Source organism: Anabaena sp. PCC 7108, assembly GCF_000332135.1.
Taxonomy (GTDB): Bacteria; Cyanobacteriota; Cyanobacteriia; order Cyanobacteriales; family Nostocaceae; genus Anabaena.
Map to the genome: position 1 here is coordinate 4,367,386 of NZ_KB235896.1, position 115,343 is coordinate 4,482,728.

Consider the following 115,343-nt stretch of genomic DNA (forward strand, 5'->3'; position numbering starts at 1 on the left):
GGTTTATATAGAAGAGGTAAATTTCCTCGTTCTGTAATTGCTAAAAATGGGGCAATTTTTTGAAAGTTTTCGGGTGGTTTTATTTCCCAGTTTGCGTGAATTTGACTACCATACGCCCCTGCTTGGGGATATTTTTGAGCAAAATTATAAGCTGCTGCTACCCAATTTGAGTTAGGGTAATTGTCATCATCTAGAAAACCAATTAGTTCACTTTCTGATTCTGCTATTGCTTTTTTTCTCGCGTGTGCTGCACCTTGTTTTGGCTCAAAGCAGTATTTTAAAGCATAAGGACAGCGCCAATTTTTTTGATAGGTGCGAACAACTTCGGCTGTTTTATCTGTGCTGTTATTATCAACAACAATTATTTCCCAAGATAAATGCTCAGTTTTTAGTTGCTTTTGCAGGCGTTCTAGTAGCTCAGGTAAACGATGTTCACCATTGTAGGTGGGAATAGCTACTGTAAAATTAAGGCAATTATTCATAAATGGATTGAACCTCAAACTTTACCCAATCTTTATATTGTGGTATCTTCGTGGCTATTTTATATACAGTATTATTACTAGACTTTTCTAAAATTCTTACTACTAATTAGTTGGCCTTACAATCTGTACCTGTAGCTGTTTGTGTACCTCCTATCAGTGTTCTTACGAAAATGCAGCGTTTTGACCCACTAGGAGTATTAGTTCCGGCATTAGGTATAGCTACCATAACTATTAAATCTGTATCAGCATTACTGCCACTATTCTTGCTTGCCAAAGCACCCGTGTAGTCAAAAGTAATGGTTCCAGAAGCTGGTGTAGTAGATATGCTCTTACCAGTAACTGTTGTATTATAAACAATCTTAGACGTAGGCGTAAGCGGAGACGGAAGAGTAGTAAGATTGGTATACAATAAGACTTGATTGGCTTCAAGGTCAGTAGCTAGACGCTTCCAACTATCATCTGAAGGTACGGTAGTAACAGGATAAACGACATATTGAGGGATATTATTGTTGTTTCTAAAACTCGCGCTATAGGTAAGTTTCTTATTTTTAGCTTCCGTCTGTGCTTGTCGCACAGCAGAAACAACGCCGTCAAAGGCTTTATTTAGCCGCTGTCTTTGCACAAATCCCAACCAACCAGGAGCCATAACTGCTAATAAAATTCCTGCAATTAGCAGCGATACTAAAAGTTCTATTAAGGTAAAACCAGCATTTTTCTGATCTGCTTCAGGTGCAAGACAATGATATTTATTCTTGATATTTTTGCTGGGCAATTGTAGTAAATTCATGATCAATCCTTTGATAACGAAAAGTATTTAAACACGCTGTAATTTTATTTTGAATTGTTTACTTTGTGTATAAAAACCCCCGTGCTTGCACGATTGTGTTAACTGAAGGAAAGTAGGTTGCTTTGTTTTTATCTGAGTAAGTTATATCGCTGCTTTGGACTCTTGCTAAGGCATTGGCGCGGATAAAAACTTGTGCTGTAGTTATCACTTGCCCTATCTTGGTACTATCTTCATAATTACTAACACAAGCATAAAAGCTGCTTGGTGATGTTGTATTGCTGGGTATTACTTTTGGTTGTTTACTAGTACTAGTAGTACTGGTAGTAATATTATAGTCAGTCAGGCATTGTCGTGTTAGATCAGGAATATTTCCAGTTGGAGTTTCGGGAATAGTTTGATCGATATAGTCAATCAGTACTTGGGGTGTAGCTTTATATTTTGTTTTATCTCCTTTCCAGAGTTTCATTTTTTGAGTTACGTTACCTGATGTTGAATCAAGGTCGAATGGCACAAAACCGTCATCAGGGCAATACTCTTTACTCACAAATTTAGTCTCTTTATTGTATGAATCAGTACACGGCTCACCAACATTAATATTTATGCTCCGTACACCATCCTTAATTTCCCATCTAGCAATACGTGCGGTTTTAGACCACGTCTTATCAGTATTATTAGTATTAGTAATCAAATAATAGGCTACTAAGGAATATCTGAAGGCATCATCTTTAATTGCACCATCATTAGGAATCACCTCTTTAACTATTTCCCGCTTCCAAAAAACTAATACGGGTAATCCATTGGTAACAACAGGCAGAGAATCTTTAATACCACTTTCGAGGGGGTTAGTAGGACTGTTGGTCTTTTCAACTCCCCGGTCATCATAGATATAGACAGCTTGTTGTAAATCGCGGGCAATGAAATCCATTGCTGTTTGGATTTCTTGTTCAGAAGTTGCCTTGGCTTGTTCTTTTTGATCTGTAGTGGCAATATTAACCACTAATCCTAGTAATGGTGTCAGGATTAAAAATGCCATTGTCAAAGCTATCAACAATTCAATCAGGGTAAAACCTTCAACTTGATTATTTACCCTGGGAGATTTAATAAATCCTCTAAGTAAAAATGTGATTGTTTTAAACATAGATTTAACCTCTTTTTAATAGATAGATGCTGTGCTGAAAAACTTCCAAACTAGTTTTGACAATCTTTTTCTGCTGCATTGCCCAAACGACTACATAAAGCCAGAAAGGTTGTGTTGTTTTTAATAACATCCGCAGTCAATTCTATAACTGGGGCTTGTTTATTACCTAATCCGTTAGTGACAATGGTTTGTGTTTTTTTGCTGGGTTCAATGCTGGCTACACTGGCTACAACAGTTTGATCGAAGTCAACATCTTTTCGATATACTCTAACTGCTAAACGGTAGCCATCTTCTGGTCCTGAATTTTCTACAATAATTCGACTGGCTTGAATGTAAAACTGATCTTTTTGATTATTTGAGTCGTTAGCACAATTAAAAGGAGTACGAATAAAACCATCTGTCTGAAAACAATATAGCCCTGTTGCATCTTGGGGAGCGGGCATCTCCTTATCGTCCGTATCATTGATTAAATAATCACCGGGGTTCTTTTCCAGACTTCTTTTTGTGTTTTCATCTGACGGATCATACTTTTTAAATTCAGCATTGATAGTCTTTATATATTCATCAGTACTATCACTGGATTGTACTGCGATTCTTCCAGACCTGACTGCATCAATAAATGATTTTGCAGCTTGCGACCCTTGTTCAACACGGCGAGATTGAAGACGGGTAGCGGTGGATAAAAGTATCATGGGTGCTATGGATGCAACCAACAGAGAAGCAACAAGCATCCCCACTAATGACTCAATAATAGTGAAGCCATCATCTTTACTATTGTTGTGTTTCAGAATCTGATTTAGACCCTTACTGAAACTGTGTTTAATTTTGAATTGTTTATGGTGAATCATAATTTTGTTTACACCTAATCGGCATTGAAGTTAAATGAAAATTAAATGTGCATTTCCTAGAACCTTTGTAGAGACATTCCATTGAACGTCTCTACTTTTGTGTAGATGTCTATTATTGGCAACTAGGAGGACGCTGATCTTTGTCAATTGCGTAGCCATCGGTGCTAGTAGTACCATTACCATTGTCTTTCAGCTTGTTAGCACACAACAAAGTTTGTACCCATTTATCATCTTTGCCAACTTCCCGGAAATATTCATTAGGTAAATCACCTACTGGTTGAACTAATTTTTGGGCAAATAAGTCTGGTGACTGGGAAAGGAGTCCGACATCATAACCCCACAGACGTGTCGGTGGGTAAGAGAAAGGAACTCTGCCTAGGGTGTTGGTTACAGGTGCGTTACCAGTGTTGTATAAAAGATTAGTGGCAGGATTACCAGTATCATTATCAGTCGTTAAACTGGTTAAGTATGGTGCTGTAGCATAGGCGCTTTTCTTCAATTGTAAGAAAATACCATTAATCTTCGCTGCGATCGCCTGACTAATAGTTTTCCCATCAGTACCAAATTCAGGATACCAGTGTTCCAGAAAGCGGGGATAGTTGTGTAGACCGCCATTATCTTCTTTGGAACGACCAGGAGTATCCCCAGCAGCTATGATTAGGTTGAACGTAGTTGCGTTAGCAGTTTGCAACCATCTGTAATCTAGTTTATCAAAAATTCTGCTGCCATCTTTTGTGGAAGTAGCAAGACCCTTGGGGTTATTGATCTGTAAAATTGGTTGCCATTGGCCACTAATCTGCCGTAACGAAGGTACATAGACAGCAGGAGCGGTTAGTGGTGGTGGGGTAGTACATGTTCCCTGAGTGAAGCACGCTTCGTCAAATAGTTGAATTGTACCATCTGCACCTACTCCGTATATCTTCTTATTAGGAGTAACTATATTACCTGTTACGGGATCTCGTTGATAAGCTATTCTTCTGGGAAAATCTGGATTTGCCCAATCATTTTTAGGTTCTTGACCCAGGGAGCCAGTTTTTATTGAAGTCATTTCCTGACCGACAATGCCCTTTCCCCAATTACTTTGTCCCTGGTCTTTATAGTTCTTGACGTTGCCAACATTAGTAATTGCCCAACTTTTGGGGTTTGTACATAGACTAATATCTGTTTCCGGGCAAACTTCAGACACAAAATCGAAGGCTACTTTTTGTCTGACAACAGGGGTGACAAAATTATTCAAGTAAGAACTGCCCTGAAAACCAGGGCTAGAGACATCGGTGTCAAGGTCTATGGGGAGATAAGGATCTGTTGTGCCAAATCTCTTTTTGAATTCTGTATCTGATTGAACATAGGGTTTTGCTGGGTCTGGTATTACCGGAGCGTAAGTATTAAACAGGAAGTTTTTATTACTACCGAACGTCCGATTACTAATTGAATCACCATCCCCCAAGTTATTATTCCAGTCATAGTCTCCCTCATTGCGGAAGCCTAACCTGAAGTTATTGGAAAGCAAAGTAACAGCATCAGCAATTACAGCCGCAGAACGCCATTCATCACCAGTTGTACATTTGGGCAACCTGGGATCATCTTCTCGACAGGCAAAATTATTATTGAGAGTTTTGCGATCGTAAAATTTATTCCAAGTAGTATCTGTTTCTAGTTTTATGTCTGTGAATTCCTCCTGGGTACCGCCAGCAAAGTCACCATGTAAGTTAAAGTTACCTTTGATATACGCAGGTAAATTGGTAGCTAAAATCAAACCTTTCTCTGCGTCTCGATAAATTTTTTCGCGCCAGAGTTTCGACCCATTGACAAGCATAATGGCATTAGGGCGACGAGTCGGGTCAAGTTTGTAATCTACTGTACTTTCTAGCTTTCTCGCCGTTTCCTTTAGGGTTTTAGGGGCAGTTACATCTGGTAGGGCATCATCGCGGGTAGCGTAGATAATGCCACTATTGGGAAGTAAATATTCTTGTGCTGCTGACTTTCCAGCAATTTTTGTTGTGCGGAGTAAGTTCATGTCTAGGACAGTAGCCCGAATTTCTAGAGGTTGTCTGTCCTTGAGAGGAAGATTATATTCTGGGTCTGGGTCTGCTCCACCATCAATATTAGTGAAGGTTTCTAATGTTCCCGTTTTATTTTTATGAATTGCTTTTACCTGCCTGGCATCCAAAAAGGCAGTTTCAAAAATTGCACCGTGAGGAATAACAGCATTACTAGGTGAGATACTCTTATCTAAAATCTGGAGGGCGCAAATGGCCGCATCAATTGTAGATTGTTGTGAAAGAGTGCGCTCTGTTGCTGTTGTTGCTAAAGCTGTTTTGAGAAGTCCATCATCTATGGAACGTTCATTTTTATATTTTAAGTTCGACTGGTAAGTTAACAATGGTAGATAACTACTAACGGTTTTAGTAGGTGGTCCATAAACTATACCATTATTGGATTTACCACCAGTAACAGTAACATCAGTACCACCACCAAAACCAGGAGGAGCAGTCCAGGAAGGTAATCCAGTTTTATTCTTAGCTGTGGTGCTGTTGGTCGGGTCATAAAAGCTACTGACACAGGCTATAGGCTTTGGAGAGTTTTGGTTATAATCAGTGGGGTTGTAGTGATAAACCGCCGTCGCCCGCATCTTTAAGTATGGTAAATCTTCTGCTTCAGGTGTACCCTTTGTAAATTTAATCTCTGGATCATACATCCAATAGGGATAAGAGGTTTGGGGGGATGACACTTCATCAAATACAGGCATCATATCCGACCAAATTTTCGTAGAAGCTGTGGTGAAATCAGTAGTGGTAGTTGAATCAACTTTACGCAAATAAATCCCTGCACCTGTAACTACTCGTAATCCACCTACAGGATCTTGAGGGTTTTCTGGGATTCTTGCAGCGTCTAGTTCCCAACCTCTATCTCTGTCGGTAGATCCCACATCAACTAATGTCTGTACGCGCGAGAGACGATAGCGACCTTTTTTGGTGTCAGGTTGTTCGGGATCGAAGTTGTCCCAGTCAATACCACTTATAGTTTGAGTATCTATGGATTCGGGTCCAACAAACTGAGGCGTGAATTTGGGATTTTTTGGGTCTGAAGTCTTCCACCACAATTGAGGTAAGTTATTACCAACTCTAACTCTATCTCCTAAGAGAGGTTCTTTTCCCTCGACGTTCTGGTAAGCAGGTTCGGTTGCTGGAGGTTCAAGTAGAGTCCCATTGGTATTGAGTTTCAATGTGGCAAAGCCAGTCTCTGTGATGCCATCAGTGGGTTTTGTAGGAAAAGCCCAAGCATCTATTGGACGTAGTGAATCAGGATCACTATTAGTAGTTTGGTATGGTTTGTTTGTAGCAAAACCACCTAAAGCATCTCCGCCAAAATCGACTTCGTTGAAGGGTACACGTCGAGTCCGTTTTCTAAAGTAAATCTCTAACTGTTCATCACGTATATCTGGTATTTCCGCCGGCGTGGGGTTGAAACTTTCAACAGCTTGTGTTACTTCTGATGGGTCATTACTTGTACTCTCATAAGTAGCATAACTAGCATTGACAGCGATAGGATTATCATCTGTATACGCTTTCACTAATCGGTTGAGACGCTGTGCATAAGCCAGGTTGTTGTAAGCTATTTTAGATGTAGGTATATCCGAGCTTTTGACTGATTCGTTATTTTGGAGTGATACTTTTGAAGGATCAGCATTTTTTCCTGGAAATAAATCAAACTCAGTATATTTACCAGTGGCATTGTCTGTAAATGAACCACTAGCTATATTGCCACCAACTGTAACTTTAGCGTTCTCACCATCGTAAAAGCAGGAAGCCTTGCTGCTAACTTGATATAACCTGATATTTCCTGAGCCTGAACCAGTTAAAAAATTGCTATTAGTAATGATTCTACCATTGAGTCTAAAGTCACTACCAGGAGTTAATATCAGGTCATCTTCATAAACGACTGCGTTGTTAACTAGAGATTGCTGAACTTTGTCTTGTTCATATTCTAGAGCGGAGAAACCTCTATTTTTATTAGGTTCATAGTTTTCTTGATCAGGAAGCTTTGTTTCGTCTGTTTCTGTTATTGGTACCGTCGCTGTATAAACAAAGAATGCCTTAACTAGTCTTAATGACTTGGTACTCTGGAACCAACCATTGACACCGACTAAACTTGCACTACTATCTCCGGCATTGGCACAGGAAGAACCTATACTTGCAAAAGTCATAGGTGTTGATCTAGCCTGTAAAGAAGTTCTTTCGGTTTTATATTGAGTTTGATTGTTATTCAACTCAGGATTTTTATAGTAAATCCCATATAAAGTGTAGCTATCAAATTTACCGTTGCTATCAGTATCAACCGGGAATCGCCACGCTGTTTGTAATTTTTCTGTTGTATCTTCTGGATTAGTAAGTTCTAGAAGCGTTTCATCACCAAATGTGTATTCTTTAATGGTATCTTTGTCTGCTAAAACACCATCTAATGCTTTATCACTTGGTGTAGATCGTGGTAGTCTTTTGTCATTAAATAACTTGGTTAATTTAGCTCTAGCTCTATCAAGGGCAGGTGTGGAGGCAGTAAGAACAGCTTGATTAACGCGAACATTGCTGGCATTTTTAGCCCGGTCAAAAGACCGAAACATAATTGCAATGGTCAGGAGAACAACTACTATAGATACCATTACCACCGTTGGCAACACAAAACCAGCATTAGCCGCTTCTGTCTTTTTGTTAACGCCAAAAACGGTTCTGAGTAGCCAAATAAGTTGTTTTTTAGTGGTTTGGAAAAACTTACGGTAGATTTTTTTGGATATTCTTATGAATGCCTTGACTGGATAACGTTTTTGAGACATAGCTGCTCCCTTTGTCAAGTAATGTGGTAGGTATTTTTAATTTTTTGTCGATATCTGCAAGTTTGCCTAACAATTTATTTTGCAGACAAATATCCAGACGATTTTTTATGTAAATGTTGTATTCTGGGCTATTAACTAAGTTAATGAATCAAGTATTTACACACTTAGACTGCTGATTTTAGTTATAACATTGTTGAAATCTTGATTCGCATCTGGAAATTACTGAATTTTTGACCCTTATTTATACAAAAATAGCTGATTTTTGTGGCTTTTTTTGAGTAATTGTACGCAAGTTAATGTTATTTTCAATGTAAATTCATAAAGTTTCTATGAAGACTGCAAGGTTATATTACCCAGTTTTCAAGGAAAAAATATCACTAAAGGTAAAAAATAAATTAGATATCTGAGAAAAACGAATGTAGAGACGTTCCATGTAACGTCTCTACTTCTTCTTGTTCTTCTACTTTCCATATAGAGTGTGGGAATGAATCTCTCCGTCTGTACATCTGTCCATTTTAACTAAATTAGCCAAAAAAGCCGCAACCTCCCTAAATGGGGAGGCTGTTGGTGCAAATCAACATTTGCTAATTCTGGCAAGTGCCAAGAAATAAGGGTTGGGGCGTAACTTTAGTAATGGTTGAGGTTAATACCAGCTTCTTTAGCCATTGCTTCTAAACCTTTGACTTCTAAGGTTTTGATGGCTTTGGTGGATAGTTTCATTTTCACCCAGCGATTACCACCTGCCCACCAAACACGCTTACTTTGCAGATTAACGTGTTGTAGGCGCTTGGTGTGACGGTTGGAGTGGGAGACGGAACAAGCATTATTGGCTTTTTTACCAGTTAGTTCACAACGACGGGACATAATATTTCCTAGGATATCAATACAACCTTTCTATTCTATGAGCTTTAAGGAAAAAATTGCTTTTCTTCTCAGGTATAGCTAAAAAAAACCCTAACCCTAACCCCCTCATATCTCGTTCCCAGTCTCTGACTAGGAATGCTATCACAGAGGCTCTGCCTCGTCTATCATTGAAGGCAGAGCCTTCTAGAATTCATTCCCATACAGAGTATGGGAACGAGAAGTATGGGAACGAGAAGTATGGGAACGAGAAGTATGGGAACGAAAAATTAATTGTTGATTGTTTATTTGCTGGCTTGTTCTGTGAGTTTGGTGAGTACGTCGTTGGAACGTTCCACAAAGGATTTCATTCCTTCAGCGTCAAAACCCTTTTGGGACATCAGCGCTAAGTCATAGACGTGTTGACAAATCATTTTCACCAGTTGCTCTGTAGGTGACTGACCATCACCTTGAATGATAGTACCTTGGCTTAGATGTGCCAGGTTTTGAATGAGGGGGTGAGCAGTATTAACGAGTAAAATGTGGTCTTCAGGAAATTCACTGTTTTGCTGTTGCATCATAGCGTTCATTTCCCGCAGACGACGGAGAATTTCTGGTAACAACACCATTGCGGGTGGTGTCCCTTGGGGGTCATCTGATTTTAAGGCTTCGGTGCGGATGTTGAGTTTGGGTTTGTTGAGTGCTTTTTCAAATAGTTCTTTAATTGACTCACTCTTGGTTTTGTTGGTTGTGGGGTCAACTATTTCGCCTTCTTTGTTATCAAGCAGGGTATTATCGAGGTCAGAATCTACCCGCGTAAATTTAACATCCTGATATTCACGTTCGAGGAAGTTAATAAAGTGGGTATCGATGAAGGAGTCCATAAATAGGACTTCTAAACCTTGGTTTTTGTGTAGTTGGATGTAGGTAGCTTGGGTAGCTTCGTCGGTGCTGTAGAAAACGCGGTTTTCGTGGCGTTCTTTGTTGCGTTCTAGGTACTCTTTGATGGTTGTGTAGGGTATGCCGGTGTTGGATGAGGTGGAAGTGACATCTTGCCAAACATCACCTTCTGAAGATTGTACTTCAACGGCAGGAGTTTCGGCTGGTTTGGTTTCTAGTTGGGCGGTGCTGCGGAAGATGAGGATGTCTTCAACTTGTTTTTTAAATTTGTCGTCGTTAAGAACACCAAATTTTACGAAGGTTCCCAGGTCTTTCCAGGCACTGATGTATTGTTCGCGGTTGTCGCGGTATAGTTCCTTTAAGCGATCGCCTACTTTCTTGGCTATGTAGTCACCAATTCTTTTAACTGTGCGATCGCCTTGTAAAGCACTGCGAGAAACGTTCAAAGGTATATCAGTGCTATCAATTACACCCCGCATGGGCATCAAAAATTGCGGGATAATCTCTTCACAGTTATCACTGACAAAAACTTGATTGCAGAATAACTTGATTTGTCCTTTAGTCACATCGACATCAGGACGCATTTTCGGGAAATACATAATCCCGTTAATAATAAAGGGATAATCTGTATTCAGATGCACCCACAATAGAGGTTCTTCTTGAAATGGATACAGATAGCGGTAAAATTCTAAATAATCTTCATCTGTCAGATTACTGGGAGACTCGCGCCAAGCAGCTTTTTGTTTATTTAATGCTTCACCATCCAGTTTAATCGGCACTGGCATGAAGTCGCAGTAAGTCTTGACTAAATTTCTAATTCGTGCTTCTTCTAAAAATTCCTCTTCTTCTCCTTGGAGAGTGAGAGTAATCGTAGTTCCGCGAGTGGTGCGGGTTGAATCTTCTAGGGTAAATGCTGGAGAACCATCACAAGTCCAGTGTACTGCTTGAGAACCTTCTTTGTATGAGAGAGTATCAATCTCTACTTTTTGCGCCACCATGAAGGAGGAGTAAAAGCCTAAACCAAAGTGACCAATTATCGGTTGGTCTGATTTACCTTCATACTTGTGAATAAATTCTTCAGCACTAGAGAAAGCAACTTGGTTAATATATTTTTTTACTTCCTCTGCGGTCATACCAATGCCATTATCAGTAATGGAGAGGGTTTTGTTGTCTTTATCAATGCTAATTGTAATTTCTGCTTCACCAATTTCTCCACTATATTCCCCAGCGCGGGATACCATGTTCAATTTTTGGATAGCATCTACAGCATTAGATACCAGTTCCCGCAAGAATATTTGGTGGTCTGAGTAAAGAGACTTCTTGATAATCGGGAAAATATTCTCAGTATGAATACTGATGGTTCCTTGTTCTAACATAACTTTGGTTTCATAAAATTCGCTTAATCTGAATTTTAATAGTATAGTGAGTGCGATCGCTTCCCCTCACTGGGTTTGTTTCCCCCCTAATACTGATGCGGATTTCACTACTTAATTCTTTTTTGCATCTACCATACTTGAGTAATTATGTTTATAGGCGTTCTATATATTGACATAATCCCAGTTCACAAAATATCTGATCCAAATTCAGTCCAACTTTGTCCTCAGACTATTTAATTAATTATTTCCTTCATTAACTGCTTGGCATTCTCTACACACACTTTCCAGTTTAAGCGAGATTGATACTGATTAAAAGATGAATAAGCTAGTTGCTCATATTCACTATAATTTGTCATCGAGTTGATTATATAATCACAATATTCTGAAATGCTGGCATTAACAGAAAATGTTTTTCCATTGAGGTTATCTCTAACCGCTGTTGAAATACCACCAATATTACTTGCTAAAGAGGGTAAACCAAAAGAACTAGCTTCACAAAATACATGACCAAATGCTTCTGCTCTAGAAGGTAAAATTAGAAAATGAGATTCAGCAAATAAGCTATTGATTTTTTCAAATCCTGCCGGTGTTGATTTATCAATAAATCCCATAACTTTCACAAATTTTGGCAAAGGTTGATTAATTATTGGTTGACATCCAACTACTGTTAATTCAGTATTTAATCCGGCATTATTTAACTCTTGAGCTACTTGAAAAGCAATATTTCCGCCTTTTCTCACCCAGTCAACACCCATAAACAGCAATTTGCATTTTGTCTTGTTTCTAGAATTAATAATCGCTTTTATATCTTCTCTGGTTCTAGAACATTCTAAATTAGCCCCATAGGGAACTATTTTAATTTTAGACGCAGGAATACCATAGGTTTGCATAGCATCTTCAGCAGCCCATTCTGAAGTATATATAATTAACTGACAACGATTAAGAGCTTCTGCTTCCATTGCATATATATTTTTAATATTTTCATCACATAGATTCTCCATATATTGATAGAAATTAATCAAAGAACTCAAAGTTGCATCAGTCCATAAAACTAGCGGTTGTTTACAATTGAGATTAGCAATCGGTACTATATTATCTGCACATAAAACTATATCTGGATTGCATAAATTCAACTTTTTTTCAATTTGACGAGCATAATTTTTAATAACTAATGGTTCTGCCCAACGATAATAATCTTTGTTAAATAAATACTTATAAAAACTCCACTTTGCTTTCGTAAGAACTGCTAATTTTTTTTCAAGTGGGCAAATATAATTTATTTGTGTAGACTCATCTGTAAGATGTTTGGCAATATAGTATGCAGCTTGGCAGCGTCCCTGTAAATACTTCGGCCAAGAATTTTTATTTAAAATATCATCAACTGCGACATAAGCTATTTTCATAATTTAATTCCTATTAGTGAGTTTTTATATAGCCAAAAAATGTACTAATATTAGATATTTGGGGGAATTTATTTAGTAATAATGTTGCTTGGCTAGGAGTTAGGATAGTCAAAATTAGCAGTTTCAAAAAAGATTTATATATAATCGGTTTACCAAGAATAGTGATATCTGTCATTACAGTCTGCAATAAGATTCGAGTTGCTTGGATTGTATTTTGTTTTCCGGGAGTCACTGACAATGCTTTATAACTAAGATATTTATATAAATTAGCCACTCTATATGGTTTAAGATAATGCAAAGCTGCATCAGCATTGGCAAATGATTTTTCTATAATCTTTAAGTTAGATACCTCTAATCCTGAAATATTAGAAGATTTTGAGTTGGCAGATATCCGATAAAAAACTTGTACTTTTGGTACAAAAATAAAATGATAACGAGCAGCTAAACGTAACCACATATCAGTATCTTCTGCATTAGTAAGCGTTTCATCAAAATTACCTACTTCGACAAAAGTATCAGAGCGAATCATGGCATTAGAACCGCTACCAATAAAATCATCTAATAATAGTTTTGCATAAACATCACCTTTCCAAATAGCATGACTACATGGTCTAAAAAACTTACCCTGTTCGTCAATAGCATCAGTCCAACTATAGGCTACTCCAGTTTGGGGATTTTCTTTAAGTGCTTTATATTGTAGTTCCAGTTTATCTGGTTTCCAAAGATCATCCGCATCTAAAAAGGAAATAAATTCACCACCAGCATGAGTTAATCCACGATTTCTATTAATTGCTACATTTGCTTTTGGATAGTTATGTATTTTTATTCTTTGATCTTGAATACTAGAAACTATTTCTAATGTTCTATCAGTGGAATCTGAATTTATAACAATCACTTCAAAGTGAGAATATGTTTGTTGTAAAATAGATTCTATAGTTTCTCTGATTGTTTTTGCACCATTATATACAGGGATAACTACAGAAATTAGTTCCATAATAATTAAGTGATGATTTCTTTCATTTATACAGTTAAGTAACTTAGGGCAGAATTGCAATCTCGAATCTTTTTGCGTGTAATATCATACTTGCTTTCACGACAAAATACATTGAGAATATATTCACTATTTTCATACATTTTTCAATCATAATCAATTTTCACATAGCCAAATATTGTCTTCATATTAAATAATGAAGGAAATTTATTCATTAATAAATTGGCTAATGGGGTAGGCAGTAACACCATAACAGCAAATTTTAACCAAGCTTTATATATGACTCGCTTTTGTAGAAGTTTCGGATCTGTTTTAACTGTTTGCCATAAAATTCTCCCCACTACTAGGTTATTTTGTTTTCCTGGAGCTACGTCTAGTGTTTTATAACATAGATATTTATAATAATTAGCTACTGCTTGTGGTTTGAGATGCTGTAGAGATGCGGCTTTTTTATCTTTGAAAGCACTCTGAATAACTTGTAATCGTGATGCTTCCATTGCCAAAATGTTAGATGACATAGAATTAGGATGAATCCGGTATAAAATTTGTACTTTTGGAACACAGGTAAAATTGGTTATTGCGGCTAAACGTATATATATATCAATATCTTCAGTATAATAGATTAGAGATTCATTAAAACCACCAACTCTAGCTAAAATAGCCTTATAAACCATGATATTAGAACCACTGCCAAGAAAATTCTGGAGCAGAACTTTTGTATAAACATCACCTTCCCAAATAGCATGATTAAACTCACCCAGATATTTTCCTGATTCGTTAATCGCATCAGTCCAACTATAGGCTACTCCAGCTTGAGTATTTTCTTTAAGTGCTTTATGTTGTGCTTCCAGTTTATCTGGTGTCCACAGATCATCGGCATCTAAAAAGGAAATAAATTCACCACTAACATGAGTTAATCCGCGATTCCTATTAACTGCTGCATTTCCTTTTGGATAGTTATATATTTTGATTCTTTCATCTTGAATACTAGAAACTATTTCTAATGTCCCATCAGTAGAATCTGAATTTATAACAATCACTTCAAAGTGAGAATATGTTTGTTGTAAAACAGACTCTATAGTTTCTTTGATTGTTTTTGCCCCATTATAGACAGGGATAACTACAGAAATTAGTTCCATAATAATTACGTGATGAATTTTTGGAAAAATCTTCTAATTTTTAAAGTTTCTAAATAAAAAGGACTAATCATCGTGCTTCTTAGTCGCTCTAGTTCACAAGCAGTAAGAATGTCGCTGTTTATCAGTTTATAGTAACGAATATAATATAATACGAACTTACGTAAATCATTAACAAAATAGGCGAAAAAAGCAAAAGGTCTTTGCCAAATTGGTAATATCAACATTCGTAAATGATGACGAGCTAAACCAACGGATTGCATAATAGAAATTAAGTAATTTCGTTCTAACCGTGATGCTGGAATAATATGCTCTATTTGCATGGCTGGATTATACCAAATTTCCCAACCAGCTTTTTGGATATAACATAAAGCTTCAGCATCTTCACTACCTAACATTGATGAACCAACTCTACCAATCAAAAATGGTTGTTTGGGAACATTATCTTGCCATGCTTGACGACGAACAACTAACCCAGCAGTTGGCGGAAATCCCTGCTTTCGGGGTTCAAATAAATGGGGTTTTTCACCTCTTTCTGTAATTGCTAGATAGAATATGATTGGTTTAATATTTTCTGGAGGATTCACTTCAAACTTACCACTGATTCTACTAGCTATAGCTCCAGCATGAGGATTATTTACAGCAAATTTGTAAGACTCTAAAATCCAATTAGGTGCAGGTAAATTATCATCATCTAAGAAACAGATAATTTCACTTTGTGCTTCTTGAATAGCTTTGGCTCTAGCGAAGGCTGCACCTTGTTGAATCTCCGATAAATACTTTAACAAATATGGCTGATTCCAGTTAGCTTGGTAATTTTGAACTAACTGTGCTGTGCCATCTTTACTGTTATTATCAACAACTAAAATTTCCCAATTCAGGTTTTCTATCCCCTGTTGGCTTTGCAAATGCTCTATAACTTTGGGTAAACGGCTTTCCCCGTTATAGGTAGGTATAGCAACAGTCAAATCAAGAGACATGATTATTTACTGAGTATAGATAAAAACAGTTGTATCTCATATTCGGCAAGCGGATTTAAGGCTTGCACTTGGTATATTTTACAATTCCGATGATGCTTCTAACAACTTTACAGTAGCAGGTACGGATATAGGTGCTTTTTTATTAAAAGTTAAACCAGTTTCAGACATACCAATAATAATTGTATCCCCAGAAACAAAGGTATTCTCCAGTAACTTGGTAGCCAGAGGGTTTTCAACTTCTCTCTGAATCGAGCGCTTTAATGGACGTGCGCCATAAACTGGATCATAACCAGCTTCTACAAGATGATCACAAGCAGCTTGAGATATCTCAAAGGAGATTTTCTGCTCTTTAAGGAGATTTTCTACCCGTTTGAGTTGAATACGAATAATATGCCGCATTTCTGAACGATTAAGGGTATGGAAAAGAATTAAGTCATCGATGCGGTTGAGAAATTCAGGGCGAAAGTGACTACGTAAGCCATCCATTACCTTATTACGCATCATATCATACTTTGAGTCATCACCAGATACATCAAGAATATACTCACTGCCGATGTTGCTAGTCATGACTATGACAGTATTCCGAAAATCTACTGCTCTTCCTTGGGAATCAGTAACTCTACCATCATCCAACACCTGCAACAAAATATTAAATACATCAGGATGTGCTTTTTCTACTTCATCCAAAAGCACCACAGAATAGGGATGTCGGCGAATTGCTTCGGAAAGTTGACCACCTTCTTCATAACCGACATATCCAGGAGGCGCACCCACAAGACGGGAAACTGAGTGTTTTTCCATGTACTCGGACATATCCAAACGCACTAAAGCATCATCAGAATCAAAGAGAAACTGAGCTAAGGCGCGGGCGAGTTCTGTTTTACCCACTCCAGTTGGTCCCATAAACAAAAATGAACCAATGGGTCGAGAGGGGTCTTTCATGCCCGCACGGGCGCGACGAATAGCCGCAGAGACGGCGGAAACAGCTTCTTCTTGACCAATTACCCTTTCATGTAAGTGACTTTCTAGTTTTAGTAATTTTTGCCGTTCTGATTCCAAAAGCCGATTGACGGGGATTCCTGTCCATTTGGCGACAATTTCGGCAATATCAGCTTCGGTAACTTGTTCGCGCAACAAAGTAGAACCTTGGGTTTGAATTGCTGAAAGTTCCGCTTCTTTGGTTTCAAGATCATGCTGTACTCCCTCCAATTTACCGTACCTGAGTATGGCAGTTTTTTCATGGTCATACGCGCGTTCTGCTTGCTCAATTTGCACTCGTAAAGCTTCTTCTTCTTTCTTTAAAGCACTAATAGCTTCTAATAGCTGCTTTTCTCCTTGCCATTGCTCATTAAATTTTTGCTGTTTAACCGTTAATGTGCTAATTTCTTCCTCAATCCGGTCTAAACGCTCTTTTGTTTGAGCAGTACCATTTTCTTCTCTAGTTAATGACACCTTTTCCATTTTCAGCTGCATTAAACGTCTGTCAATGGTTTCTAATTCCGCTGGTTTGGAGGTAATCTCCATTTTCAATTTCGCTGCGGCTTCGTCTACTAAGTCAATAGCTTTATCGGGTAGAAACCTGTCAGCAATGTAACGCGCTGATAATGTTGCTGCTGCGACTAAAGCAGAATCAGATATTTTCACATTATGATGCACTTCATAACGTTCTTTTAAGCCCCGCAGGATCGAAATTGTATTTTCTACGCTTGGTTGGTCTACATATACTTGTTGAAAACGGCGTTCAAGTGCAGCATCTTTTTCAATGTGTTTGCGATATTCATCTAAAGTAGTCGCCCCAATACAACGCAATTCGCCCCGCGCCAACATAGGTTTAAGCAAGTTTCCAGCATCCATTGAGCCTTGTTGGTTAGCACCAGCACCGACGACGGTATGAAGTTCGTCAATAAAGAGAACTATTTGCCCGTTAGATTCAATAACTTCACGGAGGACATTTTTTAAACGGTCTTCAAACTCACCTCGGTATTTTGCCCCAGCAATCAAACTACCGATATCTAAAGAAATCAATTGGCGGTTTTTCAGCGATTCAGGAACGTCACCATTTACCATTCTTTGGGCTAAAGCTTCAGCGATCGCTGTTTTACCAACTCCAGGTTCACCAATCAAAACAGGGTTATTTTTGCTACGACGTGATAATACTTGAATTACCCGACGAATTTCATCATCTCGGCCAATCACAGGATCTAATTTTCCCGCTTTTGCCCGTTCTGTCAAATCTATTCCAAATCGTTTTAATGCTTCATAGGGTGCATCCGTAGATTCTGCTTCTCCCACCTTTTGAGTAACTTTTTGGGTAGCGCGAACAGTTTTGACAGCAGCTTCTAACTTGGCGATATCTACACTTAAGCCTTTAAATATCCTTCTACCAATGCGTTCATCTTCCGCAAAAGCCAGGAGTATATGCCCTTCGGCAATTTCCTCATTTCTCATTCTGGCACGAATTTCTTCAGCACGGTCAAGTAGCAAATCTAAATTGCGCCCTAAGTAAAGTTGATCACTTTTACCAACTTTTGGCTGACGTTGGGTATAAGCTTCTAGTTGCTGTTGCAAGCGAGCAGGATCAACTTCAGCACGAGTGAGAATATTGGTAGCTAGACTAGTAGGTTCTTCTAAGAGAGCAATAATTAAATGTTCAACTTCTAATTGCTGTTGTTGATAAGCACGGACTATATCCTGAGATTTAGTAATGGCTTCCCAGGCTGTATCAGTAAATTTATTAGGATCTGTAGGCTGCATCTTCAGAATTTTAGATTTGTGATTTTAGATTTGTGATTTTAGATTTGTGATTTTAGATTTGTAATTTTAATTTAGGATTTGGTGATTGCTACAGGAAGCAGAAAAATATACTCCATATTTCATACATTTTCGATGATCTCCGGTTAGAGTCTTTAATTATATACTCAAATTATTTTGCTAATAATTTCCCCACCATCAAGATTGAGGATGGGGATATCTCTGAAATTTTGACTTAAAATTTACTGACTTACAAGCTATTTAGGTAATTCTTATTGAGTAGATCAGCTTTGCCTATTCATTTGAATTAGTTCAATTTTATACCCATCTGGATCTTCAACAAAAGCAATTACTGTCGAACCATGTTTCATTGGGCCTGGTTCCCGGACAACTTTACCACCACGATTTTTGATTTCTTCACAGGTGCTGTAAATATCATCCACACCTAGGGCAATATGACCGTAAGCAGTCCCTAACTCGTACTTTTCTACTCCCCAGTTATAGGTTAGTTCAATTACTGCTTGTTCACTTTCCTCTGCGTAGCCGACAAAAGCCAGGGTAAATTCTCCACCGGGGTAATCTTTGCGTCGGAGTAATTTCATTCCTAGAAGTTCGCAGTAAAATTTTAAGGATTCTTCCAGGTTGCTTACTCTTAGCATTGTGTGTAGTAATCGCATATTGACCTTTTGTTTATTTTGTTTAGTTCTTATACCATTTCTTTATGAGGCTGCGCTTAATTTTATAACCTTGTCTTTTTCTTCTCTGTGTCCTCTGCGTCTCTGTGGTTCGTTCCTCTTTGAATTTGGCGCATCTTTATACAGAATTGGTATTACTTATATTTTATTCCTCATCAAGAAATTCTCCAAAAACCACTTCAAGCTTTGATGTTAATAAAAATACTAAATAAATAATCTCCTAGTGATGCTTACAGTTCGTCTAGGGTTCTGTAGGAAGCACTATTTAAGACTTTACCGTTTAAAAATCTGAAATTAACCTAGATAGTATGGTAGGTAATTTGATTTTTACCTACCGCCCCATTTTTACTCTTTTGAGGAAGAGAGTAGAAAATAGAACTTATAAACGACCAATATTAGTCAGTCCTAAAACAATACCAATACCAATCACATGACCAAAAGCCATTGCACCAATAAAGGTGGGAATGCTAATGGGGAGTAAAGGCATCTGTGGACCAACTTTGGGATATTTAATCGCAAAACTTAGTAGCAGTACTACTAGGCTGCTGGCACTGATAATGATACCTACTGTAGGACTCCACACGGGTGTTGCGGGAACTGATGCAGCAGCTGTTAGTAAGATAGATGAGATCAAAGTGTATTCTCCTCAATGAAATAATGAATGTAAGCCTACAAAATTATAAAATTACACAGCACAAAGCAAAAGTTTTTGACTTAGCTGAGGCTCAATTTGTGATGATTTGTGATGATTTGTAATTTTTCAGGCTTACAATGCGGGTTAAAATTTGCGGTATTACTCAACCACAGCAGTCTATAGCGATAACGACTCTTGGTGCAACAGCACTAGGTTTTATTTGCGTACCTACCTCACCTCGCTACGTCACCATAGATCAAATCCAGGCAGCAGTAGCAGAACTCCCTAGCCATATTGATAAAATTGGTGTTTTCGCCAACAGTAGCATTGACCAAATTAGCGAGACAGTGAGGAAATCTGAATTGACAGGTGTCCAGTTGCACGGAGATGAATCACCAGAGTTTTGCTATCAATTGCGTATCAGCTTACCCCAGGTGGAAATAATTAAAGCCATGAGAGTTCGCAGTTTAGAGCATTTACAAACAGTGACTAACTACACCAAATTTGTAGATACTTTACTACTTGATGCCTATCATCCTCAACAGCTAGGGGGTACAGGTAAAACCTTAGACTGGCAGATGCTACAGGAATTCAGCCCTGCTTGTCCTTGGTTTTTGGCTGGAGGACTGACACCAGATAATATTGTGGAGGCTTTAAGCCAGGTAAAACCCAGTGGTATTGATTTATCAAGCGGTGTCGAACGTTCACCAGGTGATAAAGATTTGGACAAAGTAGCTTTATTGTTTCAAAGGCTAGGTGACAGGTGACAGAATAAAGATCAATAAATAAATACTATTCTGCATCTCCTCCTGCTCCCCTGGTCCCTAGTCCCTAAAAGAATGATGCTTGGTGGCGAATCAAGTTGAAAAATTCTTCGCGGGTTTTTTGCTCTTCTTGGAATACACCCACCATAGAACTGGTGACTGTCCAAGAACCTGGTTTCTGTACACCCCTCATCACCATGCACATATGGGAGGCTTCCATGACCACAGCAACACCCTTAGGTTCAAGAATGGTCTGAACTGCTTCAGCGATTTGTCGAGTTAGCCTTTCTTGTACTTGCAACCTGCGAGAATACATCTCTACAATCCGCGCCAGCTTACTCAATCCCACAACTTTCTGATTAGGGATATAAGCAACGTGCGCTCTGCCCATAAATGGCAGCATATGATGTTCACACAGACTAAAGAAGTTAATATCTCTTACTAGCACCATCTCGTCATGGCCTTCGTCAAAGATGGCACCATTGACGAGTGTTTCTAGAGATTGGTTGTAGCCACTGGTCAAAAACTGCATGGCTTCGGCTACTCGCTTGGGTGTTTTGAGAAGTCCTTCCCGTTCTGGATCTTCGCCAACGCCTACTAGCATTGCCCGCACGGCTTCCATCATTTGCTCCATATTTTCCTCTGTAGGCGGATGCAAATCTGGTTCTCGCCCATCATGTGTATTACGGTCAGGTCTGGGATTGATGGCTTCTGCTAAGTCAGGAATTAAAGGAGATGTCGAGTGATTGGAACCGTTGGAACTAGCGATAGTCATGATTGAATTATGGTAATTGGTAATTGGTAATTGGTAATTGGTAATTGGTAATTGGGCATGAAAAAATAAATGACTCAATTACCGATTAGAGAATGCCCGCATTCGACATCAAAATTAATTCTTCAATAACTGCCTGTTGTGGTAGTAAGACAGTGTGGAGAATTGTCTGAGCTACAATTTCTGGGGTTAACATTTTTGAACGGTCAAAATTAGCATGAACTGTTTCTGTGTCCCAAAGTTCAGTATTGACCGAGCCAGGACAAATAGCCGTTACACGTATGCCGTGAACCCGTTCTTCTTGAGCTAGAGTTTGAGAAAGAGCTAGTAAGCCAGCTTTGCTAACGCAGTAGGCTCCCCAACCAGCAAAGGCTTGTTTGGCTGCTATGGAGGCAACATTGATGATTGTGCCACTGCCTCGCTGCCGCATTTCTGGCAAAATTCCCATCATGCACTGAAAGACGCTGGTGAGATTTAAGTTCATCACTTGCTGCCAGTCTTCGAGGGGGATTTCGCTTAAATTGGCTGTGTAAGCCATGCCAGCATTGTTGACCAGAATGTCTATGTTGCCGAATTCAAGAGCGATCGCTTGGATTTTTGCTTGTACTTGGGAAACACAAGCTAAGTCCACAGTGAAGGCTTTTGCTTCTACACCCATTTCTGTGGCTATTTTTGCCACAGCCTCCAATTTATCCCCAGAACGGCTGACTAAGGCGACATCTATTCCTGCCTTTGCAAAGGCCAAAGCCGTTGCTTTCCCAATTCCGCTGCTTGCTCCAGTAATCAGAGCGCGTTGTTTTTGCTCAAAACTCATTGTGTCTCCCAATTTTTTGGCTGTGCTGTGAGCCATCAGCCACCCATAGGTTAAATAAATCTAAAAATCCAATTGTTTTTCCTGACAAGTGCTATAATGCATTGCCATTATGGGTATATTGCCTATCGTTGGACTTTCCAGTGAAGAAGACAAATATCCGTCTGAAAAATCGGTTTTTAAACTCAAGGCTGATTATCGAATACTACCCAAACTAACCAATTTAATTGGGTTCGTTTGCTTAACACACAAACACAAATGCCTACAGCTGATTAGATTGTTAAAAATCTTTAAGCAGCCCTAGGCAATTATAGCACTGCTGTAGTGCTATGAGATTGTGGCTATTATTTTTAGTGAGCGAGTTCCGTAAAGACACCAATTTTGCGGAATTTCTCATAGCGCAGTTGACGGCGTTCTGGGGCGGTTAAACGATTAAGTTCGTCTAAGTTGTCTAACAGGGCTTGCTTGAGGGTTGTTGCCGCACTTAGGGGGTCAGAATGAGCGCCACCAATGGGTTCAGTCAATATTTGGTCAATAATTCCCAAATTTTTCAGGTCGTGGGAAATAATCTTCAAAGCTACGGCTGCTTGGGGGGCTTTGCTGGCATCTTTCCACAAAATAGCAGCACAGGCTTCTGGGGTGGCAACTGTGTAAACTGAGTGTTCAAACATTAATAAGCGATCGCCGACTCCAATACCTAAAGCACCCCCGGAACCGCCTTCACCAATCACTGTACAAAGAATTGGTACATCAAAACAGAACATTTGTCTGAGGTTGTAAGCGATCGCTTCTCCCTGTCCTTGATGTTCGGCTTCTATACCTGCCCAAGCCCCTGGAGTGTCGATAAATGTCACAATTGGCATATTGAACTTGTTGGCGTGTTCCATTAACCGCAGGGCTTTACGGTAGCCTCCAGGTGCAGCCATACCAAAATTCCGGGCGACGTTATCTTTGGTATCCCGGCCTTTTTGATGTCCTAACATCACCACAGGTTGTCCACCCAGACGACCAACACCACCAACTAAAGCTGGATCATCACCTCCACAGCGATCGCCATGTAACTCCATCCATTCATCACTGATGGCCTGAATATAATCTAGAGTACTGGGACGGCGGGGGTGTCGAGCTACTTGTAGTCTTTGAGATGGGGTGAGACTACTAAAAATTTCTTCCCGCAATTGCATAGCCCTTGTTTCCAGTTGGCGAATTTGACCAGAAACATCAACGCCATTTTCTTCTGCAAGTTTCCGAATTTGGTCAATCCGGGTAGCCAATTCTGCTAACGGCTTTTCAAAATCCAACAGTAGCGGTTTGCGCTCAGTAATTGCCATAGTTAGAGATTAGGTGACAGGTGACAGGTGACAGGTGACAGGTGACAGGTGACAGGGAATAGAGAATAGAGAATAGGTATAAGTTGATTAATTTTCCCTAGTCCCCAGTCCCCAATCCCCAGTCCCTAAACTAATAATGGTCTAAAACCGTGTTTAATCGATACTTGACCAATTTGCTCCATTTTGTCTACGGTAATCTGATTGCGACCCCAAGAAAAGTTTGTGTATAACTTCTCAAATTCCAGCAGCATTGATTCCGCAAAACAAGCAAACAACTGGCGTGCTGGTACATCCATATTGACAATTTTCATAATTTTCCAGTCAATATCTAGGGAATGCTCGACAATGCCACCGTTTAACACATACACACCAGGATGCTGAATTTTTGTCCCTAAGTTTTTCGGATAGCCTCCATCAATCAGTAAACAGGGTTGTTTTAAAACTGTGGGGTCAATTTCTACACCTTTGGGCATACTAGCAACCCAAACTACAATATCCGCTTGGGGTAGTGCTTCCTGTAGACCCATAATTTTACCCCGTCCCAGTTCTGCTTGTAGTTCTTGGAGACGTTCTTGGTTACGCGCTATGAGGAGTAGTTCTTGTACATCTGTTTTTTTATCTAGCCAGCGGGTGACTGCACTACCAATATCCCCAGTCGCACCACACACGGCCACAGTTGCTTTCGACAGTTCTATTCCTAGTTGTTTGGAGGCTTCTTCTACCTGGCGACAGATAATGTAGGCAGTATGTGTATTGCCTGTGGTGAAGCGTTCAAACTCTAATTTGACATTACGGACTTGGCTAAACTGCTCTAAATTAAAGTTCTCAAAAATAATTGAGGAAAATCCACCTAAAGCTGTGATATCAATCCCATGCTTTTGGGCATGAGCCATAGCATTGAGTATTTTACGTGTAGCTGCCTTAATCCGCCTATTTGCCAGCATTTCCGGCAAAAAACAAGATTCTACATACCGCCCTTCGATTTTTTGACCAGTAATGCTGGTGACGGTGATATGATCGACAATTTGCGGCGGGGCGCTGCACCAAAAATCTAGCCCTTGATCGGCATATTCTGGGTATCCCAATTCTTGAGCGACTGATTGAGCGTGTTCTAAACTAGTCAGATGTCCAATTAGACCAAACATGTAGTGATATTTTAGGCGTGTGCTGTCAAAAGCGTGAAATTTGTGGGCAGTACCAATTTTGGATTTTAGATTTTGCGGAAAGTTGCGTGGGCGGCTATGCCGACTTGAGCAAACTTTCCAAGACGGATTTTGGATGCACAGTTTTGACGACAAGACTGTTCCAGAAATCGCAAATAATACTAAAACTATGCCAAGTTGGGATGGGATAGATTATGATGTCTAGTCTTTAAAAATACTACATAAAGTGTCCCAATAATTCGCAATATTTCCTATGGCTACGTCACGCAAGCTATCGGAAACGCTACCCGAACGTAATTCGTAATTTGTAATTACACGCCCGGTTTTAGGCATTTAGTTGGGAAGATAGATGCTACCTTAATTTTTCCCTCAGGGGTAACAGGTTAGTCACCCCTCTGGGGATATTTAAACAGGTACAAGTCCGTAAGCTGAGAGACGCATAATATCACGAGTCGTGAAGCCAATATTACTTAATGCTTCACCGTATTGAATCATGAAATCTTCTACTAACGCCTCTTTTTCCATTCCCAAGATGCTGGCATCATCTGCTACTTTGTTGAGCATTTTCCAGACAAGGGGCAGGTTTTGGCGATTTGCTGCTTCTAATTCAGCTTTGGATTCTGCAAAATGTTCTTTCAGCCAAACTTCACCAAAGTTGAGATGGCTGTATTCTTCTTTAACTACACCTTCTGTGATTTTACGGGCGAAATCATCAGCTACGGGAATGTAGATGTTGTATGCAGCGATCGCAAAACATTCGATAATCAAAGCTTGAATCAGTAAGCAAGTAACTACTTTACCTGCTGCTGCTGCGGTTTGAAAATTTTGGTGTAGTCCTGAGAAAAACTCTTGAGCAAATTGCATATCTGGTGTCACTTGCAAATTGCGTCCACAAGCCTCAAATCCCTTTTTGTGGCGGCTTTCCATCTTCGATAAGCGAATCAGGTCATCTAGGCTTTCCGGTAGCAGTTCAGCCAGTTGAATGTAATTATCATGGGCTTCTTGTTCCCCTTCAATTACAATCGCGTTAATACGGCTATAGGCATCTTTGTATTTTTCGGTTTTGAAATCAATTTGCTCAACAAGCTGCTGCATGGTATGTTTGCTCCGGAACATTGAATCATTTGATACGAAAATTTAATCAACCCCAGTAATTTAAGGTAATTATTACTGTGGTTTAATTTAACTTAACAATAAATTATAGCTATTCGATGAGTTTTTACTGGGAGTAATGCTTTAGTACTAGAAGACAGGAAGTAAGAAACTGGATAGAAAAAAGCTTGTAACATATACTTTTACGTGGTTTATGACTCTAAAGTTATTTCTGTCATGCTGTACTCGTACTAAAAAATTAATGCAATTTCTTGAAAGCCATAACTCATGTCTAAACCAAACTGGAATCTGAAAAGTGGGAATTTTTTGAGCCTCATCGTTTTACTACTGGGAGCATTGATCGTTTTACTACCTTTAATTGTAGTCTTTCTCACTTCCTTTGCTTCTACAGGTACAACTCCAGGAGTTTTGGGACAAAATAATTGGACTTTAGCTAATTACCGCGAAGCTTGGGAACGAGGAAAGTTTTTACTAGCATTTGCTAATTCTACCTTGGTAGCGATCGCAGTTACTGCTTTTCAAATTATCACTTCTGCTTTGGCAGGTTACGCCCTCGCCCGGCTAAAATTTCAGGGTAGACAAGCGCTGCTGTTAGTGGTATTGGCCACCTTAGTGATTCCCTTTCAGTTATTGGTGATTCCCATCTTTTTAGTTTTGAAGTGGGGACAGATGATCAATACCTACTGGGCTTTGATTTTACCCTCTGCGGTAAACGGCTTTGGAATTTTTCTGTTACGTCAATATTTCCAGACAATTCCCGTAGAATTGGAAGAAGCAGCAGCCATTGATGGCGCGAACCGACTGCAAATTTTATGGCAGATCATGTTACCTTTAGCACGTCCAGCTTTAGTAACGCTGTTTTTGTTCACCTTTATCGGGGAATGGAACGATTTATTTAAGCCTTTAGTATTTACGACACGCCCGGAATTAAGAACAGTGCAGTTAGCATTGGCAGAATTTCAAGAGCAGTTTACCAATAATTGGCCGTTGATGATGGCTGCGGTGACAATTTCTACTGTACCTGTGATGGTGTTATTTCTGATTGGACAAAGGCAGTTTATTCGCGGTATTGCTGCGACGGGGATTAAGAATTAGTCAGAATCAGGATATCCAGGATTTAATGATGTAATTTTCTATTCTTTTCATGTCAAGACTTGACAAGACGTAAAAAGTAAATTACAATTATGTTATTAGTAGAAATCTGTGCGCGCATACATAGTAAAAATTTCAAGAAAAAGATGACGCGCAGAAAGATTAGCAAAACCATTACGCGCTCTTGGTGTTGAACCTGATTTGGGTGATGATGAATAGAAGCAACGAGCCAGGAAAGATCGTCGCAATTCAAGAAACGGAACGCCAATTCTCAATTTGCAAATTGGGTACTCTTTGAAATTCTCTCACATTAGATGTAACGACAATGTGATTATGAGTTATTGCTGTTGCTGCGATAAGTACATCATAAGCACCTATAGGCGAGCCTGATATTTTCAAAAAACTTCTGATTTCGGCTGATTGCTCCGCTTCTTTCGATCCAAAAGTTAAAATTGTAATTGAATCTAAGAATGTTTCAATTAGCGGTTGGATTTTAACGGCGCGTTGTGGATTAATTGCTAATCCATATTTCAATTCCATAACTGTTAAAGATGAAATGAAAATATCCGCAGGAGAGATAGATTTTAATTTCTTGAGGGTGCTTTCTTCTCCCTTCACAAAATCACTAACTACGCAAGTATCAAGTAGATATCCCATGATTAAAATTCTACTTCCTTGGGTGGTAATAGCTCATCTCGATATGACTCAAAAATGATACTTTTTTCTGTCCCTTGATATTGCAGAATTATTTCTGGCCAAGTGGTGGGTTTTGTAGCTAAGAAAGTGACAAATACTGGACTTTCACTAATTCCCTCTGGTGTTTCAGCCAGTTCAACTTGTCCATTTTTATAAATTCCTGCAATGGTTTGTAACATATAGTATTCCCTCCATACAAAATTTGACTAAACTTTTTGGGTAGTGTAGAACTTCTGTTGTATTTTAACCTTGGGTTTCTGCATTAATTTAATTATACAGATACGAAAAGCCAAATCCAAGTACCGAAAAAACTTACTTTTCCAAAATTTAGGGAAGTTTGATCAATTCTTTGACTATTTATTTTTGCTCTACTCAGAGATTTTATGCAAATGAAATAAACAATTCTTTGCGCTCTTTCCTTTGCGCCTCTGCGTCTTTGAGTGAAACAAAAAATCTACAATGTAAGGTAAGCCACTCCAGCCAAACAGATAAAAACACTAAACTCAGATTCTGTCACAAACAGGAATTATGCAAAAGCTGGGTTTAGTTTTAATCATTGTCTCATTTTTTCCCTGGTTAGCAATTGCTGTAATTTTACCATTTCTACCTATTTCCGTAGCTCAAAAAGCCTTATTAGTACCAGCATTATTGGTTTTAGCTGAAGTTCTATTTTGGTTAGGTGCTTTGCTGGTAGGAAAAGAAGTGGTGCAAAGGTATCGCCGTTATTTGAATTTTCGTTATTTGCGGATATTGTTCAAAAGATGGAGGCGGAAAAATAGAAAAAGATGGTAATTGGATAGAATAAGTATTTAGAAATCTCTGTGTAAATTAAGAAAATGACAGCACACAAACTTGGCGAAACCGAACTACAACAAGCTCTCAATAGTTTACCAGGATGGCAAATTAAAGAAGGCAAATTATACAAAGAATACAAATTTAACTCTTTCCCCACTGCTTTGGGTTGGATGGTAACGGTAGGTGTTCACGCAGAAACAATGGGACATCACCCGGAATGGTTTAATGTTTACAACACTGTTCGGGTGCATCTTGTTACCCACGACATCGGTAATGCTATCAGCAATTTAGATGTGGAACTGGCGAAAAAAATGGAGGAAATCTATAATTCGTAATTCGTAATGCTCCCTTCGGGAGAGCTACGCTAACGTAATTCGTAATTCGTAATAGGGAATAGGGAATAGGGAATAGGGAACAGGAGTTAATGATTCTCCTCAACTTCCCAATCACCAATCACCAATCACCAATCACCAATCACCTAATTTGTTTCCTGGATCTGCAACCTAATCGTGTGTTGTGTTGCGCCACTGAGTTGCAGTTCCATGATTTCGCCGCCTAGTGGTTCTACGCAAGTGAGGAGCGATCGCAAATTCGGTGTACTCGCGCCAGTGTCAACATACAATCTATCTGCTAAGTTACTGATTTTTTTCCAAGTCATATATAACTTAGCAATGCTTTGTTCCATCTGCGATGCTTGATTTACCAAGTCAGCAGCGATACTTAAACAGCCGATTCTTTGCGCTTCTTCTAAGGCTGTTTCAATATCCACATTTTCCTCTGTCAGCGCCTGAACTTGGGCAGCTGATTTGAGATATTTTCCTAATTGACGCGCTTCTGTGGTTGCCTGTTTGAGAGTATCAACATCAGGATTAGCAGCTATATCCCTTTGTAATGCCTTTTGGTGTGATTCTGGCAGTTTCTCCATTTCCTTCACCAAAGGGGCAATGTAACGCGGTGGCAAGCTGTTATCTGCGGCTTTTTCCCTAACTTCTTCAGGTAATAAATCTGAGGACATAGCTGTCCATTCGTCGCTGAGTTGACGGACTTCTCTGCGGGTAATGCGATCGCCTTTTTGGGCTGCTTCACTTACCATCTGCTGAACTTCTGCGGAGGCTTTAGCAGTTTCTACAAAGGCACGTTTACTAAAATTATTGACATTACCTGGATCAAGTTTGCCATCTCCAATTAGAGTATCAGCACTATTTGCGAGTTGAATCCAACTATAAGCTTGAGTTTTACTAATTTCCCGTTCTTTGAGCCATTTGAGAAAACCAGCACCGCGTCCGTCGCCGTTTTTCTTCTCTCTGTCACGGACAGAACGCAAAATACGACCTCGCCAAATTTCCGTTTGTAAATCAAAGCGATCGCATACTTGCCAAGCTACATCTAGCTGCTGTAAAAAATCTGACTCCAGAATTTGTTCGTCTTCTGGATCTGGTAGTTCAAAATCTAAGTCTACTGGCTGTTGCAGTGCAGCAGCAAGGTCATTCATAGAGTCGGTATCTTGCACGATGGATAGCGGGTTGGTGTATGCGATCTGCTTATTATCACAAACAATAAGCAGTTAAGTATTATAGTTGATAAATTTAAAATTACGTGAATTAGATAATTCCAGATTTTTAATTGACGTGTGTTGCGGCAACAAAGCGATCGCGTCCCTGTTCTTTTGCTCGGTAAAGTGCCTCATCCGCAGCTTTGAGTAAAAGTTCTGGGGTAATATCAGAGGTAGGGATAGTACTAGCAATACCTAAACTCAGAGTAACTTGCTGGCTGACTTGAGAAGCCTCATGAGTAATTGCCAAAGCTTGGACATGAGAACGGATTTCCTCAGCAATAAGTATCGCCCCATCTACGTCTGTATGCGGTAAAATCACAACAAACTCTTCTCCCCCATATCGAGCTACTAAATCACTTGGTCGTTTAATGCTTTGACTTATAGCTTGAGCCACCTTTTTTAGACAAGCATCTCCCGCTTGATGTCCATAGGTATCATTGTATCGTTTGAAAAAATCTACATCACACAAAATCAGCGATAGAAAAGATTTTTCCCTGTTCATACGTCCCCACTCTTGCAGAAGATACTGATCACACCGACGACGATTAGGAATTTGGGTAAGTCCGTCATAATAAGCCAGACGTTGGAGAGACTGATTTTCTGCTCTGACTTTGAGGTGATGATGCAAAATCACACTTCCAGTTGTCAGCGCAAATAATCCTATTGGTGCAGCAACTGGTAGCCAATAATTCAGTTTCAACATCCACACAGTCAGAAATCCCCAACCAATACACAATCCCCCAAATAATCCTAATTTTTGTCTAATTTGCCAGCCATAGATTAACCAACTTAAACCTGTTCCTCCCAACAACAGCAGTATCACCCATGCACCTGGTGAGAACAACTGGAGAACCTGACGCTGCAAAAAATTATTGATACTTGTAGCGTATACGCAGACACCACCAGTAGGAGGATTATAGTCAAAAGGAGTGATCAAACTATCAATCCCAGGAGCAGTAACCCCTACCAGCACAATCTTATTTTTAAATCTTTCCATCGGTATTCGGTTCTGCACCACATCCACAAAAGAATAGTGAGGCATATCTTGAATTTTACTAACCCAGTTAATCCATATTGGATGTTTTAAATCTGGGAAAGGAGGAGTTTCTGCAAAAGTGCTGTAAAGTTTCACAGCCGCAATCCCTAATGAAGGAATACCCTTAATTTGAGGTAGGACTTTGCGAACCATACCGTCCGCGTCTTTAGATGTCAGGATATGTCCTGTGATGCTGGCTGCTTGTTGCAGTTCACTGATTGGTAGCCAAATATCTCCAGTATTGTCCCATGCTTGAGCTAGAACTACTCTGCCATGTCGTTCTATTGCCTGAGCAAATAATCTGTCTTCCGTGCTGCTTTCCGAAAAAATAATATCGAATGCAAGTACATTAGGCTGTGCGGTATCTAAAACATTTAATAACTGAATGTATCTTTTTCGTGACCAAGGAAACTGCCCAAAGGCTCGCAGACTAGGATCATCTATTGTCACCAGTACTATGCGCTCATCCCATGTAACTGCTCCCCGTAGCTGAAATAGCTTGTTGTATGCCATCCATTCCAATGGTTGCAAGATTCCCAGCCATAAAAAAATGGCAATAATTAGCATTGCTATGAAGCCGGGAAGCAAGGCTTGGGGTGGGCGTAACCATTGCCAATGATATCTATTTAGGTATAAAATAGTCAATTCCTCCTGCTTTGCTTTATGCTTTAAGGAACTGCTAATTCATAATCTTGTTCTTTACCTAAAGGTGTCGTCACTGTGACTGCAATGCGGCGATTAGCAGGCATGGGGATGGTAATATCAAATTTTCCACTGCGGTCTGTAGTCAGTGGTTGATTTGCGAAAATGACCAAGTTAACTGGATCAACTTTACCCACTATTCGGGCTTGTTGATTTCCTGTCTGTTCCAGTACCTGCAAATTTAAGCTAGTATCATTCCGCAAAGGCATAGGTGCTGATGGCGGTTCTCCTGGAATCACTAAGCTCTGAAAACCTTTATTTATATACACGCTTTGACCCTGCGCCGTGGTTGCTACACTGCCGCTGAGGGTTGCTACCCCTGTTTTACCCGTCGGTTGGACACTCACACCAAATTCTGTACCTCGCACACCTGCAATCCCGGCAGGAGTCTCTATTTGCAAGCTGGAGTCTTTATGTGTAAAGGGACGCACCTTGAGCCTTACCTGTCCACCTGTCACCTGTAAATTGGTGATATGTCCGCCATTACTGGTGATTTGAAGTTTTTGAATTTCTAGTTTTGTATTTTCTGCAACTTGAATAAAACCAATACCAGTATCCAGTGCTAGTCTACTACTAGAACGCTGGCCTGTGCTGATGCTATCTCCTACATTTTTTAGTTTTACGCCTATGCGAGCCGATTGGGAAGTTTTTCCATTTTGATAGGTTACATCTCCAGAAGCACTACGAACTTCTAAGTAGCGGTTGATTCTTAGCTGGAAGTTATCCTGAGCCAATACTTGACTGATTGTTAACAGTCCAACAAATAATACACTTAATAACAGCCAGCGTTTTTTGATCATTTATGTCACCGAAAGTAGACCACCCTTGCATCTAATTTACGCGATCGCAAGACTATTTCTAACTCTTTTGCTGAGGCATAATTATCAAATGCACCTGCATGAATATATTTACCTAGTCGGTTCTGGGAAATAAATGCATCTGTTACACACTGTTGTATGGATTTAAGTTTGATTTCTTCATCTCCCGGAACTACTACAACGTAAGGATATTTGGATATTCGCCCTATAACAATTACTTTCCCCTGCTGGACTCTATTAAACTGCTGTGAAAAATTGGAAGTTGGAACACAATTATCTGCGTAGGCTGTATTTCCCATTAGTTCCCAAGTCAGTCCAATTACTGAACTCATTACTATTGTTGACCATTTCATCTCATTAAAAATACTGTCGTGCTACCCTTGCTACTATACTACTGATTAGGAACGGATGAGATAGTCTAGAATTCAGTCCCACCAAGCTTTGAGGTCACAAACCATGAACCAGGTAGACTATCTCCGCATTAGTTTAATTGATCGCTGTAATTTCCGTTGCCAGTACTGTATGCCAGAAGGTGCAGAACTAAACTATGTTCTCAAGCAACAACTGTTGACTGATGATGAACTCCTCACCTTAATTGAAGAGGTATTTATCCCGGTAGGTTTTACCCGTTTTCGCTTGACTGGTGGGGAACCCCTCTTACGTCCTGGTGTGGTGGAGTTAGTCAGAAAAATTGCTAATCTTCCCCAAATTCAAGATATAGCAATGACTACCAACGGGTTTTTACTAGCCCCAATGGCGGAAAATCTCTATAACGCAGGTTTAAGAAGAATTAATATTAGTTTAGATTCTCTCGACCCAGATACCTTTGAGCAAATTATCGGTAATCATGGACGTGGACGTTGGCAACAAGTTTGGGCAGGAATTCAAGCCGCTTATCATGCTGGCTTTGACCCACTGAAGTTAAATGTGGTGGTTATTCCTGGTGTTAATGACCATGAAATTTTAGATTTAGCGGCTTTGACTATTGATAAGCAATGGCACGTCAGGTTTATTGAGTTTATGCCTATTGGTAATGATCAATTATTTAGCGATCGCGGTTGGATATCTTCCGCAGATTTACGCTACAGCATCCGCCAACGTTGGGGCTTGACAGAATCCCAAATTCGTGGTAATGGTCCGGCTGATGTGTTTCAAATTCCGGGAGCCAAGGGAACATTAGGATTTATCAGCCAAATGTCAGAATGTTTTTGCGATCGCTGTAACCGAATGCGTCTTTCCGCTGATGGTTGGCTACGTCCCTGCTTATTAAACGAAACCGGTCAAATTGACTTAAAGACCTGTTTACGTGCCGGCGTTAGCACTGCTCAATTACAAGAGCAAGTTAAGCACATACTCGACATCAAAGCAGAAATTAACTTTAAACAGCGCGACTCTGGTACTGTCGGCGCTTACACCCGTACCATGTCGCAAATTGGCGGATAACCTAATTTTAGATTTTAGATTTTGGATTGTGGATTAAAAAAACAATTCCCATCCAAAATCGTAAATCCAAAATCCAAAATTGACTTACGCTTGACGTGAGTAGTATTCCACCACAAGTAGTTCGTTAACTTGGAGTGCTACCCATTCCCGTTCAATCACACTGTTGACTTTACCAGCTAACTTGGTTTTATCAAATTCTAGATGATTGGGGAGGTTAGCTAAACCAGGATATTGCAAGTTAGCTTCTACCAATTTCTTGGATGCTTCCTTATTCCTGACCGCAACTTCTTCACCGGGGCGGCACTGGTAGCTGGCAATATTGACCACACGACCGTTAACAGTTACATGACCGTGATTCACCAGTTGACGCGCTGCGGGAATGGTGGGAGCCATACCCATACGAAAAACCGTATTATCTAAACGCATTTCTAACAATTGCAGCAATACTTGTCCGGTAGAACCAGTTACACGTCTTGCTTTTCGCACATAGCGTAGCAGTTGCTTTTCAGTCAAACCATAATTCATGCGGAGTTTTTGCTTTTCCTCTAAACGGATAGCATACTCAGAGCGCTTTTTGCGGTTTTGACCATGTTGTCCTGGTGGATAGGCACGTCTAGCGCTTTTCCGAGTTAATCCAGGCAAGTCGCCTAAGCGACGCACAATTCTGAGGCGTGGTCCTCTATATCGGGACATGAGTTTCCTTAATTTAATCCTGTTTAAACTTTAACCAAATATTCTATTATGACATTCCCCGAACCAAATAGCTAGAGGATTCTTGGTTGAATGAGATTTCTTCTGAAAAGCTATCTCTAAATACTCGTTCTTTTGAACCAAGTAATGAGATAAAATACTTACAAAAGATTTTATCTTCACTATACTGACTTTAAGTAGGGCTTGGCCTCAAAAGCAGTATCTTCCAAGCATTCAGGTGTTAAGCCTGCGTTCCCATGCGTCCCACGGTACGTTTAACTTAGATGTTGCGAAAACACTGCTCACGCAACGTTGACTATGATTTAAGTCGTTTTCGCCACAAACTATCCACTATAGTCTAACCTGAGACAAAATTAATCACTTATTGCTCCGAATGGTCAAGAATTCAATTATCAGGCTTTGTTTCTATCTTAGGCAGACAATTGAGCCGAAATTCCTTGATTGTAGAGGAGTTTGAGCAAATTCTAAGTTAGCATAACCTTGGGTGTTTGGAGAATAACTATGTTAGCAACCAAAAAAGAAATTCGCAGTTTTCAAAACGAAAAAAGCAATTGTTCCTTGAGAATTTTGACAGCACCAGTTTTAGCTATAGCTGGATTATTGGCAACTATTGTGCCAAGTCTAGCTGTTACAGATTCCTATAGAAATGATTACCGAGTCTGTGCAGCACAACTTTTGAGTGTGGGTGTCACTCCACAAGCAGCATCTCAAGGTTGTGCTAAGGCTTTGCGCCCAAAAGAGTTATCTACTTGTGTAGCTCAAATTAAAAAGCAGACGCAAATTAATCCTGCTGATGCATTTAATTCCTGTAGTCAAGCCCGTCGTCCTGAAGATTTAGCTGCCTGTGTAGTTGGTATCAGCAAGGGTACTCAGGAAGCAGTTAACCCAGCTGCTTTAGTCTACTGTGGACGCAGTTTGTTGCCTGTGACTTTTGCACAGTGTGTAGTTGGCTTGCGTAAGGAAATAGATTTTACACCAATTCAAGCTTTAGATACTTGTATTGACGGTACTGATCAAACTATCAGTATTGGGGCTGGGTCAACCCCACAATAATAGGTAGGGGTTAATGGGGGGAGCAAGGGTGACAGATGCTGACTTAAAGCTCTGCCATTAATTTCGATGGGGTAATATCTCTCTGTGATCACCCACTCTGCTCCCCTGCCTCCTGCTGAATTTCGTCTTGCTATCTCTTTTAGAGGTGGGGATGTAAATTTAACCGACTACTACCACTATGTGAGAACTTTGCTTGCTACACATATTAGCCGCGCTCATAGTATCAAGAAGGGCTATAAAAAATATCTTGACTTTAAATGTGGAGGCTGTAGCACAAATAGTTTAGTCAAGGTTGAATCGCTAAAAATTAGAAGTAATCTTCTAATCTTTGGCGACTTTATTCATCTTGACTGCCAAAAACCATTTGTAAAATCATTGGCATTCCTCCGTCTTGGTGATATTTATCTGCCCAAGCGCGGATAATTTCGTCTAGTTCCTCCATAGCTTGGTCTAATCGTTCGGCAGGGATGTCTAATTCTTCTACAGCACGCATGGCGTTTGCTTTTCGTTCTGCCCAATCTTTCATCATGCGAAAGTATCGAGCAGTGTCTTCTACCATCGTGTAAGTGCGTTCCTGATCGTCTGCTGGTGCATAAAAAGGACGAGTCAGAGCGTAGAAAGGCATTCCCCAAGGAGAATCAATGCGTGTCACTGTACCTGAGTAGAGTAAACGGCGTTTGATATGTTCTGCCAAAGCTTCACTCAAAGGCATTTGATGGTGAGGTGGTAATTCCTCTTGCGATCGCTTGTGGAGAAATTCAATTAACTCTAGAAACTCGAAGGAAGTGACTAATTGGGCATCAGGCAGATTTTTAGGCAGCTTGCGCTCAATTTGTCTTTTTTCTTCACTTGTCAAACTCGTACCAGGTACACGGGATCTACCTGGTAGCCAAGGATATTTTTCCATCCAGACATAGGGCAATTGAATCAGATAGCGAGGTTCTTGAGAACCCAGCATTTTTAACAATTTGCCTTCAGTCAGAGCAAGTCTTACTTCCTCGACAATGATTTTGACTCGCTTCGGTTCCAGGTGATGTAAATGGCCAGTCATTCGCAGGTTTTGCCCCTGCTCCAGATAGGTCATATAAATTGCACATTTAGCGGCAGTTGCGGCTGCATCTAAAAATGCTCCATGCCTATGCCCACTTGTTCGCATGGCACTAAAAGCTAGATAAAGCATGATCTGATCCATCGCACTTGGGCCAAGACGTTTGATCAGATCTATGTCGTTACTCATATTCACAGACAGATGAATGGCACGTTTACAAGAGAGGGATTCAAATTAAATTATCTAGTATACACCAAGCTGCAATATACGTCTTCAGTTCAGATAATTAATTATGTTTGAACCATGACTTTTTTGTGATTCCCAAATACACTAACAATTTTTCCAGGATCAAGCCCAGGAAAAATGCTGAGGTTGAATATCCGCATTTTGAGAATGGGGAGAGTCAGTTTTGAGGATGTTAAGTTTCATTGCTCTTTGTGATTTAGTTATTGGGACTAGAAGATTTAACTTGGTTTTGCATTTTTTCAAAGCTGAAAGCAACAGCACCTAAGGTGACTAATAAAACTCCCAGAATTTGTAATAGATTCAAGGTTTCCTGAATCATTAAGCCAGCAAAAATCACAGTTAGCACTGGCACAGTAGCGCCGATAATTGCTGATTGTGGCGCACCTAGTTTGCGAATCCCAAAGTTATTGAATAAATAACCACAAAGGGTGAGAACACCCAACATAAAAGCACTTAGAATCACTTCCAGTAAATTAGATGATCTAATTGCTAAACTCCAATCACTAGGTAAAGGAAGCATTAAGCAAATAAAGCTTAACAGTAGCATAGTGGCGAAGTTAATTAAAGCAAAAGAAACTGGATGCAGTTGAGTGGCGCATAACCTAGTAAAAATTACATACATAGCAAAAGCTATTCCGGACATAATTCCTGAGATGGTTCCCAAAGAGGTATTGCTAATGCCTGTGGAGTAACTACCCAAGATTAATAATTCACCAAAAAATATGGTAGCGTAAGCCCCAGCAGTGATTAAATTAGGACGCTCTCTAAACAGAAACCACGCTAAAAGTCCACTAATCACAGGATAGATAAAAAATAGTGCGATCGCTATGCCAGTGGTAACTTCGCCAATAGCAAGGTAAATGAGTACTTGCGACAAGAATAAACAGCCGCCACTGACTACGGACAATATTAAAACCCGCTTTGTTTTTGCACTGTTAGGGGTAGTATTTCTCCCAATCGAATCAAATAGATTTTGCAGGTCTTGCCAAATTGGAGGATGCAAGATGGGAGCCAAAAGTAGCATCAATGGCACAACTACTAATAACCTGAGCATCAAGATCAGGAAAATATTACCCAAGGTTGGCGTGATGAATTGCTGTGTCTCGAACTCTCCCAGAATCTGAGAATCTTTGTAAAAAAGCGCCTTAATAGCTACGTTGTAAAGGGACGATACCAGCGTTGACAAAACAACCAACAAAAAGCCTACTTGAACCGGAGACCAGTTTGGGGAACTACGGGATCTTTGTCTTCGGGTAGTGACTTCCTGCTTTGGCCTTGGTGCAAATGGATTTGGTGATGTAGTTGAGCTTTCTGACAATTTTGGAGTCAGGACAGAAATTGGCTCAGTTTTATTTTCCTGGGGTGGCTGTTTTGATGTAATTGAGCTTTCTGATGATTTTGGAGTCAGGACAGAAATTGGCTCAGTTTTATTTTCTTGGGGTGGTGGTGCTGATAAGTCTGGACTCTGGACAGAATTTAACTCAGTTTTATTTTCCTGTGATGGTGATGCTGATAAGTCTGGACTCTGGACAGAATTTAACTCAGTTTTATTTTCTTGGGGTGGTGGTGCTGATAAGTCTGGACTCTGGACAGAATTTAACTCAGTTTTATTTTCTTGGGGTGGTGGTGCTGATAAGTCTGGACTCTGGACAGAATTTAACTCAGTTTTATTTTCTTGGGGTGGTGGTGCTGATAAGTCTGGACTCTGGACAGAATTTAACTCAGTTTTATTTTCCTGTGATGGTGGTAAAGTTACCACAGCCTCTTTTGGTGATTCCTGGGGGAGCAGAGAAATGGGTTCAGTAATTATTCTCTCTGAGGATTTTTCCAAGAAACCGTTTTTATGAGGCTCTGTCAGTTGTAATACAGTTGGCGCACCTCCTGTGACAACCTTGAAGGAAGTTGTTTCTTTAGTCTTGTCCAGTTCACCTCGTAGACGATTAATGAACTCTGCTAAAATTTCTTCCCCTTGCTGCTGTTGGTCGTACATTCGGGACAACTGCTGGGAAAGATGACTTTGATAATTTTTTAGTTCTTGTTGCAGCGAGCTAAAAGCAATAGTGACAGTATCATCGAGATTGTCCAACATTTGTCCGACATTCTCATTGATCTGACTGGCTGAATTAGTTGTGACTTCAGCAGACCTCAACGCAGATCGTTCAGAAGATTCACCGTCAATTGATTGAGTAGCTAGAGACTTCAATGAAGATTGTAGTTGGGAAGATATATGCTTTGCCAAAACTTCTGCCAGCTGACGGATTAAAACTTGCTGTTCAGTAATTTGTCGAGCCTGCTGTAACTTTTCTTTTTCTTCAATCAATCGTTGAATATCACTAGCTAAACGTATTTTTTCAGCCTCCAGTCGCTTGACATCATCCTGGAACGACCTCAGGACATTTTGTTGAAGATTCTCCAAATCCTCAACTACATCCCAGAGTGCATTTTCTGCGGCTCTAGATAAGTCGCCTCTGATTCGTGGGTTGTCTGGTCGTTTCTCGAATCGCCCCATCAGTTTCTAACCTCTAACACCTTGACGATAAATCAGTTAAGCTGTTCTCAGATTATTTACTGATAACTGTTAACTGTTCACTGGTAACTTTTCACTGACAATAAATCAGTTATCAATTATCAATTGTTAAACTGTTTACTGTTTACTGTTTACTGATAACTGTTCACTGTTTCAAAGCTTTGCAGATGGGTAGGTTGTGAAAAACCAAAATTTGTGCGAAGTGTAAATTGCGTGACAGTTTTTGTTGCTCTGAGGAATTAAAGTATTTTTCTATGAAAAATAGAAGATATTGCCATCCCCTGCACAATATTCTAGTAAATGACCAACAATTCTGCAAAAATATGCTGTTTAGTAGTAATTGCAGAATGTAGCGGTTTTTAATTGCGTCGGATTCCAATTGAACGTAGGGGTACAGCACCGAAAGTTTTGTAGTGAAACAGCTATCTTGCTTACGCGATTTCCCTAGAATGTGTTGCATTCATTATGAGATCGAGTATGTAAGAATCTCCATAAATTTCATTTTAAATTTAAGATCATCCGGATAATGCTGAAGATGGTAGCGCTGAGAATGGCACTAATGGGGACTGTAATTACCCAGGCGGCGGCGATTCCTTGGAGGGTTTGCAATTTCAGTGATTTGAAGTTTTGTACTAGTCCAATGCCCACTACACCTCCAACGAGGGCGTGAGATGTGGATACAGGTAAACCCAGTCGGGAAGCAAGTAAGATTGTGGTGGCGGTGGCCAGTTCGGCACAAAATCCGCTACTCGGTTGTAAAGATATAATATTTTCGCCGATGGTGGCAATTACTTTTTTACCCCAGATTGCTAAACCAGCGACAATACCAATACCACCAAGAATCAGAATCCAGATGGGGATGGTAATACCATCAATGGGTACGCTACCTGTACGCTGGATGTAGGATATGACTGCTAGGGGTGCGATCGCATTCCCAACATCATTTGAACCATGTGCAAAGGCGACAAAGCAAGCACTTAATAATTGGAAGCGTCCGAATAATTGCTCTGTGGGATTGGTAATTGGTGATTGGTGATTGGTAATTGGGGAATTAAGTTTTTTCCAGTTATATATTGTCAGTCCAATTGCGGCTGTTGCACCTATAAATATGGGGATGTCGTGTGCAGGGATGTTTAAACCGACTTCTTCAATTAAAAACGTTGTCAGTGGTTGGGTGAGGGATGGTAGGACAATTACACCAAATACACTCAGTAAAATTGTGCTTAACCAAGGAATCCATTCTTGTAACTGTATGTGGGGATTCGGTTGTTCTAAAATCCAGCGCTGAATCAGACTGTAAAAAAAAGCCGCTATTATCCCACTAATTACAGGTGTTAAAATCCAACCGATGGTAATTAAACCAATAGCTGACCAGTCTATAGCATTTATTCCCAAGGCTACCCAACTAAATCCAGCGATCGCACCCACAACGGCATGAGATGAGGATACAGGTAAACCGCGTGATGTGGCAATCTGTAGCCATATCCCTGATGATATCAGTACCGTTGCCATGCCTAACAGTAAGGTTTGCGGTGTGGTGGTAAATAGTTCGGGGTTAGCAATTTTTGTCCCCAAGGTTTCTGTTACCCCATGTCCGAATAATACCGCACCTGTAAATTCTAAGATGCCGGCAATGATAATTGCTTGTTTGAGGGTGACAGCTTTAGAACCTACAGAAGTCCCCATAGCATTGGCTACATCATTTGCGCCCAGATTAAAAGCTACATAAAAAGCTAAGAAGGCGAGAATAATCATAGTTGTCTGAATCAGGATTTCCAGGATTTTAGGATGTACAGGATTAATGTTGGTTGTTTTTGATGTAGTTTGTTAATTTTGTTAATCCTTTAAATTGTCTGATAGCGAAGCGTGGCGTAGCCATATCAGGATTTACAGGATTAATGTTGATTGTTTTTGATGTAAGTAGCCATCATGAACTGTGTACACCAGAACACATGAAAAAAAACTTCTTATTCCCCTCCACGAAACAGCGGGGAGGGGTTAGGGGTGGGGTCTTATTTTCAAGTCAGGTAGGCGAAAATAAAGAGAACAATGTTAAGTAAGGTAACAAATTCTGAAATTGGCTCGTAGTTAGGGCTACCCTGCGGGAATGCTTCGCAAACAGCTCTACTTTCAGGTCTAAAGACCTCACTACAAACCTTTAATTATTTACGTTACGCTACTTAGTTTGTTAATCTTGTTAATCCTCTAATCCTGAGTATCCTGATTCTGACAATATTTGATTTACGGATAAATTAGAATTTTATACGTTTCCGGTGTGGGTGCGATCGCTTGGTCTACGGCTTGTGATAAATCTTGTAGGGGATAGCGATCGCTAATTAAGGCTTTGACATCAATGCGGCGATTAAAGACAATATCGGCGGAAAGACTTTGTAAACGGTATGATGAGCTATAACTACCCATCAAATCAATTTCCCGACGATAGAGAGTATTCGGATTAATGGGAATTGTCAACTCATCAGGAAACTCGGCGAAAAACAAGATTTTTCCACCTTTGCGAGTACAGTCTAAAGCTTGGAAAAATGCTTTGTCACTGGGAACAGCTAACAAGGTGACATCAACACCCATACCCCCAGTTAAAGCTTGAATTTTTGCAGGTAAATCAGGATCACGAGCATCGAAAGCTGCTTCTGCACCCACTTCTAGAGCTTTTTCAATTCTAGATGGTAAAAGGTCAGTAGCGATCGCTCTGGCTCCAAAATACTTCACCAACATCATAAACATTAACCCAATTGGCCCAGCCCCAGTGATTAACACAGTCTGTCCCGGTGCAATTTGAGCCTTTTTCACCGCTTTTAAACAGCAATTAGTCGGTTCTACAAAACTCGCTTCTTCAAAACTAATATCATCGGGGATAGGAATTAAACCCCCATTCTCCACAATATGACCTGGAACTTTTACATACTCAGCAAAACCGCCGCCACTGGCGTTAAAACCTGCGGTAGTTGAGATATTTTTATAAACATCACACATGGAGAAATTATCATTTAAGCAGTAGGAGCAACGCATACATGGTATATGGTGCATCACCGCTACCCGTTGTCCTACCGTCCACCCTTTCACATTAGCACCCACAGATGCGATCGTTCCAGCCGTTTCATGTCCAAATATACGTGGCGGTTCATACAAAGGATAACGAATTTTTTTAATATCTGACTGACACAAACCTACAACCCTCACCTGTACTAGTACTTCATCTGCTTCTAGGGTGGGAACGGGGACTTCTTCGTAGGATAATTGATTAACGCCTCTAAATACTTGTGCTTTCACGTTGGTTTCTTATCATTCAACGTTACTAGATTTAGCATTTTGTGGTGAACTTTAGGTTATGAAAGTATGGATTTTTTGAACAAATCTTGGTATTGGGTTACTTAATTTATCAAGTAGTTGAAATAAAGTTAAAGGAGTTCTTTTATATTTTTGAGATTGTGTGAGTAAAACTTGAACCATTATTTCAGGGTATTCTTCAGATATATCACAGAGGAAATCATCAGGTGACTGTGCTTTTATATTCCAAGGCTTCAAAACTTGTTTCTGAAAATCTTTAATATTTTGAGTAACTACAATATCTCCTTTATCAACTATACCAGCAGCGAGAACATGACGATCCTTAGGGTGATTTTTCATCACAGACTCCAGTTCTTGAGGTACTTCAACCATAGCCTCTGGAAAAGCAGTTTTGATAACTTCCTCTAACTTCTTAGCTCCTTCGCTAGAAATATATCCTTTATTGATGAGATTTCCCATTGCTTCATCTAGGATTTTTTGTGACCAATAAGGTACATACAAACCAGCCTCAGCAGTAGAAAGTAAGGTATCTCGTAAGTACATTGGAAACAAAACACAGGCATCTAAGATAACATTAGGCATAGTGATTTAACTGTTTTACTCACTCCTCGTAATCATAAAGTCCCGCTTCTTCACTTACTTCAATAAGTTCTTGTAGGCATTTTCTACGCTTGATATCTCGTTGTTCTTTATATTTCATCAAATCATCAAAACGAACACGTCGATGTGTTCCTACCATAATATGAGGAATTTCACCCTGGTCTAATAACTTAATCAGGTAAGGACGTGAAACTTTCAGCAGGTCTGCTGCTTTTTGTGTTGTCAGTTCTCTATCCTGAATGACTACAGATATTATTTTACCTGATGCCAGTGCATGAACAGCCTGGTGTAATACATGATACACCGTTTCGGGAATCTGAATTTCTTTACCGTCTGCTCCTACTAGTTTTGGTTGGGAGCCTTCAAGCTGAAGTATACGTTCAAGGTGCTTAATAGATGACTGTTCCTGTTCTGAAGCCATTACCGACTCTACAGGCAGGTTTTGCCCAGATATGATGGTCTTCATTGTTTATGATTACTTTAATCAAGATATCTAAAAGTATATCTTTTATATTATCTAAACGCAATATCCGAAACGAGAATCAAATAGAAATATATTTTATGAGACTCAGGATACGCTGGATTCAAGGATGTACAGGATGAAAATAATTAAATCGGGTCAATCCTTAATAGGACTTACCCAAAAAAACACTCAAACTCCTATTCCTCTGTGTTCTCTGTGTCCTCTGTGGTATGCCTGACGGCACGCTACGCGAACGTTATTCCGTGACTCGTGCGTAAGTCCTGATTAAATCCTGTAAATCCTGATTTAGACAATGAAAATTGGCTCTGAGTCTAGGATAAAACAAGGCAGAGCCTTTAAGAATTCATTCCCATACAGAGTATGGGAACGAGAAAAAGAAAATTATTTAGACAACAGTAGCAGCTTGTTTCTTAAAGAAAGCTTGCAAAATAGTTTCTGCAATTTGCCGACTGCTTAAACCTAAGGCTGCAAAAGATTGATCTGGTGTGGCATGATCTACCAAAATATCTGGGACACCAATCCGCTTCACAGGAACCAAAACATCAGCATCAAGTAAAGCTTCAGCCACCGCAGAACCAAAGCCACCCATTAAACAGCCTTCTTCCAAAGTGACAACTCGGCCAATTTGTTGAGCCAAAGGTAAAATCAACTCAGTATCCAAAGGCTTAACAAACCGGGCATTAATCACAGTAGCTTCAATGCCATGTTCGCTGAGAATTTCTGCCGCTTGCATACTGGGGTAAACCATTGTGCCGTAACCGACGATTAACACATCATCACCCTGGCGGAGAATTTCCCCTTTACCGATTTCCAAAGGTTCCCAACCTTCTTCCATCAAAGGTACACCGTGACCATTACCGCGTGGGAAACGCATAGAAATGGGGCTACTGGTGTGGTTAATACCAGTCACCACCATCCGTTGTAATTCCGCTTCGTCCTTGGGAGCCATCACTACCATGTTGGGAATACAACGTAGATAGGCGATGTCATACATACCTTGGTGAGTCGGACCATCAGCACCAACAATACCTGCTCGATCTAAACAGAAGAATACGGGTAGGTTTTGGATGCAGACATCGTGAATAATTTGGTCAAAGGCGCGTTGTAAGAAAGTGGAATAGATAGCAGCAACAGGGCGCATTCCTTCACAGGCTAAACCAGCTGCTAAAGTCACAGCGTGTTGTTCAGCAATACCCACATCGATATATTGATTGGGTAATTTAGCTTGGAGTTTATCTAAACCTGTACCGGTGGCCATTGCTGCCGTAATCCCGACGATTTTGGGATTTTGTTCTGCCAGTTTTACCAAAGTGTGAGAAAAAACTTTAGCGTAAGCTGGAGGTTTGGGTTTACTGGAAGGAATAGCCTTACCGGTGGTTAAGTTAAAGGGGGTTTGGGCGTGGTAGCCTACTTGGTCTTTTTCAGCTAGTTCATAGCCTTTACCTTTAGTTGTCACCACATGAACCAAAACCGGGCCAATAATTTGATGTGCTTGTTGGAAGGTAGCAATCAACTCTTCTAAATTATGCCCGTCCACAGGCCCCACGTAGGTAAAGCCCAGTTCTTCAAAAACTGCACCAACTTTGGGAACCGCTAAACGCTTCATTCCTTCTTTGATGCGTTCTAGTTCTGGGGAAAGAGATTCACCAACAAAAGGAATATGTTTGAACTGTTCCTCTAAATTATCTTTGATAAATTGCACCGGTGGGCTAAGGCGCATTTTGTTGAGATAGCGGGGAATAGCACCAACGTTGGGGGAGATGGACATCTCATTGTCATTGAGAACCACCAGCAGGTTAGTTTTGGGTAAGTGTCCAGCGTGGTTGATGGCTTCTAAAGCCATACCACCGGTTAAAGCACCATCTCCAATCACAGCAACGGCTTTAAATTTTTCCCCTTTTAAGTCGCGGGCTAAAGCCATACCCAAGGCGGCTGAGATACTGGTAGAAGCGTGTCCAGCACCAAAGTGGTCAAATTTGTTTTCACAACGCTTGAGATAACCTGCAACTCCGTCTTTTTGTCTGAGAGTGTGGAAGTCACTGTAGCGTCCTGTGAGTAGTTTGTGGGGATAAGCTTGATGTCCCACATCCCAAATGACTTTATCTCGATCTAAGTCCAACGTCTGGTAAAGTCCAAGGGTTAGTTCTACAACTCCCAAACCGGGACCTAAATGTCCCCCAGTTGCGGCTACGGTTTGTAAGTGCTTATCTCGAATCTGATGAGCAATTTGTTGCAATTGCCGAATCGACAAACCATGCAACTGGTTAGGGTGGGTGATTTCACTCAGGTGCATATTATCGGGTTTTCCTCTCTATACTCTACTTTTGGCATTAACTTAGATTTTCCCACTTCAGGTGTCTACAAAAAGCTGGCAGTCATTAATGTTGTTTGTAGAAGTATAACTTTGGTTAGTTATCCGCAGCCATTTCTCCTCATCTCCCGATCATAATTGGGGTACACCAGGGACTACTGGTGTCTCTGGTTGTTTTTGTTGGCGTTGCAAATATTTACTTAAGACGTAAGCCATGTCAGCACGAGTCATGGGGCTTAAGGGGTTAATATTACCTTGGGTATCTGTATTGATAAATCCTTCACTGACTACGGTAGCGATCGCTTTTCTAGCCCAGGTGGGTATATTCTCTGCATCTGGGTGAGGTGTCAAAATTTCGTTGACGGTATCATTGGGGAACTGAAACACTCCATAGGCCTGGGCAAAAATTGCTAACCCTTCAGCCCTGGATACTCTTTGATTGGGAAAGAACATATTCCCTCGATAGCCTTTCATAATGTCGGTTTTGAGAACTATCTGAATATCTTGATATCCAGGGTGAGAACTCGGCACATCTGGTATAAATTTTGCTTTTTTTTGTTCAACAGCTTGGCGTTTTTCTAAATGAAAAGCTTTCACTAAAATTGATGCTAATTCAGCCCGACTAATTAAGCTATTTGGATAAAATTGACCATCGGGAAAATTGGCAATTAATTTGGCGTTAATCACCTTTTGTATATAATCTGAACCCTGGATAGGTAGTTGTTCTGAAGTTTGTGTCTGCGCCATTACTGGGTAGTTTTGCACTAGGCTTACTAAACTCAATGTAGCTAGTAATTTTTTCATGTCTATTATCATTTTATAACTGCATTGTTTATATTGACGTTTGTTGAATAACTGAAGTTGCCGATTTTCTATTTCATTAATTATTAGTATTTTTTTATGTATAATTTGAAATTTTTGATCTAAGAAATATCACTAATTACCTATTAACCATTACCAATTTTGTAGTATAGTCGGCTGTAATAGTATCTTCCCCACAGTTAATTTTTGAGGAGTTTTAAGAATGTCCGTAGCAGCAGACCCCGTGAAGTTGATGAAGCAAGAAGTTGGCAAAGCCGCCGCCGCCCTGGTAAAATCTGGTTCCATAGTTGGGTTGGGTACGGGGTCAACTACAGCCTATACAATTCAATATTTAGGAGAACGCCTCAAGTCTGGTGAACTTAAAGATATTGTTGGAATCCCCACCTCGTTTCAGTCGGAAGTTCTAGCAAAACAGTACGGCGTTCCTCTGACGACTCTCGACGCTATTGACCATATTGATATTGCTATTGATGGTGCTGATGAAGTTGATCCCCACAAAAACTTGATTAAAGGCGGTGGTGCTGCACATACCCGCGAAAAAGTGGTAGATTATCTGGCAGAGCAGTTTATTGTCGTGGTCGATGCTGGTAAGTTAGTAGACCGCTTGGGTTCTAGTTTTGCTGTCCCAGTGGAAGTTATCCCTATGGCTATTACTCCCGTTCTCAATGCAATTAAAAAACTCGGTGGTAAACCTGAACTCCGCATGGGTGTAAGGAAAGCCGGCCCAGTCATCACCGACCAAGGTAATATGGTTGTCGATGTGAGATTTGATAATATTAGCGACCCTGTGAATTTAGAAAAAACACTGAATAATATTCCTGGTGTTTTGGAAAATGGCATCTTTGTAAATTGTGTTGATTTGGTTTTGATTGGCGAAGTTATCGATGGTAAACCTATTGTTCGTCAGATGTAGTTAAAATAAGTAGGGTGGGCAATTCCCACCTGAAAAACTAAAATCTAAAAATGAAAGATTAGAATTTTAAATATAATGTTGTACAGAAGATTTGGACGCACAGAATTACAAATCCCAGTGTTCTCTTGTGGAGGAATGCGATATCAATTTAAATGGCAAGATGTTACACCAGAAGAAATTCCAGCAGATAATCAAGAAAATTTAGAAGCGAGTATTCATCGTGCATTAGAAGTTGGGATTAATCACATTGAAACTGCCCGGTTTTATGGAACATCAGAAATGCAATTGGGCAAAATTCTACCGCAGTTCCCCCGTGAAAAGTTAATAGTTCAGACTAAAGTTCCTCCTGTGGAAAATCCTCAAGAATTCCGCGAAACTTTTGAAAAATCTTTGGCTTATCTCCAGTTAGATTATGTTGATTTGCTGGGTTTGCATGGGATTAATGATGCTGAAAGTTTGGATTATAGTATTCGTAAAAATGGTTGTTTAGAAGTAGCGAAACAGTTACAAGCTGAGGGAAAAGTTAGATTTATTGGCTTTTCTACTCATGGGGCTACAGATTTGATTGTACAAGCAATAAATACTAATCAATTTGATTATGTGAATTTGCATTGGTACTATATTAATCAATGGAATTGGACTGCTATTGAAGCTGCTAATAAATTAGATATGGGGGTATTTATTATTAGTCCATCTAATAAAGGTGGGTTATTATATCAACCGTCAGCAAAATTAGTTGATTTATGTTATCCATTGAGTCCAATGGTGTTTAATAATTTATTTTGTTTGAGTCATCCCCAAGTACATACATTGAGTATAGGGGCAGCAAAACCAACTGATTTTGATGAACATTTAAAGACTTTAGAATTGTTAGATAAAGCCGAGGAAATTTTACCACCAATTATTGAACGTTTAGAAAATGCAGCCATAGAAACTTTAGGAGAAGATTGGGTAAAAACCTGGGAAACTAATTTACCAAGTTGGGAAAAAACACCAGGAAAAATAAATATACGGGTGATTTTGTGGTTGTTAAATTTAGCTTTGGCCTATGACATGATCGAGTATGGCAAAATGCGCTATAACCTCTTAGGTAATGGTAGTTCCTGGTTTCCTGGTAATAAGGCTGATAAGTTAGCAGAATTAGATTTGCGAGAATGTCTTGTTAATAGTCCCCACGCTGAAAAAATTCCGCAGATGTTAGCGAAAGCCGAGGAGATGTTAGGGGGTGCAGAGGTGAAGCGGTTGTCTCAAAGTTGAAGACTGGAAACTTAGTATATTTGGTGATATACTGGGTTTCTGAATATAAATAGTTAGTTGATAAAATTAGCTAACAAACATGAAATCTATATTTTTGCAAACACCAAAACAAATAGCAGTACCTCTACAGTTAGTAACTAACCAGAAAAAATTCACTTTTATTGATCTCTTTGCCGGTATTGGTGGATTTAGAATTGCTTTAGATAAATTAGGTGGTCAATGTTTAGGCTATTCTGAAATAGATAAACAAGCTATTAAAGTTTATCAGCAAAATTTTATCAGTTACTTCAATAAAAATGAAATTGAATTAGGAGATATTACAAAAATTAGTGAACTTCCACCGAATGTTGACATAATTGTGGGTGGTGTTCCTTGTCAACCTTGGTCTGTTGCTGGTTGTTTAAGGGGATTTGAAGATCCGAGAGGAAAATTATGGTTTGATGTAATTCGATTGGTAAATAAAAATCAGCCTAAAGGTTTTATATTTGAAAATGTTAGTGGATTAGCAAGTCCTAAAAACCGAGATAATTTAGAACTAATTCTCAATGAATTGACAAATATAGGATATTGCATTAAATGGAAAGTTATTAATGCTTATGATTTTGGTTTACCGCAAAATAGAGAGAGAGTTTTTCTTGTTGGGATTAGACGGGATATAGAAAGATGTCAAGAGTATAAATTCCCTAATCCTCTGAATATTCACCCAAAAGTTTTAGATATCTTAGATGATTTTAAAAATGTCAAAGTTATTGAGAAAGTTAAATTAGATGCAAATACTTTATTTAAAGGTGTAATTCCACCATCAAGAACTCGATTTCAAAAGGATGATGAGTTAAATGATTTTTTTATTTTCTCTGATTTAAGAAATGGGCATACAACAATTCACTCTTGGGATATTATCAAAACAAGTGATAGAGAAAAAATGATTTGTTTAACTCTTCTGAAACATAGAAGAAGCAAAAAATATGGAGATAAAGATGGTAATCCTTTATCTTTTGATAATTTTAGAGAAATAATAACTGACATAGAGATAAATGAATTAAATGTATTGGTTGAAAAAGGAATATTTCGCTTAACTGCTGATAATAAGTATGAATTTGTAAATTCTAAAAATATGACAGGGATTAATGGTATCTATAGAATTATTTTACCTACCGCTGATATTTTCCCGACTTTAACTGCTACTGGTGCTAAAGACTATATTGCTACTGTATCTATTAATGCTAGTCATCCACAAGAATATAAAAATCTTTTCTTAGAAAAAATTTATCAACCGCAGAATTATATACCAATTACTGCAAAACACGCTTGCAAATTACAAGGGTTTCCAAAGAATTTTGAATACCATACAAGAGATGAAATAGCTAAGAAACAGTTTGGTAATGCTGTTCCTGTGCCTGTGGTTGAGTATGTAGCTAAAGAATTATTGAAGATTCTTGATATCTAACTAATTTGGATAAAAAATATCATGAAATTCTGCTGCAAAGTTTTCTTGTCCTAATTCAACAAAAAGTGATTGTAAATCCTCAAATGTATTTTCATTTCCAGAACAAAAATCCCAAAATTCATTTTCAACCCATATATCTTGGGTAATATCCAAAGGAGAACTAGATAACATACTTTTTTGCTTTTCATACCAAGATTTTTTAAACGGATTAAAAGGAATAGCAATACGTGCTTCTAAGTTAGCATCAGGATTTTTAGAGAATCTGTAAGCATACCATTCTAGAATTTGTTTGTTAAATCCTTTAAAACCTCCCTGATTTGGTTGTGTGGTTTTAATATCAAAAACATATTCAATACAATTTTTGGAAAAATGAATATCTACTCCTGTACCAGAAGGAGGAGATGTATATTTAATTATTTCTTCAGGATTAATTTTCACAGCAGCTTGTTTAAGTCTCTGTATACATTCTTGAGTACAAATAATATTTCTATCATATTTGTTTTCACGTTCAGCAATTAAATTGTTTAGTTCAATATCTAATTCTTTAGGAAATGGTTGAGGACGTAATATTTTTTCAGTAATGATTTCAAATCCATTTAATTCTGCTAAAGTTTTAGCTATAGGTTCCCAACAAGTTGTTCCTAAACTTGTTTCTAGTCCACCAATCAGAGAACGTATTCGTCTTTCTTTGGGAAAAATATCATCTAATACTTGGTAATTTTCTATTTTCTTACCTTTAAAAAAATTCCTAATTGATTTTTTTAGATTTTCCTTGATAATTTGTTTGGTAGAGTCATCCATATTTCATTATTATCAGTAATTAAATTCATCTACATAAATAATAAAGCAAGGTGAATAGATAATTGCTAATTTAGCACCAATTACCTATCACCTATCACCTATCACCCATCACCAATTACCCATGATGATTTCCCTTTGGCACAACTAGTACTTTATCAACACGATTTCCATCCATGTCCATGACTTCAAAACGCATACCTTCCCATTCAAAATGGTCTGCTGCTGCGGGGATACGTCCTAAATGGGTGATTACAAGTCCACCTAATGTTTGATAACTACCTCTTTCGTCAGGTTCCAATTCATCGAGATCGAAAAGTTCCAAAAACTCTTCTATAGGTAACATTCCATCTACAAGCCAGGAACCATCTTCTCTTTGTACAGCTTCTGGTTGCTCTTGTCCTGGGCCTGCGGGTACATCACCGACGATTTCACTCATAATGTCATTGAGAGTGACTAACCCTTGAATTACGCCATATTCATCGACTACTAGCGCCATGTGAGTGATGGTTTGTTTGAATAACTCTAAAACTTTTAACCCACGGGTGCTTTCCGGTACAAACACAGGTTGACGTAATCCTACTGTTAAGTCTAAAGGTTCACCCCGAAAACTGCGGGCTAATAAGTCGGTGACGGGAATTACACCCAGGACATTATCAAGTCCTTCTTGACAAACTGGATACCGGGAATAGGCACTTTCCACCATTTTTTCGCGGTTTTCTTCTGGGGGATCTTCCAAGTCTAGCCAGACTATATCAGGACGTGGTGTCATTAAGTAACTGACAGGACGATCACCTAAACGGAAAACTCGTTCTACCATATCCTGTTCGGCTTCTTCAAAGGTTCCCGCTTCTGTCCCTTGTTCTATTAAAATTTTGATTTCTTCTTCAGTGACTTGCGGTTCAGTAGAGGGTGTAATTCCCAAGATTCGCAGTACTAAATCTGTAGATGCACTCAATAGATATACTATAGGTGAAGCTATACTTGCTAAAGCTCGCATGGGGACGGCGACAAGGGCGGCAATTTTTTCGGGGTTGTTTAATGCCAGCCGTTTGGGTACGAGTTCACCAACTATGAGCGAAAAATAAGTAATTAGTAAGACGACTACACCAAAAGCGATCGCACTACTATAATTAGCTAAAACTGGGACTAGCTTTACATACTCTTCTAGTCTTTTAGCAATGGTAGCACCACCAAAGACACCATTAAGAATATTAATGAGTGTAATCCCTACTTGGACGATAGACAAAAAATGATTGGGCGACTCTGCTAGTTTCAAAGCAGCCCTGGCATTGACATCTCCTTGATTGGCCAACTGCTGTAGTCTAACTTTTCGGGCTGAGACTACGGCCATTTCCGACATGGAAAATACTCCGTTGGCGAAAATTAGCACTAAAATGGTTAAAATTTCAAAAGTAATGGAAGACATTGTTGATAATTGCCGCTGTGAAAAGCGAAGTTAGCTCAAACCCTAGTATCTAGTATTAAAGACGTTTTTATAAATGCTTTGAGTATACATAAAGTGGTAGTTATGATTATGCCTTTTTATTCACAAAGCGGCTGTTAACCCTTTTAGAATAGTTAATATAAACTTCTTATAGATTTTCTTACCCCTTAACGACTTCCAAATAAGCTAAGAATTTATGGCTTTTTATTCTATTGTGCGTGCTTTGGCGCGATCGCCTCTCACCGCAGAACTAATTACTAAACTCAACAAAAAAAAGGAATTGCGGTTAAATGGCATTTCACGTCTACCGAAGGGGCTGGTAGCTTCAGCTTTAGCAACCCATGAAGACAAGGATTTGTTTGTGGTGTGTGCCACTCTAGAGGAAGCTGGCCGGGTTTTCGCGCAAATGGAAGCAATGGGGTGGAAAAATGTCCACTTTTACCCTACATCTGAAGCTTCTCCTTATGAACCTTTTGACCCAGAAAATGAGCTAAATTGGGGTCAAATGCAGGTTTTGGCTGATTTGGTCAGTAGGGGCGCAAAAACTCCGCCAAGTCCAAAAATGGCAATTATTGCGACTGTGGGCGCTTTACAGCCGCATTTACCACCGCCAGCAGCATTTAAATCTTTCTGTCTAACTTTGAAAAAGGGGCAGGAATTTGATTTAGATGCTTTTAGCAAAAAAATCACCATGCTGGGGTATGAACGAGTTCCTTTGGTGGAAACGGAAGGACAATGGAGTAGACGCGGGGATATTGTCGATGTGTTTCCGGTGTCCTCTGAGTTACCTGTGCGTTTGGATTGGTTTGGAGATGATATTGAACAAATTCGGGAATTTGACCCCTCTACTCAGCGTTCTGCACTGGATAGGATTAACGAAATAACTCTTACTCCTACTAGCTTTGCACCGATTATTTTAGACGCACTTAAAGATAGTGAGGAATTAAATAGCGACTCAGAAATATTAGAAGGTAGTCGGCGGTTTTTGGGGTTAGCTTTTGCAAAACCTGCTTCTCTACTGGACTATTTACCAGACAATACTCTCCTGGCTATTGATGAGCCTGAACAATGTTATGCTCATAGCGATCGCTGGGTGGAAAATGCTCAAGAACAATGGGAACTCTTAACAGGGAACGGGGAAAATGACCAATTACCTAAAATTCACCGTTCGTTTGATGAGTGCATAGCTGAAACTGGGAATTTTAACAAGTTATATTTATCGGAATTGGCTGAAGAAAATGATGGTCTCAATTTAGCTAGTAGACCTTTACCTGTGACACCGCACCAATTTGCTAAGTTAGCTGAGACAATAAGACAAGAACGCGATCGCAATTTTTCGATTTGGTTACTTTCTGCTCAACCTTCCCGTTCGGTTTCTCTCCTCCAAGAACACGATTGTCCCGCGCAGTTTATCCCCAATCCCCGCGATTATCAAGCTATTGATAAACTGCAAATTAATCATACACCTACCGCGCTTAAATATTCCGGTTTGGCAGAATTAGAAGGTTTTATTTTACCTTCTTTCCGTTTGGTTATTGTCACCGATAGAGAGTTTTATGGACAGCATTCTTTAGCTAATTTTGGCTATGTCCGTAAACGTCGTCAAGTTGCATCTAAACAAGTTGATCCCAACAAATTGCGTCCAGGGGATTTTGTTGTACATCGTAGTCATGGAATTGGTAAATTTGTCAAGTTAGAAAGTTTGACAATTAATGATGAAACCCGTGATTATTTAGTTGTTCAATATGCCGATGGTTTGTTAAGAGTTGCTGCTGACCAAGTTGGTTCTTTGTCTCGTTTCCGCGTCAGTGGAGATAAAGCCCCGGAATTACATAAAATGACCGGAAAAGCTTGGGATAATACTAAGAACAAAGTCCGCAAAGCGATTAAGAAATTGGCGGTAGATTTGTTAAAGTTGTATGCAGCACGTTCTCAACAACAAGGTTTTTCCTATCCCGCAGATATGCCTTGGCAAGAAGAAATGGAAGATTCTTTCCCTTACCAACCTACCACAGATCAGCTAAAAGCTGTACAAGATGTCAAACGGGATATGGAAAGCGAAAGACCGATGGATCGGTTAGTATGTGGTGATGTCGGTTTTGGCAAAACGGAAGTTGCAATTCGGGCTATTTTCAAAGCTGTCACCGCAGGAAAGCAAGTTGCACTTTTAGCCCCAACGACAATTTTAACTCAACAACATTATCACACAATTAAAGAACGTTTTGCACCTTATCCTGTGAATGTCGGTTTACTGAATCGGTTTCGCAGTCCTGAAGAAAAACGCAATATTCAAAAGCGTCTGGCTACTGGAGAATTAGATATAGTTGTTGGTACACATCAATTATTAGGTAAAGGTGTCCAATTTAAAGATTTAGGACTTTTAGTAATTGACGAAGAACAAAGATTTGGCGTTAATCAAAAGGAAAAAATCAAAAGCCTCAAAACTCAAGTTGATGTTTTAACTCTTTCTGCAACTCCCATTCCCAGAACTTTGTATATGTCTTTATCGGGAATTCGGGAAATGAGTTTAATTACCACTCCACCTCCCACCAGAAGACCAATTCAAACTCATCTCGCACCTCTAAACCCGGAAATTGTCAGAAGTGCAATTCGTCAAGAATTAGATCGAGGTGGACAAGTTTTTTATGTAGTTCCGCGAGTAGAAGGGATTGAAGAAACAACCGCAAATCTGCGGGAAATGGTTCCAGGAGGAAGATTTGCGATCGCACATGGTCAAATGGACGAAAGCGAGTTAGAATCAACTATGCTGACTTTCGGAAATAATGACGCTGATATTCTTGTTTGTACGACAATTATTGAATCTGGTTTAGATATTCCGCGAGTTAATACCATCTTAATTGAAGATGCTCACCGTTTTGGTTTATCTCAATTATATCAATTACGTGGTCGTGTAGGACGTGCCGGCATTCAAGCTCACGCATGGTTATTTTACCCCAAACAACGAGAATTATCCGATGCAGCGAGACAAAGATTAAGAGCAATTCAAGAATTTACCCAACTCGGTTCTGGATATCAATTAGCAATGCGAGATATGGAAATTCGCGGTGTGGGTAACTTGCTAGGTGCAGAACAATCTGGTCAAATGGATGCAATTGGCTTTGATTTGTACATGGAAATGTTAGAAGAAGCAATTCGAGAAATTAGAGGTCAAGAAATACCCAAAGTTGAAGATACTCAAGTTGACCTTAATCTCACCGCATTTATTCCTTCAACTTACATTACCGATCTTGATCAAAAAATGAGTGCTTATCGGGCTGTAGCCACTGTAAAATCAAAATATGAATTAAAATTAATTGCTGCTGAATGGACTGATAGATATGGTGCTATCCCAGTTCCAGCAAATCAATTATTGCGAGTAATGGAATTAAAACAATTAGCCAAAAATCTGGGATTTAGCCGCATTAAACCAGAGAATAAACAGCACATTGTTTTAGAAACTCCCATGGAAGAACCAGCTTGGAATTTGTTAGCAGAAAACTTAACTCCAACCATGAAAACCCGGTTCGTTTATTCCCCTGGAAAAGTGACAGCAAGAGGTTTGGGAGTATTCAAAGCTGAACAACAATTGCAGACTTTAATCGAGACTTTTGGGAAAATGCAAGGTGCGATTCCTGAAACTGCTTTGGTTTAATTTATCAGTAGGTTGGGTTAAGCAACAACGCAACCCAACAAAAGTATTAATCATGTTATTTTGTCTTGGGGTTAAATCCCCATTGCAAAACTTAATTACAAAAGAAGGGAACAGGGAACAGGGAACAGGGAACAAATAAAAAACTAAAGTTTAAGAGTTTAAAGTTCAGTCAAAAAAAAGGATGTTTTTACAAGGAGAGTGACACGAAAAAAACAGTTTCATTATTTCAATCTCATGTTTTTAAACATGAGTTTTTTCTGTTAAGAGTTGCTTCCTGTTCCCTCTGAACAATTACCAATTACCAATTACCAATTACCAATTACCAATTACCAATTACCAATTACCAATTACCAATTACCAATTACCAATTACCAATTATTTATTTCCTCCTGCGGTACTGTTGTAAAAAGTAGGTAAAATGTGTATGTCCGTAATTAAAACCTTATGCCTAGTACAGCTGATTTTCTGCAATACACCCAATGGTCAGGTATTGCGACGATAGTATTTGCAGTCTTGACAATCCTGGCTTTCCTTCTTAAATTGGGCTTTCGCTTTCGACTGGTGGGAACAACAGGCTTTATGCTGGTACTAACAGCAGGTTTATTTTCACTTTCCCTTGTTCCTCTGACTCGCACAGTTATTCCGGGTGCTGTCAAGTACACGCTAGTTTATGACAACGGTTCTAACCAAACGGTAATTACAACCGCACCGGAAATTACTCCCACGCAATTAGAAGCAACTTTACGTCAAGCAGCTAGTAATCTCTATTCTCCTGGTCGCTTAGGTAGCGGCGGTAATAAGCAATTAACAGTTCGCGCCCGCACAATTATTCACCCAGAACCTGGGTTGTCTGTACCCCTGTACTTGGGTAAAGTAAACCGGACTTTAGCCAGTCGTGAAGACCCGGAAATGGCAGTAGAAGTTTATTTAGACAAGTTTGCCTCACTACCAAAACCTACAGATTCATAGGGAATAGGTGACAGGGGGCAGGGGGCAGGGGGCAGGTGACAGGTGACAGGTGACAGGGTGTAAGTAATTCTTAATTATCTCCCCCCATCTCCGCGTCCCCGCGTCTCCCCATCTCCGCGTCCCCGCGTCTCCCCATCTCCCCATCTCCGCGTCTCCCCATCTCCCCATCTCCGCGTCTCCCCATCTCCGCGTCCCCGCGTCCCAGTTTCTCCCCTGTTCCCCATTACACAATTTTTTGGTCATCTACAATACAATAGAGATTATTTAAAAATTTGATTAAGAAATATCAATAGTTTTGGCAAAATAGAGATCATGCCTAATCAACATCCTACTGAAACTTTGTCTACTCAAACAAAAGAATGTAGAGACCTGCCATGGAACGTCTCTACTGTTGCCCCTGGAAAAGTAATTCGCGGTGCAGGTGTGTTATCAACCGTTGCGGGTGAAGTTGCTAATTTGGGAACTCGTCCATTCATTGTCTCAGGAAATCAGACTCTCAGTCTTAGTCAAGAGAGTTTACAACCTCTTTTCCAATCTCCAGAATTACATCCTGTGTTGGTTTCCTATGGTGCTGATTGTTGTGAAGCTAGTCTCAAAGCTTTACGCAAAGCCGCTAAAGAACATAATGCTGATCTGATTATCGGTATTGGCGGTGGTAAAGCCCTAGATACTGCTAAATTAGTCGCCCACCAATTAACATTACCAGTGGTCACAATTCCTACGTCTGGGGCTACCTGTGCGGCTTGGACTGCCCTTTCTAATGTCTATTCAGAAACGGGAGCGTTTTTATATGATGTGGCTTTATCTTACTGTCCTAATTTGCTGATTTTGGATTATGATTTGGTTCAGACTGCACCCCCAAGAACATTAATAGCAGGAATTGGGGATGCGATCGCTAAATGGTATGAAGCCTCAGTGAGTAGTGGACATTTACAACAAACTCTCATTATTGCCGCAGTCCAACAAGCGCGAGTTTTACGAGATATTTTATTCCAAAAATCCGCTGCTGCATTACAGTCTCCCGGTAGCGAAATTTGGCAAGAAGTTGTAGACGCAACTGTACTCCTAGCTGGGGTCATTGGGGGACTCGGTGGGGCGCAATGTCGTACAGTTGCTGCCCATGCAGTTCATAATGGCTTAACCCATATTTCTGGGCATGGTAGCATTCACGGGGAAAAGGTCGCTTATGGTATCCTGGTACAACTGCGGTTAGAAGAAATGATCCAGGGAAATCAACTAGCAGCGTCAGCAAGACAGCAATTGTTGAAATTCTATGCAGAGATTGGACTACCCCAAAAATTAGCAGATTTGGGATTAGGTAATATCACTCTGGGTGAGTTACAAACAGCAGCAGAAATTAGTTTAGAACCTAATTCTGATATCCACCGTTTACCGTTTAACGTAGCGTTGGAACAATTGATGGCCGCAATGGTTTCTACCACTGCACCAAATCAATTAAAAATTAAAAATTAAAAATTAAAAATGGGTAATGGGTGATTGGTGATTGGGGAAAAGGTGATTGGGGAAAAGGTGATTGGGAAAAAAGCAAAAACATTCTCCCCTGCGCCCCTGCCCCCTGCCCCCTGCCCCCTACCTGTTCCCTGTTCCCTATTTTGAGGTGAAAGAATGAGTTTGAGTTGGATTTCTCCCGCAGAACGGATACAAAAATTGCCGCCTTATGTGTTTGCCCGTTTGGACGAATTAAAGGCTAAGGCTAGAGAACAGGGGTTAGATTTAATTGATTTGGGTATGGGCAACCCTGATGGTCCCACTCCTCAACCAGTCATAGACGCAGCCATAGCAGCTATGCAAAATCCTGCTAATCACGGTTATCCTCCATTTGAAGGAACTGCTAGTTTTCGCAAAGCTATTACCCAATGGTATCATCGCCGTTATGGTGTGACTCTTGATCCTGATAGTGAGGCTTTACCTTTACTTGGTTCTAAAGAAGGTTTGGGGCATTTAGCGATCGCCTATATTAATCCTGGTGATACTGTATTAGTGCCTTCACCTTCTTACCCTGTGCATTTCCGTGGTCCGATTATTGCTGGGGGAGTTATCCACAATTTAATTCTTAAAGAAGAAAATAACTGGTTAATTGATTTAGCTGCGATTCCTGAAGAAGTGGCTAGAAAAGCGAAAATCCTCTATTTCAATTATCCCAGTAATCCTACCGCAGCTACCGCCCCCCGCGAATTTTTTGAAGAAATTGTTGCTTTTGCGCGGAAGTATGAAATCCTTTTAGTTCATGATTTATGTTATGCAGAATTAGCTTTTGATGGTTATCAACCTACTAGTTTATTAGAAATTCCTGGTGCTAAGGAGATTGGTGTGGAGTTTCACACTCTCTCTAAAACCTATAATATGGCAGGTTGGCGCGTTGGTTTTGTTGTGGGAAATCGTCACGTTATCCAAGGTTTACGGACACTGAAAACCAATTTAGATTATGGCATTTTTTCGGCTTTGCAAACAGCAGCAGAAACTGCTTTACAACTTCCTGATTCTTATTTACATGAAGTTCAACAACGTTATCGCACCCGTCGAGATTTTTTAATTGATGGTTTGGGTAAGTTGGGGTGGAATATTCCTAAAACGGAAGCGACTATGTATTTGTGGATAAAATGTCCAGTGGGAATGAATTCTACAGATTTTGCTTTGAATGTTTTACAACAAACTGGGGTAGTTTTGACTCCTGGTAATGCCTTTGGTGTTGGTGGTGAAGGCTATGTAAGAATTAGTTTAATTGCAGATTGCGATCGCTTGGGTGAAGCTTTACAAAGATTCAAGGAAGCGGGTATTTGCTATCAATCAGAAGTTTCTGTTTCTGCGTGATGATTTTTGAATCAAAGTCTAGTGACAGCATAGGGTATTTATCCCCTGTTGGCGATTATTTCAGTTTGACTGCTCATTGAATGTAAAGAAATATTACGGATTTTGGTAATTGATATCTGTATTTACGTATTAAACCGTAAGTAAGAATGCTGGTTACTGTTGGTTTAATTGTTGCTAACAATTCTGACCTTCAACTATGTGACGGGTCAATTTACCCTAAAAATCAAAATATGCAAGTAAAAATGAAATTTCAACCAATCTCTCACAGTTGGGTAGCAGTAAATCCCCAGCCTCAAGGGGTAGTTCAATTTATTGGAGGTGCTTTTTTTGGGACTTTTATACCGATGATATTTTATCGGTCTTTGCTTCAGTCTTTATTTGAACAGGGCTATACAATAGTTATTTATCCATTTAATTTTACTTTTAATCATTATGTAGAAGCTGGTTTTTTAATTAAAGAACAATATGCTGTCATTCCCGAACTGGTGAGAATAGCCACAAAAAATCTGTATGAATACGAAAACTATTTAGAAAACACGAATTATTATTGGTTAGGTCATAGTATTGGCTGTAAATATATTTCCCTGTTAGAAGGATTTTCAGCCTTACCACAAAATGCCGAAGCAAGAGATAAATTTATCCGTGATTTAATTACTAAAAATCAAGAAACTCGGAATTTTACGGCTGACAGTGTGATTGCTGACATAGAATTATTGATTGCTGAACTTAAACGTGAATATATTCAGGGAAAAAATCTAATTGAATATTACATCAGCCAAGCTCTTCAATATCAATCTCAAACTATTAAACTGAAACCTGAAGATGTGACAATTGACAAAATATTTATTAAAGGACAAGCTTCGGTTCTTTTAGCTCCGGTTAATAGTGGTACTGATAGTGCGATTCCTAAGCCATTAGCAGGAATAGTTGATAAAATTGGTTTAGGAGTAAAGCCTATTCCATCTCTCACATTTGAGATCATAAAAAAAGCTAATTTATTTAATTTATTAGGTTTAATTGCCTTTGATCAAGATACCAAATTAGCTTTTTCTACAGTTAAATGGTTTGATCATAACTATGGTGACAAAAATGGTGATAATCATCATCCAGATTATCAAGATTTTCGTTTTACCCGCAATGGTGGACACCTAAGACCCCTTAGTTTGCGTATTGGTAATATAGTGTTTAATTTTCCTGATAGTGTCCAGGTAAGTTTAATTGAACCAGTCGCAAGTCGGATTGAAGATTTTGAAATTTATGTCACTAAGTTATTTAAGAATCTTGATCAAAAGCGCCGAGAGCAAGATAAAAGTTAATTCAGAGGGAACAGGGGGAACTAAGCTTTAAACTCAGAACTAAAGTTTTAATAAATAGGACACTTTCTGTTCCTTGTTCCATTTTTTTGTAAATTCAATTGCTAATTTTGCCCTCATCAAAACTGATCCCAAAAGTAAATTCCTAGCTATAAAAAGTAGAGATGTTGTATTGTATAACGTTTCTACTTTTTAGTATTTAAGCCTGATTTATTAAAAAAACCAAAATTATTTAATAACCTTTATTTATTAAATTATTTTTTAATATAGATGTATGCAAATTATTCATATTTACTAATCCAAATTAGTGAATCAATTTGCGTAAACGACAAAATATATCGTGAATAACTATTTAGAGAACAATGCTCAAATTAATTTGGGTAAGTATCTACTAACAAGACTGAATCCAATTCAATACTGTTTGGTTAAGAATTTTTGTAGGTTGGGTTGAACAAAGTGAAACCCAACAAATGCCTCTAAATGTTGGGTTATGCCTTCGGCACACTACGTGTTCACGAAGTGTCCTGTAGGGATACGTTCCTTAACCCAACCTACATTATTTAATTTTTTGAGCTTAACCGACAAGTATTGGAATCCAATTAATGTAAACAGGAAAAAAAATGCTGAAAAAGTTTATTGGTTTCTTTGCTACTATTCTCAGCTTCGTCATGTTGTTTGGTGGTGTAAATGTTGCCTTAGCAGATACAACTCCTATTCCTAGCGCTACACCTGATGCTATATCTGCTCCACCCTCTAATGCTACTAAAACAACATTAGGGATTACCACTATTTACAGCACCCCAGAACAACAAAAAAAAGGAGTTACAGTTTATGAAGAGACACTTAAATATGGCATAGCTGTTCCTTTCCAATTACCCCCAGGATTCCGAATTCCTGCTAATAAAAAAGTATTTGATACGCTAGTAGTCCCAAAACTTGTAGATGTTCTTGGTGATGGTTCAGTTACTAAAGCTGCATTTGATTTCCAAGCAGCAGCAGCAGCAACAAGTGGTAATCAATTGTTTAATATTGATGCTCCTCTAGGACAAAAACTATATAGTGTTGTCGCTGGAAAACCTTCTCAACAATGTCCTCTGCAAATTGAAGATACCCAAATTTCTTTCTTTACAGATGTAAATAAAGCATCTGCACAAGCTAAGACTCTTGATACCCAAGGTTATTTTATCTATGTTTCTCCTGTGAGACAATTACGCAGGAAAGTCCTTGATGCTCTTTACGACCAATACAAAGATGGTAATAAAAATGAAACTTGCTTCTTAGTTAATGGTGCTACTGAGAAGATTACTGTGAATTTCCAAGACATATTCACTCTTCTACCTCCTAATTTACAACAGCCAGCACGGGAAACTCCTTTTATTTTCTACCCCAAATTTGGTAAAAACTTGTATATCTTGAATGCGAGACAGTCAGCTTAGTATTGTCATTTAGCTAAGTCTGTCAAACTTAATTAATCAGGGGTGTCATGGAAATTGCTAAAATTTCATGACCCTCTTTTTTAATGCTTTGGGTTATTGTGATTATTTATGGAAGAAAACCCCAGAAAATCCTTGATCATCTTGGGTTAAGAGTCGCTCAACTCTATTCTCTGTTAGCTGTTTCCGGTTTCCTATGATATTGATACATAACCCCGCATAATGCAGCAACAAAAACCCAAGAGAGAGTATTTAACCGAATATCAAAAGTGGTGACATCAACGGTATTAAATAATATCCAACCGATAAAGGTGATCAGATAACTGAAGAAAATTAATCTATTTTCTGATTCTATAGATTTTGATTTCCATAAAAGTTGACTAGCGGTGATTATTATCCAAGCGAGTAAACCACAAAATAGCAAAGTAGTAATTAATCCAGTTTCGGCAGACAGCATTAAAAATAAGTTGTGAGGATGATTGACATCAATTTGCATCTGGGCTTTATAGAGTCCGCTAAAACTACGTAAACCTGAACCAGTTAAAGGATGTTGTTGAGTTAAATTAAGAGCAAATTCCCATTGGGTTTTTCGCATTAACGCTACTGGTCTATCAGGATACATATCATCATTTAACCGCGCCCAAATCCCGTAGGGAAGGAAGTTACGGAAAAATTGAGCAATCGGTGCAGGTGCAAAAGCTGCTAATAAAAAACTACTAGCAATACTGACAACAGCCGCAACAATTAACCGCCAACCTTGATATAAAGCATAGGCTAAACAAGCACTAATAGCGATGACCCAACCATTACGAGAATTAGTTAAAATCAAGGCGATGAAATTGGCTAAGACTGTAATTGTTAAGCAGATAATCAGACGATTTTTTTGCTTAAGTTTGTGATAGTTTTCTAGCCATAAACCTAAACCTAAAATAAAAATAGTTACTAAATATGCGGCTAAAGTATTAGCGTGCATGAAATTAGCAGCCATGCGTCCTGGTGGTAATCCTCCTGGTGCAACTGTCCAATCTAAAACAATCCATAAAAACTGAATTTGCAAATTCAAACCGAAAAATAATTGCCCAAAGCCTATTATTAAAACCGGGACAGAACCAACTACCATGATCCAAGATATTTGTCGTAATTGGGCAGGTGTTTGGATAATGGGAGTGAGTCCAGTAAAAAACAAAAAGAAGGGTACTAAATTGAATAAACCCAAAAAAGCATCTAGTTTGTGATCGGCAAATCCGGTGGTAATGAGTAGTAATATACTCAAAAAAGCAAATCCCTTGTGAATTGGGCGATTGCTAATAATATGGTATTGTTTGCGCCAAGTTAGCAATGATGCCACAACTATAGAAATACCACCCAAAAATGGACTAATTGGGAAAGAGAGTAGTCCAAATTGGAGAAAATTCCAAGGGATTTGTAAACGGGGATTTGGATGATAAAAAGCCTTGTTCAAGCTGGCTCCCAACATTCTGCACGGGTGAGACGAATTTGCGCTAGAGTGAAGATAGTAGGAATAATTCGACCGTAATTAGTTGCGATCGCTCTCCACCCCAAATCAGCTAAAAACCAAGTCCACATCATTGGTCCAACAATAGCAAAGATGCTGCGAACTGCACCATAACGAGCCGCACTCAAAGTCATACTCCGTCGTGCCATTTGGGCTGTTATATAACCTTGAAATTGTTTGCTGGCTACTTCTGTTCCTGTAATTGCTGCTTGTTTAGCCACTTCATAAGTAGCAAAATGGATAGCAAATTGTTTGGCTATTTGTTGCAGCACAAATGGTTGGATGACAGAAGTTACAGCTAAGGCGCTACCAGCTTTAAAAATTAATCCTAAAGGATCTTTTTGTAATGATAGTGGTAAAGGTTGTTTAAGTTCTGATGTTAAAAGCTGTTGCTGCACTTGTGTAGTTAATTTTTGCTTTTCTTGTTCTGGTAGCTTTTTCCAAACTTTTCCTAGCAGTTGCAAGAATATTTCTGCTTCTAAATCAACCGTTGTTAAATTTTGATAATAGGCAATTTTTAGATACTTACAAACCTGAATTAATGTTTGTCGGTAAGTAACTTGATAACTACGTCCACGTAATACCGTCATTCCATCAGCTGCTAAAAAACGAAAGCGGTTTTCTATGGTGTCTAACCAAGCTTCATGGTTTTGACTTTGCACCGCAATGGGTTCTGGTGTGTGAACATAATCTAGGGGATTGAACTTACGACTAAACAGAATAGCTGTTAAGTCCTGTAGTTCCTCTTCTGTGGCTAACTCTAGTACTGGCCTCAGTTCATCCAATTTCTGATCCTCCCTTTTGTGCAGATTATCTGTACTTTATTCTACTATCAGCTTTCGGCAGTCATAAAATCAGGATAAAGTGCCAAGCCTAATAGTCACCAAGTAGGGTTATTATCATAAACTTGGTATGAAACTCAGATCCAGAGAGACTTTCAACTTTGTTAACAGTTCCCTGCTAAATGATCAAACCTGAACATTAGCTTTTCTCATCTAAAATCTAAAATCCCAAAATAGTATGACTGATATTGCCATAATTGGTGCTGGAATATCTGGTTTAGTCTGCGCCCAGCAATTGCGTCAAGCTGGTTATTCGGTGGTAGTTGTCGAAAAGTCTCGTGGTGTGGGGGGAAGAGTCGCTACACGCCGTTTACAGGGAACTTGTGCTGATCATGGTACTTGTTATCTTCAGCCTCAAGGTGAATTGTTGAGCAGGTTTGTAGAGATGTTATGCGATCGCCATATTATCAAACTTTGGACTGATACCGTTGATAAATTCCAGGTAGACTCAGGACTCAGGACACAAAAAGCTGGATTATACTATGTTGCACCAGCGGGAATGAGTGCGATAGCGAAAGCGCTAACTCCAGATTTAGAAATTTTATTCCATCAACGTGCGATCGCTCTTAACACTACCCCAGAAAATACATGGCGGATTACCCTAGAATCCAATCAAGCCGAATTAACCGCCAAAGCGGTAGTAGTCGCTATCCCTTCACCCCAAGCTTGGGATTTATTAGCACCTTTAGAAAAAACTATATTAGATGTTGAATTTTTAGATCGTCTGCATTCTGTCCAATTTGACCCTTCTATTAGTGTGATGATGGGATATTCTGCCGATTCCCAACCTCTTCCCAACTGGAAAGCGTTAACTTTTGTTGATCATGCAGATTTAGGATGGATTGGATTCGATAGTAGCAAGCGTCTCCATTCACAACAGCCTCATTTTGTATTACAAAGTAGTGCTAAACTTGCCCAAACTCATCTAGAAACCCCAGATTTACAACCAGTAGGACAATATATGTTAGAAAAAGCTGCTGAATCTTTAGCGCTTCCCTGGCTGAAAAATCCTGAATGGATGCAAATACATCGCTGGCGTTATGCCTTTCCTCGCATTCCTTTAGATGTAACTTGTTTATCTGCAAATACTTCCCCACCTCTAGTTTGCTGTGGTGATTGGTGTGGTGGCAATCTAGTAGCAGGCGCAATGCTTTCTGGACTTGCAGCTGCTAGTGAAATTGATCATCAACTACAAAATCTACTTCTAGATCATGTCAATTTTTTAGACCTTTTGGAGGATGTTTAATTCTTCATCCCAATCCTTAGGGAGGTTGTGAAGACCTTTTAGGTTGGGTTAGACATGATAATTAACTGATAACGCTCATCGATAAATCACCAAATCGCGTCTTTACCCAATATCCACTTTCGCAAGTATAACTAATCAACCAAATTTGACATTAATAATTGATGATCCCCAATAGCTTATGCTGCGTTTTATGTAGATTTTTCACTAAATTATTGTAAATTGGGAATAATTAGTTTTAAAGCTACAGAATGTCACCAATTGATTAGTCTCTTGAGTTTTTTTAGATATTTTATACTTTAGTTTTAGTATAAATTGAAACTAAAATTCAGAAAAGATTAACAATCTCATATTTCGTCAGGATCAAATAGTTGATTAGGGGTATGGAGTCTGATCCGGAAACTGCTTCTAATTGCTTATCATTACAAAATCTACATTCAGATAACTTTTTTGTAGCACCAATCATTGACTCGATTAAAAAGGAGATGATCAATTATGAAAACAGCAATCAAGTTAACACATAAATCAGTCATCGGCGAAATTGAAAGTGTTTTAGATACATATCCATACCAACCTTATCAACAAGTTTTTGCCATTCCTGATTTACGCCAAGAACTGGTTTCCTTTGTTATTAATCGGCTTCCTGGATTTTACAGCGAAACTTCTGATAGTCAAACTCCCCTAGCTGATGATAAAAAAGATAGCTGTTTAAATCACAAGTTATCCCGGAATCCTTTGGAACAACAATTACACCTCCAGCATTTAATTCACCAAGGCATTTTCTCGATTATCCAAGAAAAAGGAGATTCGATTAGTCGTCAACTGTGTGAAACTGTTCAACTAGGTTGTCAACCTTCTCACTGGTTTGGTTGATACCTTGAAAGACAATTTTCAGCAGTCAACTTGTACCTTAATACAATTCAATTAAGCCTAAAACTCAGCTATGTAGGTTGGATTTCCCACAAACTGTAAGCTACTTTCAGTGTCTACTTTCTAGCCAACCCATGTAGCTGCGTTTTTATAGCTTTGTACCATGAACTTAATATTTCTTAATAAGAAGATAAGTTATTTAACAATTACTTTTGAGGTGCAGTCCATTTTTATAGGACTTGCGTAAGTGTCACACCAAAAATCTATTGTAGGGTGTGGTTCGGCAAGCTCACCAACCACGTCAGACTGCATAAATCTAGTAAATAAACAGATTTTTGATATCTGACGCACCCTACCAATGTGCCAGTTGCGTAAGTCCTGTTTTATTTATTCAAGTTTATTTATGCAAGCTAAGGGTTGGAAACCCACACAGGTAACAGTCTGCGTGGTGATAATTACTAACCTCCTCGCGCAAAATCTCAGTTAAAGGATATTTGCTTTATTTTTTCTTACTCCTGTATACTGATTTTCATCAGTCTATAGAATCTTTACCAGTTAGCCGGCGAGATGTAAAAAATGTCAAAAGTGAAACTTGAAGTGCAATTATCCTCACAAGAATTGCTCAAGGCTGTTGAGCAGTTAAAACAACAAGATTTAGAAAAACTTGTATCTCAAATTATTATTCTACAGGCTCACAAAAAAGCTGATACATTACTCAAAAATGAAGCGGAATTGTTTATACACAACAATCAAGATATTCCTCCTACTTTTCTGAATTATCATAATAAATTAATAGCCAAAAAAGAAGAAGAAAAACTTACAGATGAGGAATATAAAGAGTTATTGTATCTCAGTGAACAGATAGATAAACTACAGGCACATCGCTTAGAATATTTAGCAAATTTGGCACTTTTACATGGTATTTCCTTAACCAAATTAATGCAAAATTTAGGATTTCAGACCTAAAATATGTCTATTTGGCAAGTATGTTTTTGATAGTAAAAGCATGAAAGAGCATAAAAGAAAAGGCTTCCATATTGTCTTACAGTTTAAAGGTTCAGTAATTGGAGCAATTTATCAAGATGTTCTCTGGTGTGGAGCTTTTGGCGTATTAGTCTCTGTACTTTATGATTTCAAATTGCCAGTTTCCCAACCTATTTTAGGAAGTATTATCCCCAGTATCGTCTTAGGCTTATTACTAGTATTTCGTACAAATACAGCTTATGAACGTTTTTGGGAAGGTAGAAAAATCTGGGGTTCTCTAGTAAATACTACCCGAAATTTAGCAAGACAAATATGGGTATCTATTGATGAAAAAGAACCAGAAGATAAAGATTCTAAAATTAATGCTTTATATTTACTTGTTGCTTTTGCTATAGCAACAAAAATGCATTTGCGAGGAGAAAGTATAGATAGTGAATTAGAAGAATTAGTTCCAGATGTTAAGTTTATTAAATTAAAAAATATGAATAATCCTCCCATAGAGGTGGCTTTTTGGATTGGAGATTATTTACAACAACAATATAAACATAATTGCATCAATAGCCACCAGTTAGTAGCTATGCAAGAGTTATTAAATAATTTGGTGGATAATTTAGGAGCTTGCGAGCGAATATTAAAAACACCAATTCCTCTGGCTTATGCTATTCATCTCAAACAATTATTATTACTATATTGCTTACTACTACCCTTTCAAATAGTACAAAGCCTTGGTTGGTGGACTGGATTAATTTCTGCTTTAGTTAGCTTTACTCTATTGGGTATTGAAGCTATTGGTTTAGAAATTGAAAACCCCTTTGGATATGATACCAATGACTTACCACTAGATACGATTTGTCAAACCATGAAACTGAATATGGACGATTTAATTAGTCTTACTCCCAGCGTCCAACATAAAGAAATTTAAAGTTGTATAGATATCGATTATCTGGTTTATGTTTACTTGCTCTTGCATTCCCATTGTAGTGCAGCCTCGACTTGCTCATATTCTGTTATAGCTTGGGATAGCAATAGCGGCGCATCGTTTGTATTGCTATCACGTCCCAATTTTTCTAATTGCTTACACAGTAAAGATAAGTTTTTCGCTCCAACAATCGCACTACTAGATTTAAGAGAATGAGCTTCTAATTGCAGTGTTTTTGCGTTCTCTTGAATAATAGCATTACTCAACGATTGCAACCGTTTGGGAGTATCTTCCAAATAAGAATCAATAATTTGCATAAATTCTTCGGTGATGTTGTTGCAAATAGTTTTTTTTAATTCGTTTAATGTAATCTGATCAAGCACGTTATTCGGTATAAATTCAGATTTTTTATCCATAGTAAAAATTGCTAGTTAAGACTGGCATTATTCTGGCATTATTCTGGCATTATTCTGGCATTATTATACAATTGTAGAGCCGAAACGATAGCCTTTACCATAGACTGTATGAATCAGAATAGATTCATGATCTACCTCAATTTTACGACGCAACAAGCGAATTAATGCTGCTATCACATTGCTACCAGGTTGCTCTTGATCTTGCCACAAATGTTCCATGATTTGTGCATGAGTCAACAATTGTCCAGTATTTTCCATCAAATATTGCAACAGTTGTCCTTCTTTTTGCGATAGTTCAATAATTCGTCCTTGACGATAAGCGACTTGATTTTCTACATCAAGTTCTAAATCAGCTACCACTAAGCGTCCTGCTGTGTTGCTGTATGACTCTACCCCAGAACGACGCAACAAAGCACGAACCCTAGCTAATAATTCCCGCAATTCAAAGGGTTTGACTAAATAATCATCTGCACCAGCATCTAAACCTTGTACACGGTCATCTAGAGTATCTTTAGCAGTGAGAAACAGCACAGGAGTGGTTTTAGCTTGTTGTCGTAATTCCTGGCAAATTTCTAACCCTGTTTTTCCTGGCAACATCCAATCTAAAATTAGTAAATCATAGCTGTCAGCTTGTGCAAATTTGCTGCCGCTTATTCCATCATAAGCAGCATCAACAATATAACCCTCGCGAGTTAAAACACGACTCAAGGGGTCAGTTAATTCAACTTCATCATCGACTAATAAAATTCTCATGCTGCTTGTACTAAGCATATAATAAACCGCAAAGACAAAGACACCAGGAAAAAGAATGCTGACTGTTGCACTACCAAAAGGGGAATTACTTAAAAATAGCATCTGCCTGCTGCAATCGGTGGGATTAGATTTTAGTGCTTTTTTAGATTCTGGAACCCGTCAACTGCAAATTCCTGATGCTAGTGGACAAGCGAAGGCACTACTAGTAAGGGCGCAAGATGTACCTGTGTATGTAGAATATGGTCAGGCACAGCTTGGTATTGTAGGTTATGATGTACTGAGTGAGAAAAAGCCGCAAGTTGCACAATTAGTAGATTTGCAATTTGGTTATTGTCGGATGTCAGTAGCAGTAAAAGCCTCCAGTCCCTACAAATTGCCCGTAGATTTACCTACTCATGGTCGAGTTGCTTCTAAGTATGTCAATTGTGCGCGGGAATATTTTCAAAGTCTGGATTTACCTGTAGAAATAGTTCCTTTGTATGGTTCAGTTGAACTCGGTCCGATTACGGGGATGTCTGAGGCGATTGTAGATATAGTTTCTACAGGAAGGACGTTGAACGAAAACGGTTTGGTGGAGATTGCTACTTTGTATGAAAGTACAGCCCGATTAATTGTTCATCCTTTGAGTTATCGCCTGAATATGGGTAATTTGCACCAATTGGTAGAACAGATAAGAGAGGGAGTTTAACTAATTACGGCGTTGCTGAATAAGAGGATGATTGAGGCTGACGCGGGGACACTCCAGACGCTCCAGACGCGGTGATTATCTATTGATGCGGATTCTCAAATCATCCCGCAATTATGCAATGCCCTAATTACTAATTCTTAATTTTGGGTTTTAATTACTCTTTTCCCTTTGGGAGAGGTTAACGCCAACTTCTATCTGTGGCTTTGTTTCAGTTGGGGTCTCAATCTCCGTTGGCAACAGTCTTTAATTATGAAGGAGTTTAAAAGTTATTAGTTATACTCATTTCTTGTGAGGATGGATAGAATCCCTAGGCTGAAAATTATTGCCATATAAGAATTTGAAACCTAGTCTTTCTATTTAAATTTACAGCTAGTTAGTATAACTATTAACTGTACAGCCATCTGCAAAACCGGGGCATATTTGATTTTTTCCAGAAAATTTCTGTTGATTCTCTTGTCAACAATAGCAACTTATTTAGCGATCGCTAGAGATTTTGTCTACTACCTGGATACGACCTCTAACAACGCGGCGTAAAAGTCTGTTGAGTGCTTCCTCCTCTTCTTCTGCCAGGCGCTCATCCAAAATAGCTGCCATTAGTCCGTAGCGATCTGCTTTGGTCAGAACTCCAGTATCAGCAGAAGCAGCAATAATTTCGGAAACAGCACCTGGCAGAAGCTTAATGTTAGACATGGTGGATGGCTTTCAACTCTACAACTTTAATATCTCCTGAATTCTCTACCATTGGAGTGATTATTACATCTATATAAATGTGAGAATTATCAGTTATGTTGGTGATAGCACTGGGGATAATTGAGTGATACGAATCACACACTTAAGTAAAAATACACTTTTTCTTACTTATCTATGATCAGATGTCGCGTCTGTAAATCCTCTTTTTTCATGTCCAAACTATGATCAGAACCGCTGATTATTACAGCGATCGCACAAACCCTGTACAGTAACTTCATAGGTTTCGCCACGCAAACCAGGACGTAGACTCTTAAGTTCTATACAGTGAAAAGTTTCCCAGGCAATATCTTCAATTGCACCACATTGATGACAGCAGAAGTGATGATGGGGTTCAACATTAGCGTCGTAGCGAGAAACCCCTTCTTCCAACAGTACTTCCCGCACCAAACCAACTTCTCTTAACGCTTGCAGAGAACTATAGATCGTCGCTTGAGACGAGACTGGAGCATCTTTATTCAAGTCGGTGAGAATTTGCTCAACTGTTGGGTGATCGGTGCGAAATAGTAAATTTGCATAGACCGCAAACCGCTGAGGAGTTACCCTCAAACCCTTAGACTTTAAGGTTTGAATAATTGCGTTTGCTTGTTGCTGCATACCTGTAGCTGCATTGGATAAATTCTTAATTAGACTTTATCATATTATTGAATTAATATCAAATTTAAATTTATAAATTCAATAAGTATTTATATCTATTGAATTTTTATTAAATAAGAATTATTCTGAGATATGTCAGCGACAAGTTCACACATCAATTTATTAAGAGGTCAACATGGCTGTTATTGAAAGAGTTCCCAACGTTACATTCAAAACCCGTGTCCGTGACGAGTCCATTGGTGGACCAAACCCCTTCCGTTGGCAAGATCGCACTACCCAAGAACTTTTTGCTGGCAAGCGCGTAGTTGTGTTTTCATTACCTGGGGCTTTTACTCCCACCTGTTCCACTTCACACCTGCCCCGTTATGAAGAACTCTATAAAGACTTCAAAGCTTTAGGAGTTGATCAAGTTATTTGTATATCTGTTAATGATGCCTTTGTGATGTACCAATGGGGCAAACAACAAGGCGCTGAAAATGTATTTTTGCTTCCCGATGGTAATGGTGAATTTACCCGTAAAATGGGAATGTTAGTTGATAAGTCTAATTTAGGCTTTGGATTGCGTTCTTGGCGTTATTCAATGGTGGTGAATGACGGTAAAATTGAAAAGATTTTCATTGAACCAGGTTTCGATGATAACTGTCCCACCGATCCCTTTGAAGTTTCCGATGCAGATACCATGTTAGCTTATCTGAAAGGTGCTGCTTAATTCGTAATAAATAGGTTATATAGCAATTACCATTCAAGTGAGGTACAACCTGTAATAATTAAACGCAGCGAAAAGTTCCTCGAAGCCGGGTTTCCCGGCGTAGGAAACTTTTCAAGACAGATGGACGCAGATAAACGCAGATGATTTTGTACTTCACTCTTCCCAGGAAAAGCTATAGATATAGTAATCCTAATTGATTCGTGAAAATATTTGAGGGTGGGAATTGCCCACAAAAAAAGAGATTTTTTCCCAATCATTTAGGATTGCTATGAAAATCTGCAACAATTGCCAAACCTTTAATTACGAATTATTCATTCAAGATTTTTAATTTAAAATCCAAAACCTAAAATCTAAAAGTGATATGACCTACGATTTTGACTTATTTGTAATTGGTGCTGGTTCAGGTGGAATTGCCACAGCTAGACGTGCCGCCGAATATGGCGCTAAAGTAGGCATTGCCGAGTTTGATAGACTGGGAGGTACTTGCGTTAATCGTGGTTGTGTCCCTAAAAAACTCATGGTTTATGCTTCTCATTTTTCTGAGTTGTTTACAGATGCTCAAGGATACGGCTGGAGTTCTGTGGAAAGTTCTTTAAATTGGGAAAAAATGATTACGGCGGTCAATAATGAAGTGATTCGCCTGAATGGTATTTATCAAGGAATGCTGGATAAGTCCAAAGTTGAACTTTTGCAGGGACATGGTAAATTAGTCGATGCTCATACAGTTATAGTCGGAGAACGCCAAATTACCGCCGACAAAATTCTCATTGCTGTGGGTGGCTATCCAGTCAAGCCAAACATTGAGGGCATCGAATACGCTATTACCTCCGATGATATTTTTAACCTTAAAGAACAGCCAAAGCGAATTGTGATTTTGGGTGGGGGTTATATAGGTACAGAATTTGCTTGTATCCTCAATGGACTCGGAACCGAAGTCACCCAGATAATTCGTGGTGAAAAGATTTTGCGTGGTTTTGATCAAGATTTGCAGACTGAAATTCAGCAAGCAATGAGTAACCACGGCATTAAAATTATCAATAAAATCCAAAATATAGCAATTGAGAAAAGTGCAGAAGGCGTTAAAGTAACTGTTAGCGGGGCTGAGGGTTTAGAGGAAACAATAATTGCGGATGCTGTCAGTTTAGCTGCAACTGGTCGCAAACCAAACACCCAAAAATTGGGTTTAGAAAATACCAAAGTCCAATTGCACGATGATGGATCAATTATTGTTGATAAATATAGTTGCACAGATGAAGAAAATATCTATGCAGTCGGAGATTGTAGCAACAAAATTAACCTGACTCCAGTAGCGATTAATGAAGGACGAGCTTTAGCTGATACCGTATTTGGTGGCAAGTCTCGCACCATGAGTTATGAAAATATACCTACAGCCATCTTTACCACACCAGAAGCTGCAACTGTGGGTTTGACTGAAGCAGAAGCTAGGGAACAATATGGGGAAACGGTGAAAATTTATCGCAGTCGCTTCCGACCAATGTACTACACCTTAGCAGGTAAAGACGAAAAAACGATGATGAAGTTGGTGGTAGATGGAAATACCGATAAGGTGCTGGGAGCGCATATGGTGGGAACAAATGCAGCGGAAATTATTCAAGGAATAGCGATCGCTCTGAAGATGGGTGCAACTAAAGCTAACTTTGATGCTACAGTAGGTATCCATCCTAGTTCAGCCGAAGAATTTGTCACCATGCGCTAAAAATTCAGTTATAGCAATTACCATTCAAGTGAGGTACAAGCTGTAATAATTAAACGCAGCGAAAAATTCCTCGAAGCCGGGTTTCCCGGCGGAGGAAACTTTTCAAGGTAGATGGACGCAGATAAACGCAGATGATTTTGTACTTCACTCTTCCTAGGAAACGCTATATCAGATTAAAAGTTGGGTTAAATAACAAAACCCAACCTATTTTTGATTAAATTTACGTACTAGACCAATAACAATGGAGAGAAATTAAAAAAACTTTCCTAATTATTCTTGTGCTATTCACAACTTCTGAAACAACACCTTTAATTTCGCTTACCAGCATCATATTTATCTAGTAATAAAAAAAATTGTATTAATTTTTTCATACCCGATTGCCAAATTAAATAGTAAATTTGTATGGATAAAGCCTAAATTTCAATTATCTTTATAATTATGGTCATCTATCAATCCCCGAAAAAATCTCACAAACAATACCGTCGGCGTGAAAATGACTGGCGGTTATTTTTGCGTCTAGTACCCTATGCCCGACGTAGTAGGCTACTACTGACGTTTTCAATGTCTTTACTAATCCCCATTGCCTTAGCTAATGCCATTCAACCATTATTGATTGGACAGGCAATATCTCTGATTCGTCAAGAACCCAGCACCTATGAATTTCTCAAAAATCGCTCCCTCTGGCAAGGTTTAGGAATCCTGCAAGGATTTTTTTTGGGAGCAATGATCATTAGATTGTCACTCACAGGTATTCAAGGTTATCTGGTACAGAAACTAGGACAAAAAATCACTGCTGCAATCCGTGAGGATTTATTTCACCATGTTACATCTCTAGCAGTGCGGTTTTTTGATCGCACACCAGTAGGTAAACTAATTACTAGACTGACAAGCGATGTAGAAAGCCTAGGAGATGTATTTGCAACAGGAGCCATTGGTATTGTCTCCGATTTATTTTCTATGGTGGTGATTATTGGTTTGATGTTTTCTCTTCAGTGGCAACTTGCTGGATTGCTGCTGTTAATTCTCTTACCAATCACCTGGGTAATTATTTACTTTCAGCAGCAGTATCGTCAAGCAAATTATAAAGCCCGTGAAGAACTGTCAAAACTAAATTCTCAATTGCAAGAAAACATTGTTGGCATTAATGTTGTGCAGTTATTCCGCAGGGAAAAATTTAATGCAGAATTGTTTCGCACCACAAATAAGCAATATGTCAAAGAATTAGATCATACAATTTGGTATGATTCTGCTGTTTCAGCAACCCTAGAATGGGTTAGCCTGATTGCCATTGCTGGTGTGTTGTGGATTGGTGGTTCATTGCTATTAGATAATAATATCACTTTTGGGATTTTATCAGCATTTATTTTATATGCTCAACAATTATTCGATCCTTTACGGAATTTTGCAGAAAAATTTACTGTAATTCAATCTGGTTTCACTGCTATTGAAAGAGTGAGTGATATTTTAGATGAACGAATAGAAATCAGCGATATTCTTAATCCTCAGCCTGCAAGTTTGAATTTTAATCTTGGTTACATCGATGAGATCATTGAGAGTCTAGAATCCCGGAAATTTCCCTCTCCAGATCAACTTGGAGAAATTTGCTTTGAACACGTCTGGTTTGCTTACAAAGACGATGATTATGTAATTAAAGACTTAGACTTTACTATTCATCCTGGGGAAAAAATCGCCTTAGTTGGACCTACAGGTGCGGGTAAAAGTTCAATTATCCGGCTTTTGTGTCGTCTTTATGAACCCACACAAGGACGCATTTTGATTGATGGTGTAGATATCCGTGAGATACCACAAGCAGAACTGCGGCGTTATATGGCAGTGATTTTACAAGAAGCCTTTTTGTTTGCAGGTGATGTTAAAAGTAACATTACTTTAGGAGATAGTTACACATTTGCCGAGATTCAACAAGCTGCTGAAAAGACTAATATTGCTGAATTCATTAATGAATTACCCCAAGGCTATGATACTCAATTACGAGAACGAGGGACAAATATTTCTAGTGGACAAAAACAACTTTTAGCCTTTGCTCGTGCGGCAATTCGTAACCCACAAATTTTAGTATTAGATGAAGCTACCGCTAGTTTAGATGTAGGAACAGAAGCTTTAGTTCAACAGGCATTAAATCAGCTTCTAGTAAAACGAACTGCGATTATTATTGCTCACCGTTTGTCTACAATTCGTAATGTAGACCGGATTTTTGTTTTGAAGCGTGGGGAATTAATCGAACAGGGAAGCCATGAACAATTGCTAGAAAAAGGAGGACTCTATGCCACATTGCATAACTTGCAGATGCTGGGGACTTAGGAGATGCGGTGAAGTCGGGACGCGGAGACACGGGGACGCGGAGACACGGGGACGCGGGGAAAATTAAGAATTACCTGTCACCTGTTCCCTGTTCCCTGTTCCCTGTTCCCTGTTCCCTGTTCCCTGTTCCCTGTTCCCTGTTCCCTGTTCCCTGTTCCCTGTTCCCTGTTCCCTCTGATAAATGTGAAATTTATTTTGCATCACTACTTATAAAAAATACCCACCCAGATAAAAATCTGAATGGGTAATAAAAAAGGGAGCAATTAAACCCCCAAAGAATGGAATTATTTGCTTTCAGTGAAATCTGCATCAATTACATCATCACCACTACCAGAAGGAGGGGTAGAACCGCCAGAGGGAGGTTCAGCACCACCACCAGGAGCCTCACCTGCACCAGCTTGTTGATAGATGTTGCTACCAACAGCAAACAGTGCTTGTTGCAATTCTGGTGTCAGCTTCTTAATTAGCTCATCATCTTCCTTAGCTACTGCTTCCCGCAGTTCTTTTACCAAACCTTCAATTTTGGTTTTATCAGCATCAGGAACTTTATCACCCAATTCTTGCAACTGCTTTTCAGCTTGGTATGCTAAAGAATCAGCTTGGTTCTTACGTTCAATTTTCTCACGGCGTTCTTTGTCACTAGAAGCATTTTGTTCAGCTTCGCGCACCATGCGGTCAACATCATTTTTATCCAAGGTAGAAGCGCCAGTAATGCTGATAGATTGTTCTTTACCAGTGCCTTTATCCTTAGCAGTAACGTTGAGAATACCGTTAGCATCAATATCAAAGGTAACTTCAATTTGAGGTACACCACGAGGTGCGGGAGGAATACCATCTAAACGGAAGGTTCCCAAACTCTTGTTATCATTTGAGAATTCCCGTTCCCCTTGGAGGACGTGAATTTCTACGTTAGTTTGACCGTCTACAGCAGTCGAGAAGACTTCTGATTTTTTGGTAGGAATTGTGGTGTTACGAGGAATAATCTTAGTCATCACACCACCCAAGGTTTCTACACCCAAGGATAGAGGTGATACGTCTAACAACAAGATGCCTGTAACGTCACCAGATAGAACACCTGCTTGAATAGCTGCACCAACTGCTACTACTTCATCAGGGTTAACAGTTTGGTTTGGGTCTTTACCTAGCACCCGCTTGACGACATCTTGGACTGCGGGAATCCGGGTAGAACCACCAACTAGTACGACTTCATCAATGTTGCTCTTATTTAATTTGGCATCTCTGAGAGCATTTTCTACGGGGATGCGGCAACGGTCAATTAAGTCAGAGCAGAGTTCTTCAAATGTGCCACGAGTTAGAGTTGTATCCAGGTGCTTGGGGCCGTCCTGGGTAGCTGTAATAAATGGCAGGTTGATTTCGGCTTGGGTAACGCTAGAAAGCTCAATTTTGGCTTTTTCAGCGGCTTCAGTTAAACGTTGTAAGGCTTGTTTATCTTTGCGGAGGTCAATGCCCTCGTCTTTTTTGAATTTTTCAGCTAAGAAGTCAACGATTTTTTTATCGAAGTCGTCACCACCAAGGTGAGTATCTCCAGATGTTGCTAATACTTCAAATACGCCATCTCCCACCTCCAGGACAGATACGTCGAAAGTCCCGCCACCAAGGTCAAATACGAGGATGGTTTCGTTGCTCTTTTTATCAAAACCGTAAGCTAGAGAAGCCGCTGTTGGTTCGTTGATAATCCGTAGAACTTCAATACCAGCGATTTTACCAGCGTCTTTGGTAGCTTGACGTTGGGAGTCGTTGAAATATGCAGGAACGGTGATGACTGCTTGGGTAACGGTTTCACCCAGATATTTACTCGCGTCTTCTACGAGTTTGCGGAGGACTTTGGCTGAAATTTCTTCTGGAGAAAACTGCTTACCAGCGCCTGGAGAGTCTAGCTTGACGTTACCGCCACTGCTGAGAACTTTATAAGAGACTTCGGTAGTTTCCTTGGTAACTTCATCGAAACGGCGGCCAATGAACCGTTTAACAGAGTAAAAGGTGTTTTCGGGGTTCATTACCGCTTGACGTTTAGCGATTTGACCAACTAAATTATCGCCGTTTTTAGCAAATGCTACTACTGATGGTGTGGTTCTAAAACCTTCGGCGTTGGCAATTACAGTGGGTTTACCACCTTCCATAACTGCTACGCAGGAGTTCGTCGTACCTAAGTCAATTCCAACTACTTTTGCCATTTTATTTTGTTGACTCCGTATAACTACAAATGAATGGGATTATAAAGGACTAAATTGTGAACTAACTGATTCAAAAAAGCAGTCCGTTCAGCATGGTTTAGCTTTTCTGGGCTTGAAACCGCAAGTTATGCTGATATATATACTGAACTTGTGTAGCCAGTCCATGAAGGGTGGTTTCCCGAACCTTGAATAGGACGGTTAATTTTAAAGTTTGTTTTTAGTTGGTTCATGGATCAATTTGCTGTCACTCTGACTAATGTAGGAGAATTAATACGTTCAGGAATTGGGGTGAACCGTAATCTCAAAGTCGTATTTGCCGTCAAAATGAGGTTATGGGCAAGCTAATGGCACAGTATATGTGCTTACTAACCTCGTAAATTAGTGTTTTAGAAAACCCAAATTACCGGGGTAAACAGCATAGATAGATTTGGTGAAGAGGAGGATGCAGAGGGCTGTCAGTCACTATACTAGGCAAAAAGACCCTAAAAATGCTGGTATGGTTGCTCCACAGTCAGAAGCAAGTAAAAATAGAAGGATTAGTCGCTACCCTACTTTTCCCAATACAACTTTCATCTGTTTGTCGTGCAAGTGATCTCAGAAAAAGCAGAAGAAGACATAGTGATTTTTGGGCGTTGCATAATTGCGGGATGATTTGAGAATCTGCATCAATATATAATCACCGCGTCTGGAGCGTCTCCGTGTCTTGAGCGTCAGTCTAAATGATAAGTATTCAACTAGACCTGATATAATACTGTCACTTTCTATATTTGCATAAAATAAAGCCCCGGTAGTAAATACCTCCAGGGCTTATATATATCTTAACTAAATGAAATGCAAAATTTTTTTCAGGAAAATAAACAGACAGAAGTGATGGAGTTTAAATGCTTGTGCTTACATACTAGATGCACCAGTACCAATGAGCCGTTTGAATAAAGCTTCTGACCAACCAGTTTCTTTAAGTACCGCAGCGGAGGAAACTTCTACATAAGCCTGCTCAATAAAAGCTAAATCAATCATACAAATTCTGCCTAATGCATATTGTAATTCATCTGTTTTCCCATCAAGTCTGAGCTTTTTACCAACTTCATGGACAACAACTGCCATCGCCGGAACTACGTGCTGAGGAGCAATTCCAATCTTCACATGAACAAGCCCGATATGCCAACGAATTTTAGCATATTGTTCGCCCCAATTATCCACTCCTGTAAACATTTCATTAAACCACTGAATAAATGTTTCATGTAGGCGATGAATTCGTCCTTCACTTTTATTTAAAATGGCACTCATTTCTTCATCACGTCCTAGATAATCATAGAAGTGATCAGCCATTGTTGCAGCAATTTCTTTTCCCCAATCTGCGTTGGATTTAAGAATAGTTTTATCTTCAGAAGTTAAACCAATTCTTGTTTCCATTTTTGCCATAAAAGCGCTCGGTTCGATAGCCATAATTAACCCTTTAAAAAGATAGATGTGCTTGGATTAAGTCTTGTATATGCTGTGTAAAAGAGTATGCTATAAGATTACACGCTTTGATCAGAGTAGCAAAGATATGCACCTTATATTATTAATTTTTACCTAAAAATAAGTCACCAAAATTGCATTTTTAATTATGATGTCTTATTGCGTAAAAAACCAACTAAATTTTTGAGGAATGATTGACTAACAGATGGCTTTTCTGCTGGCTTTTCTGTAGGTGCTGGTTTAGTTGCAGGCACAGTTTCCTGTAATGGTTCTGGAAAAGTGATTGCGGAAATAGAAGTGGAAATAGGCTCTTCTAAAGTGAATGTAGGTGTAGCACCAACCATAAAATACTCTTCTGCTAAACCAACTACAATCAGTCGGAAAGCAATTTGCTGTACAGTTGCTAGGGGTATACTCAGTTGATTGGCAATATGCTGTAGAGAAACCTGTCCGTTGACAAATTCCCATACTTGCCATTCTTGAGCATTTAACTGCATTTTGGGCTGTTTCACGAGAAACCCTGACAAACCGGAAGTTGGATCTGGCAGTTTTTCTTCTAAAGCCGTCCAATCTCGTAGCGCCCGGAGTCCAATTAATATTACCTCAGTTGCAGACATACTTAAACCTGTCATTTCTCCCAAAGGCAATGATGATGTTGGCTCAAATTTAAACAGAGCATCCTTGACTTGAAATAAGGAACATACTGGACGCAAAACTTGGCTATTAAATAGCAGTTTTAATTGTTCTGGTTGTAGTAGTCCTTGAGATTTGAGACACAAACCTAGTGGTGAGTTGATAAAACAGGAGGAAATTTGAGTAACTCTGGAGATGACACGCTCACTTATCCACCCTCTTTGAGCAATCATTAATGTTAGTCCTTGTTGGTCTAAGCGATCTGCTGCGCTGATGACTCGACCTTGATGCAGCCACATATAATAAACTTGTTTTTTCCGGGTTTCAGTTCCTTCTGGTAAAAATTCAATGTAAAGTAGTCCTGTTTTTTTTCCTTGATCTAAAAACTGAAGTAGTTCTGGGAAGGAAAAATCGGCAAAGTTACCAGTAATAGTCATATTTTACCTCCTTTACTAAAGGATATAAATATCTAGCAAATCAGAATAAAAATATTCCGAAACTTAACCTCAAAAAATTCTGATTTAATTGAGGTAATTTTCCTAAAATAATTAGGATTAATGAGATAGATTAGACTGCACAACTTTCCATTAAGTACTGTACTAGGGCAATGACAGCTTCACCGACAGAGTCTCCTTCGTTAGGATTTACTCTGACCATAGGAGGTCTTTCGGCTTTATCAACGTACCCAATAGCAAGGTATACATCTTCTTCAGACCAAGCTCCCGGACAATCGGTATGTGTTAGACCAATGATCATGGGTATCTGAGCGCGTTCTTGCATAAAGTTGAGAATTTTACGCGCATGACGGAATTCTCTAGCTCGATGTGCTGCTACTAGTAAAATATAAGCGTGAGCTTTGCGAATCAAAATATCCCACATGAAATCAAAACGAGACTGACCAGGTGTGCCATAAAGATGTAAAGCCATGTCAGGTCCAAATTGCAATCGACCAAAGTCAAAAGCCACAGTAGTTCTTTGTTTCAACAATGCTGTTTCATCAGTTGCACGGGTATCTGTATCTACGACTTCAATTTCACTAATAGAACGGATAAAAGTGGATTTACCTGCTCCTACTGAGCCGGTGACAATCAAGCGCATAATCTCCATGTTTATTTACTCCATAAATAAACAAATTAATGATTGATAATTCACTAGCTTAAACAAACTCCTAAATAGGGTTGATATTTGTTTATTAATGGCTGTAAAGTTCCCTAGTTTAAGGAGTATTTTGTCTACAAGGGAACTTGTATTAAGTTGGCTTTAGTATGAGATTATTTAGGATAGAACTAGTTTGAGTTCGGCAAGAACACGTTTAATTTCTAACATTAGTAATCCTTGTTTTGCACTTTCACTAGCTAATACAAGCAATACTGCATCTTCACCACAACCTGTCAAGATACCAAAGCCTTTATTACCTTCTACAAAGATGCGGTCTACATTTCCTCTAGCTAACTCAATCCCAATCCGTTCACCTAGAGACAGCATAGATGCTGACATTGCTGATACACGTTCTTCATCCATTCCACCTGGTAAACTTGCACCTAAAGGTAGACCATCGGGAGTAACAAGTGCTGCTCCTTGAACGTCAGTAGTAGCAGTTACAAAGTGTTGTAAAATCATGCTCAGTTTTTCTGTATTAATAGCCATATTATTGTTCTCCGTTGTGTTTAATTTGAAAGTGAGTAGGGAATTTTTATTAATTCCTGATTCAATAAGTTCTTGATCTTTAATTAAAGTTATGGGCTTTTTAGTCTAAAGGCGTTAATTCAAATACATCGTGAGTACCACCTCTGAGTACTGATTCAGTATGTACTGCTCGGAAACGTTTGTTAAGTACTTGTTCTATTGCTCCCCAAACTGCACCCATTGTAAAAGTACATTTGCGGGTCGAATTTTGTGGTTCACCTGCTGAACAAACTGTTTCAGATGTGTATACTTTAATATTCTCACCTTCCGTCACAATTCGATCAACAATACAAAGTCTGGTTCCTTCTTTACCTAATGCTTGAGACAATTTTTTAGCTACATCATCTAAGGAATCTAGAGTTCCCACTAAACCCAAATCTGTTGCTAGTTTTTTGCCTCTTGTTCGTCCAGCTGTGGTTAAAGCAATAGCCGTGGCTTTTTCTCCTAAAGCATCTTCCATGCCCGTAACTACGGCTTTGAAGCAGACAATGCTATTGAAATCGCCTAGTTGTGATCTTAATAAATCTGGCATATATTTGCCCCAATTTAATTTTGAGGATTACGGTGTTTAAATAAATAGGCAAAAATTGATTTAGCTGTGTTGATACCTCCATTTTTTGTTGTCATTAAGGTCTGACTGTGTAAATGGATGCCCTTTGCTCAGTTCCCTATGGCTCAATTATGCTGAATAACAGGTCAGAATAATACCGGGGAAATACTGAATTTAGTTTTTGTTATATCAGTTATAAGTTAAGCAAATATAACGGATTACTATTTTGGCTCAGGCTTTGAGACTTATACAGAGTATGGAATCTGGGGTTTATGCTTGAACCTAGTGATTGCAGATTATAGTTTGATGTTGATCATTATGTATTAATTTTTGTCAATAAAAATGCTAGATACTCAAAAATATGATACATATTTTTGTGGTTATAAATACAGAGAATACTGAAATCTTAAATTAAGTATCTTGTTCTAAATAAGATGAGAAGGTATTGGCAAGGATAGCAGCTTGAGTGCGATCGCGCAAATTTAATCGGTTTAAAATATTGGTGACATGATTTTTGACTGTTCCCTCAGAGATATAGAGTTTCTGGGCAATTTCTCGATTACTAGCACCTGTAGCAATTAACCACAAAACCTCCTTCTCTCTGGGTGTCAGTTCAGCTAAACTCGGTGGGATAGATGGTGTCGGCTTAGATAAACCGGAAGGGAATTGAGTCAAAAGTTTTTTAACTATTCCTGGATCTAGTTGAGAATAGCCTTTATCAACAGCACGAATGGCAACAGCTAACTCTTCTGAGGGTGTATCTTTGAGTAAATAACCCATTGCACCATTCTGTAAGGCAGCTTTCACATATTCATCATCATCAAAGGTTGTCAATACTAAAACTTTGGTATTAGGAAAGCGTTTTTGAATTTCTCTAGTAGCTGCGACTCCATCAATGATCGGCATTCTGATATCCATTAAAACTACATCTGGCTGTAATTTCTCAACCAAATTAATTGCAGTTTCGCCATTTTCTGCTTCTCCAACTATTTCTAAATCCGCTTCTAATTCTAATAATGCTCTTAATCCTTGTCGAATTAAACTTTGGTCATCTACAAGTAAGACTTTAATCATTGTTTTTACCGAGATAAGGGAATATCAACTATAATTTCACAACCAGAGCCATAAGCGCTATTAATTGTAAACTCACCTCCTAGAGATAAAGTGCGATCACGCATACTTTGTAAACCAAAACCAGTAGTATTTTGTTGTAAATCAAAACCTCTACCATTATCTGCAACTATTAATTTTAAAGCTTCTGTAGTTGTAGTTAATTCTAATTTGACTTCCGAAGCTTGTGCATATTTAGAAATATTTGTCAATGATTCTTGAATGATGCGATAAATAGGGTTAATAATGTCAATAGATAAAGGCAAGTTCAGAGATATTTGACAGTTTATGAAAATATTATTTGAACGATAAAAATCTTCTGCAAGAATAGCAATTGCCTGTTCTAAAGATTTTCCTTGTAAAGGGTGTGATCGCATTTTAGAAACCGAGTGGCGTACATCTTGTAATGCTTTTGAACCTAGTTCTTTAGCTGTTGCTAAAAATGTCAAAGCTCTAGGTATATCAGATTTAGCCAGCTTTAAAGCAGTTTCTAATTGCAGATTTAAAGCAGTTAGAGAATGTCCTAAAGAATCATGAATTTCCCTAGCAATGCGATTACGTTCTTCTAGAGTAGCCTGATTTTCAATTTTCAGCGCATATTGGCGAAGTTTTTCATTAGCAATAGCTAGTCTTTCTCGACTTTGGCGTTCAGATAATACTGCATTCATCAACAGTAAAATAAATACTAAACTTAATCCGAATAAAATTGTTAGACTAAAACTAAAAAACCGAAAACGTTCTTGAGCTAGTGGAGATAACCTAAAAGAAGGTGCGCGATGATTAAGTGTGATAAAAAACAAGATAAATGATAAAAAAGTGACTGTCAAACGTCCAGTTAACGGAAAAATTAAACAACTACGAGTTACTAAAATTAAGTAAAGGAAGGGGAAAAGTCTAGTAGTTTTGCCACCAAAAAAGCCAATTATTAAAATTAGAGCAACTTCTGTAGCTGTATATATTACTTGAGAAAATTTACTATTTGTAGGTAGTCTTAAGCCCATCAAACCAAAAATAGCCAAGCTACAAATAGTTAATTCGGGAAACTGCACAGAAAATCGAGGTGATGGGGATGGTATAGTTACCATCAAAGCAGAAAGCCCCAGTAATCCCCATTCCAAATAAAGCAGAAAGCGAAAAGGATGATTATTAACCTGAATAGGGGGAGACATATAATTCAAAAGTTGAAATTTGGGATTTTGAATGTTTCGTTGATGTGTGTCAAGATTGTTATACAGTTATATTTACATTTATTAAAATTATTTTTGCCAAATTGGGATGCGCCCTGGGTAATATACTATAAATATACTTACTTTAATTTCTACTTCATAGCTAGTCACCTTTGTCAGGATGGAACCATTACTTTAGTCATGAGTGTAAACGTGACTTTATCCTCATGTGGTAGTTGAAGGTAAGTTCTTATGATAGTGACATCCAATCGAAAAAACACAAGCTTATTTATGAAACTCAAAACATTCTCATTTATGGCTGCTGCGCTTGCGCTTACTGTAACTGCAATCCCCTTTGTAGCCCAAGCACAACAAACTTCCCCTTCAACTCAGCCAAGTCAAAAATTTGAAAAAAAAGGTCCTTGGCAAAAATTAGGGCTAAGTGATGCACAAAAAACAGAAATTCAGAAAATTCACCGCGAGACACGCACTCAAATTAAACAAGTTTTGACGACAGAACAACAACAACAGCTAAAAGCAGCAATGGAAGCAGATCGAGGTCAGTCTCCACAGCAAAGAGGTGAGCGTAAAGGAAGAAAAGATCCTTTCGCTACTCTAAATCTGACTGAAACGCAGAAAGCTAAAATTGGCGAAATCAAGAAGTCTTCAAAACAAAAAATTCAAGCAGTTCTAACTCCAGCGCAACGGGAACAACTTAAGCAAAATTGGCAGAATAGACAATCACGTCGTCAACAACGTAGTTCCCAATAATATAGTGTCTAGTCCGGTTGAATACTTATGATTACGGAACCGCACGGGGAGGCAGGATCTTTTTTGATAAGCAATTAGCCGGACTTGATGTAATATCACATTTATTTATAACGGTATCATTATCAGAACCGAGGAAAGCAGAAATTAGGGATTAGAGGAAGCTAAGAAAATGCTTTCTATCCCAATTTCTGCACTTCAATGATTATTTAGGTGGTAATTTTTTTGTTTTAAGGGAATAATAATAGCAAATTCTGTGCCAAGACCAGGTTCAGAAAGACATTTTAAGTTGCCTCCATGTTTTTCGGTAATAATTTTATAACTAATAGATAAGCCTAATCCTGTACCTTTACCCACTGGTTTTGTGGTAAAAAATGGTTCAAATAAATGTTTCTGTACATTTTCATTCATGCCAGAACCATTATCTTTGATGCAAATTATTACTTCTTGGTTACTAGTAATGTCTGTATAAATCTCTATTTTGGGATTGTTCACTGTTTTGTGATTGATAACTAACTCATCTATAGCATCAATCCCATTAGCGAGAATATTCATGAATACTTGATTGAGTTGTCCAGCGTAGCACTCTGCAAGCGGTAGATTAGCGTATTCCTTAATAACTTCAATCTCTGGACGGTGAGATGTAGCCTTGAGACGACTTTGTAAAATCATCAGTGTGCTATCAATACCTTCATGGATATTCACCGCTTTCATTTCTGCTTCATCCAAACGAGAAAAGTTTCGCAGAGATACGACGATTTCTGTAATTCTTTGTGCGCCAACATTCATGGAATTAAGTAATTTAGGCAAGTCTGCCATGATAAAATTTAGATCGATAGTTTCAATTTCATTTTGTATTTCTGCATTCGGCTGGGGATAGTGTTGCTGATAAAGTTGTATGAGTTTAATTAAATCTTGAATATATAAATTAGCTGGGGTGAGATTGCCATAAATAAAGCTAACTGGGTTGTTGATTTCATGGGCTACACCTGCTACCAATTGTCCTAAACTTGACATTTTTTCACTTTGCACCAATTGAGCAGCTAATTGTTGTGCCTCTTGGCGTAATTGAGCTTCTGAATTTAGTAATATTTCTTCAGCTTGCTTGCGTTGGGTAATGTCATGGACAATGACTACATATTCTTGAAAATCTTGATGTGGTCGATCTGAGATGGAAACTTCCAAAGTTCTGATTTTCTGATAATCGCATAGAGTATGTTCTCCTCGTTTGTTCCATTGTTCTGGATATGCGGTTAATTCGGGCAGGAATTTTTGTAGGTGATGCCCCAATAATTGCGATGGATTACAACCAAAAAAGTCTTCTGTTGCCGGGTTTGCTTGGCGGATAATACCCTGTTCATCTACTACTAAAATTCCATCTTGGGCAACAGTAAATAAGTGTTCTGCGGCTTCTCGTGCTTCTGCTAGAGCAACTACTTGGGGTAAACTTGTCCAACAAGCGATCGCAACTCCTACAAATGCTACTGTTATCAACAAAATAACAACCAGATTTTTCACGGTTGTGATCGGGGCTACATTCAATAACCAAACAAATAAGCAACCCACCAAAACAGCACCGCAGAGGAGAAACATTAATATCCCCACTTGTATAGCCAAGGGGTCTTTAATGGAGGTTCGCTGATGTGATTTATACAGCTTTATCCACCAATGGGAACGAAAAACAGGAATGGGAAGATAACGAACTAAGGCATCAATCAGCAATACAAAAAATGGCGCTAATAATCCTGCCAAAAAATCTTGCCAGCCCCAAGCATAGGCAGTCACTAATAGAATTACGGCTTCTATGATAAAAAAGACTAAAGATAGTTTTGGCCACAATATATCTGGTTGATTTCGTTTTTTCCATAACCCTAAATGCATGAGCATGAACGCTACAAACCAGGCAACATTTCCCACTATGACGATTTGAGATATGTCTCCCCAAAGAAAATAGATCATGCTGATGCATAAACTCAGAACTAGTGATGAACCAAATACCCCACGAGATGAAACTAGAGAAAAAACTGATGCTAAGTGTTTATCTACAGCTAACTGATAGATAATTCGAGGTGAATTAGAAATTGCGGTTGCTGAACCTAGTAAACAACAACTAGTCAGTAAAAAAGTTACGGTTATTGGTCCAAAGTCTCCCCAAAATGATACAGATGCTACGGCAAAATTAAGATAAGGATTATCTTCTAGACCTTCAATGGTGCATAATCGGATAATTACCCAAGAACCACCGATAAAAATGGGCAGCATTAACCAAGCAGCTATGTCGAGAAAATTTAAAGTTTGTTTGGGGTGACGGCTATCAGCTACAAATGAGGAAACAGTTTCACAACTGTAGGTGGTATAGCTGATGAAAAAGAACCACTTAGCCCAAGCTATAAAATTTAACGATGTCCAATGTTGAGGAAAAAAGCTGGGACTATGAGGAGAGAAAGCTAAAAAACCCAATCCTTGCAGACAAAATAATAACAGCAAAAGTAAGGCAGGAAGTGAAAATAATAGATGTAAAATACTTAAGGCACGACTCCCGCTAAAGGCAACAACAAAGGGTAATAAGGTAAAGCCAAGTTTCAAAATTGTGTCTGGACAGGGAATATCCAGTACATCTAGATTCCCATGAATCATATTTGTGAGTACTACCGAGTTGAGTGGCACAACTGAAAGCCACGAGATGAGATATCCAATGGCGGCATAGCGGGCAATAATGGGGTAGCCTGGCCACAAACGAGTTATGTAGTTAGGAGTTCCCCCAGCTACATTTAAAAAATTTCTACCTAGATGTTTGACTTGATAGTTGATTAGCATTCCGACTATGACAGCGGGAACCCAAACGAAAATAGCTGCTGTTCCCAAGTCCGCATGAACAGTTGGGACTAATGTTATCCAACTGAGATGATTTGTAACACCAAAAGTCCAGGTTTCCAAAGTACTCATACTTCTTGGTAAGCTTTGGAATGCAAACTGATGATCAACCGGACTTTGGGAACGTGACATAAATCTCTATGCTGTCTTAGGGTTAAAAAATCGGTAGGAGAAAAATTTTAAAACATGAGTGGTAAATTAATTGTATTTGAAGGAGTGGAAGGCTGTGGTAAAACTACCCAGATGCAGATGTGTAGTTTATGGCTAGAGACTCAAGGTGTATCTGTTATTCTAACTCGTGAACCAGGGGGAACGGAGTTGGGTTCACATTTACGCCGACTATTGCTGGAAAAGTCAGAGGATAAGCCTGTTGGGGAAGTGACAGAATTACTGTTGTATGCTGCTGATAGGGCGCAACACATCGAACAGGAACTCAAGCCGAATTTAGCAGTAGGGAAATATATTTTGTGCGATCGCTATACTGACTCTACCATTGCTTATCAAGGTTATGGCAGGGGTTTAAGTATGAGTATAATTAATCAGCTTAATAATATTGCTACTGGTGGGTTAGAAAGTGATCTGACTATTTGGTTAGATGTCGATGTCGAGGTGGGACTATCTCGCAAACGTGGTCAAGCTACACTAGACCGTATTGAACAGGAAACAATTGCTTTTCATCGTCGTGTACAACAAGGATATACAGAATTAGCTGCAACTTACCCATCCAGAATTTTCCGAGTAGATGGAAGTTTGAGTCAAGAAGTTGTCCAAAAAATGATCCAGGAAATTTTAAATGAGCAGTTGTTTAATTAAATTATGTTTTCTCCATTAATAGGGCAACCACAAGCAATAGAATTATTAACGCAAGCTGTCAAACAAAACCGAATTGCACCAGCTTATATGTTTGTTGGTTCTGAAGGTGTGGGCAGAAGTTTAGCCGCAAGATGTTTTATTGAATTACTGTTTTCTAGTTCTGTAGAACCACATCAAATTCCCACTTTGCAAAACCGTATTCGTCAAGGAAATCACCCGTCTTTGTTTTGGGTAGAACCAACTTACCAATATCAAGGACAACGACTCACAGCCGCAGAAGCAGCAGAGAAAGGAGTTAAACGAAAAGCACCTCCTGTAATTCGTTTAGAACAAATTCGGGAAATTACTCAATTTCTTTCCCGTCCACCTTTGGAAGCTTCTAGAAATGTGGTTGTATTAGAACAGGCGGAAACGATGGCGGAATCGGCTGCAAATGCTTTGTTGAAAACGTTAGAAGAACCTGGACAGGCGACATTAATTTTGATTGCACCTTCACCTGAATCTGTGTTACCAACTTTAGTATCACGCTGTCAAAAGATTCCTTTTTATCGTTTGGATAGGTCTGGGGTTGCTCAGGTATTGACACAAACAGGAAATGAAGAGATTTTGCAGCATCCAGAAGTCTTGAATTTAGCGGCTGGTAGTCCAGGAAGTGCGATCGCATCTTATCAGCAATTACAAACCATTCCCAGTGAGTTACTCCAACAGGTAACAAAAACACCTACATCTTATCGCAGTGCCTTGGAATTAGCCAAAAAAATTGATAAAGAATTAGATACAGAAGCCCAATTATGGTTAATTGATTATCTACAACAATCTTACTGGCAGCAAATACATCAACCAAGTATTATTGAACAATTAGAAAAAACTCGCAAAAACCTACTTTGTTACGCCCAACCCCGCCTAGTTTGGGAATGCACATTTTTATTAATATTTCAAATGTCGCGTAGTTACACCAACCCTCTATGATAGCTTGCGTAGCGTAGCCATAGATGCGCCTAATTATTTTGGAACATAGGGAATTATCTTGATAAAATCTCTGCGTACCTTTGCGCTAACCTCTGCGTACCTTTGCGTTTAAAAAAGATAGGATTTGGCGCAACTTCACAAATAAATGGTATTACACCAGCCCTTAGTATATTTGTTTTTCTATTAAGAGTTCCCTCTCTCCACGAATGAATTTAATTTTGTCCCATTACTTATACAAACCCAGTTTTAAAAACTCTGCCAATTACTTCTTCTACAGGTGGTTCAGTTACTGTTAAATCAATAACTTCCAAATCAGCTAAAATTTGTGATACGGTGCTGGTAAGTGCTTCTCGCTGGACTATAAACCGCACGGCTCGACCTTCTAAAAGTTGAATATCACCATAGGACATAAGTTTTTCTGCTGGTAGTGCTTGAGCTAATTCAACATAGATTTCTCGGTAGGGGGCAAAATTTTCTAATAGTCCATCTAAGCTACCATCATACATTAATTTTCCTTGGTGAATTACCAGCACTCTTTGACATAAAGCTGTGATATCCGCCATGTAATGACTTGTTAATAATACAGTCGCTTGATAAAGTTGATTGTAATCTTTTAAAAAGTCGCGGACTCCAACTTGAGCATTTACATCTAATCCTAAAGTTGGCTCATCTAAAAATAAAACTTGGGGACGGTGTAAAAGTGCTGCTAACAGTTCAGCTTTCATCCGTTCACCTAATGAAAGTTTTCTGACTGGTTGGTTAAGCTTCCCTTCTAAAGAAAGCATTTCTGTTAATTCACCAACTCGACGATGAAATTCTTTATCAGCAATGTTGTAAACTGCGGCGTTAATTTTGAGAGAATCTAATGCTGGTAAATCCCAAATTAACTGCTGTTTTTGTCCCATCACTAAGGTGATTTTTTGCAAAAATGCTTCTTGACGACGAAAGGGAATTTGTCCAGCTACTCTGACTGTACCGCTAGAAGGATGAATTAGCCCGGTGAGCATTTTTAAAGTAGTAGTCTTACCTGCACCATTTGGCCCCAAAAAACCAACTACTTCACCAGGAGCAATTTCAAATGATACATCCTGAACTGCGTTAATCTGCCGATAGGTACGGCGAAAAAAGTGGCTAATGGTTCCACGAATACCCGGCTCTTTAATGGCTACTGGATAAGATTTACTCAGGTTTTCAGCGATGATTATTGACATAAAAAATTATTTCCTTCTACCTTATGCCTTCTGCTTTCTGATTTCTGCCCCCTACTAAGGATCGCACAGATGGTGTTCAGAAAGCTTCTCTCTAGTGGAATCATTTTTTACTAATTCTTGACGATGCTGTAAATAATCCCTCAGCCAATTATAAGTATAATTTAATTAATGAATTAAGAAGGTTGTGGGGTATCCCCATCAATAAAAGTAATGTGGAGGTATCATTTATAACCTGGTTTGTAATAAGAAAATTTTGAACTTAAAATAGTGCGATCGCGCCCCATTTGCTTGGCTTGATATAGTGCTTGATCAGCTGCTTCAAATAATTCCTTTAAACCAAGAGAAGCTTGAGGGATAATACAGGCAATTCCTAAACTAATTGTTACCTTAGCTACATTTATTTCTTGACTATATTTAGTGAAGTTAGGAATTTTAATTTCCCATAATTTGACTTTTTTTCTAATTTCTTCTGCAATTATGATCGCTCCTTTAGCGTCGGTTCGTGGTAAAATTACAGCAAATTCTTCACCACCATAACGAGCAACTAAATCATCTGGTCGTTTGATTACTGAACTAATTGCTTGAGCAACTTGACTTAAACAATCATCTCCAGCTTGATGTCCATAGGTATCATTAAAAAGTTTAAATTTATCTATGTCTGCTAATATCAAGGCTATAGGTTCTTGGGTACTTTCCATCCTTTCCCATTCTAATTGGAAGCGATTATCAAAATACCTCCGGTTAGCAATTTGAGTCAGTGTATCAATATTCACTAAAAATTTTAATCTTTCATTTTCTTCTTCTAGTTGTTCTAACCGAATAGAAGTATTATTTTCTGCTATTAAGTTTTCTTTTTGAAAAAATAAACGATACATTTCACAAGCAGGTTGAAAATTATCACTTTCTACTTTTTTAATAAGTCCTAAACTATCTAATTTATAAATTAAATTTGCCGATATATGGGTAGATTTATGGGAATTTATAATTTCATCAAAAGCTACAGATAGTTCTTTGTTACTTTGTAATATCGTCAATAAATACCTTAAATGATTACTATAAATGCCGTTGTGGCTGATAGCTGTTGCTAGTAGTTCTGGAAAAGAAATTTTTTGTTGCTGGAGATGATATAAACTTAGATGAATTAAATAAGGATGTCCACCAACAAGCTCCATTAATTGTTTTACAGCACTAATATCAAACCAATTCAGTTCGTGTTGTCTAGCGAATTCTGTTACTTGCTCTGCATTAAATTCTGGTATTTTTAAGCATAACCCCACATTAAAGGGAGATTGATTTACATTTAAAGGAATATAAACTTCTGTAGAGTGAATTACTACCAAACGCATTTTTTGCCAAATTTTAGTTTGTTTGGCTTTTTCATGCCAACTTCTTAATAAAGGCAAAAAATCCTTAGCAATTTGCAGATGTTCAAAAATATAATTGACTTCATTCAGAACTAAAACTAATGGACTCTGAATTTGTTTTAATAAATATGCCTCAAAATAAACTGAAGCACTAACTTTACTCCCGATGTCCTCATCCCAATAATCGTTTAGATTTGGTGTCAGGGACAACTGACGAGCAATATTAATACAAAACCAGCGCAAAAATTTGTCAAGACTAGCAAAAATTTGACTATCTGCCTGTTGAAAATCTATACTTACTATTAGGTATCCTTGATTCATGGCTTGGTGAATTAACCGCAACATCAAGGAACTTTTGCCCATATTGCAAGATGCTCTAATGCGTAGTAATCCCCCAGGTTTGCTCAACTCTTTATAAGCATCACTTTCAATTGGAGGACGTTCAATGTAAAATCGGGAATTGAATGGCAGCGGATCACCAGGTAAAGGGATATTTTCCTCCATCTGGAATATACCTTGTTGATTTAACATGAATATTTATTTCTCAACTGAAATTAATGTGATACTACATCCATGAATTCAAAATAATTAGTTAAGTATAATTATCTAAGTAATCTGAGCTTAGGTAAGCCCCTTGTGAAAATTATATATAAAAATTAACATTTGCTATCTGGTATTGCCCACCTTAGCTAAGTTAATTAAGTTACCTTAAACGCCCTGAGCGCAAAATACTAATAATTAACCATAAGCCTAACAAACTAGCCGCAGCAAATAGAACACTACTTACGAATGATAACTGAGATGTTTGGGCTTGACTAGAAATAATAGCTGCACCCATAATCAGGGAACCTACTAATATACTAAAAGAAAGTCTGTTAGCGGCATCGTCCATTGTGCGGCGCATACCGTCTAAACCCTGAAGTGATAAGTTCCACTGTAAGGTTTCTGATGTTACACGGTCTAAGAATAGTTCAATTTGACGAGGAGATTGTAAAGAGAGACTTTTGATATCTAAAGCGGTGCGTAAGAGCGATCGCACTGGATTATCTCCCAATAACTGCTGACGAAACAAGTCTGTAATTAATGGCTTAATTTCAGCAAATAAATTCACTTCGGGGTTAAAGGTACGCGCTACCCCTTCTAAATTTGCTAAGGTTTTAGCATACAAGCCCATGTTGCTAGGTAAGCGAATTGTATTATTGCGAGCTATTTGCAAAATTTCATAAATTATCTGACTGAAATTGATATCAGTCAAGCTGGCATTGTAATATTTTCGCAGCATTCGGTCATAATCATTTTCTAACCGCGACAAAATTACTGGTTGAGCAGAATCGGAAAGTTGTAAAGTTAACTGAGCGCACCTCTGAGCATCTAAATCTACAATTGCTAACAACATTTCTGTTAAGATTTGTTGGGTACGGGGATCAAGTCTGCCCACCATACCACAGTCTAGCAGCGCCACACGTCCAGATGTGAGATAAAATAAGTTGCCTGGGTGGGGATCAGCGTGAAAAAAGCCATCAATATATAGTTGCTGAAAAAATACTCTAAATAATAAAGTAGTGATCGCTGTTCGTTTGGCGACAGCATCCTCAGGATTTTCGTTACTTAAATCAGCTAACAGCAGGGGAACCCCATCTAGCCACTCCATCACCAGTAATTTTTCTGTTGTCAAATCCCAGTTAATTTCTGCAACTACTATTTGTGTGGGATCATACCAACGACTTTGGGATAAGTTCCGCCGGAGTTGGTCTGTAAAACCGGCTTCTCGTTTAAAATCTAATTCAGCTTCTAGGGCTTTAGTAAATTCTTCAGCAGTGGATTTGATGTCGTAATTTTGGCCAAAATCAGTCCGCGCTACTAAATCCGCGATTCCTTGAATTAAAGCAATATCTTGAGCAATTGTTACATCGATTCCTGGGCGCTGGACTTTCAGCGCCACTTCTCTTCCGTCTGCTAAAGTAGCGCGGTGGGTTTGAGCAATTGATCCCGCTGCTACTGGGATATGATTAATTGTGTTGAAAGTTTCTTCCAGTGGGCGTTTTAGCTGTTGACGGAGAACTACTTCTACTTCTGACCAAGGAACTGGCGGTACTTCGTCTTGGAGAGTTGACAGTTCTTCAATGTAACCAGCGCTGAGTAAATCTGGACGGGTAGAAAGTAGCTGTCCGAGTTTGACATAGACAGGACCTAAATCTACCAAGATGTTTTTTAAGACCGCAGGTGTAGGTAGTTGGGGTTGATCAGCTTTACCACCAGTGAGTAACCTTCGCATATAGTCCCAGCCGTTGCGGAGGACTACTTCAATAATTTCTCGTTGTCGGGGAACAGTTTGGGTTAAGAACATTTTTGAGGAATTTAAAGATAAAAAAATTAAAAACTAAAAATTAAAAATTAAAAAAAACTCTTGCCTACTGGTTATTTACCTATTATCTTTGATTAAGAAATATATTTTTTTGAAGCAAAAAGTAAATTTCATGGTGATCCCCAGGATTGAAGGCTCAAAGTTGTTGTTTAAACTAAATGTCACAGAATACTATAGACAATCTAGTTATAATTGGGAACAATACTTCTGAGCCTCTACCAAGGGTTTTAACTTTTACAATAGGTCAGTAAACCGGGGATCACTTTGCAGGATTTTGAGGATCTGCTTAATTTCTTGAGTACGTTCCTTTTTAACTATCAGGGTAACATTGCGATCGCGCACAATCACCACATCATCTAACCCAATTGTCACAACGACATCATCTGGATTGGAGGCATAAATAATCGCTCCCTCAGTATCTAGTCCTACATGAGTAGCTAATTCAACATTAGGATGATCTGCTTTTTTGAGTAAGCGTTCGATCGCATTCCAGTCGCCTAAATCATCCCAACCAAATTCCACTGGTAAAACATATGCTAGACTTGTTTTTTCCATCAACGCATAATCTATACTTTTTTTAGGCAACTGGGGGTATATATCAGGGCCTTGTTGCTCTAAGGGTTCGATAATTTCTGAGGCATGGGTACGCAGTTCTTCCAGAACCACTCCAGCCCGGAAGACGAACATACCACTATTCCAGCTAAATAGTCCCGTAGATAAAAAAGTTTCTGCCGTTTCCCGGTCGGGCTTTTCAGTAAAACGGTTGACGTGATAAGCTGGCAAATCATTAAAGCTACCAATCTTTTCACCTTGTTCAATGTAGCCGTAACCAGTTGATGGGAAAGTAGGCTTGATCCCTAAAGTGACAATCGCTGCTTTGCTAATAGCAAGTTCGGTAGCTGCACCTAACGTATGTGCAAACGCCTCTTGATCAGCAATCCAGTGGTCAGCAGGGAAAAAGCCAATCACAGCATCTTCTCCGTAACGCTTTTTGATTTCCAAACTTGTCCAAGCAACGGCAGCGGCTGTATCCCTACCTTCTGATTCGATTAGCAAATTTTGCTCCGGTAGATTGGGTAATTGTTCTCGTACTCCTTGAGCTATTTGACTAGAAGTAATCACCCACAGGTGATCCCAACCACCTGCCAGTGTTAGTAGTCGATCAGCAGTTCCTTGGAGTAAGCTTCTAGAACTACCATCGAGACTTAAAAATTGCTTGGGTCGGTTTCGACGACTGAGAGGCCAAAAACGCTCACCTTTTCCGCCGGCAAGAATTACAGGGATTAGTAAACTATTCATGTTGTCATCTACACCTATTGCAGAACAATACAAGTGTACATTCATTCAATTTTGGATAGTGCTTTTTAAATGTTTTATTTATCACCTAGTTAAAACTAAGAGGGCTACCGTACCCAAAAAATTTAAACTTTGCTTTTCTGAAATCTAAAATTCTTACAGATAGACATTACTCTGGCAAAATTTTTTGCTTGCATTAACATACCTTTAGGGAGTGGTTGAGTGGGGAGAGAATTGTGATAAAACAAGTTCAATGGTCAGAAAATCAAGTTATACCTCAGCAAGTACCAGCTTTAGATCCAGGAGTGCGATCGCCACAATTTCCACGGACGGAAAATCCGGTCATACCTCAACAAGTCCCAGAATCAGAGGAAGCGGTAATACCAAAATCGCCAATCAATGATTCTCGAAATGTCGTTGAGTCGGTGGGTGCGCTTCCTAACGAGATATATGATCGGTTGGGTTTGACGATGCCCCGCTGGCTACTGTGGATATTAACCTTTGTTTTAGGGATCATTTTATCCGGGTTGCTAGTATCAAGTTTAGCACTTTGGACTCCTCTGTGGAGTAATTTAGATCAAGTCAAAGATGATGATTTTGCCTCTAATACGAAAGATCAGGTAAAAGTACCTGGATATTTACTGAGTACACTCTCCAAGTACCAACTATCAAAACCCATGAATATTTTAGTTATGGGTATTGAACCAGTTAAAGGTACTGTGGATGGCTCCCCAGAAAGTTTTGCGGGTAGCAGCGATACGATGTTATTAGTACGGCTAAATCCCAGCGATAAATCTATTCGGGTGCTTTCAATTCCCAGAGGAACGATGATCTCGATTCCAGAACAGGGACTCACTCAAGTATCTGAAGCTAATGCCAAGGGTGGACCAGTATTAGCTGCACGGGTAGTTAGCCGCACCTTAAACAATGCGCCTATAGACCGCTATATTCGTATTTCTACTAGTGGACTGAGACAATTAGTTGATCAGTTGGGTGGGGTAGATGTATTTGTACCCCAAGAGATGAATTATAAAGATCAAGCTGGTGGTTTATCGGTAAATTTAGTCAGCGGTTGGCAGACTCTTAATGGTGAACAGGCAGAATTATTTGCCAGATTTAGGGAAACAGGTTTAGGGGATCTACCACGAGTTCAGCGACAACAAGCACTCATCACCTCTTTGCTACAACAAATGAATAGTCCCACGGTTTTACCCAGGTTGCCCCAATTAACTCGCATTATGCGAAAGTATTTTGACACAAACCTGAAAATGGAAGAAATGATGGCGTTGGCGAACTTTTCCGTGAATGTAGAGCGGGATAATTTCCAATTGACTATCTTACCAGGTACATTCAGCAAATTCAGCAAAAACCCTAATAGTTATTGGCTGAATATGAGTGGACAACAAAGCTTATTGAATGATTATGTTGGGGTAAATGTACCCGGTCTGAAGCCAGATTTAAGACCTGTATATCGCCTCAAAATTGCTATTCAAAACGCATCCAATCAACCTCAATTAACGGAAAAAGTTATTACCTATCTCAAACAAAAAGGTTTTACAAATATTTACACCATTTCTGATTGGCCTGATACCCAACGCCAAACTCAGATAGTTGTTCAGAAAGGAACTCATCAAACAGGAGTTGACTTACAACAGGTTTTAGGCTTGGGTCAAATTGATGTTTCAGCAACTGGAGATTTAGAATCTGACTTAACAATTCGGATTGGTAAAGATTGGAAATAGATATTTAGTCATTGGCAAAAAATAAGTAGGGGTTTAGTAATGCTAAACCCCTACTACAAATAAAAATTAATAAATTTATGAAAAAGATTTTGTTGAGATTATTAACTTTAATATTGATGTTGATGTTGGCTTTGTTTTGGGTAATTATCAATCCCAAACCTGCTTTTGCTCAAGTCAACACCATCAACTATAACAATGCCTCTTTAGAAAATAGTGACTTTTCTCACGCTGATTTAGTCGGTGGGAATTTTGTCGCAGCGGAAATGCGAGGGGCAAATTTTCAAGGGGCAAATTTAACTAACGCAATTTTAACTAAAGGCGTTTTGTTAAAAGCAAATTTGGCAGATGCAAATTTAACAGGTGCTTTAGTTGATAGAGTGACCTTGGATGGTGCTAATCTCAAGAATGCAATTTTCACAGAGGCAACTTTAACCCGTAGTCGTTTTTATGATGCGGATATCACAGGTGCTGATTTTACAGATGCGTTGATTGACCGTTATCAAGTGTCGTTATTGTGTGAACGAGCAGATGGTATTAATCCTGTAACTGGGGTTGCTACAAGGGATAGTTTAGGGTGTCGGTAGTCGATAAGTAACACTATAATTTGCTCAAATTAGTGTTAAGGCTCAATTTATGAATAAGTCCCTGGCGATTCAAGATTGAAAATATAAATATGGATAGTAAAGATCCTCTCTTACAAGCTATATTATTGATTACCAATTTGTGGTTATATTGGTATTTTATCAAGGGTAAGACAATAAAAGTTGATGAGCAAACACAAGATAAATTGGACTTTACTATTCAACCCAAGTTTCTCCGGTTTATTGGTTTGTTTATTGGACAAATAGCAATAATTGGCTTACATTCTATCTTGATCGGTACACCTATCACACAGCTTAATTGTGACCGTGTTCCACAAAATATAGATATTCCAATTATTGCTAAAAGCAATGAGCAGAAGACATCATCAGTTATATGCCAATTGGTAGAATTAGATTGGTTTAGTCATGAAAGAAGCCAGAAACATATTTCTGAATTAATTGGAAGTAGATTGGAAAAACAAAGTGAGACTGATAGCAATGGGAAAATTTACTATAAATACCAAATTCAGTTAATCACCAATACAGAAATTGTTCTTTTTATACAAATATACAGTAGTTATGAAGAATTAGAGTCAACAATATCACAAATTAATAATTTTTTGGCGCAGCCATTAGAAAAGAAATTAATAGTTCAGAAAGATGATAGATCAATTATAGTTGCAATAACAGTATTTTTTAGTTTATTAGCTCTAATAATAATAGGAGCAGGTTTATTTATTAACTGCAATTTAAATAAAGAAGCAAATAGTCTAATTCTTAGCCGCTACCGATGGTTTGGAATATTTGGCAAGGGCTTTTCTCAGTATTCATTAAATGAAATTGTTAATATTAAAGTTGAAAGTTCTGATTCTGATGAAGGTGGATTTAATTATCGAGTGATTTTAATTTTAGAATCAGGAGAAATTGTACCTTTAAGTCATGTCTATAGTTCTGGGTTTGAAGAGAAACAACAAATAGTTAATATTGTCAAATCTTTTCTAAGTCAAAAATAGTACCTGTTTTTCCTATAACCAAAATAGGATAGCCGCAGTAGTCAGGATTGCTCATTAGATGCTAAATTACTAACTTAACTTATCAAAAGTTACCTGACAGATGTTAAGATTTCAGGTTAAATATTCTTAGATATACACTCTGCAAGAGTTTTCGGGTATTATTAGTGACACAATCAGAACAAAAACCCTCTCGTTCTTTCGCTGGTATCGCTGGTATTGTTGCCGCAGCGACGTTAATTAGTAAAGTCTTTGGTTTAATTAGACAACAAGCCATAGCGGCTGCTTTCGGTGTTGGTGCTGCTGCTACTGCTTACAGTTACGCCTATATTATCCCCGGCTTTTTGTTGATTTTACTAGGTGGTGTCAATGGTCCATTACATAGTGCCATTGTTAGTGTTTTAGCCAAGCGCAAACGGGAAGAAGCCGCACCTTTAGTAGAAACGGTAACAACCATAGTTGGTGGGTTGCTGTTGGTGGTGACAATTGCTCAGATTTTCTTGGCGGAACCAATCATTGATATAGTTGGGTATGGGTTAGAGCCTACCACGAGAGAAATAGCAATTCGTCAACTGCAAATAATGGCTCCCATGGCCTTATTCGCCGGTTTAATTGGGATTGGTTTTGGTACTCTCAATGCTGCAAATCAATATTGGTTACTTTCCATAAGTCCTTTATTATCTAGTATTACCGTAGTTATAGGTATTGGTATTTTAACTTTGCAGTATGGCAAAGATATCATCAAGCCAGAATTCGCTTTAATCGGTGGCATGGTGTTAGCTTGGGGAACTTTAGCCGGAGCAATTCTCCAATGGGCAGTACAATTAATTGTGCAATGGCGGTTAGGTTTAGGAACATTAAAGCTGAGATTTGATTTTAAATCCCCCGCAGTTCAAGAAGTAATTAAAATCATGACTCCGGCAACAATTTCTTCGGGAATGATGCCGATTAATGTCGCCACAGATTTATATTTTGCCAGTCCAATTAAAGGTGCAGCAGCAGGTTTTAACTATGCCAATTTATTAGTACAAACTCCTTTGGGGATTATTTCTAATATTATTTTACTGCCTTTATTACCGATATTTGCAAAATTAGCTGAACCTGAAAACTGGCCAGATTTAAAATTACGCATTCGGCAAGGACTTTTATTAACTGCGGTGACGATGCTACCTTTGGGTGCGTTAATGATAGCTTTATCTGAGCCAATTGTGCAGGTAATTTATCAACGGGGAGCATTTAAACAAGAAGCTACCGAATTAGTTTCTTCTCTGTTAGTTGCTTATGGTATTGGGATGTTTGTCTATTTAGCGCGTGATGTTTTAGTCAGAGTATTTTATGCTTTAGGTGATGGACAAACACCTTTTAGAATTAGCACTTTTAATATTTTACTCAATGCTGGTTTAGATTTTGTTTTGGTTAAACCCTTTGGTGCGCCGGGTTTGGTATTAGCTACAGTTGGGGTAAATTGTAGTTCAATTTTAATGTTGTTATGGTTATTAAATCGTAAATTGAACGGTTTACCTTTGCGAGAATGGAGTTTACCAATTCTGGGTTTAACTACTGGTAGCGTGGTTGCTGGAGTTGCAAGTTATGGGACTTTGGTTGCTTGTCAGCAGGTTTTGGGAAATAAGGGTTTAGTGATTTTGTTGCTGGAGTTGTCTATTTCTGGTTTGGTGGGAATTGGGGTGTTTGCGTTTGCTGCCGCTTGGTTGAGAATACCGGAGGTGAATAGTTTTGTGGTGAAGATGCGACAGAAGTTTTTGAAGAGGTAGGTTTTATTTTTTATTCATCAGGAGGTTCTGCATATCGGGAATTGGACCTTTGTCATCGCTAAATAATTGACATAAATATTTAATTTCATCTTTGACAAAGGCCATATTTCCTGTAGCTATAATTTTATTGTATGTAATTTGAATGGTTTTAAGAGGATATGCAAGAATAGCATGATCTGGATCAAATAAATATAAATTTAGAGGATCGCTTAAATATTCATGTATTACTCTTCTCAATCCAAAATTGATAATTTTTTTAAAGTGTTTAGGTACTTGAGGTTCATAAAATTTAGCATTTTTATAATTTGCTTGTTCTCGTTTTTCCATTAACCATTCCAATGGTTCTTGTAATTCAATTTGCTGAGAAACTAATAGAGGTTCTATATTGGTTTTTATAAAAGTATCAATTACTAGCTTATGTGTTCCCGGAATTTTCGCTTTCTTAGGAGTTGATGATACTTGTGCATTCACGGTGAAGGGTGTAGTTTTAGTAGGCGAACTTTTTACATAAAATATACAAATATCATTCATAGCTAATAGAGACCTAAGCGCATAAAAAGTAGCATAATATAATTTGACTGTCGCCCATGTTAACAAATTTCTATTGATGCCAAAAGTTGCATCACCTAGAGAAACTATAGATGAATATAGATAACTGATAGCATCGGTTTTTAAACACCTAGACAAGCCAGATGCTTGTGATTGATTGAGAGAATGTTGTTCAACTGTTGCAACTGACGAATTACCAGAAAATATTGTTTGAGTTAAATATCTTTGTGCTTGATGAGTCACTTAAATTAAATTTCTATTCTTTTAGTAGGCTCATTGATAGGATTGAAAATAGTAACCAGCTTTTCATAAACATACTTCTGAGCAGATGTACCACCCATACCAGTCACTTCTGATTGAAGTATAAGATTATCTGAAGTAAAATTTAAAGCATCTTGAATGGTTTCTATCTTAAAAGATGATTTGCTATTACAGTACAGTATCATTTTTAGGTGTAAAAACTCCATAGCACCAGCAAACCCTGAAGCATAAAGAAATACATTGTCTTTACGATCCCAAGCTTTTGCGTATTTTTCACGAATTGCTTTCATAAAATTCATGATGATACGCTTTTGTGTTTCAAGTTCAAATATACCAATCTGTTCAAAACGCCCCTTTTCTTCTACTAAAGGTTTAATAGACGTGATAGCAGTTGATAATGCAATTCCTCCCTTACGTTTTGCTGCTCCAGGAAATTTAATTTGATCATAAAAAGGAGAATCTTCAGTTTCATTTAAATAAATTGCTATATCTCTAGCCCTTAGCGCATAAGGATCTATAGCTGATTCACTGGCGATACCATATAAATCAAAAACTAAACTGGGCGGTACAGTTTTTTGTTCAGTGTTAATTGCTAGAAATATATCTGCACATTCTTTAGTAGTTAAATGCTCATATATAGCTACAGGAATTTCTAACTCAGCTATATTTTCACGCTCATTAATTGCACTTTTAATACCTGCAAGCCTATGCTGCCCGTCTATAATTTGGGCTGAACGTGATACATTCGCAAAATAAATACTTTGATGTTGCTTTTGTAATGGATTTTTATCACTCACCCAGTTAAGAATTATAGCTCCTGGATAATCGCCACCTTCTAAAGTAAAATCTTTAATGCTTTCAATTCTTTTAGGATTAAGTAAGCGTTGTACAGCACCAGGTTCATCATCTTTCCCACGTACGGAGGCATAGCTAATATTAACCAGTATTCCTGCTGGCAATTTAGTTAATATCAATTTTCTATTTATCTGGGTAACTTCCAAGTATGGAAAATTTTCTAATTCCATTTCTAACTGTAATTAATGTATTGACAATCTATTTTATTTTACACCTAATTCCTCGCATATCGAATTAAGTGAAAATTTTTATGATCAAGCTATTTGGTAAATTGCAGGTCGATATTTAGGTTCAGGAATTGGTTTACCTTCTAATTTGGCTGCTTGCTTCTAACCATGCTACTTTTCCTTTTAAGGCTTCGCATAATGCTTCTTCTTATGTTAAACCAAATGCAGAACAGTATTTTAAATCAGGAATATCGGCTATATAACCATCATCTTCTTGACTGTAGAAGGTATTAATATGATAGCGTGTCATGCTTTATCTAATCTCTTCACAACTCAAAACTACTCAACCCAGTTTTCTAATGACAGCGTAGAAATGCGGGAAAACTCTCTCACATTGTTAGTAACCAGGGTAACTCCTAAACTCAAAGCATGAGCAGCAATTAGCATATCCATTGCACCAATAACGATTCCTTGACTTTCTAAATTACTTCTGATTTCACCATAAATTGTTGCAGATGCTTGATTGAATTCCACAATCTGTAGAGGTAGGAGAAATTGCAGTAACGCATTACGATTTTTTTCTTGTTGTTGACTTTTAGCTACTCCATATTCAAGTTCAGCAACTGTAATAGAAGAGATTCCGATATCTGAAATTTGCAAACTTTGAAATTTATCCAGCACCTTTTGAGGCTTTTGTTTGATAATGTAAATACAAATATTGGTATCTAGTAGATATCGCATTTAAAAATTCTCTCTGCTATCAATATGCGGTTGTTCTCTGGTAATCATAAAGTCATCAGAGAAGTTATCTAAACTATCAATTAGAGATTGCCAGGGGTTATCTTTGGCAATGAGAACAATAGCATTACCAATCTTTTTTATATAAACTTCAGTGCCTGTGAGTTGAAAGTCATCTGGCAAAATTACGACTTGGTGAATGCCGTCAGTGCTGAGTTTGGCAGTGTTCATAGTGTTGATATCCTTGCCTTTTAATTTCTAAACTACTTGCTTTGTAAATCACTTATTATTGTGCCATAAATCAAAAAAAGAAGTGAATTTACACAATTATAACATTTAAATATGATACAATATTACTAATATCACAATAATTAACTCCCTGTTGATATTATGCAAACACAAACCCGGTACTATACCCCAGAAGAATATCTAGAACTAGAAGAAAAAGCAGAATATAAAAATGAATACCGCGACGGAGACATTGTACTCATGACTGGAGGAACAACAAATCATAATAAAATTGCAGGTAACTTTTATGCTGATCTGAAATTTGCTTTAAAAAAGAAAAATTATGATGTTTATATTGGTGATGTGCGGTTGTGGATACCGCGTTATCGTCAATATACATACCCTGATGTGATGGTGATTCAAGGTGAACCTATTTACACGGGAGCAAATACAACTACTGTGATGAATCCGTTATTAATTGCTGAAGTTTCATCTAAATCAACTAGTAATTATGACCAAAGTGATAAATTTCTTTATTATCGCTCAATACCTGAATTTAAAGAATATATTTTAATCAATCAATATCAATATCATGTCATGCAGTATGTAAAAACAGATGATGGTAAATGGATATTCACGGAGTATGAATCTGAATCGGATATTTTAAAACTGCAAACAGTTGATTTTCAAATTGATTTTAATGATTTGTATGAGCAGGTGAATTTTAAACAAAGCATTGAGGAATAATTAACTAGTAAAAGGTTAATCAATGTTGCTATGTCATTAACTGTTTGCAAATTAACACTTTTTTCTAATTTTTAGGATGATAAATTTTTATACCCTAAAAGACAGAGATTTGAACTTTTACAAGATTACGAAAAAACCTAAACGTGTCGTAGGGGTTTAGCAATCCTAAACCCCTACTTTATGGAATCAAAGGATTTAGCATTTTTGACAAAGTTAATTTTTGAAAAGCTTTGAGTAGAACAATTAATAAAATCAGGTTAGAATAATTAAAAATCAATGGGAGATAGTAGTTTTTAGTGAATAAACCTCAAATCCCCAATTTACCACTACCAGCACCGCTTGTAGGTTCAGATGCTAGCTCTTTTACTGAGTATACAGTTACTCAACGGATGCCAGATATTGCTCGTCGTGTGATTATAGAAAATAAATTCCCCACAGAAATAAATCAAAGCTTGGAAAAACTAGCAGCAGAACTACCAAGCGGATATTTACAACCTTTAGTAAATGACACGGGTGCAGATTTTTCCGACTGGGAGAAATATCTAAAACCTTATAAAAATCAACGTTGGGTAGATATTCCTTGGTTCGTTGCAGAAACTTATTTTTATCGTCTGATTCTGAATATTACTAATTACTTCAAACCTGGAGAATGGCAAGGTGTTGATCCATTTGAATTACAGAAAATTCAAGGTTTAGAAACATCAATTGACTCGATTATTTCTTTGTGTACTCAATTGCAGCAATGGTTAAATGAGTCGCAACAAGAAAATCAACCTAGCAAATCTTCGTTAATTGCTTTGTTGTATTTTTCATTGTGGGGAAATCGGGTTGACTTAAGTTTATGGTCAGCTTTTGAAGATGACAGGAGTCGTTTTAATATTCAGACTCAATTAAATAATATCTTAGTAGATGATACCTTTGCGGTTACTAAGTTATTAACCAAATCACAGAATAACTGCATTGATTTGGTTATTGATAATGCCGGGTTTGAGTTGATTTGTGATTTATGTTTGGTGGATTTTCTCTTAGGTAGTGGATTTGCAAATCAGGTTTATCTTCACTTAAAACCCCATCCAACTTTTGTATCTGATGCGATGATCAAAGATGTGCATTATACGAAAGATTTTTTATTGCAAAGTAGCAATATTCAAGTTCAATCATTGGGACAGAGATTAACAGAAAATCTAGCTTCAGGTAAATTAGTTTTAACTGAAGATTATTTTTGGACTTCACCATTACCATTTTGGGAAATACCAAAAATGCTCAAAAATGAATTAGGAAAATCTAACTTAATAATTGTCAAAGGTGATGCTAATTATCGGCGTTTATTAGGCGATCGCTATTGGGATTTTACCACAAATTTTGCAGATATAGTTTCTTACTTACCTGCACCACTTGTCGCTTTACGTACTTTAAAATCAGAAGTAGCCGCAGGTTTAAAAACCGAAGTTTTAGAGGAATTAAAAACAGTTGACCCTAATTGGTTGACAAATGGACAATGGGGGGTAATTCAATTAGTAGACTAATACTAAATTCTGTCTCCTAAATTCTGACATTAAATCGTCATCGGTGACTCAACATAAAGCGTTGGTTCTTGCATGGTGAATTCTATCCCGTAAGTCAGCAACTTTTTAGAAATATGTTCATTAGCTAATTCTAATAATCGCTTGCGGAAGTCAATCGAATTTTCATGAGAACCTAAAATAAAGAAACTCACCCTAGCGCGAACTCCTGGTTGATTTTCTTGGGGAAACAAATTAATTTTTGTACTGTTGGGATCAATACCAAATAAAGTAATTGTACTTTCCTTAATCACTTTCTCTAGTAATGCTTCTTCCTGTTTTTCTAGGATGCGAGAAAAATCAAGATAAAGCAAAACCATTAACTTTTTACCCCTAGTGACATTTTCAATATCAACTTTTGCCATGACTGAATTAGGAACAATTACCAAGGTGCTTTTAGCAGCAATTCTCAACTTTGTGGAACGTAAACCAATTGATTCCACACGAGCGAATAATATACCTTGGGAACTTAAACTGATGCGGATGTATTCTCCAGCTACAAAAGGACGATCTAAATATAAAACAACTGTACCAAAAATTTGTTCCAGAGTGCTTTGTGCCGCAAAAGCAACAGCTATACCACCAATTCCTAAACCTGCAATTAAACCTATTAAATTCACATTCTGACTTTGAGCAAATGCTAAAGCGGCAATGAAACCAATAACAACATTAGTAACAGTTTCAACAACTAACAATAATTCATCAACTTCTAAACCTACTTTACGAATTAAATCAATTCCGTAGACCCGCAAAATCTGACGAAATAAGCGAGATACTAAAGCTGCAAAACTGCTAATTAATGCTAAATCTAGAAAAAATTTCAGGAATAAATAAAAACCTGTATATTGTTGCAGTAAATTCCAAGATACAGAGACAAGAACTAAAGTCCCTGTAACTTTCAAAAGATTTTCTAAGGGATCAATTAAACTTTCATAAATCTTGACTATTGGTTGGGGTGTAAATTTATGAATGATTAATGTTAACAACCCAGGAGTATATTTACCAACCACTAAAGATAGAAGAAAAAAGAAACAAAAAATTCCTAAATTTATTCCTAATGATATCAGAAATTTGCGCGTTTCTTCATCAATTGGCAACCAATTTTGAATATCAACTAAAATCTGCATTGTAATTATTCACTTAACTTATTGACTGAATCTATTTATATTGTGATTGGTGCATCAATATTAACTGGTTCATCTGCAATATCAAAATTAATCCCAAATCCTTGAAGTTGCATAGTAATATTTTGTTTAGCTAGGTCTAGCAATTGATGACGCATATCCATACCTACTTCACCAGTACCGAGAATAAAAAAGCTAATTTGTGCCTGGGTAGTATGAGTTTTTTCATCTAAAAATATATCTTTGAAATTTACTTCAGTATTGCGGGAATCTAGTCCAAATAAATCACTGGTACTTTCTAAGATAACTTGACGAATCAAAGCCTTTTCGTTTTCGTTAATTGTTTGATGGAATTTTAAATAAATTAAGGAAACTACTTTTCTTCCTCCGGTGAAGTTTTCAATATTTAATTGAATTAGTGAATCATTGGGAACTATGGTGACAGTTCCTTTACCAGAATTTCTAATTTTCGTAGAACGTAACCCGATTGATTCTACTCTACCAAATGTCCCATCAGGTAAACCAATATAGTCATCAACTACAAAAGGTCTATCAATATAAATGACAATTCCACCTAATAACTGTTGTAAAGTTTGTTTAGCTGCAAAAGCTAAAGCTACTCCACCAATTCCTAAACTTGTCACTAAACCCAAGAGATTGATTTGATGAGTTTGAGCGAAAATGCAGAAGATAATGATAAAAATTAGACCTTTGGCGATAAAATTAGATACTACTAATATTTCACCATTCATTTTCTGCTTAATTGCCGACTCTAGTAAATAATAATTAAAGCATTTATCAAACAACCGATAGGTTAACACACCAACAATAATGGCTATGGATAAACCCAGGGGAATTTCTATATATTTAAGCCAAGTTTGTTGGAGAATAATTAATAAGAAGATATCAATCACCATTAACAAACAAACAAATATTAACCATTTTCGGTAAGGTGTAATAATTTGCTCATAAATTTTCTGTAATTGAGGAGATAAAAACTGAGTAATGATTGATTCATTCATTTTTATGCAAACAGATACAATAAATTAAGAAGCCACAAGAATATTTTACAACTATGCAAAGTTTGCCTAAGTTGCTTTTGAATAATGTCATCTCTTATGACACTATAGATCATTAACCATAACTTTGACTCAAACGAGTCTACTTCATAGCATGATTGGGATACTTACTTATTCCCAAAAGATAAAGCTTACAAACTTGTTCGTAGTTTCTGCGAATATCGGTATTATACCAAATGGATGATAGTAATTTGGTTTTCTCGATTAAAAAAACAATTAAATATCTCAAAATCATACTAAAGGTATAGGTAAAAATCCTAATCGACCAGATAACAGCATTATTTTAAATTAAAGTTAAATTAAAGATAAATACAAAGTAGCTTATACCAACTTCATGTGAGGCTACATAGGATCATGCAATTTATTTATGCAATTTATTAATTCATCTCTCTTTATCTGCGTTTATTTGCGTTTATCTGCGGTCAATTATTCTTAAAATGCTATCATATGCAGCTTCATCTTAATTTAGTATAAGTAATATTACTAATATGAGATATAATATTTAATGATAAACATTAATTAATTCGTTAGAATCAGCTTAAAAGTTAGCTAATTTCAGCTATGAAATTGATTTCTGAACCATCGGTTTCTGTAAAAATTCAAAAGATGAAACAACGGGTGTGCTGGCAGCATCCTAGCATTTTGCAACGAGGAATTGACCAAACGTCCATGATTTTAGATGATGGCAGGGAGGAAAATCCAGATTTTTCGTTTATGGTAATTGGAGATAGTGGAACTAAATCTCATTATGGTTTTCATCCTCAACGTCAAGTTGCCCAAATGATGTTAAATCATATTCATGATAGCAGGTTTATTTTACATACTGGTGATGTAATTTATGTTGTAGGTTCTCGTGAATATTATCCAGCCAATTTTATTGAACCTTATCGGGAATTTATTGTAGGTGGTGAAAACCCCAAAAATATTGCTTATGACCAAATGATTTTTAAGTTACCAATTTTGCCAGTTTTAGGTAATCATGATTATTATGATGTACCTTGGTTCTATCGTTTAATTACTGGTTCGACCTTGCCTTTGCGTCGGATGTTGCGTTACAAAGATATTGAAATTGGTTGGCATGGTTCAAACCAAGGAGATGCTTATACAAGGGCTTTTATTGATTACTTAGCTGCTATTTCTCCAGCAGAATTAGAACATCATTTAGATGAACATTACACTGCTAAAAGTGATGTAGGTCGATGTTTGCGTTACCAACCGGGAAAATTTACCCGCTTACCTAATCGGTATTATACATTTCATTATGGCGGAATTGATTTTTTTGCCCTCGATTCTAATACTTTTAATACACCAGAACCTTTACCAGAAAACCAAGCTGGAGATATTTTCCGTCGCGAATTGTTGCAGCGTCGTCAAGAATTAGAACGAGAAGAATGGGAAATTTTAGGAGAGTGTGATCAATTAGACTCTGAAAATCCCGCAGAGTCCGAGCAACTTGCAGATTTAGGTGCTAAATTAGACCAACTCAACGAAGTCAAAATAGATATTGAAAAGCAATTAGAAACTCATACACTTGATGATGTTGATTTTGAACAACTGGAATGGTTGCGAAGTCGGTTAATTGAATCTTGGCAAAATTCAGAAGTGCGGGGACGGGTAATATTTTTTCATCATCCTCCTTATGTTACAGAAGCAACTAAGTGGCATCAAGGGCAAACTTTAGCAGTACGTCATCGTTTGCGGGGAGTATTTGAGCAAGTAGCGGCAAGTTTGGGTAATATAAATCAAGGTAGACCGCTTGTAGATGTGATTTGTAGTGGTCACGCACACTGTTTGGAACATCTGCGGACTGTGAATACAGGATACGCTGATTCTCACATTAATTATATAGTTTGTGGTGGGAGTGGTCGTCGTCCCCGTCGTCAACGCCAAGAAGGGACGGAACTAATGGAAGCTTTTTTGACTACTGATAATAGTAATTTTACTCAAAAAGTTGCAGATTCACTATTGTATGTAGGACGTAGCGGTTACGGTTCACAGAGGAAAAAACCTTATTCTTGTGTGCGGGTGGATGTAAAAGCGGGATTTCCTGCTAAGTTTATTGTGACACCACTAGTTACAGAATTAATAGAGGGGAAATGGTGCGATCGCTCTTTAGAACCAATTGTCATATAGTGGGGTTATGGGGATGGAAATTGGGTTTGGTCATTGTTACTGGGAACTGGTGTAATAGCGGGAGATGTCGGTTGGGACGATTCAACATAGAAAGACTTATATAACTCCTTCTGTTTTTTATAAGATGCAGTGATTTTCGCTAATCCTCTGTCGAGATAATTGCTAAAAATATTCATATTAAATTCAAACTCTGCTTGGGTTGCTTTTGCTTGAATTTTAATATTTTTTTCTTCATAGATAGTATCATCAATAGTTGCTTTAAGGTTAACTTCTATATCTTCAGTAGCTACATTATTTAAAATAATTATTCCTCGAATTTTTTCTCCCCGTTTGACAGTAATTTCCTCTTGTCCTTGTCCTTCTTCGCACGGTTTTACATTTTCTGACAGGCTTAAAGATAAGCACTTCATTATTTGTGTTTCAGGTTCTTGGTTGGGTGAAGTTTCTGTCTGGGTTGGAGTTGAAGTTTCTGTCTGGGTTGGAGTTGAAGTTTCTGTCTGGGTTGGAGTTGGAGTTTCTGTCTGGGTTGGAGTTGGAGTTTTTGTCTGGGTTGGAGTTGGAGTTTTTGTCTGGGTTGGAGTTGAAGTTTCTGTCTGGGTTGGAGTTGAAGTTTCTGTCGGGTTTGCAGTTGAAGTTTCTGTCGGGTTTGCAGTTGAAGTTTCTGTCGGGTTTGCAGTTGAAGTTTCTGTCGGGTTTGCAGTTGAAGTTTTTGTCGGAGGTTGTAATGACCAAATCAACCATCCTATAAATGCAAAAAACAAAAAACCTGCACCAAATTTAAACCATAGTGAAAAATCTTGCTTGATAGGTTTTACTGGTGGTGAAGCATCAATTGGTTTAGACTTTGGTATCACCCAATCTGGGATCAATTCCAGATTATTTTTAGTAACTTCTATTCCAGCTTGATCATTAATTGATTCTCTAATTTGTAAAGCTTGATTTAAATAGTTTTGCGCTTCAGTTAACTGATTTAAACAAAGTGAACGAGTTCCTAATTGATGTAAAGCTAAAGCCTCAATTGCTTGATTTCCTGTGGCCTTTGCTGCTGCTAGAAGCCATTGTAAAACCTTTTCCCAAATACCCCATTGTCCACTCAATGCTAAAACAGGTTCAATTGCTGTTCCTAAAGATAATACATCGTGCCAACGATTAGTGATAAAAGACCATTCTAAACATGATAAAATTGCAGGTGATTCCGATAATATAACTTCTGTTAAACCCTGATTTTGTAGTATCCAATTTTTGAAATAAGTGGTTATATTTTCCATCCAGTTACTAATATTTTCTGATTTTCTAAAATACTCAAATAGCGAATCTGACAAGCTATAATGCTCACCATCAACTTGGACTAAATGACGGTTGAGTAAATTTTTCAGAACAGGCTTAACTTCAGAAATAGCTATTAAATCAGCAATTCTTTCTGCACCAAGAGCTACATTTATTCCCAAAGCAGCCAGGATGATCAAAATCATTCGCTCAGGTTTAGATAATGATGATAGTAAATGTTTGATCTTATCTTGATTAGCCTGAGAATTGAAGCGTTGTGATACAACAGTCAGTGTCAAATTATCTTCTCTTACCAATCCTACAGCTTGGAGAATTCCCAAAGGATGACCTTCTAAAGCTGTACATAATGCTTCCGCAGCAGTATATTCTTCTTGAGTTAGGGAACGTCCCAATTCTCTAGTAACGAGAGATATGGCATCTTTGAGAAGTAGTCCAGAGAGTTTAGTAGAATAGCCTTCACCCCAAAATGAGCGATCGCTATTAGCAAACAAAAAAGTTGGATTGAGTGAGTTATTGCTAATACCTTGCACTTCTTCCCTTGTTAACTTCCCCCCATCCAACAAAATCAAAGCTTTTTTATCTTTTAAAGCTTCACGAATTTGTATATCCGTGGGTTTAAACCTAATCTCACTTTCATAAAACCTATCAAAAATAATTTGTAGTAAATCAGATTCTGACTGATAATTAGCACAATGATGATAAATAATCCCATCAGAAAAAACTGAAGTGAGTGCAGGATGACGGGCTAAATACCGCAAAATTGATGTCTTGCCAATACCATTATCACCGTAAAATTCCACGGTTTGGTTATATGGTAAAGTATTAAGCGCACGTTCTACTTCTTCTCTCCTAGCTAATAACGTAGGAAAAGGACGAGGCAGTAAAAAAACAGGTAGAGGGCGTGGTTTGAGAGCATTTTGGATGTCAGGTACGTCTAGTGTTACTCTTCCCCCATGTTCAGAGTCTAGCCGCAGAATATTGATAGTTCCTACCTGACCAATACTTCCAAATAAAACAGCATTATCACCCGCGGATTGGGAAATATTACTGGTCATAATTTATGGCTATTTATTAATATTGATATCACCTGAGTTTTGAATCGACCCAAACTGAATAGAGTTATCACCTGCGCTTTGAGAAATATTTGTTGTTCCTTGGTCTTGTTCTTTTTCTTCCTGCATCAACCGAAAAATTTCTTTAGCAAAATCCTGATCCTCATTCAGCATTTTTTTCATTTGAATCTCCAACACAGTTTGAGAATCTTGATCTTCTGGAGATTTAGCTACCTCTTCAACTGCTGCTTGTACTATAGGTTTAGCTGCTACCTTGGGCTGAAGCTTACCCCATAAAGTTTTTGCTTTGTCCCAAGCACCTGCTGTAAACTTACTACTTACATCTTCTGCCGCTTTTTCACCCATCTTGATTAAGTAAGGCAGAAACGGTCCTAGAAAGACAGTTAAGCTTTTCGCTAACAATGCCACATCCATGTTTTTCAACCTCTTTTCAGATTCAGTATCTTACATAGACAATTCCATGCTTAGATACTTCTTGCTTTAACTTTTTTCCTGAATTATTCTGAATAATATATTAATTTTGTACTCAATTAAGCAAAATTCTACTTATGAATACTGGTTCAAAGCATAATTTTTTCTTCTTGTTATCTGTAATTATGGTT

At 38.4% G+C, this 115,343-nt stretch carries 99 protein-coding genes (2 of these 99 only partly in view); 34 read left to right on the plus strand and 65 right to left on the minus strand.

What is annotated here, in order from left to right:
• From hpsE (ANA7108_RS0120505) to psaK, 14 genes are all read right to left on the minus strand, one after another.
• On the minus strand, positions 1-482 hold the 5' portion of the coding sequence (gene hpsE / locus ANA7108_RS0120505) for a hormogonium polysaccharide biosynthesis glycosyltransferase HpsE (protein ID WP_016952697.1). Its footprint begins 481 nt before the window's first position; only the first 482 of its 963 coding nucleotides appear in the window; its start codon is at positions 480-482; its stop codon lies beyond the left edge, outside the window.
• Positions 483-588: 106 nt separating this feature from the next.
• Complete coding sequence (locus ANA7108_RS0120510; protein WP_016952698.1) at positions 589-1,269, minus strand: prepilin-type N-terminal cleavage/methylation domain-containing protein; 681 nt, start codon at positions 1,267-1,269, stop codon at positions 589-591.
• A gap of 58 nt (positions 1,270-1,327) precedes the next feature.
• The gene (gene hpsC / locus ANA7108_RS0120515; RefSeq protein ID WP_016952699.1) at positions 1,328-2,407 is read right to left on the minus strand and encodes a hormogonium polysaccharide secretion pseudopilin HpsC; all 1,080 of its coding nucleotides are present in this window, start codon (positions 2,405-2,407) and stop codon (positions 1,328-1,330) included.
• A 50-nt stretch (positions 2,408-2,457) separates the two neighbouring features.
• Positions 2,458-3,255, minus strand: a complete 798-nt coding sequence (gene hpsB / locus ANA7108_RS0120520; protein ID WP_016952700.1) for a hormogonium polysaccharide secretion pseudopilin HpsB — start codon at positions 3,253-3,255, stop codon at positions 2,458-2,460.
• 112 nt (positions 3,256-3,367) lie between these two features.
• A complete protein-coding gene (gene hpsA, locus ANA7108_RS0120525; protein ID WP_016952701.1) occupies positions 3,368-8,086 on the minus strand; it encodes a hormogonium polysaccharide biosynthesis protein HpsA in 4,719 nt (1,572 codons plus the stop codon).
• A gap of 627 nt (positions 8,087-8,713) precedes the next feature.
• The gene (rpmB, locus tag ANA7108_RS0120530) at positions 8,714-8,950 is read right to left on the minus strand and encodes a 50S ribosomal protein L28 (protein ID WP_016952702.1); all 237 of its coding nucleotides are present in this window, start codon (positions 8,948-8,950) and stop codon (positions 8,714-8,716) included.
• Between the two features lie 281 nt (positions 8,951-9,231).
• Positions 9,232-11,202: a molecular chaperone HtpG gene (gene htpG / locus ANA7108_RS0120535; RefSeq protein WP_016952703.1), complete on the minus strand. Its 1,971-nt coding sequence runs from the start codon at positions 11,200-11,202 to the stop codon at positions 9,232-9,234.
• 233 nt (positions 11,203-11,435) lie between these two features.
• Complete coding sequence (locus tag ANA7108_RS0120540; RefSeq protein WP_016952704.1) at positions 11,436-12,605, minus strand: glycosyltransferase family 4 protein; 1,170 nt, start codon at positions 12,603-12,605, stop codon at positions 11,436-11,438.
• A 13-nt stretch (positions 12,606-12,618) separates the two neighbouring features.
• Positions 12,619-13,599 carry a glycosyltransferase gene (locus ANA7108_RS0120545; protein ID WP_016952705.1) on the minus strand — a complete coding sequence of 327 codons (981 nt, stop codon included), beginning with the start codon at positions 13,597-13,599 and terminating at the stop codon, positions 12,619-12,621.
• 143 nt (positions 13,600-13,742) lie between these two features.
• Positions 13,743-14,735: a glycosyltransferase gene (locus ANA7108_RS0120550; protein WP_016952706.1), complete on the minus strand. Its 993-nt coding sequence runs from the start codon at positions 14,733-14,735 to the stop codon at positions 13,743-13,745.
• Positions 14,736-14,740: 5 nt separating this feature from the next.
• Positions 14,741-15,712: a hormogonium polysaccharide biosynthesis glycosyltransferase HpsE gene (hpsE, locus tag ANA7108_RS0120555; RefSeq protein ID WP_016952707.1), complete on the minus strand. Its 972-nt coding sequence runs from the start codon at positions 15,710-15,712 to the stop codon at positions 14,741-14,743.
• Positions 15,713-15,790: 78 nt separating this feature from the next.
• Positions 15,791-18,466 carry an ATP-dependent chaperone ClpB gene (gene clpB, locus ANA7108_RS0120560; RefSeq protein ID WP_016952708.1) on the minus strand — a complete coding sequence of 892 codons (2,676 nt, stop codon included), beginning with the start codon at positions 18,464-18,466 and terminating at the stop codon, positions 15,791-15,793.
• Positions 18,467-18,747: 281 nt separating this feature from the next.
• Positions 18,748-19,140, minus strand: coding sequence for a lactoylglutathione lyase (gene gloA / locus ANA7108_RS27755; RefSeq protein ID WP_042490577.1), 393 nt, complete (start codon positions 19,138-19,140; stop codon positions 18,748-18,750).
• Between the two features lie 397 nt (positions 19,141-19,537).
• A complete protein-coding gene (psaK, locus tag ANA7108_RS0120570; RefSeq protein WP_016952710.1) occupies positions 19,538-19,792 on the minus strand; it encodes a photosystem I reaction center subunit PsaK in 255 nt (84 codons plus the stop codon).
• A 137-nt stretch (positions 19,793-19,929) separates the two neighbouring features.
• Here psaK and ANA7108_RS0120580 point away from each other — a divergent pair, with 137 nt between their 5' ends.
• On the plus strand, positions 19,930-20,559 hold the full coding sequence (locus ANA7108_RS0120580; RefSeq protein WP_016952712.1) for a phosphoribosylanthranilate isomerase: 630 nt from the start codon (positions 19,930-19,932) through the stop codon (positions 20,557-20,559).
• 64 nt (positions 20,560-20,623) lie between these two features.
• Here the strand turns inward: ANA7108_RS0120580 and folE are convergent, their stop codons facing one another.
• The 5 genes from folE to ANA7108_RS0120605 form a co-directional block, all read right to left on the minus strand.
• Positions 20,624-21,331, minus strand: coding sequence for a GTP cyclohydrolase I FolE (gene folE, locus ANA7108_RS0120585; RefSeq protein WP_026104340.1), 708 nt, complete (start codon positions 21,329-21,331; stop codon positions 20,624-20,626).
• Positions 21,332-21,416: 85 nt separating this feature from the next.
• Positions 21,417-22,142: an SDR family oxidoreductase gene (locus ANA7108_RS0120590; RefSeq protein WP_026104341.1), complete on the minus strand. Its 726-nt coding sequence runs from the start codon at positions 22,140-22,142 to the stop codon at positions 21,417-21,419.
• Positions 22,143-22,489: 347 nt separating this feature from the next.
• Positions 22,490-23,470 carry an acetyl-CoA carboxylase carboxyltransferase subunit alpha gene (locus ANA7108_RS0120595; protein WP_016952715.1) on the minus strand — a complete coding sequence of 327 codons (981 nt, stop codon included), beginning with the start codon at positions 23,468-23,470 and terminating at the stop codon, positions 22,490-22,492.
• A gap of 125 nt (positions 23,471-23,595) precedes the next feature.
• The gene (locus tag ANA7108_RS0120600) at positions 23,596-24,615 is read right to left on the minus strand and encodes a long-chain acyl-[acyl-carrier-protein] reductase (RefSeq protein WP_016952716.1); all 1,020 of its coding nucleotides are present in this window, start codon (positions 24,613-24,615) and stop codon (positions 23,596-23,598) included.
• Between the two features lie 423 nt (positions 24,616-25,038).
• Entirely contained in the window at positions 25,039-25,728 is a 690-nt protein-coding gene (locus ANA7108_RS0120605) for an aldehyde oxygenase (deformylating) (protein ID WP_016952717.1), read from the minus strand.
• A gap of 285 nt (positions 25,729-26,013) precedes the next feature.
• Between ANA7108_RS0120605 and ANA7108_RS0120610 the strand changes: the two genes are divergently transcribed.
• Complete coding sequence (locus ANA7108_RS0120610) at positions 26,014-26,841, plus strand: carbohydrate ABC transporter permease (protein WP_016952718.1); 828 nt, start codon at positions 26,014-26,016, stop codon at positions 26,839-26,841.
• Positions 26,842-27,087: 246 nt separating this feature from the next.
• Here the strand turns inward: ANA7108_RS0120610 and ANA7108_RS0120615 are convergent, their stop codons facing one another.
• Positions 27,088-27,495 (minus strand): type II toxin-antitoxin system VapC family toxin, encoded by a 408-nt coding sequence (locus tag ANA7108_RS0120615; protein ID WP_016952719.1) that lies wholly within the window; start codon positions 27,493-27,495, stop codon positions 27,088-27,090.
• Positions 27,496-27,497: 2 nt separating this feature from the next.
• A complete protein-coding gene (locus tag ANA7108_RS0120620; protein WP_016952720.1) occupies positions 27,498-27,713 on the minus strand; it encodes a hypothetical protein in 216 nt (71 codons plus the stop codon).
• Between the two features lie 349 nt (positions 27,714-28,062).
• Between ANA7108_RS0120620 and ANA7108_RS0120625 the strand changes: the two genes are divergently transcribed.
• Together ANA7108_RS0120625 and ANA7108_RS0120630 are read left to right on the plus strand one after the other, a co-directional pair.
• Positions 28,063-28,326: a transporter suffix domain-containing protein gene (locus tag ANA7108_RS0120625; RefSeq protein WP_016952721.1), complete on the plus strand. Its 264-nt coding sequence runs from the start codon at positions 28,063-28,065 to the stop codon at positions 28,324-28,326.
• A 44-nt stretch (positions 28,327-28,370) separates the two neighbouring features.
• Positions 28,371-28,664: a 4a-hydroxytetrahydrobiopterin dehydratase gene (locus ANA7108_RS0120630; protein ID WP_016952722.1), complete on the plus strand. Its 294-nt coding sequence runs from the start codon at positions 28,371-28,373 to the stop codon at positions 28,662-28,664.
• A gap of 143 nt (positions 28,665-28,807) precedes the next feature.
• Here ANA7108_RS0120630 and ANA7108_RS0120635 read toward each other — a convergent pair whose 3' ends face one another.
• The 4 genes from ANA7108_RS0120635 to ANA7108_RS0120650 all read right to left on the minus strand — a co-directional run bounded on the left by ANA7108_RS0120635 (position 28,808) and on the right by ANA7108_RS0120650 (position 32,772).
• The gene (locus ANA7108_RS0120635; RefSeq protein ID WP_016952723.1) at positions 28,808-29,821 is read right to left on the minus strand and encodes a hypothetical protein; all 1,014 of its coding nucleotides are present in this window, start codon (positions 29,819-29,821) and stop codon (positions 28,808-28,810) included.
• 127 nt (positions 29,822-29,948) lie between these two features.
• Positions 29,949-31,565 carry a diguanylate cyclase domain-containing protein gene (locus tag ANA7108_RS0120640; RefSeq protein WP_016952724.1) on the minus strand — a complete coding sequence of 539 codons (1,617 nt, stop codon included), beginning with the start codon at positions 31,563-31,565 and terminating at the stop codon, positions 29,949-29,951.
• A 23-nt stretch (positions 31,566-31,588) separates the two neighbouring features.
• Positions 31,589-32,422: a FecR domain-containing protein gene (locus tag ANA7108_RS0120645; protein ID WP_016952725.1), complete on the minus strand. Its 834-nt coding sequence runs from the start codon at positions 32,420-32,422 to the stop codon at positions 31,589-31,591.
• A 5-nt stretch (positions 32,423-32,427) separates the two neighbouring features.
• Positions 32,428-32,772 (minus strand): hypothetical protein, encoded by a 345-nt coding sequence (locus ANA7108_RS0120650; RefSeq protein ID WP_016952726.1) that lies wholly within the window; start codon positions 32,770-32,772, stop codon positions 32,428-32,430.
• Between the two features lie 124 nt (positions 32,773-32,896).
• Between ANA7108_RS0120650 and moaA the strand changes: the two genes are divergently transcribed.
• The gene (gene moaA / locus ANA7108_RS0120655) at positions 32,897-33,883 is read left to right on the plus strand and encodes a GTP 3',8-cyclase MoaA (RefSeq protein WP_016952727.1); all 987 of its coding nucleotides are present in this window, start codon (positions 32,897-32,899) and stop codon (positions 33,881-33,883) included.
• Between the two features lie 84 nt (positions 33,884-33,967).
• Here the strand turns inward: moaA and rpsD are convergent, their stop codons facing one another.
• Entirely contained in the window at positions 33,968-34,576 is a 609-nt protein-coding gene (gene rpsD / locus ANA7108_RS0120660; RefSeq protein WP_016952728.1) for a 30S ribosomal protein S4, read from the minus strand.
• A gap of 519 nt (positions 34,577-35,095) precedes the next feature.
• Between rpsD and ANA7108_RS0120665 the strand changes: the two genes are divergently transcribed.
• Positions 35,096-35,647, plus strand: a complete 552-nt coding sequence (locus ANA7108_RS0120665) for a hypothetical protein (RefSeq protein ID WP_016952729.1) — start codon at positions 35,096-35,098, stop codon at positions 35,645-35,647.
• Positions 35,648-35,984: 337 nt separating this feature from the next.
• On the opposite strand, the gene hetR is transcribed toward ANA7108_RS0120665, so the two are convergent.
• From hetR to ANA7108_RS0120705, 8 genes are all read right to left on the minus strand, one after another.
• The gene (gene hetR / locus ANA7108_RS0120670; protein WP_026104344.1) at positions 35,985-36,884 is read right to left on the minus strand and encodes a heterocyst differentiation master regulator HetR; all 900 of its coding nucleotides are present in this window, start codon (positions 36,882-36,884) and stop codon (positions 35,985-35,987) included.
• A 253-nt stretch (positions 36,885-37,137) separates the two neighbouring features.
• Positions 37,138-39,450 (minus strand): EamA family transporter, encoded by a 2,313-nt coding sequence (locus ANA7108_RS0120675; protein WP_016952731.1) that lies wholly within the window; start codon positions 39,448-39,450, stop codon positions 37,138-37,140.
• 516 nt (positions 39,451-39,966) lie between these two features.
• Positions 39,967-41,223, minus strand: a complete 1,257-nt coding sequence (locus tag ANA7108_RS0120680; protein WP_016952732.1) for an inorganic phosphate transporter — start codon at positions 41,221-41,223, stop codon at positions 39,967-39,969.
• Between the two features lie 486 nt (positions 41,224-41,709).
• Positions 41,710-42,756, minus strand: coding sequence for a zinc-dependent dehydrogenase (locus ANA7108_RS0120685; RefSeq protein ID WP_016952733.1), 1,047 nt, complete (start codon positions 42,754-42,756; stop codon positions 41,710-41,712).
• 51 nt (positions 42,757-42,807) lie between these two features.
• Positions 42,808-43,356, minus strand: a complete 549-nt coding sequence (locus ANA7108_RS0120690; RefSeq protein ID WP_016952734.1) for a PIN domain-containing protein — start codon at positions 43,354-43,356, stop codon at positions 42,808-42,810.
• Between the two features lie 19 nt (positions 43,357-43,375).
• Positions 43,376-43,840: a helix-turn-helix domain-containing protein gene (locus ANA7108_RS0120695; RefSeq protein WP_042490582.1), complete on the minus strand. Its 465-nt coding sequence runs from the start codon at positions 43,838-43,840 to the stop codon at positions 43,376-43,378.
• 403 nt (positions 43,841-44,243) lie between these two features.
• Positions 44,244-46,151, minus strand: a complete 1,908-nt coding sequence (dxs, locus tag ANA7108_RS0120700) for a 1-deoxy-D-xylulose-5-phosphate synthase (RefSeq protein WP_016952736.1) — start codon at positions 46,149-46,151, stop codon at positions 44,244-44,246.
• A 150-nt stretch (positions 46,152-46,301) separates the two neighbouring features.
• A complete protein-coding gene (locus ANA7108_RS0120705) occupies positions 46,302-46,973 on the minus strand; it encodes an S-layer homology domain-containing protein (protein WP_016952737.1) in 672 nt (223 codons plus the stop codon).
• A 220-nt stretch (positions 46,974-47,193) separates the two neighbouring features.
• Here ANA7108_RS0120705 and rpiA point away from each other — a divergent pair, with 220 nt between their 5' ends.
• From rpiA to ANA7108_RS0120720, 3 genes are all read left to right on the plus strand, one after another.
• Positions 47,194-47,904 carry a ribose-5-phosphate isomerase RpiA gene (gene rpiA, locus ANA7108_RS0120710; RefSeq protein WP_016952738.1) on the plus strand — a complete coding sequence of 237 codons (711 nt, stop codon included), beginning with the start codon at positions 47,194-47,196 and terminating at the stop codon, positions 47,902-47,904.
• Between the two features lie 75 nt (positions 47,905-47,979).
• The gene (locus ANA7108_RS0120715; RefSeq protein WP_016952739.1) at positions 47,980-49,161 is read left to right on the plus strand and encodes an aldo/keto reductase; all 1,182 of its coding nucleotides are present in this window, start codon (positions 47,980-47,982) and stop codon (positions 49,159-49,161) included.
• Between the two features lie 79 nt (positions 49,162-49,240).
• The gene (locus tag ANA7108_RS0120720; protein ID WP_016952740.1) at positions 49,241-50,608 is read left to right on the plus strand and encodes a DNA cytosine methyltransferase; all 1,368 of its coding nucleotides are present in this window, start codon (positions 49,241-49,243) and stop codon (positions 50,606-50,608) included.
• On the opposite strand, the gene ANA7108_RS0120725 is transcribed toward ANA7108_RS0120720, so the two are convergent.
• Both ANA7108_RS0120725 and ANA7108_RS0120730 read right to left on the minus strand, forming a co-directional pair.
• A complete protein-coding gene (locus ANA7108_RS0120725; protein ID WP_016952741.1) occupies positions 50,609-51,409 on the minus strand; it encodes a TdeIII family type II restriction endonuclease in 801 nt (266 codons plus the stop codon).
• A 115-nt stretch (positions 51,410-51,524) separates the two neighbouring features.
• Positions 51,525-52,835, minus strand: a complete 1,311-nt coding sequence (locus ANA7108_RS0120730; protein ID WP_016952742.1) for a hemolysin family protein — start codon at positions 52,833-52,835, stop codon at positions 51,525-51,527.
• A gap of 214 nt (positions 52,836-53,049) precedes the next feature.
• Between ANA7108_RS0120730 and mfd the strand changes: the two genes are divergently transcribed.
• Positions 53,050-56,505: a transcription-repair coupling factor gene (gene mfd / locus ANA7108_RS0120735; RefSeq protein WP_016952743.1), complete on the plus strand. Its 3,456-nt coding sequence runs from the start codon at positions 53,050-53,052 to the stop codon at positions 56,503-56,505.
• Positions 56,506-56,949: 444 nt separating this feature from the next.
• Positions 56,950-57,474: a Ycf51 family protein gene (locus ANA7108_RS0120740; RefSeq protein WP_016952744.1), complete on the plus strand. Its 525-nt coding sequence runs from the start codon at positions 56,950-56,952 to the stop codon at positions 57,472-57,474.
• Positions 57,475-57,548: 74 nt separating this feature from the next.
• On the opposite strand, the gene ANA7108_RS30340 is transcribed toward ANA7108_RS0120740, so the two are convergent.
• On the minus strand, positions 57,549-57,698 hold the full coding sequence (locus ANA7108_RS30340; protein ID WP_158318379.1) for a hypothetical protein: 150 nt from the start codon (positions 57,696-57,698) through the stop codon (positions 57,549-57,551).
• An 88-nt stretch (positions 57,699-57,786) separates the two neighbouring features.
• Here ANA7108_RS30340 and ANA7108_RS0120750 point away from each other — a divergent pair, with 88 nt between their 5' ends.
• From ANA7108_RS0120750 to ANA7108_RS0120770, 4 genes are all read left to right on the plus strand, one after another.
• Positions 57,787-58,947 carry an iron-containing alcohol dehydrogenase family protein gene (locus ANA7108_RS0120750; RefSeq protein ID WP_016952746.1) on the plus strand — a complete coding sequence of 387 codons (1,161 nt, stop codon included), beginning with the start codon at positions 57,787-57,789 and terminating at the stop codon, positions 58,945-58,947.
• Between the two features lie 153 nt (positions 58,948-59,100).
• Positions 59,101-60,306, plus strand: a complete 1,206-nt coding sequence (locus tag ANA7108_RS0120760) for an aspartate aminotransferase (RefSeq protein WP_016952748.1) — start codon at positions 59,101-59,103, stop codon at positions 60,304-60,306.
• Positions 60,307-60,548: 242 nt separating this feature from the next.
• Positions 60,549-61,622 (plus strand): DUF1350 family protein, encoded by a 1,074-nt coding sequence (locus tag ANA7108_RS0120765; protein WP_237741533.1) that lies wholly within the window; start codon positions 60,549-60,551, stop codon positions 61,620-61,622.
• Between the two features lie 617 nt (positions 61,623-62,239).
• On the plus strand, positions 62,240-63,055 hold the full coding sequence (locus tag ANA7108_RS0120770) for a hypothetical protein (RefSeq protein WP_016952750.1): 816 nt from the start codon (positions 62,240-62,242) through the stop codon (positions 63,053-63,055).
• Positions 63,056-63,218: 163 nt separating this feature from the next.
• Here the strand turns inward: ANA7108_RS0120770 and ANA7108_RS0120775 are convergent, their stop codons facing one another.
• Both ANA7108_RS0120775 and ANA7108_RS0120780 read right to left on the minus strand, forming a co-directional pair.
• Positions 63,219-64,529, minus strand: coding sequence for an O-antigen ligase (locus ANA7108_RS0120775; RefSeq protein ID WP_016952751.1), 1,311 nt, complete (start codon positions 64,527-64,529; stop codon positions 63,219-63,221).
• A complete protein-coding gene (locus ANA7108_RS0120780; protein WP_016952752.1) occupies positions 64,511-65,353 on the minus strand; it encodes a YaaW family protein in 843 nt (280 codons plus the stop codon). Before ANA7108_RS0120780 ends, ANA7108_RS0120775 begins: the two co-directional genes overlap by 19 nt.
• Positions 65,354-65,588: 235 nt before the next feature.
• Between ANA7108_RS0120780 and ANA7108_RS0120785 the strand changes: the two genes are divergently transcribed.
• From ANA7108_RS0120785 to ANA7108_RS0120800, 4 genes are all read left to right on the plus strand, one after another.
• A complete protein-coding gene (locus ANA7108_RS0120785) occupies positions 65,589-66,656 on the plus strand; it encodes an NAD(P)/FAD-dependent oxidoreductase (protein ID WP_016952753.1) in 1,068 nt (355 codons plus the stop codon).
• Between the two features lie 492 nt (positions 66,657-67,148).
• Entirely contained in the window at positions 67,149-67,526 is a 378-nt protein-coding gene (locus tag ANA7108_RS0120790; protein ID WP_016952754.1) for a hypothetical protein, read from the plus strand.
• Positions 67,527-68,099: 573 nt separating this feature from the next.
• Positions 68,100-68,489: a hypothetical protein gene (locus tag ANA7108_RS0120795; protein WP_016952755.1), complete on the plus strand. Its 390-nt coding sequence runs from the start codon at positions 68,100-68,102 to the stop codon at positions 68,487-68,489.
• 40 nt (positions 68,490-68,529) lie between these two features.
• Entirely contained in the window at positions 68,530-69,429 is a 900-nt protein-coding gene (locus ANA7108_RS0120800) for a bestrophin family protein (RefSeq protein WP_016952756.1), read from the plus strand.
• A 32-nt stretch (positions 69,430-69,461) separates the two neighbouring features.
• Here the strand turns inward: ANA7108_RS0120800 and ANA7108_RS0120805 are convergent, their stop codons facing one another.
• Positions 69,462-69,842, minus strand: a complete 381-nt coding sequence (locus ANA7108_RS0120805) for an Hpt domain-containing protein (RefSeq protein WP_016952757.1) — start codon at positions 69,840-69,842, stop codon at positions 69,462-69,464.
• Between the two features lie 63 nt (positions 69,843-69,905).
• Complete coding sequence (rppA, locus tag ANA7108_RS0120810; protein ID WP_026104349.1) at positions 69,906-70,595, minus strand: two-component system response regulator RppA; 690 nt, start codon at positions 70,593-70,595, stop codon at positions 69,906-69,908.
• A 55-nt stretch (positions 70,596-70,650) separates the two neighbouring features.
• Between rppA and hisG the strand changes: the two genes are divergently transcribed.
• Positions 70,651-71,283, plus strand: coding sequence for an ATP phosphoribosyltransferase (gene hisG / locus ANA7108_RS0120815; RefSeq protein ID WP_026104350.1), 633 nt, complete (start codon positions 70,651-70,653; stop codon positions 71,281-71,283).
• A 474-nt stretch (positions 71,284-71,757) separates the two neighbouring features.
• Here the strand turns inward: hisG and ANA7108_RS0120820 are convergent, their stop codons facing one another.
• Both ANA7108_RS0120820 and ANA7108_RS0120825 read right to left on the minus strand, forming a co-directional pair.
• Complete coding sequence (locus ANA7108_RS0120820; protein WP_016952760.1) at positions 71,758-71,973, minus strand: hypothetical protein; 216 nt, start codon at positions 71,971-71,973, stop codon at positions 71,758-71,760.
• 225 nt (positions 71,974-72,198) lie between these two features.
• Positions 72,199-72,627, minus strand: coding sequence for a Fur family transcriptional regulator (locus ANA7108_RS0120825; RefSeq protein ID WP_016952761.1), 429 nt, complete (start codon positions 72,625-72,627; stop codon positions 72,199-72,201).
• A 175-nt stretch (positions 72,628-72,802) separates the two neighbouring features.
• Here ANA7108_RS0120825 and ANA7108_RS0120830 point away from each other — a divergent pair, with 175 nt between their 5' ends.
• The 3 genes from ANA7108_RS0120830 (at position 72,803) to ANA7108_RS0120840 (ending at position 77,372) form a co-directional block, all read left to right on the plus strand.
• On the plus strand, positions 72,803-73,336 hold the full coding sequence (locus tag ANA7108_RS0120830; protein ID WP_016952762.1) for a peroxiredoxin: 534 nt from the start codon (positions 72,803-72,805) through the stop codon (positions 73,334-73,336).
• A 361-nt stretch (positions 73,337-73,697) separates the two neighbouring features.
• The gene (gor, locus tag ANA7108_RS0120835; protein ID WP_016952763.1) at positions 73,698-75,053 is read left to right on the plus strand and encodes a glutathione-disulfide reductase; all 1,356 of its coding nucleotides are present in this window, start codon (positions 73,698-73,700) and stop codon (positions 75,051-75,053) included.
• Between the two features lie 438 nt (positions 75,054-75,491).
• Entirely contained in the window at positions 75,492-77,372 is a 1,881-nt protein-coding gene (locus tag ANA7108_RS0120840) for an ABC transporter ATP-binding protein (protein ID WP_026104351.1), read from the plus strand.
• Positions 77,373-77,656: 284 nt separating this feature from the next.
• Here ANA7108_RS0120840 and dnaK read toward each other — a convergent pair whose 3' ends face one another.
• The 8 genes from dnaK to ANA7108_RS0120885 form a co-directional block, all read right to left on the minus strand.
• A complete protein-coding gene (gene dnaK / locus ANA7108_RS0120850; RefSeq protein WP_016952766.1) occupies positions 77,657-79,567 on the minus strand; it encodes a molecular chaperone DnaK in 1,911 nt (636 codons plus the stop codon).
• An 891-nt stretch (positions 79,568-80,458) separates the two neighbouring features.
• On the minus strand, positions 80,459-81,013 hold the full coding sequence (locus tag ANA7108_RS0120855; RefSeq protein ID WP_016952767.1) for a protoglobin domain-containing protein: 555 nt from the start codon (positions 81,011-81,013) through the stop codon (positions 80,459-80,461).
• Positions 81,014-81,174: 161 nt separating this feature from the next.
• Positions 81,175-82,098: a DUF4388 domain-containing protein gene (locus ANA7108_RS0120860; protein WP_016952768.1), complete on the minus strand. Its 924-nt coding sequence runs from the start codon at positions 82,096-82,098 to the stop codon at positions 81,175-81,177.
• 130 nt (positions 82,099-82,228) lie between these two features.
• Entirely contained in the window at positions 82,229-82,768 is a 540-nt protein-coding gene (locus ANA7108_RS0120865; protein WP_016952769.1) for an ATP/GTP-binding protein, read from the minus strand.
• A 168-nt stretch (positions 82,769-82,936) separates the two neighbouring features.
• A complete protein-coding gene (locus ANA7108_RS0120870; protein WP_016952770.1) occupies positions 82,937-83,308 on the minus strand; it encodes a roadblock/LC7 domain-containing protein in 372 nt (123 codons plus the stop codon).
• Between the two features lie 100 nt (positions 83,309-83,408).
• A complete protein-coding gene (locus tag ANA7108_RS0120875; RefSeq protein WP_016952771.1) occupies positions 83,409-83,879 on the minus strand; it encodes a hypothetical protein in 471 nt (156 codons plus the stop codon).
• Positions 83,880-84,308: 429 nt separating this feature from the next.
• Positions 84,309-84,971 (minus strand): response regulator transcription factor, encoded by a 663-nt coding sequence (locus ANA7108_RS0120880; RefSeq protein ID WP_016952772.1) that lies wholly within the window; start codon positions 84,969-84,971, stop codon positions 84,309-84,311.
• Positions 84,972-84,976: 5 nt separating this feature from the next.
• Positions 84,977-86,176, minus strand: coding sequence for a sensor histidine kinase (locus ANA7108_RS0120885; protein WP_016952773.1), 1,200 nt, complete (start codon positions 86,174-86,176; stop codon positions 84,977-84,979).
• Positions 86,177-86,464: 288 nt separating this feature from the next.
• Here ANA7108_RS0120885 and ANA7108_RS0120890 point away from each other — a divergent pair, with 288 nt between their 5' ends.
• Positions 86,465-86,944: a hypothetical protein gene (locus ANA7108_RS0120890; RefSeq protein ID WP_026104352.1), complete on the plus strand. Its 480-nt coding sequence runs from the start codon at positions 86,465-86,467 to the stop codon at positions 86,942-86,944.
• 195 nt (positions 86,945-87,139) lie between these two features.
• On the opposite strand, the gene ANA7108_RS0120895 is transcribed toward ANA7108_RS0120890, so the two are convergent.
• Positions 87,140-89,947 carry an ATP-binding protein gene (locus ANA7108_RS0120895; protein WP_042490587.1) on the minus strand — a complete coding sequence of 936 codons (2,808 nt, stop codon included), beginning with the start codon at positions 89,945-89,947 and terminating at the stop codon, positions 87,140-87,142.
• Positions 89,948-90,001: 54 nt separating this feature from the next.
• Here ANA7108_RS0120895 and tmk point away from each other — a divergent pair, with 54 nt between their 5' ends.
• On the plus strand, positions 90,002-90,628 hold the full coding sequence (gene tmk, locus ANA7108_RS0120900; RefSeq protein WP_016952776.1) for a dTMP kinase: 627 nt from the start codon (positions 90,002-90,004) through the stop codon (positions 90,626-90,628).
• Positions 90,629-90,631: 3 nt separating this feature from the next.
• Positions 90,632-91,597 (plus strand): DNA polymerase III subunit delta', encoded by a 966-nt coding sequence (gene holB / locus ANA7108_RS0120905; protein ID WP_016952777.1) that lies wholly within the window; start codon positions 90,632-90,634, stop codon positions 91,595-91,597.
• Positions 91,598-91,827: 230 nt separating this feature from the next.
• Here the strand turns inward: holB and ANA7108_RS0120910 are convergent, their stop codons facing one another.
• From ANA7108_RS0120910 to ANA7108_RS0120925, 4 genes are all read right to left on the minus strand, one after another.
• Positions 91,828-92,808: an ATP-binding cassette domain-containing protein gene (locus ANA7108_RS0120910; RefSeq protein WP_016952778.1), complete on the minus strand. Its 981-nt coding sequence runs from the start codon at positions 92,806-92,808 to the stop codon at positions 91,828-91,830.
• 221 nt (positions 92,809-93,029) lie between these two features.
• Positions 93,030-94,703: an AAA-like domain-containing protein gene (locus tag ANA7108_RS0120915; RefSeq protein WP_016952779.1), complete on the minus strand. Its 1,674-nt coding sequence runs from the start codon at positions 94,701-94,703 to the stop codon at positions 93,030-93,032.
• Between the two features lie 172 nt (positions 94,704-94,875).
• Positions 94,876-96,519, minus strand: a complete 1,644-nt coding sequence (locus tag ANA7108_RS0120920; protein WP_016952780.1) for an AarF/ABC1/UbiB kinase family protein — start codon at positions 96,517-96,519, stop codon at positions 94,876-94,878.
• A gap of 252 nt (positions 96,520-96,771) precedes the next feature.
• Positions 96,772-97,836: a mannose-1-phosphate guanylyltransferase gene (locus ANA7108_RS0120925; RefSeq protein ID WP_016952781.1), complete on the minus strand. Its 1,065-nt coding sequence runs from the start codon at positions 97,834-97,836 to the stop codon at positions 96,772-96,774.
• A gap of 233 nt (positions 97,837-98,069) precedes the next feature.
• On the opposite strand from ANA7108_RS0120925, the gene ANA7108_RS0120930 reads away from it, so the two are divergent.
• The 4 genes from ANA7108_RS0120930 to murJ all read left to right on the plus strand — a co-directional run bounded on the left by ANA7108_RS0120930 (position 98,070) and on the right by murJ (position 102,938).
• Entirely contained in the window at positions 98,070-99,575 is a 1,506-nt protein-coding gene (locus tag ANA7108_RS0120930; protein ID WP_016952782.1) for an LCP family protein, read from the plus strand.
• Between the two features lie 77 nt (positions 99,576-99,652).
• Entirely contained in the window at positions 99,653-100,159 is a 507-nt protein-coding gene (locus tag ANA7108_RS0120935) for a pentapeptide repeat-containing protein (RefSeq protein WP_016952783.1), read from the plus strand.
• Between the two features lie 89 nt (positions 100,160-100,248).
• The gene (locus ANA7108_RS0120940; RefSeq protein WP_016952784.1) at positions 100,249-101,169 is read left to right on the plus strand and encodes a hypothetical protein; all 921 of its coding nucleotides are present in this window, start codon (positions 100,249-100,251) and stop codon (positions 101,167-101,169) included.
• 164 nt (positions 101,170-101,333) lie between these two features.
• Positions 101,334-102,938: a murein biosynthesis integral membrane protein MurJ gene (gene murJ, locus ANA7108_RS0120945; protein WP_016952785.1), complete on the plus strand. Its 1,605-nt coding sequence runs from the start codon at positions 101,334-101,336 to the stop codon at positions 102,936-102,938.
• A gap of 3 nt (positions 102,939-102,941) precedes the next feature.
• Here murJ and ANA7108_RS0120950 read toward each other — a convergent pair whose 3' ends face one another.
• The 5 genes from ANA7108_RS0120950 to ANA7108_RS0120965 form a co-directional block, all read right to left on the minus strand.
• Positions 102,942-103,730 carry a hypothetical protein gene (locus ANA7108_RS0120950; protein WP_016952786.1) on the minus strand — a complete coding sequence of 263 codons (789 nt, stop codon included), beginning with the start codon at positions 103,728-103,730 and terminating at the stop codon, positions 102,942-102,944.
• 5 nt (positions 103,731-103,735) lie between these two features.
• On the minus strand, positions 103,736-104,773 hold the full coding sequence (locus ANA7108_RS0120955; RefSeq protein ID WP_016952787.1) for a DGQHR domain-containing protein: 1,038 nt from the start codon (positions 104,771-104,773) through the stop codon (positions 103,736-103,738).
• A gap of 205 nt (positions 104,774-104,978) precedes the next feature.
• A complete protein-coding gene (locus ANA7108_RS31430; RefSeq protein ID WP_369750730.1) occupies positions 104,979-105,080 on the minus strand; it encodes a type II toxin-antitoxin system HicB family antitoxin in 102 nt (33 codons plus the stop codon).
• Positions 105,081-105,109: 29 nt separating this feature from the next.
• Positions 105,110-105,511 (minus strand): type II toxin-antitoxin system VapC family toxin, encoded by a 402-nt coding sequence (locus tag ANA7108_RS0120960; protein ID WP_016952788.1) that lies wholly within the window; start codon positions 105,509-105,511, stop codon positions 105,110-105,112.
• Positions 105,512-105,739: an antitoxin gene (locus tag ANA7108_RS0120965; protein WP_016952789.1), complete on the minus strand. Its 228-nt coding sequence runs from the start codon at positions 105,737-105,739 to the stop codon at positions 105,512-105,514.
• A 159-nt stretch (positions 105,740-105,898) separates the two neighbouring features.
• On the opposite strand from ANA7108_RS0120965, the gene ANA7108_RS0120970 reads away from it, so the two are divergent.
• Entirely contained in the window at positions 105,899-106,483 is a 585-nt protein-coding gene (locus ANA7108_RS0120970; protein ID WP_016952790.1) for a Uma2 family endonuclease, read from the plus strand.
• Between the two features lie 296 nt (positions 106,484-106,779).
• Positions 106,780-108,009 (plus strand): damage-control phosphatase ARMT1 family protein, encoded by a 1,230-nt coding sequence (locus ANA7108_RS0120975; RefSeq protein ID WP_016952791.1) that lies wholly within the window; start codon positions 106,780-106,782, stop codon positions 108,007-108,009.
• A 29-nt stretch (positions 108,010-108,038) separates the two neighbouring features.
• Here the strand turns inward: ANA7108_RS0120975 and ANA7108_RS0120980 are convergent, their stop codons facing one another.
• Positions 108,039-109,172, minus strand: coding sequence for a mechanosensitive ion channel family protein (locus ANA7108_RS0120980; RefSeq protein WP_016952792.1), 1,134 nt, complete (start codon positions 109,170-109,172; stop codon positions 108,039-108,041).
• Between the two features lie 35 nt (positions 109,173-109,207).
• On the minus strand, positions 109,208-110,191 hold the full coding sequence (locus tag ANA7108_RS0120985) for a mechanosensitive ion channel family protein (protein ID WP_016952793.1): 984 nt from the start codon (positions 110,189-110,191) through the stop codon (positions 109,208-109,210).
• A gap of 618 nt (positions 110,192-110,809) precedes the next feature.
• On the opposite strand from ANA7108_RS0120985, the gene ANA7108_RS0120990 reads away from it, so the two are divergent.
• Positions 110,810-112,381 carry a metallophosphoesterase gene (locus ANA7108_RS0120990; protein ID WP_016952794.1) on the plus strand — a complete coding sequence of 524 codons (1,572 nt, stop codon included), beginning with the start codon at positions 110,810-110,812 and terminating at the stop codon, positions 112,379-112,381.
• A 5-nt stretch (positions 112,382-112,386) separates the two neighbouring features.
• Here the strand turns inward: ANA7108_RS0120990 and ANA7108_RS30590 are convergent, their stop codons facing one another.
• Entirely contained in the window at positions 112,387-114,723 is a 2,337-nt protein-coding gene (locus ANA7108_RS30590) for an ATP-binding protein (RefSeq protein WP_016952795.1), read from the minus strand.
• 9 nt (positions 114,724-114,732) lie between these two features.
• Positions 114,733-115,155 carry a hypothetical protein gene (locus tag ANA7108_RS0121000; RefSeq protein WP_016952796.1) on the minus strand — a complete coding sequence of 141 codons (423 nt, stop codon included), beginning with the start codon at positions 115,153-115,155 and terminating at the stop codon, positions 114,733-114,735.
• Positions 115,156-115,337: 182 nt separating this feature from the next.
• Here ANA7108_RS0121000 and ANA7108_RS0121005 point away from each other — a divergent pair, with 182 nt between their 5' ends.
• A protein-coding gene (locus tag ANA7108_RS0121005) for a class I SAM-dependent methyltransferase (RefSeq protein ID WP_369750745.1) crosses the window boundary here: on the plus strand, positions 115,338-115,343 show its start. 699 nt of this gene lie beyond the right edge of the window; only the first 6 of its 705 coding nucleotides appear in the window; its start codon is at positions 115,338-115,340; the stop codon falls past the right edge of the window.

Coding starts and splice junctions, on each gene's coding strand:
- ANA7108_RS0120510 (WP_016952698.1), bottom strand. CDS start 1,269: ATGAATTTACTACAATTGCCCAGCAAAAATATCAAGAATAAATATCAT.
- hpsC (WP_016952699.1), bottom strand. CDS start 2,407: ATGTTTAAAACAATCACATTTTTACTTAGAGGATTTATTAAATCTCCC.
- hpsB (WP_016952700.1), bottom strand. CDS start 3,255: ATGATTCACCATAAACAATTCAAAATTAAACACAGTTTCAGTAAGGGT.
- hpsA (WP_016952701.1), bottom strand. CDS start 8,086: ATGTCTCAAAAACGTTATCCAGTCAAGGCATTCATAAGAATATCCAAA.
- rpmB (WP_016952702.1), bottom strand. CDS start 8,950: ATGTCCCGTCGTTGTGAACTAACTGGTAAAAAAGCCAATAATGCTTGT.
- htpG (WP_016952703.1), bottom strand. CDS start 11,202: ATGTTAGAACAAGGAACCATCAGTATTCATACTGAGAATATTTTCCCG.
- ANA7108_RS0120540 (WP_016952704.1), bottom strand. CDS start 12,605: ATGAAAATAGCTTATGTCGCAGTTGATGATATTTTAAATAAAAATTCT.
- ANA7108_RS0120545 (WP_016952705.1), bottom strand. CDS start 13,599: ATGGAACTAATTTCTGTAGTTATCCCTGTATATAATGGTGCAAAAACA.
- ANA7108_RS0120550 (WP_016952706.1), bottom strand. CDS start 14,735: ATGGAACTAATTTCTGTAGTTATCCCTGTCTATAATGGGGCAAAAACA.
- hpsE (WP_016952707.1), bottom strand. CDS start 15,712: ATGTCTCTTGATTTGACTGTTGCTATACCTACCTATAACGGGGAAAGC.
- clpB (WP_016952708.1), bottom strand. CDS start 18,466: ATGCAGCCTACAGATCCTAATAAATTTACTGATACAGCCTGGGAAGCC.
- gloA (WP_042490577.1), bottom strand. CDS start 19,140: ATGCGATTACTACACACAATGCTAAGAGTAAGCAACCTGGAAGAATCC.
- ANA7108_RS0120580 (WP_016952712.1), top strand. CDS start 19,930: ATGCGGGTTAAAATTTGCGGTATTACTCAACCACAGCAGTCTATAGCG.
- folE (WP_026104340.1), bottom strand. CDS start 21,331: ATGACTATCGCTAGTTCCAACGGTTCCAATCACTCGACATCTCCTTTA.
- ANA7108_RS0120590 (WP_026104341.1), bottom strand. CDS start 22,142: ATGAGTTTTGAGCAAAAACAACGCGCTCTGATTACTGGAGCAAGCAGC.
- ANA7108_RS0120595 (WP_016952715.1), bottom strand. CDS start 23,470: ATGGCAATTACTGAGCGCAAACCGCTACTGTTGGATTTTGAAAAGCCG.
- ANA7108_RS0120600 (WP_016952716.1), bottom strand. CDS start 24,615: ATGTTTGGTCTAATTGGACATCTGACTAGTTTAGAACACGCTCAATCA.
- ANA7108_RS0120605 (WP_016952717.1), bottom strand. CDS start 25,728: ATGCAGCAGCTTGTTGAGCAAATTGATTTCAAAACCGAAAAATACAAA.
- ANA7108_RS0120610 (WP_016952718.1), top strand. CDS start 26,014: ATGTCTAAACCAAACTGGAATCTGAAAAGTGGGAATTTTTTGAGCCTC.
- ANA7108_RS0120615 (WP_016952719.1), bottom strand. CDS start 27,495: ATGGGATATCTACTTGATACTTGCGTAGTTAGTGATTTTGTGAAGGGA.
- ANA7108_RS0120620 (WP_016952720.1), bottom strand. CDS start 27,713: ATGTTACAAACCATTGCAGGAATTTATAAAAATGGACAAGTTGAACTG.
- ANA7108_RS0120625 (WP_016952721.1), top strand. CDS start 28,063: ATGCAAAAGCTGGGTTTAGTTTTAATCATTGTCTCATTTTTTCCCTGG.
- ANA7108_RS0120630 (WP_016952722.1), top strand. CDS start 28,371: ATGACAGCACACAAACTTGGCGAAACCGAACTACAACAAGCTCTCAAT.
- ANA7108_RS0120635 (WP_016952723.1), bottom strand. CDS start 29,821: ATGAATGACCTTGCTGCTGCACTGCAACAGCCAGTAGACTTAGATTTT.
- ANA7108_RS0120645 (WP_016952725.1), bottom strand. CDS start 32,422: ATGATCAAAAAACGCTGGCTGTTATTAAGTGTATTATTTGTTGGACTG.
- ANA7108_RS0120650 (WP_016952726.1), bottom strand. CDS start 32,772: ATGAGTTCAGTAATTGGACTGACTTGGGAACTAATGGGAAATACAGCC.
- moaA (WP_016952727.1), top strand. CDS start 32,897: ATGAACCAGGTAGACTATCTCCGCATTAGTTTAATTGATCGCTGTAAT.
- rpsD (WP_016952728.1), bottom strand. CDS start 34,576: ATGTCCCGATATAGAGGACCACGCCTCAGAATTGTGCGTCGCTTAGGC.
- ANA7108_RS0120665 (WP_016952729.1), top strand. CDS start 35,096: ATGTTAGCAACCAAAAAAGAAATTCGCAGTTTTCAAAACGAAAAAAGC.
- hetR (WP_026104344.1), bottom strand. CDS start 36,884: ATGAGTAACGACATAGATCTGATCAAACGTCTTGGCCCAAGTGCGATG.
- ANA7108_RS0120675 (WP_016952731.1), bottom strand. CDS start 39,450: ATGGGGCGATTCGAGAAACGACCAGACAACCCACGAATCAGAGGCGAC.
- ANA7108_RS0120680 (WP_016952732.1), bottom strand. CDS start 41,223: ATGATTATTCTCGCCTTCTTAGCTTTTTATGTAGCTTTTAATCTGGGC.
- ANA7108_RS0120690 (WP_016952734.1), bottom strand. CDS start 43,356: ATGCCTAATGTTATCTTAGATGCCTGTGTTTTGTTTCCAATGTACTTA.
- ANA7108_RS0120695 (WP_042490582.1), bottom strand. CDS start 43,840: ATGAAGACCATCATATCTGGGCAAAACCTGCCTGTAGAGTCGGTAATG.
- dxs (WP_016952736.1), bottom strand. CDS start 46,151: ATGCACCTGAGTGAAATCACCCACCCTAACCAGTTGCATGGTTTGTCG.
- ANA7108_RS0120705 (WP_016952737.1), bottom strand. CDS start 46,973: ATGAAAAAATTACTAGCTACATTGAGTTTAGTAAGCCTAGTGCAAAAC.
- rpiA (WP_016952738.1), top strand. CDS start 47,194: ATGTCCGTAGCAGCAGACCCCGTGAAGTTGATGAAGCAAGAAGTTGGC.
- ANA7108_RS0120715 (WP_016952739.1), top strand. CDS start 47,980: ATGTTGTACAGAAGATTTGGACGCACAGAATTACAAATCCCAGTGTTC.
- ANA7108_RS0120720 (WP_016952740.1), top strand. CDS start 49,241: ATGAAATCTATATTTTTGCAAACACCAAAACAAATAGCAGTACCTCTA.
- ANA7108_RS0120725 (WP_016952741.1), bottom strand. CDS start 51,409: ATGGATGACTCTACCAAACAAATTATCAAGGAAAATCTAAAAAAATCA.
- ANA7108_RS0120730 (WP_016952742.1), bottom strand. CDS start 52,835: ATGTCTTCCATTACTTTTGAAATTTTAACCATTTTAGTGCTAATTTTC.
- mfd (WP_016952743.1), top strand. CDS start 53,050: ATGGCTTTTTATTCTATTGTGCGTGCTTTGGCGCGATCGCCTCTCACC.
- ANA7108_RS0120740 (WP_016952744.1), top strand. CDS start 56,950: ATGCCTAGTACAGCTGATTTTCTGCAATACACCCAATGGTCAGGTATT.
- ANA7108_RS30340 (WP_158318379.1), bottom strand. CDS start 57,698: ATGGGGAACAGGGGAGAAACTGGGACGCGGGGACGCGGAGATGGGGAG.
- ANA7108_RS0120750 (WP_016952746.1), top strand. CDS start 57,787: ATGCCTAATCAACATCCTACTGAAACTTTGTCTACTCAAACAAAAGAA.
- ANA7108_RS0120760 (WP_016952748.1), top strand. CDS start 59,101: ATGAGTTTGAGTTGGATTTCTCCCGCAGAACGGATACAAAAATTGCCG.
- ANA7108_RS0120765 (WP_237741533.1), top strand. CDS start 60,549: ATGAAATTTCAACCAATCTCTCACAGTTGGGTAGCAGTAAATCCCCAG.
- ANA7108_RS0120770 (WP_016952750.1), top strand. CDS start 62,240: ATGCTGAAAAAGTTTATTGGTTTCTTTGCTACTATTCTCAGCTTCGTC.
- ANA7108_RS0120775 (WP_016952751.1), bottom strand. CDS start 64,529: ATGTTGGGAGCCAGCTTGAACAAGGCTTTTTATCATCCAAATCCCCGT.
- ANA7108_RS0120785 (WP_016952753.1), top strand. CDS start 65,589: ATGACTGATATTGCCATAATTGGTGCTGGAATATCTGGTTTAGTCTGC.
- ANA7108_RS0120790 (WP_016952754.1), top strand. CDS start 67,149: ATGAAAACAGCAATCAAGTTAACACATAAATCAGTCATCGGCGAAATT.
- ANA7108_RS0120795 (WP_016952755.1), top strand. CDS start 68,100: ATGTCAAAAGTGAAACTTGAAGTGCAATTATCCTCACAAGAATTGCTC.
- ANA7108_RS0120800 (WP_016952756.1), top strand. CDS start 68,530: ATGAAAGAGCATAAAAGAAAAGGCTTCCATATTGTCTTACAGTTTAAA.
- ANA7108_RS0120805 (WP_016952757.1), bottom strand. CDS start 69,842: ATGGATAAAAAATCTGAATTTATACCGAATAACGTGCTTGATCAGATT.
- rppA (WP_026104349.1), bottom strand. CDS start 70,595: ATGAGAATTTTATTAGTCGATGATGAAGTTGAATTAACTGACCCCTTG.
- hisG (WP_026104350.1), top strand. CDS start 70,651: ATGCTGACTGTTGCACTACCAAAAGGGGAATTACTTAAAAATAGCATC.
- ANA7108_RS0120820 (WP_016952760.1), bottom strand. CDS start 71,973: ATGTCTAACATTAAGCTTCTGCCAGGTGCTGTTTCCGAAATTATTGCT.
- ANA7108_RS0120825 (WP_016952761.1), bottom strand. CDS start 72,627: ATGCAGCAACAAGCAAACGCAATTATTCAAACCTTAAAGTCTAAGGGT.
- ANA7108_RS0120830 (WP_016952762.1), top strand. CDS start 72,803: ATGGCTGTTATTGAAAGAGTTCCCAACGTTACATTCAAAACCCGTGTC.
- gor (WP_016952763.1), top strand. CDS start 73,698: ATGACCTACGATTTTGACTTATTTGTAATTGGTGCTGGTTCAGGTGGA.
- ANA7108_RS0120840 (WP_026104351.1), top strand. CDS start 75,492: ATGGTCATCTATCAATCCCCGAAAAAATCTCACAAACAATACCGTCGG.
- dnaK (WP_016952766.1), bottom strand. CDS start 79,567: ATGGCAAAAGTAGTTGGAATTGACTTAGGTACGACGAACTCCTGCGTA.
- ANA7108_RS0120855 (WP_016952767.1), bottom strand. CDS start 81,013: ATGGCTATCGAACCGAGCGCTTTTATGGCAAAAATGGAAACAAGAATT.
- ANA7108_RS0120860 (WP_016952768.1), bottom strand. CDS start 82,098: ATGACTATTACTGGTAACTTTGCCGATTTTTCCTTCCCAGAACTACTT.
- ANA7108_RS0120865 (WP_016952769.1), bottom strand. CDS start 82,768: ATGGAGATTATGCGCTTGATTGTCACCGGCTCAGTAGGAGCAGGTAAA.
- ANA7108_RS0120870 (WP_016952770.1), bottom strand. CDS start 83,308: ATGGCTATTAATACAGAAAAACTGAGCATGATTTTACAACACTTTGTA.
- ANA7108_RS0120875 (WP_016952771.1), bottom strand. CDS start 83,879: ATGCCAGATTTATTAAGATCACAACTAGGCGATTTCAATAGCATTGTC.
- ANA7108_RS0120880 (WP_016952772.1), bottom strand. CDS start 84,971: ATGATTAAAGTCTTACTTGTAGATGACCAAAGTTTAATTCGACAAGGA.
- ANA7108_RS0120885 (WP_016952773.1), bottom strand. CDS start 86,176: ATGTCTCCCCCTATTCAGGTTAATAATCATCCTTTTCGCTTTCTGCTT.
- ANA7108_RS0120890 (WP_026104352.1), top strand. CDS start 86,465: ATGAAACTCAAAACATTCTCATTTATGGCTGCTGCGCTTGCGCTTACT.
- ANA7108_RS0120895 (WP_042490587.1), bottom strand. CDS start 89,947: ATGTCACGTTCCCAAAGTCCGGTTGATCATCAGTTTGCATTCCAAAGC.
- tmk (WP_016952776.1), top strand. CDS start 90,002: ATGAGTGGTAAATTAATTGTATTTGAAGGAGTGGAAGGCTGTGGTAAA.
- holB (WP_016952777.1), top strand. CDS start 90,632: ATGTTTTCTCCATTAATAGGGCAACCACAAGCAATAGAATTATTAACG.
- ANA7108_RS0120910 (WP_016952778.1), bottom strand. CDS start 92,808: ATGTCAATAATCATCGCTGAAAACCTGAGTAAATCTTATCCAGTAGCC.
- ANA7108_RS0120915 (WP_016952779.1), bottom strand. CDS start 94,703: ATGTTAAATCAACAAGGTATATTCCAGATGGAGGAAAATATCCCTTTA.
- ANA7108_RS0120920 (WP_016952780.1), bottom strand. CDS start 96,519: ATGTTCTTAACCCAAACTGTTCCCCGACAACGAGAAATTATTGAAGTA.
- ANA7108_RS0120925 (WP_016952781.1), bottom strand. CDS start 97,836: ATGAATAGTTTACTAATCCCTGTAATTCTTGCCGGCGGAAAAGGTGAG.
- ANA7108_RS0120935 (WP_016952783.1), top strand. CDS start 99,653: ATGAAAAAGATTTTGTTGAGATTATTAACTTTAATATTGATGTTGATG.
- ANA7108_RS0120940 (WP_016952784.1), top strand. CDS start 100,249: ATGGATAGTAAAGATCCTCTCTTACAAGCTATATTATTGATTACCAAT.
- ANA7108_RS0120955 (WP_016952787.1), bottom strand. CDS start 104,773: ATGGAATTAGAAAATTTTCCATACTTGGAAGTTACCCAGATAAATAGA.
- ANA7108_RS31430 (WP_369750730.1), bottom strand. CDS start 105,080: ATGACACGCTATCATATTAATACCTTCTACAGTCAAGAAGATGATGGT.
- ANA7108_RS0120960 (WP_016952788.1), bottom strand. CDS start 105,511: ATGCGATATCTACTAGATACCAATATTTGTATTTACATTATCAAACAA.
- ANA7108_RS0120965 (WP_016952789.1), bottom strand. CDS start 105,739: ATGAACACTGCCAAACTCAGCACTGACGGCATTCACCAAGTCGTAATT.
- ANA7108_RS0120970 (WP_016952790.1), top strand. CDS start 105,899: ATGCAAACACAAACCCGGTACTATACCCCAGAAGAATATCTAGAACTA.
- ANA7108_RS0120980 (WP_016952792.1), bottom strand. CDS start 109,172: ATGCAGATTTTAGTTGATATTCAAAATTGGTTGCCAATTGATGAAGAA.
- ANA7108_RS0120985 (WP_016952793.1), bottom strand. CDS start 110,191: ATGAATGAATCAATCATTACTCAGTTTTTATCTCCTCAATTACAGAAA.
- ANA7108_RS0120990 (WP_016952794.1), top strand. CDS start 110,810: ATGAAATTGATTTCTGAACCATCGGTTTCTGTAAAAATTCAAAAGATG.
- ANA7108_RS30590 (WP_016952795.1), bottom strand. CDS start 114,723: ATGACCAGTAATATTTCCCAATCCGCGGGTGATAATGCTGTTTTATTT.
- ANA7108_RS0121000 (WP_016952796.1), bottom strand. CDS start 115,155: ATGGATGTGGCATTGTTAGCGAAAAGCTTAACTGTCTTTCTAGGACCG.